General features: G+C 71.6%; 107 protein-coding genes, 1 tRNA gene, 3 pseudogenes and 1 riboswitch (1 of these 112 only partly in view). Of the genes and pseudogenes, 63 read left to right on the plus strand and 48 right to left on the minus strand.

Annotated elements, in window-relative coordinates; translation table 11 throughout:
* Window positions 1-268: 268 nt before the first annotated feature.
* Together JL475_RS15580 and JL475_RS41475 are read left to right on the plus strand one after the other, a co-directional pair.
* Window positions 269-1,729 (plus strand): class I SAM-dependent DNA methyltransferase, encoded by a 1,461-nt coding sequence (locus JL475_RS15580; protein ID WP_202278308.1) that lies wholly within the window; start codon window positions 269-271, stop codon window positions 1,727-1,729.
* Window positions 1,726-2,682, plus strand: a complete 957-nt coding sequence (locus JL475_RS41475) for a BsuBI/PstI family type II restriction endonuclease (protein WP_202278309.1) — start codon at window positions 1,726-1,728, stop codon at window positions 2,680-2,682. The genes JL475_RS15580 and JL475_RS41475 overlap by 4 nt, the downstream gene beginning before the upstream one ends.
* Before the next feature lie 324 nt (window positions 2,683-3,006).
* Here the strand turns inward: JL475_RS41475 and JL475_RS41480 are convergent, their stop codons facing one another.
* The 4 genes from JL475_RS41480 to JL475_RS15600 all read right to left on the minus strand — a co-directional run bounded on the left by JL475_RS41480 (window position 3,007) and on the right by JL475_RS15600 (window position 4,607).
* On the minus strand, window positions 3,007-3,384 hold the full coding sequence (locus tag JL475_RS41480) for a hypothetical protein (RefSeq protein WP_307825061.1): 378 nt from the start codon (window positions 3,382-3,384) through the stop codon (window positions 3,007-3,009).
* Window positions 3,381-3,623: a hypothetical protein gene (locus tag JL475_RS15590; RefSeq protein WP_237407233.1), complete on the minus strand. Its 243-nt coding sequence runs from the start codon at window positions 3,621-3,623 to the stop codon at window positions 3,381-3,383. Before JL475_RS15590 ends, JL475_RS41480 begins: the two co-directional genes overlap by 4 nt.
* Window positions 3,624-3,721: 98 nt before the next feature.
* Window positions 3,722-4,153 carry an ATP-binding protein gene (locus tag JL475_RS15595; protein ID WP_202278311.1) on the minus strand — a complete coding sequence of 144 codons (432 nt, stop codon included), beginning with the start codon at window positions 4,151-4,153 and terminating at the stop codon, window positions 3,722-3,724.
* 46 nt (window positions 4,154-4,199) lie between these two features.
* Entirely contained in the window at window positions 4,200-4,607 is a 408-nt protein-coding gene (locus JL475_RS15600) for an NUDIX hydrolase (protein WP_202278414.1), read from the minus strand.
* A gap of 107 nt (window positions 4,608-4,714) precedes the next feature.
* Between JL475_RS15600 and JL475_RS15605 the strand changes: the two genes are divergently transcribed.
* The 12 genes from JL475_RS15605 to JL475_RS15660 all read left to right on the plus strand — a co-directional run bounded on the left by JL475_RS15605 (window position 4,715) and on the right by JL475_RS15660 (window position 12,646).
* Entirely contained in the window at window positions 4,715-5,500 is a 786-nt protein-coding gene (locus JL475_RS15605) for a GntR family transcriptional regulator (protein WP_202278312.1), read from the plus strand.
* A gap of 158 nt (window positions 5,501-5,658) precedes the next feature.
* Window positions 5,659-6,015, plus strand: coding sequence for a hypothetical protein (locus JL475_RS15610; RefSeq protein ID WP_202278313.1), 357 nt, complete (start codon window positions 5,659-5,661; stop codon window positions 6,013-6,015).
* Window positions 6,015-7,391 (plus strand): FtsK/SpoIIIE domain-containing protein, encoded by a 1,377-nt coding sequence (locus tag JL475_RS15615; protein ID WP_202278314.1) that lies wholly within the window; start codon window positions 6,015-6,017, stop codon window positions 7,389-7,391. Before JL475_RS15610 ends, JL475_RS15615 begins: the two co-directional genes overlap by 1 nt.
* An 88-nt stretch (window positions 7,392-7,479) precedes the next feature.
* Window positions 7,480-8,160, plus strand: a complete 681-nt coding sequence (locus JL475_RS15620) for a DUF2637 domain-containing protein (protein WP_202278315.1) — start codon at window positions 7,480-7,482, stop codon at window positions 8,158-8,160.
* Window positions 8,161-8,176: 16 nt separating this feature from the next.
* Window positions 8,177-8,359 (plus strand): hypothetical protein, encoded by a 183-nt coding sequence (locus JL475_RS15625; protein ID WP_202278316.1) that lies wholly within the window; start codon window positions 8,177-8,179, stop codon window positions 8,357-8,359.
* Between the two features lie 2 nt (window positions 8,360-8,361).
* Window positions 8,362-8,553, plus strand: coding sequence for a mobile element transfer protein (locus JL475_RS15630; RefSeq protein WP_202278317.1), 192 nt, complete (start codon window positions 8,362-8,364; stop codon window positions 8,551-8,553).
* A gap of 15 nt (window positions 8,554-8,568) precedes the next feature.
* On the plus strand, window positions 8,569-8,763 hold the full coding sequence (locus JL475_RS15635) for a hypothetical protein (protein WP_129826648.1): 195 nt from the start codon (window positions 8,569-8,571) through the stop codon (window positions 8,761-8,763).
* Window positions 8,764-8,788: 25 nt separating this feature from the next.
* Window positions 8,789-9,034, plus strand: coding sequence for a hypothetical protein (locus tag JL475_RS15640; protein ID WP_053914013.1), 246 nt, complete (start codon window positions 8,789-8,791; stop codon window positions 9,032-9,034).
* Between the two features lie 153 nt (window positions 9,035-9,187).
* Window positions 9,188-10,483, plus strand: coding sequence for a replication initiator (locus JL475_RS15645; RefSeq protein WP_202278318.1), 1,296 nt, complete (start codon window positions 9,188-9,190; stop codon window positions 10,481-10,483).
* Window positions 10,476-10,715 (plus strand): AlpA family transcriptional regulator, encoded by a 240-nt coding sequence (locus tag JL475_RS15650; RefSeq protein WP_202278319.1) that lies wholly within the window; start codon window positions 10,476-10,478, stop codon window positions 10,713-10,715. Before JL475_RS15645 ends, JL475_RS15650 begins: the two co-directional genes overlap by 8 nt.
* Window positions 10,715-11,941 (plus strand): site-specific integrase, encoded by a 1,227-nt coding sequence (locus JL475_RS15655; protein WP_202278320.1) that lies wholly within the window; start codon window positions 10,715-10,717, stop codon window positions 11,939-11,941. The genes JL475_RS15650 and JL475_RS15655 overlap by 1 nt, the downstream gene beginning before the upstream one ends.
* 537 nt (window positions 11,942-12,478) lie before the next feature.
* Complete coding sequence (locus JL475_RS15660; protein WP_202278321.1) at window positions 12,479-12,646, plus strand: hypothetical protein; 168 nt, start codon at window positions 12,479-12,481, stop codon at window positions 12,644-12,646.
* Window positions 12,647-12,732: 86 nt separating this feature from the next.
* Here the strand turns inward: JL475_RS15660 and JL475_RS15665 are convergent, their stop codons facing one another.
* Entirely contained in the window at window positions 12,733-13,494 is a 762-nt protein-coding gene (locus JL475_RS15665; protein WP_202278322.1) for a phosphoglyceromutase, read from the minus strand.
* A 151-nt stretch (window positions 13,495-13,645) separates the two neighbouring features.
* Here JL475_RS15665 and JL475_RS15670 point away from each other — a divergent pair, with 151 nt between their 5' ends.
* Window positions 13,646-14,926 (plus strand): MFS transporter, encoded by a 1,281-nt coding sequence (locus JL475_RS15670; RefSeq protein ID WP_307825062.1) that lies wholly within the window; start codon window positions 13,646-13,648, stop codon window positions 14,924-14,926.
* Window positions 14,927-14,958: 32 nt separating this feature from the next.
* Here the strand turns inward: JL475_RS15670 and JL475_RS15675 are convergent, their stop codons facing one another.
* The 3 genes from JL475_RS15675 to phoU form a co-directional block, all read right to left on the minus strand.
* Window positions 14,959-15,210, minus strand: a complete 252-nt coding sequence (locus JL475_RS15675) for an SCO4226 family nickel-binding protein (RefSeq protein ID WP_202278323.1) — start codon at window positions 15,208-15,210, stop codon at window positions 14,959-14,961.
* 131 nt (window positions 15,211-15,341) lie between these two features.
* Window positions 15,342-15,503: a hypothetical protein gene (locus JL475_RS15680; RefSeq protein ID WP_202278324.1), complete on the minus strand. Its 162-nt coding sequence runs from the start codon at window positions 15,501-15,503 to the stop codon at window positions 15,342-15,344.
* Window positions 15,504-15,629: 126 nt separating this feature from the next.
* Window positions 15,630-16,331, minus strand: coding sequence for a phosphate signaling complex protein PhoU (phoU, locus tag JL475_RS15685; protein WP_202278325.1), 702 nt, complete (start codon window positions 16,329-16,331; stop codon window positions 15,630-15,632).
* A 274-nt stretch (window positions 16,332-16,605) separates the two neighbouring features.
* Here phoU and JL475_RS15690 point away from each other — a divergent pair, with 274 nt between their 5' ends.
* Both JL475_RS15690 and JL475_RS15695 read left to right on the plus strand, forming a co-directional pair.
* Window positions 16,606-17,997: a cell wall metabolism sensor histidine kinase WalK gene (locus JL475_RS15690; protein WP_202278326.1), complete on the plus strand. Its 1,392-nt coding sequence runs from the start codon at window positions 16,606-16,608 to the stop codon at window positions 17,995-17,997.
* Window positions 17,994-18,674 (plus strand): response regulator transcription factor, encoded by a 681-nt coding sequence (locus JL475_RS15695; RefSeq protein WP_030403545.1) that lies wholly within the window; start codon window positions 17,994-17,996, stop codon window positions 18,672-18,674. Before JL475_RS15690 ends, JL475_RS15695 begins: the two co-directional genes overlap by 4 nt.
* 91 nt (window positions 18,675-18,765) lie before the next feature.
* On the opposite strand, the gene JL475_RS15700 is transcribed toward JL475_RS15695, so the two are convergent.
* Window positions 18,766-19,446, minus strand: a complete 681-nt coding sequence (locus JL475_RS15700; RefSeq protein WP_202278327.1) for a copper chaperone PCu(A)C — start codon at window positions 19,444-19,446, stop codon at window positions 18,766-18,768.
* A 756-nt stretch (window positions 19,447-20,202) separates the two neighbouring features.
* On the opposite strand from JL475_RS15700, the gene JL475_RS15705 reads away from it, so the two are divergent.
* The 6 genes from JL475_RS15705 (at window position 20,203) to JL475_RS15730 (ending at window position 26,965) form a co-directional block, all read left to right on the plus strand.
* Window positions 20,203-20,685, plus strand: coding sequence for a CarD family transcriptional regulator (locus JL475_RS15705; RefSeq protein WP_042168913.1), 483 nt, complete (start codon window positions 20,203-20,205; stop codon window positions 20,683-20,685).
* A 446-nt stretch (window positions 20,686-21,131) separates the two neighbouring features.
* Complete coding sequence (ispD, locus tag JL475_RS15710) at window positions 21,132-21,908, plus strand: 2-C-methyl-D-erythritol 4-phosphate cytidylyltransferase (protein ID WP_202278328.1); 777 nt, start codon at window positions 21,132-21,134, stop codon at window positions 21,906-21,908.
* Window positions 21,898-22,443, plus strand: coding sequence for a 2-C-methyl-D-erythritol 2,4-cyclodiphosphate synthase (gene ispF / locus JL475_RS15715; protein ID WP_237407237.1), 546 nt, complete (start codon window positions 21,898-21,900; stop codon window positions 22,441-22,443). Before ispD ends, ispF begins: the two co-directional genes overlap by 11 nt.
* A gap of 92 nt (window positions 22,444-22,535) precedes the next feature.
* Window positions 22,536-23,942 (plus strand): cysteine--tRNA ligase, encoded by a 1,407-nt coding sequence (gene cysS / locus JL475_RS15720; RefSeq protein WP_202278329.1) that lies wholly within the window; start codon window positions 22,536-22,538, stop codon window positions 23,940-23,942.
* A 184-nt stretch (window positions 23,943-24,126) separates the two neighbouring features.
* A complete protein-coding gene (gene rlmB, locus JL475_RS15725; RefSeq protein ID WP_202278330.1) occupies window positions 24,127-25,068 on the plus strand; it encodes a 23S rRNA (guanosine(2251)-2'-O)-methyltransferase RlmB in 942 nt (313 codons plus the stop codon).
* Between the two features lie 118 nt (window positions 25,069-25,186).
* Window positions 25,187-26,965, plus strand: coding sequence for a DoxX family membrane protein (locus tag JL475_RS15730; RefSeq protein ID WP_202278331.1), 1,779 nt, complete (start codon window positions 25,187-25,189; stop codon window positions 26,963-26,965).
* A 91-nt stretch (window positions 26,966-27,056) separates the two neighbouring features.
* Here JL475_RS15730 and JL475_RS15735 read toward each other — a convergent pair whose 3' ends face one another.
* The 4 genes from JL475_RS15735 to JL475_RS15750 all read right to left on the minus strand — a co-directional run bounded on the left by JL475_RS15735 (window position 27,057) and on the right by JL475_RS15750 (window position 30,890).
* Window positions 27,057-27,788 (minus strand): nucleotidyltransferase family protein, encoded by a 732-nt coding sequence (locus tag JL475_RS15735; protein ID WP_202278332.1) that lies wholly within the window; start codon window positions 27,786-27,788, stop codon window positions 27,057-27,059.
* Between the two features lie 98 nt (window positions 27,789-27,886).
* Entirely contained in the window at window positions 27,887-28,342 is a 456-nt protein-coding gene (locus JL475_RS15740) for a hypothetical protein (RefSeq protein WP_202278333.1), read from the minus strand.
* 235 nt (window positions 28,343-28,577) lie between these two features.
* Window positions 28,578-29,666 (minus strand): ABC transporter ATP-binding protein, encoded by a 1,089-nt coding sequence (locus JL475_RS15745; RefSeq protein WP_109379281.1) that lies wholly within the window; start codon window positions 29,664-29,666, stop codon window positions 28,578-28,580.
* Between the two features lie 198 nt (window positions 29,667-29,864).
* Window positions 29,865-30,890: a YafY family protein gene (locus JL475_RS15750; RefSeq protein ID WP_202278334.1), complete on the minus strand. Its 1,026-nt coding sequence runs from the start codon at window positions 30,888-30,890 to the stop codon at window positions 29,865-29,867.
* A gap of 124 nt (window positions 30,891-31,014) precedes the next feature.
* On the opposite strand from JL475_RS15750, the gene JL475_RS15755 reads away from it, so the two are divergent.
* The 5 genes and pseudogenes from JL475_RS15755 to JL475_RS41485 form a co-directional block, all read left to right on the plus strand.
* The gene (locus tag JL475_RS15755; RefSeq protein WP_202278335.1) at window positions 31,015-31,425 is read left to right on the plus strand and encodes a DUF3224 domain-containing protein; all 411 of its coding nucleotides are present in this window, start codon (window positions 31,015-31,017) and stop codon (window positions 31,423-31,425) included.
* A 93-nt stretch (window positions 31,426-31,518) separates the two neighbouring features.
* Window positions 31,519-31,592 (plus strand) — tRNA-Thr (locus tag JL475_RS15760).
* Window positions 31,593-32,032: 440 nt separating this feature from the next.
* Window positions 32,033-32,524: a DUF2975 domain-containing protein gene (locus JL475_RS15765; protein ID WP_202278336.1), complete on the plus strand. Its 492-nt coding sequence runs from the start codon at window positions 32,033-32,035 to the stop codon at window positions 32,522-32,524.
* Window positions 32,524-32,745 (plus strand): helix-turn-helix transcriptional regulator, encoded by a 222-nt coding sequence (locus JL475_RS15770; RefSeq protein ID WP_133024831.1) that lies wholly within the window; start codon window positions 32,524-32,526, stop codon window positions 32,743-32,745. The genes JL475_RS15765 and JL475_RS15770 overlap by 1 nt, the downstream gene beginning before the upstream one ends.
* A gap of 111 nt (window positions 32,746-32,856) precedes the next feature.
* Window positions 32,857-32,946 (plus strand): annotated as a pseudogene (locus JL475_RS41485) (transposase family protein); the annotation flags it as partial.
* A 25-nt stretch (window positions 32,947-32,971) separates the two neighbouring features.
* Here the strand turns inward: JL475_RS41485 and JL475_RS15780 are convergent.
* Together JL475_RS15780 and JL475_RS15785 are read right to left on the minus strand one after the other, a co-directional pair.
* Window positions 32,972-33,154: a hypothetical protein gene (locus tag JL475_RS15780; RefSeq protein ID WP_237407241.1), complete on the minus strand. Its 183-nt coding sequence runs from the start codon at window positions 33,152-33,154 to the stop codon at window positions 32,972-32,974.
* Between the two features lie 223 nt (window positions 33,155-33,377).
* Complete coding sequence (locus JL475_RS15785; protein ID WP_307825063.1) at window positions 33,378-34,565, minus strand: FUSC family protein; 1,188 nt, start codon at window positions 34,563-34,565, stop codon at window positions 33,378-33,380.
* A gap of 176 nt (window positions 34,566-34,741) precedes the next feature.
* Between JL475_RS15785 and JL475_RS15790 the strand changes: the two genes are divergently transcribed.
* The 4 genes from JL475_RS15790 (at window position 34,742) to JL475_RS15805 (ending at window position 39,521) form a co-directional block, all read left to right on the plus strand.
* Window positions 34,742-35,578 (plus strand): SMP-30/gluconolactonase/LRE family protein, encoded by an 837-nt coding sequence (locus JL475_RS15790; RefSeq protein WP_307825064.1) that lies wholly within the window; start codon window positions 34,742-34,744, stop codon window positions 35,576-35,578.
* Complete coding sequence (locus JL475_RS15795) at window positions 35,575-37,047, plus strand: glucose-6-phosphate dehydrogenase (protein ID WP_202278338.1); 1,473 nt, start codon at window positions 35,575-35,577, stop codon at window positions 37,045-37,047. Before JL475_RS15790 ends, JL475_RS15795 begins: the two co-directional genes overlap by 4 nt.
* The gene (locus JL475_RS15800; RefSeq protein ID WP_237407243.1) at window positions 37,044-38,537 is read left to right on the plus strand and encodes a sugar porter family MFS transporter; all 1,494 of its coding nucleotides are present in this window, start codon (window positions 37,044-37,046) and stop codon (window positions 38,535-38,537) included. Before JL475_RS15795 ends, JL475_RS15800 begins: the two co-directional genes overlap by 4 nt.
* 246 nt (window positions 38,538-38,783) lie before the next feature.
* The gene (locus tag JL475_RS15805) at window positions 38,784-39,521 is read left to right on the plus strand and encodes a DUF4328 domain-containing protein (RefSeq protein WP_202278339.1); all 738 of its coding nucleotides are present in this window, start codon (window positions 38,784-38,786) and stop codon (window positions 39,519-39,521) included.
* Between the two features lie 227 nt (window positions 39,522-39,748).
* Here JL475_RS15805 and JL475_RS15810 read toward each other — a convergent pair whose 3' ends face one another.
* From JL475_RS15810 to JL475_RS15820, 3 genes are read right to left on the minus strand one after another with little or no spacing between them, the layout of a single operon-like run.
* Window positions 39,749-40,747: an aminoglycoside phosphotransferase family protein gene (locus JL475_RS15810; RefSeq protein WP_202278340.1), complete on the minus strand. Its 999-nt coding sequence runs from the start codon at window positions 40,745-40,747 to the stop codon at window positions 39,749-39,751.
* Between the two features lie 22 nt (window positions 40,748-40,769).
* Window positions 40,770-41,744: a zinc-binding dehydrogenase gene (locus tag JL475_RS15815; protein WP_202278341.1), complete on the minus strand. Its 975-nt coding sequence runs from the start codon at window positions 41,742-41,744 to the stop codon at window positions 40,770-40,772.
* Window positions 41,745-41,795: 51 nt separating this feature from the next.
* Entirely contained in the window at window positions 41,796-42,974 is a 1,179-nt protein-coding gene (locus JL475_RS15820; protein WP_202278342.1) for an NAD(P)-binding protein, read from the minus strand.
* Between the two features lie 159 nt (window positions 42,975-43,133).
* On the opposite strand from JL475_RS15820, the gene JL475_RS15825 reads away from it, so the two are divergent.
* Window positions 43,134-43,811: a pentapeptide repeat-containing protein gene (locus tag JL475_RS15825; RefSeq protein ID WP_202278343.1), complete on the plus strand. Its 678-nt coding sequence runs from the start codon at window positions 43,134-43,136 to the stop codon at window positions 43,809-43,811.
* Between the two features lie 33 nt (window positions 43,812-43,844).
* On the opposite strand, the gene JL475_RS15830 is transcribed toward JL475_RS15825, so the two are convergent.
* Entirely contained in the window at window positions 43,845-44,345 is a 501-nt protein-coding gene (locus JL475_RS15830; RefSeq protein ID WP_202278417.1) for a hypothetical protein, read from the minus strand.
* Between the two features lie 183 nt (window positions 44,346-44,528).
* A complete protein-coding gene (locus tag JL475_RS15835; RefSeq protein WP_109379289.1) occupies window positions 44,529-45,104 on the minus strand; it encodes a TerD family protein in 576 nt (191 codons plus the stop codon).
* Window positions 45,105-45,293: 189 nt separating this feature from the next.
* Here JL475_RS15835 and arfB point away from each other — a divergent pair, with 189 nt between their 5' ends.
* The gene (gene arfB / locus JL475_RS15840) at window positions 45,294-45,731 is read left to right on the plus strand and encodes an alternative ribosome rescue aminoacyl-tRNA hydrolase ArfB (protein WP_202278344.1); all 438 of its coding nucleotides are present in this window, start codon (window positions 45,294-45,296) and stop codon (window positions 45,729-45,731) included.
* 22 nt (window positions 45,732-45,753) lie between these two features.
* On the opposite strand, the gene JL475_RS15845 is transcribed toward arfB, so the two are convergent.
* Complete coding sequence (locus tag JL475_RS15845; RefSeq protein WP_237407277.1) at window positions 45,754-46,245, minus strand: flavin reductase family protein; 492 nt, start codon at window positions 46,243-46,245, stop codon at window positions 45,754-45,756.
* Window positions 46,246-46,697: 452 nt separating this feature from the next.
* Here JL475_RS15845 and cdgB point away from each other — a divergent pair, with 452 nt between their 5' ends.
* Together cdgB and JL475_RS15855 are read left to right on the plus strand one after the other, a co-directional pair.
* Complete coding sequence (gene cdgB / locus JL475_RS15850; RefSeq protein WP_202278346.1) at window positions 46,698-48,407, plus strand: diguanylate cyclase CdgB; 1,710 nt, start codon at window positions 46,698-46,700, stop codon at window positions 48,405-48,407.
* A gap of 117 nt (window positions 48,408-48,524) precedes the next feature.
* A complete protein-coding gene (locus JL475_RS15855) occupies window positions 48,525-49,466 on the plus strand; it encodes a carbohydrate-binding protein (protein WP_202278347.1) in 942 nt (313 codons plus the stop codon).
* Window positions 49,467-49,516: 50 nt separating this feature from the next.
* Here JL475_RS15855 and JL475_RS15860 read toward each other — a convergent pair whose 3' ends face one another.
* The 3 genes from JL475_RS15860 to JL475_RS15870 form a co-directional block, all read right to left on the minus strand.
* Window positions 49,517-50,446: a 1-phosphofructokinase family hexose kinase gene (locus tag JL475_RS15860; RefSeq protein ID WP_202278348.1), complete on the minus strand. Its 930-nt coding sequence runs from the start codon at window positions 50,444-50,446 to the stop codon at window positions 49,517-49,519.
* A gap of 160 nt (window positions 50,447-50,606) precedes the next feature.
* Entirely contained in the window at window positions 50,607-51,779 is a 1,173-nt protein-coding gene (gene nagA, locus JL475_RS15865; RefSeq protein WP_202278349.1) for an N-acetylglucosamine-6-phosphate deacetylase, read from the minus strand.
* Window positions 51,779-52,762: an ROK family protein gene (locus JL475_RS15870; protein WP_202278350.1), complete on the minus strand. Its 984-nt coding sequence runs from the start codon at window positions 52,760-52,762 to the stop codon at window positions 51,779-51,781. The genes nagA and JL475_RS15870 overlap by 1 nt, the downstream gene beginning before the upstream one ends.
* Before the next feature lie 131 nt (window positions 52,763-52,893).
* Here JL475_RS15870 and JL475_RS15875 point away from each other — a divergent pair, with 131 nt between their 5' ends.
* The gene (locus JL475_RS15875; protein ID WP_202278418.1) at window positions 52,894-54,162 is read left to right on the plus strand and encodes an extracellular solute-binding protein; all 1,269 of its coding nucleotides are present in this window, start codon (window positions 52,894-52,896) and stop codon (window positions 54,160-54,162) included.
* A gap of 61 nt (window positions 54,163-54,223) precedes the next feature.
* Window positions 54,224-54,457, plus strand: coding sequence for a DUF3263 domain-containing protein (locus JL475_RS15880; protein WP_202278351.1), 234 nt, complete (start codon window positions 54,224-54,226; stop codon window positions 54,455-54,457).
* Window positions 54,458-54,651: 194 nt separating this feature from the next.
* Here JL475_RS15880 and otsB read toward each other — a convergent pair whose 3' ends face one another.
* The 3 genes from otsB to JL475_RS15895 all read right to left on the minus strand — a co-directional run bounded on the left by otsB (window position 54,652) and on the right by JL475_RS15895 (window position 58,299).
* Window positions 54,652-55,572 carry a trehalose-phosphatase gene (gene otsB / locus JL475_RS15885; protein ID WP_202278352.1) on the minus strand — a complete coding sequence of 307 codons (921 nt, stop codon included), beginning with the start codon at window positions 55,570-55,572 and terminating at the stop codon, window positions 54,652-54,654.
* 83 nt (window positions 55,573-55,655) lie between these two features.
* Window positions 55,656-57,062: a trehalose-6-phosphate synthase gene (locus JL475_RS15890; RefSeq protein WP_202278353.1), complete on the minus strand. Its 1,407-nt coding sequence runs from the start codon at window positions 57,060-57,062 to the stop codon at window positions 55,656-55,658.
* A gap of 262 nt (window positions 57,063-57,324) precedes the next feature.
* Window positions 57,325-58,299, minus strand: coding sequence for a glucosyl-3-phosphoglycerate synthase (locus JL475_RS15895; RefSeq protein ID WP_202278419.1), 975 nt, complete (start codon window positions 58,297-58,299; stop codon window positions 57,325-57,327).
* A 199-nt stretch (window positions 58,300-58,498) separates the two neighbouring features.
* Window positions 58,499-58,693, plus strand: a riboswitch (SAM riboswitch).
* 18 nt (window positions 58,694-58,711) lie between these two features.
* Between JL475_RS15895 and thrC the strand changes: the two genes are divergently transcribed.
* From thrC to JL475_RS40000, 5 genes and pseudogenes are all read left to right on the plus strand, one after another.
* Window positions 58,712-60,028 carry a threonine synthase gene (gene thrC / locus JL475_RS15900; protein ID WP_202278354.1) on the plus strand — a complete coding sequence of 439 codons (1,317 nt, stop codon included), beginning with the start codon at window positions 58,712-58,714 and terminating at the stop codon, window positions 60,026-60,028.
* Between the two features lie 176 nt (window positions 60,029-60,204).
* Window positions 60,205-60,480, plus strand: coding sequence for a ubiquitin-like small modifier protein 1 (locus JL475_RS15905; RefSeq protein WP_202278355.1), 276 nt, complete (start codon window positions 60,205-60,207; stop codon window positions 60,478-60,480).
* Between the two features lie 430 nt (window positions 60,481-60,910).
* Entirely contained in the window at window positions 60,911-61,114 is a 204-nt protein-coding gene (locus tag JL475_RS15910; RefSeq protein WP_004929928.1) for a cold-shock protein, read from the plus strand.
* A gap of 395 nt (window positions 61,115-61,509) precedes the next feature.
* The gene (groL, locus tag JL475_RS15915) at window positions 61,510-63,132 is read left to right on the plus strand and encodes a chaperonin GroEL (protein ID WP_202278356.1); all 1,623 of its coding nucleotides are present in this window, start codon (window positions 61,510-61,512) and stop codon (window positions 63,130-63,132) included.
* A gap of 134 nt (window positions 63,133-63,266) precedes the next feature.
* Window positions 63,267-63,374 (plus strand): annotated as a pseudogene (locus JL475_RS40000) (NADH:flavin oxidoreductase/NADH oxidase); the annotation flags it as partial.
* 43 nt (window positions 63,375-63,417) lie between these two features.
* Here the strand turns inward: JL475_RS40000 and JL475_RS15920 are convergent.
* Window positions 63,418-64,656, minus strand: coding sequence for an RNA-guided endonuclease TnpB family protein (locus tag JL475_RS15920; protein WP_202278357.1), 1,239 nt, complete (start codon window positions 64,654-64,656; stop codon window positions 63,418-63,420).
* 226 nt (window positions 64,657-64,882) lie between these two features.
* Between JL475_RS15920 and JL475_RS40005 the strand changes: the two are divergent.
* Window positions 64,883-64,996 (plus strand): annotated as a pseudogene (locus JL475_RS40005) (12-oxophytodienoate reductase); the annotation flags it as partial.
* A gap of 53 nt (window positions 64,997-65,049) precedes the next feature.
* On the opposite strand, the gene JL475_RS15925 reads toward JL475_RS40005, so the two are convergent.
* The 3 genes from JL475_RS15925 to JL475_RS15935 all read right to left on the minus strand — a co-directional run bounded on the left by JL475_RS15925 (window position 65,050) and on the right by JL475_RS15935 (window position 67,641).
* Entirely contained in the window at window positions 65,050-65,619 is a 570-nt protein-coding gene (locus JL475_RS15925; protein WP_202278358.1) for a hypothetical protein, read from the minus strand.
* Between the two features lie 43 nt (window positions 65,620-65,662).
* On the minus strand, window positions 65,663-66,604 hold the full coding sequence (gene murQ, locus JL475_RS15930) for an N-acetylmuramic acid 6-phosphate etherase (RefSeq protein ID WP_202278359.1): 942 nt from the start codon (window positions 66,602-66,604) through the stop codon (window positions 65,663-65,665).
* A gap of 128 nt (window positions 66,605-66,732) precedes the next feature.
* Complete coding sequence (locus JL475_RS15935) at window positions 66,733-67,641, minus strand: MurR/RpiR family transcriptional regulator (RefSeq protein WP_202278360.1); 909 nt, start codon at window positions 67,639-67,641, stop codon at window positions 66,733-66,735.
* A 55-nt stretch (window positions 67,642-67,696) separates the two neighbouring features.
* Here JL475_RS15935 and JL475_RS15940 point away from each other — a divergent pair, with 55 nt between their 5' ends.
* Window positions 67,697-68,110 (plus strand): hypothetical protein, encoded by a 414-nt coding sequence (locus JL475_RS15940; protein WP_202278361.1) that lies wholly within the window; start codon window positions 67,697-67,699, stop codon window positions 68,108-68,110.
* Window positions 68,107-68,400: a DUF4031 domain-containing protein gene (locus JL475_RS15945; protein ID WP_202278362.1), complete on the plus strand. Its 294-nt coding sequence runs from the start codon at window positions 68,107-68,109 to the stop codon at window positions 68,398-68,400. Before JL475_RS15940 ends, JL475_RS15945 begins: the two co-directional genes overlap by 4 nt.
* Here JL475_RS15945 and JL475_RS15950 read toward each other — a convergent pair.
* Both JL475_RS15950 and JL475_RS15955 read right to left on the minus strand, forming a co-directional pair.
* Entirely contained in the window at window positions 68,382-69,437 is a 1,056-nt protein-coding gene (locus JL475_RS15950; RefSeq protein WP_202278420.1) for a GNAT family N-acetyltransferase, read from the minus strand. The two genes, JL475_RS15945 and JL475_RS15950, sit on opposite strands and share 19 nt — an antisense overlap.
* A 34-nt stretch (window positions 69,438-69,471) precedes the next feature.
* Window positions 69,472-70,134, minus strand: a complete 663-nt coding sequence (locus JL475_RS15955; RefSeq protein WP_202278363.1) for a hypothetical protein — start codon at window positions 70,132-70,134, stop codon at window positions 69,472-69,474.
* A gap of 244 nt (window positions 70,135-70,378) precedes the next feature.
* On the opposite strand from JL475_RS15955, the gene JL475_RS15960 reads away from it, so the two are divergent.
* The 3 genes from JL475_RS15960 to JL475_RS15970 all read left to right on the plus strand — a co-directional run bounded on the left by JL475_RS15960 (window position 70,379) and on the right by JL475_RS15970 (window position 74,826).
* A complete protein-coding gene (locus JL475_RS15960) occupies window positions 70,379-70,489 on the plus strand; it encodes a class III lanthipeptide (RefSeq protein WP_202278364.1) in 111 nt (36 codons plus the stop codon).
* Between the two features lie 108 nt (window positions 70,490-70,597).
* Window positions 70,598-73,282, plus strand: coding sequence for a class III lanthionine synthetase LanKC (gene lanKC, locus JL475_RS15965; RefSeq protein ID WP_202278365.1), 2,685 nt, complete (start codon window positions 70,598-70,600; stop codon window positions 73,280-73,282).
* Entirely contained in the window at window positions 73,279-74,826 is a 1,548-nt protein-coding gene (locus JL475_RS15970) for an ABC transporter ATP-binding protein (RefSeq protein WP_202278366.1), read from the plus strand. The genes lanKC and JL475_RS15970 overlap by 4 nt, the downstream gene beginning before the upstream one ends.
* Here JL475_RS15970 and JL475_RS15975 read toward each other — a convergent pair.
* The 3 genes from JL475_RS15975 to JL475_RS15985 all read right to left on the minus strand — a co-directional run bounded on the left by JL475_RS15975 (window position 74,819) and on the right by JL475_RS15985 (window position 79,748).
* Complete coding sequence (locus tag JL475_RS15975; protein ID WP_202278367.1) at window positions 74,819-77,740, minus strand: LuxR family transcriptional regulator; 2,922 nt, start codon at window positions 77,738-77,740, stop codon at window positions 74,819-74,821. The two genes, JL475_RS15970 and JL475_RS15975, sit on opposite strands and share 8 nt — an antisense overlap.
* Window positions 77,741-77,958: 218 nt before the next feature.
* Complete coding sequence (locus JL475_RS15980; RefSeq protein WP_237407289.1) at window positions 77,959-78,624, minus strand: response regulator transcription factor; 666 nt, start codon at window positions 78,622-78,624, stop codon at window positions 77,959-77,961.
* A complete protein-coding gene (locus JL475_RS15985; RefSeq protein ID WP_202278369.1) occupies window positions 78,621-79,748 on the minus strand; it encodes a sensor histidine kinase in 1,128 nt (375 codons plus the stop codon). Before JL475_RS15985 ends, JL475_RS15980 begins: the two co-directional genes overlap by 4 nt.
* A 432-nt stretch (window positions 79,749-80,180) precedes the next feature.
* On the opposite strand from JL475_RS15985, the gene JL475_RS15990 reads away from it, so the two are divergent.
* The 4 genes from JL475_RS15990 (at window position 80,181) to JL475_RS16005 (ending at window position 83,681) form a co-directional block, all read left to right on the plus strand.
* On the plus strand, window positions 80,181-81,071 hold the full coding sequence (locus tag JL475_RS15990; protein WP_202278370.1) for an alpha/beta fold hydrolase: 891 nt from the start codon (window positions 80,181-80,183) through the stop codon (window positions 81,069-81,071).
* Between the two features lie 63 nt (window positions 81,072-81,134).
* On the plus strand, window positions 81,135-81,815 hold the full coding sequence (locus tag JL475_RS15995; protein WP_202278371.1) for a maleylpyruvate isomerase family mycothiol-dependent enzyme: 681 nt from the start codon (window positions 81,135-81,137) through the stop codon (window positions 81,813-81,815).
* 276 nt (window positions 81,816-82,091) lie between these two features.
* Window positions 82,092-82,850 carry an Abi family protein gene (locus tag JL475_RS16000; RefSeq protein WP_202278372.1) on the plus strand — a complete coding sequence of 253 codons (759 nt, stop codon included), beginning with the start codon at window positions 82,092-82,094 and terminating at the stop codon, window positions 82,848-82,850.
* Between the two features lie 132 nt (window positions 82,851-82,982).
* Complete coding sequence (locus JL475_RS16005; protein ID WP_202278373.1) at window positions 82,983-83,681, plus strand: copper homeostasis protein CutC; 699 nt, start codon at window positions 82,983-82,985, stop codon at window positions 83,679-83,681.
* 24 nt (window positions 83,682-83,705) lie between these two features.
* Here JL475_RS16005 and JL475_RS16010 read toward each other — a convergent pair whose 3' ends face one another.
* Entirely contained in the window at window positions 83,706-85,724 is a 2,019-nt protein-coding gene (locus JL475_RS16010; protein WP_237407296.1) for an ATP-binding domain-containing protein, read from the minus strand.
* Window positions 85,725-86,151: 427 nt separating this feature from the next.
* On the opposite strand from JL475_RS16010, the gene JL475_RS16015 reads away from it, so the two are divergent.
* Complete coding sequence (locus JL475_RS16015) at window positions 86,152-86,358, plus strand: hypothetical protein (RefSeq protein WP_202278374.1); 207 nt, start codon at window positions 86,152-86,154, stop codon at window positions 86,356-86,358.
* Here JL475_RS16015 and JL475_RS16020 read toward each other — a convergent pair whose 3' ends face one another.
* From JL475_RS16020 to JL475_RS16035, 4 genes are all read right to left on the minus strand, one after another.
* On the minus strand, window positions 86,359-88,110 hold the full coding sequence (locus JL475_RS16020) for an alpha/beta hydrolase (protein WP_202278375.1): 1,752 nt from the start codon (window positions 88,108-88,110) through the stop codon (window positions 86,359-86,361).
* Window positions 88,111-88,284: 174 nt separating this feature from the next.
* Window positions 88,285-89,928 (minus strand): DNA repair helicase XPB, encoded by a 1,644-nt coding sequence (locus JL475_RS16025; RefSeq protein WP_202278376.1) that lies wholly within the window; start codon window positions 89,926-89,928, stop codon window positions 88,285-88,287.
* Window positions 89,929-90,098: 170 nt separating this feature from the next.
* Complete coding sequence (locus JL475_RS16030) at window positions 90,099-90,473, minus strand: iron chaperone (RefSeq protein WP_202278377.1); 375 nt, start codon at window positions 90,471-90,473, stop codon at window positions 90,099-90,101.
* Between the two features lie 32 nt (window positions 90,474-90,505).
* Window positions 90,506-93,079 carry a helicase C-terminal domain-containing protein gene (locus JL475_RS16035; protein WP_202278378.1) on the minus strand — a complete coding sequence of 858 codons (2,574 nt, stop codon included), beginning with the start codon at window positions 93,077-93,079 and terminating at the stop codon, window positions 90,506-90,508.
* A 119-nt stretch (window positions 93,080-93,198) separates the two neighbouring features.
* Between JL475_RS16035 and JL475_RS16040 the strand changes: the two genes are divergently transcribed.
* The 5 genes from JL475_RS16040 to JL475_RS16060 all read left to right on the plus strand — a co-directional run bounded on the left by JL475_RS16040 (window position 93,199) and on the right by JL475_RS16060 (window position 97,202).
* Window positions 93,199-94,260, plus strand: coding sequence for a hypothetical protein (locus tag JL475_RS16040; RefSeq protein WP_202278379.1), 1,062 nt, complete (start codon window positions 93,199-93,201; stop codon window positions 94,258-94,260).
* Window positions 94,261-94,340: 80 nt separating this feature from the next.
* Complete coding sequence (locus JL475_RS40010; RefSeq protein WP_237407254.1) at window positions 94,341-94,481, plus strand: hypothetical protein; 141 nt, start codon at window positions 94,341-94,343, stop codon at window positions 94,479-94,481.
* Window positions 94,482-94,754: 273 nt separating this feature from the next.
* A complete protein-coding gene (locus JL475_RS16050; protein ID WP_202278380.1) occupies window positions 94,755-95,627 on the plus strand; it encodes a hypothetical protein in 873 nt (290 codons plus the stop codon).
* A gap of 53 nt (window positions 95,628-95,680) precedes the next feature.
* Window positions 95,681-96,256, plus strand: coding sequence for a hypothetical protein (locus tag JL475_RS16055; RefSeq protein ID WP_202278381.1), 576 nt, complete (start codon window positions 95,681-95,683; stop codon window positions 96,254-96,256).
* A 313-nt stretch (window positions 96,257-96,569) separates the two neighbouring features.
* A complete protein-coding gene (locus tag JL475_RS16060; RefSeq protein WP_202278382.1) occupies window positions 96,570-97,202 on the plus strand; it encodes an HAD family hydrolase in 633 nt (210 codons plus the stop codon).
* 136 nt (window positions 97,203-97,338) lie between these two features.
* On the opposite strand, the gene JL475_RS16065 is transcribed toward JL475_RS16060, so the two are convergent.
* Complete coding sequence (locus tag JL475_RS16065) at window positions 97,339-97,587, minus strand: hypothetical protein (RefSeq protein ID WP_202278383.1); 249 nt, start codon at window positions 97,585-97,587, stop codon at window positions 97,339-97,341.
* Window positions 97,588-97,750: 163 nt separating this feature from the next.
* On the opposite strand from JL475_RS16065, the gene JL475_RS41205 reads away from it, so the two are divergent.
* Window positions 97,751-98,134 carry a cold-shock protein gene (locus tag JL475_RS41205; protein ID WP_202278384.1) on the plus strand — a complete coding sequence of 128 codons (384 nt, stop codon included), beginning with the start codon at window positions 97,751-97,753 and terminating at the stop codon, window positions 98,132-98,134.
* Window positions 98,135-98,163: 29 nt separating this feature from the next.
* On the opposite strand, the gene JL475_RS16075 is transcribed toward JL475_RS41205, so the two are convergent.
* The 4 genes from JL475_RS16075 to JL475_RS16090 all read right to left on the minus strand — a co-directional run bounded on the left by JL475_RS16075 (window position 98,164) and on the right by JL475_RS16090 (window position 101,766).
* Complete coding sequence (locus JL475_RS16075; RefSeq protein ID WP_202278385.1) at window positions 98,164-99,015, minus strand: 1,4-dihydroxy-6-naphthoate synthase; 852 nt, start codon at window positions 99,013-99,015, stop codon at window positions 98,164-98,166.
* Entirely contained in the window at window positions 99,005-99,700 is a 696-nt protein-coding gene (locus JL475_RS16080) for a futalosine hydrolase (protein ID WP_307825065.1), read from the minus strand. The genes JL475_RS16075 and JL475_RS16080 overlap by 11 nt, the downstream gene beginning before the upstream one ends.
* A gap of 62 nt (window positions 99,701-99,762) precedes the next feature.
* Window positions 99,763-100,263, minus strand: coding sequence for a DUF2771 domain-containing protein (locus JL475_RS16085; RefSeq protein WP_237407255.1), 501 nt, complete (start codon window positions 100,261-100,263; stop codon window positions 99,763-99,765).
* 63 nt (window positions 100,264-100,326) lie between these two features.
* The gene (locus JL475_RS16090; RefSeq protein WP_202278387.1) at window positions 100,327-101,766 is read right to left on the minus strand and encodes an MFS transporter; all 1,440 of its coding nucleotides are present in this window, start codon (window positions 101,764-101,766) and stop codon (window positions 100,327-100,329) included.
* Window positions 101,767-102,083: 317 nt separating this feature from the next.
* Here JL475_RS16090 and JL475_RS16095 point away from each other — a divergent pair, with 317 nt between their 5' ends.
* Both JL475_RS16095 and JL475_RS16100 read left to right on the plus strand, forming a co-directional pair.
* The gene (locus tag JL475_RS16095; RefSeq protein WP_202278388.1) at window positions 102,084-103,010 is read left to right on the plus strand and encodes a DUF3027 domain-containing protein; all 927 of its coding nucleotides are present in this window, start codon (window positions 102,084-102,086) and stop codon (window positions 103,008-103,010) included.
* Between the two features lie 257 nt (window positions 103,011-103,267).
* Window positions 103,268-106,438 (plus strand): sacsin N-terminal ATP-binding-like domain-containing protein, encoded by a 3,171-nt coding sequence (locus JL475_RS16100; protein ID WP_202278389.1) that lies wholly within the window; start codon window positions 103,268-103,270, stop codon window positions 106,436-106,438.
* Between the two features lie 62 nt (window positions 106,439-106,500).
* Here JL475_RS16100 and nhaA read toward each other — a convergent pair whose 3' ends face one another.
* Window positions 106,501-108,390, minus strand: a complete 1,890-nt coding sequence (gene nhaA, locus JL475_RS16105; protein WP_202278390.1) for a Na+/H+ antiporter NhaA — start codon at window positions 108,388-108,390, stop codon at window positions 106,501-106,503.
* Between the two features lie 327 nt (window positions 108,391-108,717).
* On the opposite strand from nhaA, the gene JL475_RS16110 reads away from it, so the two are divergent.
* Window positions 108,718-109,479, plus strand: a complete 762-nt coding sequence (locus JL475_RS16110) for a calcium-binding protein (RefSeq protein ID WP_202278391.1) — start codon at window positions 108,718-108,720, stop codon at window positions 109,477-109,479.
* A 148-nt stretch (window positions 109,480-109,627) separates the two neighbouring features.
* Here the strand turns inward: JL475_RS16110 and JL475_RS16115 are convergent, their stop codons facing one another.
* On the minus strand, window positions 109,628-111,666 hold the 3' portion of the coding sequence (locus JL475_RS16115; protein WP_202278392.1) for a cation-translocating P-type ATPase. Its footprint extends 379 nt past the window's final position; 2,039 of the gene's 2,418 nt are visible here — the last part of the coding sequence; its start codon lies off the right edge, out of view — the gene reads right to left on this strand; its stop codon occupies window positions 109,628-109,630.

Raw genomic sequence — 111,666 nt, forward strand, 5'->3', positions numbered from 1 at the left:
ACACAAATGACGAGGACAAGACTAGATCGTTCTAGAAATCGTGTGCCCACACTTTCGCTACCCGCCCACAGGCCGTATCGCGCTGACCTGCGACAACGACGCCCCGGACCCATTCATGTGCCCATCAACTGATGAACTCGGGTTTCCGGGACGCCCTGGGCTCTCTCGCCCTTCAGCACCTGCCTCCCGACGTTGCCGCGGGGTGGCGAACTTAGTATGTATCTCCACCAACGGCCTCATGGGGGTGCCCCGTGAGAGGATCGCGGACGTGAAACTGATCGAGAACACCGAGGCACGACGGGTGGAGGCGCTCAGTGTCCTTGCCCCTCAGACGCAGGCCGCCCTGGGGCAGTTCTTTACCCCTGCACCAGCCGCCGACCTGATCGCCTCGATGCCTCGCCTAGACGCGCTGAGCAACACCGTGCGCGTCTTGGACCCCGGCGCCGGGGTCGGCTCGCTTACCGCCGCACTGGTGAGCCGACTGCACGACGAGCGCCCTGACCTGGACGTTCACGTGGTTGCTGTGGAGAAGGACCCGCAGGTCATGCCCTACCTGCGGACCACGCTTGAGGAATGCAGGACAACCTACGGCACCACGTTCGACCTCGTGCAGGGCGACTACCTCACCGACGACGACGCACTCATCGACGGGCCGTTCGACCTTGTCGTCGCCAACCCACCCTACGGAAAGCTCGCCGCAGGCAGCCTGCACCGTACGCGCATTGCCCACCTCCTGGTCGATACCAGCAACATCTACACGGCCTTCTGGGCCAGGGCCACAGCCGCCCTCGCCCCCGGCGGCCAGATCTCGATCATCGTGCCCCGCTCCTGGGCCAACGGCACCTACCATCGCGCCTTCCGCCAGTGGATGCTCGACCGCACCAGCCTCGACCTCCTACACGTCTTCGAGAGCCGCAACACAGTCTTCGCTGACACCGGCGTCCTCCAGGAAAACGTCATCGTGACTGGCACGCGGGGCGACCAGCAGCCAGAGGTCGTCCTGTCGGCGTCGATCGCGCACGACGACGTCCCGCTGCGCCGTACCATCCCGTTCGGCGCCGTGGTCCTGCCCGGGGACCGCGAGCGGTTCGTCCGCTTCGACGACTCCGCTGTCGTGCCGCCGGCCGTCTCATTCACCCTGGCCGACCTAGGCCTGGGCGTCAGCACGGGCAAGGTGGTCGACTTCCGCAACCGCGAACACCTGACCGACGACCTCAGCGCCGAAGATGTCGTCCCGATGATCTACCAGGCCAACGTGCGCGGCGGAGAGATCGAGTGGCCGCAGCGCCCCGCGAAGAAGCCGCAAGGCTTCTTCCCCAGCACCGAGGCCGCCCGCAGGCTGCTCCTGCCCGAAGGGCACTACGTCGTCATCAAGCGCTTCTCCGCCAAGGAGGAGAAGCGGCGTGTGGTCGCGGGCGTCTGGAAGCACGACGGCCCGGTTGCCCTGGACAATAAGACCAACTACCTGCATGAGAAGAAGGGGCCTATCGACCCTCAGCTCGCGCACGGGCTGATGCTCTGGCTGAACTCCTCGACGCTCGACGCGATCTTCCGCACCTTCTCCGGGCACACCCAGGTCAACGCCGGGGACGTCAAGACGCTCCCCTTCCCCTCTCGTGACGACTTGGTGCGCTTGGCGCAGAACGCGCCGGAATGGCTCCCGGAACAGGCGAAGCTCGACGCCCTCGTAGCTGACATGTTCCCCGCTGTCGTAGGCTCAGCGGAGTGATCAGCACATTACGAGCATCCGTCGACAACGCCAGCGCCCTCCTGCAAGCCTTCGGCTTCGACAAGGTCCGCTGCAATAACAGGTCCGCCCTGACGGCCCTCGTGCTGCTGGGCCTGGAGCCCGGCGAGCCGTGGGGCACGGCGACCAACCCGCGTCTCGGCGTCACGGAAATCATGGGCGTCATTGCGGAGAAATGGGGTAAAGAGTATGCCCCGAACTCGCGCGAGACCTTCCGCAAGCAGACGCTCCACCAGTTCGTCGACGCGGGGTTCGCTGAGCACAACTCCGATGCTCCCGAAGGGCGCGCGGTCAACTCCTCCAAGAACAATTACCGGATCGCTCCGGCTGCTCTGTCCATAGTGCGTCTCTTCGGCACCCGGGGGTTCCAAGACGCCCTCGACACCTGGGTAGCCGAGGCTCCCACCCAGCAGGCCGCTTACAAGGCAACCCGCGAGATGCAGATGCTGCCGGTCACGCTTCCTGACGGTTCTCTGTTCCGCCTCTCTCCCGGGGGCCAGAATCCCCTGATTCGGGACATGGTCGAGGAGTTTTGCCCTCGCTTCGCCCCCGGCGGACAAGTGCTCTACCTGGGAGACGCCAAGGATCACCGCTACGACATCCGCCAAGACGACGTCTTCGCACGTCTCGGGTTGGCCTTCGACGAGCACGGCAAGAACCCGGACCTCGTGGTCTACGACGAGCAGCGCGGTTGGCTTTTCCTGATGGAAGCCGTCACTTCTCACGGACCGATCGACTTCGGACGGCGTGAGCACCTGAAGAACCTTTTCGCGACGGACAAGGCAGGGCTGGTGTTCGTGAACTGCTTCCCGGACCGTGCCACGATGCGTAAGTGGCTGGCCGACCTTGCATGGGAGACCGAAGCCTGGGTGGCTGACGCGCCCGACCACCTGATCCACCTGAACGGCTCACGGTTCCTCGGCCCCTATGAGTGACCCTTTTCAGCTCGCGCTCTGCCTGGGTCGACGGCGGACGGGATGGGAGCTCCCCCCCCCGCACGCCCCTTATGGGTCCGCAGTCGGCGACGGCGCCCCCTCCATCCCGGTGCCGGCCGGATCCCCCGCCGGAGGCATCGTTCTGGCCTTGACCGGCCCGTGTGCGGTACTCGACATCATGGGATTCGGCTCACCCGCCTACGCGCGGCACGGGCGCCGGCCGGGCTGGAGCGGGGCGGAGACAGGAGCGCAGGCCCGGCCGGGGACCGGGCCGCGCGCGGTGAGCGGAGCGAGCCGCCTTGAACCCGTAAAGAAAGTTGTAACTCAGTCTGTGGTGTGGGGCTTGAAGCGGTGTACACAGGCTGGGAGTTCAGTGTTCTGCCGGTGTGCGAGGGGCAGGAAGAGGACTGGCCGGATGGTCCATGTGATGCGGACGTCCGCGTGCGTGATGGTCACCGTGCACGGCTCGGAGCGCAGGAGAGCCCTTCGGGTCTGGGCGCGCTCTTCGTGCAGCCATGCCCAGGCTTCGTCCGACGCGTCGGAGTCGAGTGCTGGTGAGATGGTGCGGAGGGCAATGGCAACCCATCGGTCTGCCTGGGGTGCTGAGTACGCGTCGAACGATGCCAGGAGTGCCGGCTGTTCTGTGGTGCTGACGTCCTCGGTCCAGCATTCGCACCAGTAGCCGCGGGTGGGCCCGTTCACGAGGTCGCTCCCGTCGGATGGACCACGAGGACGTAGCGGGTGTTCTCGTCGTACAGGGTGAGTTGGTAGCCCGTGCCTTCGGTCATGTAGGTGAGGGCTCGTTCGTGTTCTGTCTCGTCCGTCAACCAGTGCAGGCCGGGCTGTGCGTACGCGGCGTCGAGCTGGTCAGTGATGTGACGCGTGCGCTTGCGTAACCAGCGCAGAGCCAAGCGCGGGCTCGTGGTGTCGTGTGACCCCATGGGGACGGAACGGACCTCGTTCAAGGGGTAGGCGGCGGCCCGACACCGGTAGGGAAGCGGTCGCTTGCTTGCGTTCAGCGCTTCAGGGGGAGCGGACGTCAGCACGGGTGTCCTCCTGCCGGGCCGGCCTCGGTGAAGAGTTCCGCGGTGACCGTGTGGCCGCCGTAGCTGTCGTGGATGACGACCCGGTGAGCGATCGAGCTGACCATGCCCAGGCCCCGGCCATGCTCGGCCTGGTCGTCCTGGTGCTCGGCCTTCGGGGCCGTGCTGGTTCCTCCCTCGTCCGTGACGGACAGGGCGACCACCTGCGGGGAGACGGCGAGGGCCAGATGGAAGCTGCCGGATGCCTGGCCGCTGGCCGTGTGGAGGATCGCGTTCGCGCTCAGCTCGCTGACGATCAGCTCGGCGTCCTCCGCGAACGGCGAGCCACGCAGGATGTCGCGGGTCCACCGGCGGGCCCTGCTGACCTCTTCCGGAAATCCTGGGCAAGACAGTCCCCAGACCCGGGCCCTACTCGTATACTCGTGCATACAAGTTCCTTCGCGCTGGTAGGCCGCCATGTGTAGCGGGTTCGGGCTAGACGAGTTTCACGCCGTCGTGGGCGCGGATGGCCGGCGGGGTCGCCGCGTCGAGTGCGTCCAGGACGCGGATTGCGTACGCCTCGTCGGTGAGTTCGATGACTTCTTCGCGGGTGGCCCAGCGCAGTGCGCGGGTCTCGTCCCCGGTGGTGGGTGTGCCGTCGGCCGCCTGGCAGCGGAAGACGAGGGAGACGATCAGGCCCGTCATGTTCTTGTAGACGCCGGTCAAGGTTGCGGGAAGCGCGATCTTGATGCCGGTTTCTTCGAGAACTTCGCGCTGGAGGGCTTCGGGGATGGTTTCCTCGCGTTCGAGGACTCCGCCCGGGGGTTCCCAGTGGCCGTTGTCGCGGCGCTTGATCAGGAGGGCCCGGCCTTGATCATCGACGATGACCCCGGCGACGCTCACGGAGTGCGGGCGTTCTGTGCTCACGTTCCTCGGCCCTCTCGGCTGACTAGGCTCTCCACCGTAGCAACAACACTCGCCCACTCGTCTAGATACCTAAAGGAGTACGCGTGACGTCTCTACCGAGCATTCTCGGCGGCCTCGACCCGACCAGTGATCGTGCGGTCTTCCGCCAGATCGCCGACCAGCTGCGCGAGGCCATCGACCGTGGGCGATTCAAGGAGGGCGAGAAGCTGCCCTCCGAGGCGGAACTGGTCGAGCACTACGGGGTTTCCCGGATGACGGTCCGGAACTCCTTCTCGATCCTCCAGGGTGAGGGCCTGGTACACGCCGAGCACGGCAAGGGCGTCTTCGTCCGGCCCCGGCCTCCGGTGCGTCGCCTCGCCTCCGACCGGTTCGCCCGGCGCCACCGCGAACAGGGGAAGTCCGCGTTCATCGTGGAGGCCGACGCCGCCGGCAGTCACCCGCAGGTCGACAGCCTGGAGGTGAAGGAGGAGAAGGCCGGTCAGGGCATCTCCGCCCGGCTCGGTTCCGTGCGGCGCGTGCTCGCCCGGCGGCGCCGGTATCTGCTCGACGGTCGGCCGGTCGAGTTCGCCACCTCGTACCTTCCGCTCGACATCGCCCGCGGTACGCAGATCGCCGAACCCAACCCGGGCCCCGGCGGCATCTACGCCCGTCTCGAGGAACTGGGCCACCAGCTCGACCACTTCGAGGAGGAGATTCGGGCCCGGATGCCCTCGCCGTCCGAGGTGAAGACGCTGCAACTGGCCTCCGGTGTGCCGGTGATCCACCTGATCCGTACCGCCTTCGATACCGCAGGACGGGCCGTGGAGGTCTGTGACACGGTCATGGCGGCGGACGCGTACGTCCTCTCCTACCAGCTCCCGGCGACCTGATCGGCGGTGCGCGAGGCCACTTCTTCGGACTCGTACACCTCGACAGGCATACTCGTCTAGACGAGTGGGCAAGCTGTGTGGCAGGGTGGTCCCCGTTCCCGGCGTCGTCGGGTTCGAAGGCTGCATCTTGTCTAGACGAGTAGATGGGGAAAGAAACCTTGCGCACCATCCGTGTGGAGACCTCGGCCGCGACGATTCTGCTGACCGAGGCGCCCGAGCCCAAGGTCCGCGACCGGCAGACGGGCGAGATCGCGAAGGACGCCGTTAGCGGTGAGGCCCTGATGACGCTCGGCGTCGTGTACATCGAGGAGGGGGAGTCGTCCCTGATCAAGGTGACAGTGCCGGAGAGCGGTGTGTCGGAAGGGCTCGCCCTCGGCGCCCCGGTCTCCCTGCCGGGCCTGATCGCTCGGCCGTGGGAGAGCGTGTTCAACGGCCAGCAGCGGCACGGCATCGCCTTCCGGGCCGCCGCCGTCACTCCGGCCGCCTTCCCGGCCGCCGTGGGGGCCACGGCCTGATGACCGACCTGGCAACGCTTCTGGAGGTGGGTGGTCCCGTCGCCGCACTCGGCGGTGGGGCCGCCTACGCCCGGGCACGACACCCTGGCGTCTACTGGTCCGCGGTCGGCATACCGGTGTCCACGGTCCGGCTGCTCAGCTCCTACGGCTCCGTCATGGAGGCGTGCGGGTTGACCGTGGCCCCTTCCCGGCTGCGGGTCCTGGCGGTCAAGGCCACCACCCGCCGTGAGGTCCGGCCCGTACCGCCGCGCCGGGGGATCATCCGGCCGACCACGACGGGGCTGCGGGTTCGTCTGCGGCTCGCCCCGGGGCAGGAACCCGCCGACGTGGCAGCCTCCGCCGAACGGCTGCGGCACGCCTGGGGCGTCCATGCCGTCTACGTGACCACGGTCAAGCCGGGCGTGGTCGACCTGCGGCTCGTCGGCTTCGACGTGCTGAGGCGGGTGCGTATGCCGCGCAAGCTCCGCTCGGACCTGCTTCGAGTGCCGGTCGCGCTGCGGGAGGACGCCACTCCGTTCATACGCGACTACCGCACCGTGCCGCACCAACTCACCCTCGGCGCCACGCTGTCCGGCAAATCCATGTACCTGCGTCACCTCGTCGCCGGACTCGCCCGCCAACCCGTCGCCCTCGTCGGCATCGACTGCAAGCGGGGCGTGGAACTGGCGCCCTTCGCTCCGCGCCTGTCGGCGCTCGCCACCGACCCGGAGCAGGCCGCCGAGCTGCTGCCCGTGCTCATCAAGGAGATGGAGGACCGATACGACCTGATCAAGTCCCGGCAGGGCATCGCGCCGAGCACGCCGGACGAGGAGATCACCTCCGACATCTGGGGTCTGCCCGAGCACGAACGCCCGGTGCCCGTCGTGCTGTTCGTCGACGAGGTAGCCGAACTTTTCCTCGTCGCCACGAAGAAGGACGAGGAACGCCGGGACGAGATGGTCACCCAGCTCATCCGGCTCGCCCAGCTCGGCCGGGCCGCCGGCATCTACCTGGAGGTCTGCGGGCAGCGCTTCGGCGCCGAGTTGGGCAAGGGTGCGACCATGCTGCGGGCCCAGTTGACCGGCCGCGTCTGCCACCGCGTCAACGACGAAGCCTCCGCCAAGATGGCACTCGGCGACATCGCCCCCGAGGCGGTCTCCGCCGCTTGCGCCATTGCCCCCGAACGGCCCGGCCTCGCCGTGGCCGGTGACACCTCCGGCGGCTGGTCCCGCATCCGCACGCCGTACCTCTCCCTCGGCGACGCCGCCGAGACCTGCCGCGAGTCGGCCCACCTGGTCCCCGATCTGCCCGCGCTCAAGTCCTTCCGCCCCGACGTGCCCGTACGGCCCGTCGAGACACCGAACCCGGTCGTGCGGCCCCGACCGGTGACCGACTGAGCCGCTGCCCTACTTCTCCACGGTCGGCGTGACCGCCTCATGCCATGTCCCTACCCCTCCCATGCCCGAACCCGGAAGGAGCCGCAGCATGCGCGCCCACCTGGCCCGTGTCGACGCGGTGCTCGTCCAAGCGGTCATCGCTGCCGCGCTGTCCTTCGCCCACCTGCACGACGTCGCCTTGGCGGCCGGACAGGACGGGTGGAAGGCGTGGGCCTATCCCGTCTCGGTCGACCTGCTGCTCGTCGCAGCCTGGCGCCGACTGCGGTCCGGTGACGCGAAAGCGGCCGGGTGGTGCTGGTTCGTGATCGCACTCGCCGCGTCCCTGGGCGCGAACGTCGCCACCGCCGGACTGCTCGACTTGGACGACGTGCCGGCCTGGCTCCGCATCCTCGTCGCGGGCTGGCCCGCGGTCGCCTTCCTCGGCGGAACTCTCCTCGCCCACTCGTCGCCGCCCTCGAACGACGAGACCGACGAAACCGAGGACCAGCGCGAGGAGGGGCGCGAGGAGATCCAAGACCAGAAGCCCGAGGAGATCGAGGACCAGGAGGACGCGCCCGATCCCGTACCGGAGCTTCCGGCGCTACCCACTGCCGAGCCGACGCCCGCTCGGCCTGCCGTCCCCGTACCGGCCGCCCTGGTCGAGCACGCCCGCAAAGTCGCCGCCGAGCACCACGCCCGCACCGGAACAGCCATCGACACCCCGACCCTGCGCGCCCGCCTCGGCGTCCCGCCACCCATGGCCGACGCCATCGCCGCCCAACTCACCTGACCAACAAAGGGGAACCATGCATCTCTGCTTCAACACGGCCGCCGACTACCTCGAAGCGGCCCGCGAGATGGCCGTAAGCGGCCGGTCGGCGCTCGCTCGACTCCTCGCCGAAGAAGCCGCCGACCGCACATCGGACCCCGCCGAAGCCGCCCGGATCCTGCGCGAATTCCCTGGCCCCAGCGAGCGACAGGAGGACTGACCATGCCCGCACCGAAGCGCTTCCGCTCCGTCACCCGCATCGGCCCCGTCCAGGTCGGCACGGCCTACGACGGTCGCGGCCGGGAGAAGCACACCGCCGCCTGCACGGCCCCGCGCTGCGGCTTCTCCGCCGACTACGACAGCCGCGCCGCCGCCGAACTGGCCGCCCGTACCCATTGCTGCCCCGTCCGCTGAAAGGACCCGCACACCGTGACTGTCAGTCTGCCGCTCGTCGTCCTCCTCGGCTTCTTCGCCTGGGGAGCGGTCAAGTTCCTCGGCGTCCGCACGTGGATCGTCGTCCTGATTGCCCTCTTCGGCTTCTGGCTCTCGGACACCTTCGTGGCCCCGGCCATCGAGTCCGGCACGCGCTCCGGCGTGGACATCGTCAACGGCTCACATGACTAGACGAGTAGGTAAGGAGAGCTTCGCCGTGTTCCTGCCCAAGTACCCCGACAGCCCGACGCCGCCACCCGCGCACACCCACACCGTGGCCGACCAGGTGCCCGCGCGGCGGCCAGCCCCTCAGATCTCCGTCAGCACCGGAGCGGTCGCGGCCGTCCTCGTCGGCGGCGTCGTGCTGACCGCGCTCCTGGCCGCCGTCGCCGTCACGGCCGTCTCCGTGGCCGTCGCCGCCGTGGTCCTGCGCTCGCTGCTCCGCGACCAGCACCGCCGCTGACACACCAGACCCCCGGGGCGGCCTCGATACCGCCAAGCATCCGCCGCCCCGGGGGCCGTCTCCCTCCAGCCGAACCAGAAGGAGAAAGCCATCATCACCCGCGCCACTCCGCCCCCGCTTCACGAACTCGGCGAACTGGCCGCCCTCGGCACCATGCCCGCACTCCTGCGCCAACTCTCCGGCCTCGGCGGCTGCACGCACCCGATCCGCCTCGACGGCCACCGCACCGAGTACGACCTCAACACCCGCACCGGCGAGATCGGCAACGTCCTCCACCACCTCGACTCCTCCAGCCTCCCGGCCGGTCACCTCCTGGTCCGCTGCAACAACCGCCGCACGACCCGCTGCGCGGCCTGCGCCGAGGTGTACCGCCGCGACACCTTCCACCTGATCACCTCCGGACTGCGTGGCGGCAAGGGCGTCCCCGAACGCGTCGCCGCCCACCCGCGCGTCTTCGCCACCTTCACCGCCCCGGGCTTCGGCCCGGTCCACAACCGCCCCACCGGCCCGGCCGGCTCGGTCCGCCGCTGCCGCTGCGGCGCGCTCCACGACCAGGACGACCCCGCCCTCGGCACCCCGCTCGACCCGGACACCTACGACTACGAAGCGGCCGTGCTCTGGAACGCGCACGCCGGTCCGCTGTGGCGGCGCTTCTCGATCTACCTGCGCCGGGAGGTCGCCAAGCGCGCCGGCCTCACCCAGCGGGCCTTCCGCGAGTACGCCCGGGTGTCCTTCGCCAAGGTCGCCGAGTACCAGAAGCGCGGGGCCGTCCACTTCCACGCCGTCATCCGCATCGACGGCCCCGAGGGCGGCGACACCCCGCCTCCCGCCTGGGCCACCGCCGAGCTGCTGACCGACGCCATCCGGGCCGCCGCTGCCGCCGCACGTGTGGACGGCCCGGTCATCGACGGCCGCACTCATGCCTTTACCTTCGGCCGTCAGCTCGACGTCCGCACCATCCGCTCGGCCGACTTCGACGGCGGCCAGGAGCTGACCGAACGGGCCGTCGCCGCCTACATCGCCAAGTACGCCACCAAGGGCGCCGAGACCGCCACGGGAGCCCTGGACCGGCCGCTGAAGTTCCTCGCCGAACTCGCCCAGCTCGACATCAGCGACCACGCCCGCCGGCTCATCCGCACCGCCTGGGCCCTCGGCGCCCGCAAGGACCTCGAACACCTCCGCCTGCGGGCCTGGGCCCACATGCTCGGTTTCCGCGGCCACTTCTCCACCAAGTCCCGCCGCTACTCCACCACCCTCGGTGCCCTCCGCGACGCCCGCGCCGACTGGCGCCGCGCACAAGCCCTGGCAGCGACCGAGACCGGCCTGGACACGACCCTCGTCCTCGCGCACTGGGTCTACGCCGGGACCGGCCTCACTGACGCCGAAGCCTGGCTCGCCGAAACCCTCGAACCCGCCCCCGGAGCAGAAGGAGAACCCACCCATGGGTAGCCGACGCCTCGCTGTCGCGGAAGCGGCCTCCGAGTCGCGTGGTCTGCCGTCGCGGTACCTGACTCCTGACGACCTCGTGGCGATGTTCGACCTGCCCAGCGTCGAGACGGTCTACCAGTGGCGCCGCAAGCGCACTGGTCCCCGTGGCTTCCGGGTCGGCCGGCACCTGCGCTACGACCCTGCGGACGTCCAAGCCTGGGTCGAGTCCCTGCGGGAAGGGGCTGCCGCCTGATGGCCGGGCATATCCAAGACCGCTGGTACAGAACCGAGACCGGACCGGACGGGAAGGCGCGCAAGGTCAAGACCGAGCGCTACGGGTCCGGTCAGCGCTACCGCGCTCGCTACGTCGGCCCGGACGGCACAGAGAAGTCCAAGAGCTTCCCCGACCGTCAGAAGCGGCTCGCTGATCAGTGGCTGGCACACATCGAGGCGGACATGGCGCGCGGGCAGTACATCGACCCGCGTGCCGCCCGGATCACCTTTCAGCAGTACGCCGAACGTTGGGTCGCCACGCAGGGCGCCGACCCGAACACCCAAGCCTCGATGGAGTCGCAACTACGGCTGCACGCCTTCCCCTACCTCGGCTCGCGTCCGCTCGGCTCCTTCCAGCCGGCGCACATTCGCGACTGGGTACGGCAGTTGCAGGAGAACGGCGTCCGTGGGTCGTACGCCCGGACGATCTACTCCAACGTGCGCGCGACGCTCAGCGCGGCAGTGGATGACGGTCACCTTCCCCGCAACCCGTGTGCCGCCCGGTCCGTCCGGCCGCCGACCGTCGACAGCAAGCGCGTCGTGCCCTGGACGCCCGAGCGGGTCTTCGCCGTCCGGGCCGCCATGCCCGAGCGCTACCAAGCCATGGTCGACCTGGGCGGCGGCTGCGGGCTCCGCCAGGGCGAGATCCTGGGCGTGGCCGTCGACGCCATCGACTTCGAGTCGGACACGCTCCACGTGGTCCAGCAACTGAAGCTGAGCCGCAGCAAGGCCGTGTTCGCGCCTCCGAAGGGCGGCAAGCTGCGGGACGTGCCGCTTCCCGGCCCGGTCGCCGACGCGCTCCGGGAGCACATGAAGCGGTTCCCGCCGGTCGAGATCACTTTGCCGTGGAAGGTAGCCGACGGTCCTCCGGTGACCAAGCGGTTGATCTTCACCGGGCCGCGCGGTGGGCACGTCTGGCGTACGTCGCTCAATGAGGAGGCGTGGAAGCGGGCGCTCGCGAGCGCCGGGGTGATCCCCGAGCGGAAGCCGGGCGAGTCGTACACCGAGTCCCGCGAGAACGGCATGCACGCCCTGAGACACTTCTACGCCTCGGTGCTCCTGGACGCCGGGGAGAACATCAAGGCCCTCGCCGAGTACCTCGGCCACTCGGACCCCGGCCTGACCCTGCGCGTGTACGCGCACCTCATGCCGTCCAGCCAGGAGCGCACGCGCAGGGCTGTCGCTGCTGTCTTCGGCGATGTGTGAGCCAATTTTCAGTCACTTCGCAGCATGATTCGTGACAGCAGATTTGTTTGAAGCAGATTCTCGTTACGTGATTCGTGTTACGGATTTGGTTTCAGGGGTCCAAATCGCACATCATGTTTCCGTGTAGAAGATTACGTCCTTCGAATCTCGTTTCACGTTTGGCGATCCTGAATCTTATCCACACGAGATTTCGTGGCAAAGTTCTGCGCCGCATCGCTGTCGGCATCCTTGCTCCCGAGCACGGCAGCAAGCTCACTGCCAGGGCGTCAAGGCCTAGCGCGGCTGCGGGGGCACTTGAAGACGGAGCCTGCGTGAGCACTCGCGGGTATCAGGGCCGGGTCAACACCCGATGCTCCTCGCTGGTTAATAGGGTAGATATAGGGCCTGGGCTGATGCGCTTTGTCGACCGCCAGATGGGGTGTATGTTCTTCCTACCCAAATAGTGGAGAGGCCGCCAGTCCAGGGGCGGCCTCTCCTTTCCATGGGATCGACTATTACCTAGGAATGGAACAGCGCATGACCCACACGGAGAAGGCTATGATGTCACGCCGAGGCCTCCGCATCGACCTCACCCTCCACCCCCTGCCGTTCCCGCTCATCGGTCTCGGTGGTGCGTGGCTGAGCGTCCGGGCCGGCACAGACGTGGCCGTCGCCACCCTGGTGGCGCTCCTCGTCTCGGTTCGCATGAGGATCAGCCGCATCTAAGCGCCACGGCCCAGAGACGGCCCAAGCACAACAACAAGCCCCCTACTCGCGGAGAACCCGCAGGTAGGGGGCTTGTTCGTGCGGGCTTACTTCTTCTTGCCCTGGTTCTTGACCGCCTCGATGGCCGCGGCTGCCGCGTCCGGGTCGAGGTAGGTGCCGCCCGGGGTGACCGGCTTGAAGTCGGCGTCGAGTTCGTAGGAGAGGGGGATGCCCGTCGGGATGTTCAGGCCCGCGATGTCGGCGTCGGAGATGCCGTCGAGGTGCTTGACCAGGGCGCGCAGGCTGTTGCCGTGGGCGGCGACCAGGACCGTGCGGCCGGCCAGGAGGTCGGGGACGATCGAGTCGAACCAGTACGGCAGCATCCGGACGACGACGTCCTTCAGGCACTCCGTGCGCGGGCGCAGCTCCGGCGGGAGGGTCGCGTAGCGCGGGTCGTCGAACTGGGAGTACTCGGCGTCGGTGTCCAGCGGGGGCGGCGGGGTGTCGTAGGAGCGGCGCCACAGCATGAACTGCTCCTCGCCGAACTCCGCGAGAGTCTGCGCCTTGTCCTTGCCCTGGAGGGCGCCGTAATGGCGCTCGTTCAGGCGCCAGCTGCGGCTGACCGGGATCCAGAGGCGGTCGGCGGACTCCAGCGCCAGCTGCGCGGTGCGGATGGCGCGCTTCTGGAGGGACGTGTGGACCACGTCGGGCAGCAGGCCGGCGTCCTTGAGCAGCTCACCGCCGCGCGTCGCCTCCTTCTCGCCCTTCGGAGTGAGGTTGACGTCCACCCAGCCGGTGAACAGGTTCTTCGCGTTCCACTCGCTCTCGCCGTGGCGGAGGAGGATCAGCTTGTACGGTGCGTCGGCCATGGGTCCGAGCGTAATCGAAGCCGCGAGCGGGCCGTGCCCCCCGCTCGCCGGGCGGACGGTCGGCGGGAGCCGTTAATCGAGTGGTGGACTCCTCCGGTTCCTCTGTAAGGTGTGCTCGCCGTTTCAGGTGCTTACATCGGGGGGTTGCGTGGTGTCCGTCGTCCGTGTCCGGCGTGCGGTGCGGGAGACCGTGTCCGGGTTGCCCCCGGCGTTCTGGTGGCTGTGGACGAGCACCCTCGTCAACCGGCTCGGTGCCTTCGTCGCCACCTTCATGGCGCTCTACCTCACCCTCGACCGCGGCTACTCCGCCACCTACGCCGGTCTCGTCGCCGCCGTGCACGGACTCGGCGGGGTGATCTCCTCGCTGGGCGCCGGGGTGATGACCGACCGGATCGGCCGGCGGCCCACGCTGCTCATCGCGCAGGCCTCCACCGCCGTGTTCGTGGCGGCCCTCGGTTTCGTGCGCGACCCCGTCTCCATCGCCGCCGTCGCCTTCCTCGTCGGCATGGCCAGCAACGCGTCCCGGCCCGCCGTCCAGGCGATGATGGCCGACATCGTCCGGCCCGAGGACCGTATCCGCGCCTTCTCCCTCAACTACTGGGCCATCAACCTCGGCTTCGCCGTCTCCGCCACGGCCGCCGGGTTCATCGCCGAGTACAGCTACCTCGCCGGGTTCCTCGTCGAGGCCGCGATGACCATGGTGTGCGCCGTCGTCGTCTTCGTGAAGCTCCCCGAGTCGAAGCCCGTGCGGAGTGCCGAGGAGGCGCGGGAGGACTCCGTGGGGCTGGGGACCGTCCTGCGGGACGGGCGGTTCATGGGGGTCGTCGGGCTGTCCTTCCTCGTCGCGCTGATCTTCATGCAGGGGTCCGTCGGACTGCCCGTGGCAATGGGCGCGGCCGGGTTCACCCCGGCCGACTACGGCCTGGCCATCGCGGTCAACGGTGTGCTGATCGTCGCGCTGCAGATTCCGGTGACCCGGTTCATCGAACACCGGGACCCCGGACGGCTGCTGGTGATCTCCTCGCTCCTCGCCGGGTACGGCTTCGGCCTCACCGCCTTCGCCGGGTCGGTCGGCGTCTTCGCCCTCACCGTCTGCGTGTGGACGCTCGCCGAGATCGTCAACGCGCCCACCCAGACCGGGCTGGTCGTCCAGCTGTCGCCGGCCCACGGACGCGGGCGCTACCAGGGCATGTACACGATGTCCTGGGCCGTCGCCGCGCTCGTCGCCCCGCTGATGTCGGGGTTCGTCATCGACCGGTTCGGGGCGCGGTGGCTGTGGGGCCTGTGTGCCGTCATCGGCACCGTGGCCGGACTCGGGTACGGGCTGCTGATGCGCCGCCTGCCGGCCGAGGAGAACGCGACCGGCGCGGGGAAGGCCGGTGGGGGCGAGGCCGGTGGGGTTCAGCAGGCGCCGGAGGTCAGTGCTCCCTGAGGGGCGCCGCCTCCGGCGGGGGTCAGGACCGCCTACTGCACCGACAGCGGCACCGCGTGGATCTCGTCGGCCTTGTGGCCGGTGCGTTCGTGGACGCGTTGCACCGCTTCGGCGGAGGGCGCCTCCGAGAGGCAGTAGATCGTGCCGGACTCCGGGTCCGCCCAGGCCTGCCGGAAGTAGACGCTCTCTTCCTCCTGTATCGCGAGGTCGGCCTCATGCGCCTGCCGCAGCTGGTCCGCCGTGATGCCCTGCATGCCGTGGTGGATGTCCATGAACTGGGTCATGGCCTCGCACCTCCTTCCCACTCCGGGCCTACGTACCGACTCGGGGCGTACGTACTTCCATGCTGCGCCCGCACCGGCCGCCCGGCATGCCGAAGGCCCCGGCGGTCGCCGGGGCCTTCGAACGGTCGTGCTCAGCACTGGCAGGGGCTGCCCGACTGGCAGCCGCAGCCGCAGCCGGAGCCGCAGCCGCACGCGGCGACCAGGGGCAGGCTCCTGATCTCGGCGGGCTGCTCCGTCTCCCGCTCCTGCGTGGGATCGGGCGTCGTGCCGGGGGAGCTGGGGGAATCGGCCATGGGTCCCTCCTAGAGACTGGCGCCGTACCTGTGCCCATTGGATGCCCGTTCCGACGGGCGCATCAACGGCGCATTGGGGCTCATGCGCGCCCTCGGCCGATTCCCGCGCCCCCCGACGTCGTCCGGTCAGGCCTCCTGCGCCCCCGGCACCGGCTGGATGTCGGGCTGGATGTCCGGCTGGATCTCGTCCGCGTGCTCGCCCGTGACCAGGTAGACCACCCGCTTGGCGACCGAGACCGCGTGGTCGGCGTAGCGCTCGTAGTAGCGGCCCAGCAGCGTCACGTCGACAGCCGTCTCGATGCCGTGCTTCCAACGGTCGTCCATCAGGTGCTGGAAGAGGGTGCGGTGCAGCAGGTCCATCTCGTCGTCGTCCTGCTCCAGCTGGAGCGCCAGGTCGACGTCCTTGGTGATGATCACCTCGGCCGCCTTGGCCATCAGGCGCTGGGCCAGCTGGCCCATCTCCAGGATGGTCGCGTGCAGGTCCTGCGGAACCGCACGCTCCGGGAAGCGCAGCCGGGCCAGCTTCGCCACGTGCTGCGCCAGGTCACCGGACCGCTCCAGATCGGCCGACATGCGCAGCGAGGTCACGACGATCCGCAGATCGGTCGCCACCGGCTGCTGGCGCGCCAGCAGGGCTATGGCAAGGGCCTCCAGGTCGTGCTGGAGTTCGTCGACCTTCTGGTCGCCCTCGATCACGTGCTCGGCGAGCTTCAGGTCGTTGTCGAGGATGGCTGTGGTGGCGCGCCCGATCGCCGACCCGACCAGTCGGGCCATCTCCACCAGACTGTCGCCGATCGAATCCAGTTCCTCGTGGTACGCGTCCCGCATCAGAGTTCCTCTCGTGCGTCTACTCGGGGCTTCGGGACGGGAGCCGGGCTCCCGCCGGGTTCCGGGGCGGGCGCTCCGCCACGCAGTCGACGGCGCGAACCCCGCGCGACCGACGGTGCGAAACCCCACGCTCCCACCTTCCGATCCTTACGCGTCCGGTGCCGCCACCCCAAATGAACCATCCCTGGCTCCAAGGTGAACTCTGAGCGACGAGTGTTCGAGTTTGCCCTCTCGTGGCTGTGGCCACTGGTCGGCGCATGCCTAACCTGGACACATGGACGTGAACGCGGCGGTCGCCGCAGCGGCGGCGATCGCCGGATTGCTCACCGGCGCCATCGCCGTGCTGGCGTTCCGCTTCAGCGAGCGCGAACAACGGCGCCCCACGCGTTCCTCGCTGCACACGGACCCGGTGCTTCCGCCGGGCGTGGACACCGTGCTGTCCGTACTGCGCTCCTCCGCCGTCGTCCTGGACGAGGCGGACGGCGTGGTCAAGGCCAGCTCCGCCGCGTACGCCCTCGGGCTGGTCCGCGGCGGCAAGCTCGCCGTGGAACCCATGCTGCAGATGGCCCGCGACACCCGGCGGGACGGCGAGATACGGCAGGTCGAACTGGATCTGCCCCGCCGCGGCACCGGGCGCGGCGAGGCCCTCGCCGTCTCCGCGCGGGTGGCGCCCCTCGGCTCCCGGCTCGTCCTGCTGCTCGTGGAGGACCTCACCGAGGCCCGCCGCATCGAGGCGGTGCGGCGCGACTTCGTCGCCAACGTCAGCCATGAGCTCAAGACCCCCGTCGGCGCGCTCTCCCTGCTCTCCGAAGCCGTCATGGACGCCTCCGACGACCCCGAGGCCGTGGAGCGCTTCGCCGGCCGGATGCAGGGCGAGGCCACCCGTCTCACCAACCTGGTGCAGGAGCTCATCGACCTCTCCCGCGTCCAGAACGACGACCCGCTCGAGGACGCCGAACCCGTCCCCGTGTACGAACTGGTCGCCGAGGCCGTCGACCGCTGCCGCCACGCGGCGGGCACCAAGCAGATCACCATGGCCTCGAACGTGTGGGGGCCCGGCGGGCCCGAAGGAACCGAGGGACCCGAAAGGCTCGAAGGGCCCGATCAGGAGGGCGGTGGGCACCTGCCGAGCGCCGCCGACCTGCGCGTGTGGGGCAACCGCGGCCAGCTCGCCGCCGCCCTCGGCAACCTCGTCGAGAACGCCGTCAACTACTCACCCGCCCGCACCCGCGTCGGCATCGCGGCCCGCAGGGTCGCCCAGCACGGCGGGGACCTGATCGAGATCGCCGTGACCGACCAGGGCATAGGAATCTCCGACAAGGAGAAGGAGCGCGTCTTCGAGCGCTTCTACCGCGTCGACCCGGCCCGCTCCCGCGCCACGGGCGGTACGGGTCTGGGCCTCGCGATCGTCAAGCACGTGGCCGCCTCGCACGGCGGGGAGGTCACGGTGTGGAGCGCCGAAGGCCAGGGCTCCACGTTCACCCTGCGGCTCCCCGAGGCCGCCGCGGCCCCCACCCGCGGCGACGGCCCCGGCGGCCCCCCGTCGTCCCACCGGGACGAACCCGAAGGCCTCGAGGGCGAGGCCGGAGGGTCCACCCCCTCATCCCCCCACGCTTCCGATTCATCCGCGTACGAAACGCTTCCCTCCCCGGAGGTCCTTCCGTGACCCGAGTGCTCGTCGTCGAGGACGAGGAGTCCTTCTCCGACGCCCTGTCGTACATGCTCCGCAAGGAGGGCTTCGAGGTCGCCGTCGCGGCCACGGGGCCCGACGGCCTCGACGAGTTCGAGCGCAACGGCGCCGACCTCGTCCTCCTCGACCTGATGCTGCCCGGCCTGCCGGGCACCGAGGTGTGCCGCCAGTTGCGCGGCCGTTCCAACGTCCCCGTCATCATGGTGACCGCCAAGGACAGCGAGATCGACAAGGTGGTCGGCCTGGAGATAGGCGCCGACGACTACGTCACCAAGCCGTTCTCCTCGCGCGAACTGGTCGCCCGTATCCGCGCCGTGCTGCGCCGCAGGGGCGAGCCCGAGGAGGTCGCCCCCGCCGCCCTGGAGGCCGGCCCGGTCCGCATGGACGTCGACCGGCACGTGGTCACCGTGGGCGGGACCAAGGTCGACCTGCCGCTCAAGGAGTTCGACCTGCTGGAGATGCTGCTGCGCAACGCCGGGCGCGTGCTGACCCGGATGCAGCTCATCGACCGGGTCTGGGGCGCCGACTACGTGGGCGACACCAAGACCCTCGACGTCCACGTCAAGCGGCTGCGCGCCAAGATCGAGCCGGACCCGGGCGCGCCGCGCTACCTGGTGACGGTCCGGGGGCTGGGCTACAAGTTCGAGCCCTGAGGGCCTTGGCCGGCACTCGCCGGTACGACGGTGGGCGGGATCCCTGCGCAGGGGTCCCGCCCACCGTCGTGTGCGGCTGTGCCGCCGGTGCTCAGTCGCCGGCCGACTGGCTGGCCGAGGCCGCGTCGGACGGGGTGCCCGCCGACTCCGAGGCCTCGGAGCCCTCGGTCGCGGAGTCGCTCGGTGTGCCCGAGGCGTCGTCGGCGGGCGCGTCGGACGCTTCCGCCGACGGCTCCGCCGGGGCGCCGGGCGCGGCCGGGATCTCGCTCGGGCCCCACTCGCTGAAGAAGCTCTCGGCCGGGTGGACGAACGCGCGCAGGCTCACGTCACCGGTCTTGCTGAAGGTGAACGTGACCGGCTGCGCGTTGCCGTCCTGGACGGCCTCACGGCTGCTGGGCAGGACGGCGGAGGCGTTGCCCGGGCCGCCGATGATGAGCGAGCCGCCGGCCGGGACGGTCAGGCTGCCGCCCTTGGCGGGGGTGAGCTCGACGGTCTTGCCGGTGCCGGGGAGGGTGATCGACTCCAGCGTCTGGTCGGTGCGGCCCTCGTTGAACAGGGTCGCGGCGACGACGGCCGGGCCCGTGGACTCGCGGTCCGGCTGGGTGACGACGATGGCGTTCTGGACCTTGATGTCGCCCACGGTCGTCGCGGCGTTGTCCGGCTGGATCTGCAGGGACTGGGCGTTGTTGCCAGATGTGCACGCGGAGAGCGAGGCGACTGAGAACGCGATGGCGGCGGCGGCGATGGCGCCGCGTCGAAGGCTGCTGCTCACGGCGGCGGCAACTCCTTGACTCGAGCGAGCGGCGGCGACCGGGTCGGCCGCCTTTAAGTGTCTGTCAGCGGCCTCAGGCTATCGAGCCGCTCCCGCGAGCCCGCACCCGACCCTCCCTGCGGGGACCGCCGTTCCCCCGGAAGGTGCGCGCGGACCGCGGCCGTCACTCGATCACCAGCCGTTCCCGCAGGTGCCGGCGGGGTCGTGATAGGGCCCGGAGGAGGGCCCCTGCCGACGATGCGGCAGACGACGCCGTGGATGACTCGAGTAAGTGACTCGTCGGTTACTTCGGTCACGCACTCCTCCGACAATCGCATAAGTGCGGCCGGGATCACCCCTCGGCGCCTTCTCGGAGTAGCGCATATTTCGTGAAGGAATGCGGCGGCGGACCGGGAAATGCCGAAGCGGTCCGGAAATTGATCACCGGCCGCTCGTCCCGGAGGGCGTGTGATCAATTCCGGATTCGGCCGGAACCCTGTCGCGCACACCGAACGGAGTAGCGGAACTCGAGCGCTTGCGGGTGTACATATGGGGACGTTTCGCCACCTGCCGAGGCCTCCGGATGCGTGTAACGTACGCGTTTCGCTCACCCTGAAGGGCCCCTCCGACCTGCGAATACGTGCTTCCGCTCAGTGGTCGCAGCACGTTCCTGATGCTGTTGTCAAGCCCCGAGAATGGCCCTGACCTGCGAAAACGTCATTCGGAACACGCCGTATCCGTGTTACCCTGGATAGCCACGGAAGGGGTACCTGTCACATGACGTTCAAGGTTGGCGACACCGTGGTCTATCCCCATCACGGGGCCGCGCTGATCGAGGCTATCGAAACTCGCCAGATCAAAGGCGTGGACAAGACCTACTTGGTGCTGAAGGTCGCCCAGGGTGACCTGACGGTGCGTGTGCCAGCGGACAATGCGGAGTTCGTCGGCGTACGTGATGTGGTCGGTCAGGACGGGTTGGACCGGGTCTTCGAGGTGCTGCGCGCACCGTACGCCGAGGAGCCCACGAACTGGTCCCGTCGTTACAAGGCAAACCTGGAGAAGCTCGCCTCGGGCGATGTCATCAAGGTCGCGGAAGTCGTGCGTGACCTGTGGCGTCGCGAGCGTGAGCGCGGCCTCTCCGCCGGTGAGAAGCGCATGCTCGCCAAGGCACGCCAGATTCTGGTCAGCGAGCTCGCCCTCGCGGAGAAGACCAACGAGGACAAGGCCGAGGCTCTCCTCGACGAGGTTCTCGCCTCGTAAGGCGAGACGGACGAAGCAGGCGGAGCTTCACGTCGCCAGTACGTACATCGAAGTGCGTCGAACTGCCGCGGTGCCCGATGACGGATGTGATGTCGCCGGGCGCTGCGGCATGTCCGTACCCGGGCAGCGTCCGTACCCCGTAGCCGGTCCGTACGCCGCACCCCTGCGCCGTACACGCCCGCTCCGTACACCCCGCACAACCCTGCGCCGCACCCCGCAGCGCTTCCCGGCACGTGCGCCGCGCCGGGAAAGTGTCACCACGCGTGTCCCCGCCCCTGGCGTGCGGGTCCGGGCGGCCGGCCCGACCAGAGTCACGGAAGGGGCTGGTCAAGGCGGTACGCCCGGCACTCCCCCCACTCCGGGAGCAGGGGCTACGCCCAGGCCATACCCACCCAGGCCCTGTCGTCAAACTCCCCGGGCCGAGCACACCAACCTGACAGGAACCGATGTCTGACGATCCGATCCTTCCGCCGACGCCGAGCCCCGCGTCCGACCGTACGACCGCCCGCACGGCGGCCGTGATCCCGGCCGCCGGCCGGGGCGTGCGCCTCGGGCCGGGAGCCCCCAAGGCACTCCGCGCGCTGGGCGGCACGCCCATGCTCATCCACGCGATCCGCGCGATGGCCGCCTCCCGCGCCGTCTCCCTGGTCGTCGTCGTGGCCCCGCCCGAGGGCGCTGCGGAGGTCAGGTCGCTGCTCGACGCGTACGCGCTGCCCGACCGCACCGACTTCGTCGTCGTCCCCGGCGGGGAGACCCGCCAGGAGTCGGTGAAGCTCGGCCTCGACGCCCTGCCGCCCGGCTTCGACATCGTCCTGGTGCACGACGCGGCCCGCCCGCTCGTCCCCGTGGACACCGTGGACGCCGTGGTCGCGGCCGTCCGCGAGGGCGCCCCCGCCGTGGTCCCGGCGCTGCCGCTCGCCGACACCGTCAAACAGGTCGAACCGGCCGCCGTCCCCGGCGAGCCGGAGCCCGTGGTCGCCACTCCCGACCGGTCCCTGCTGCGCGCCGTGCAGACCCCGCAGGGCTTCGACCGGGCCACCCTGGTGCACGCGCACGAGACGGTGACCGACGACGTCACCGACGACGCGAGCATGGTCGAGCAGCTCGGCCGGACCGTCGTCACCGTCCCCGGCCACGAGGAGGCCTTCAAGGTCACCCGCCCCCTGGACCTCGTCCTCGCGGAGGCGGTCCTGGCCCGCAGGAGGCTCAACGATGGCTTCTGAGCCGGACTCCGAGTCGGTCTTCGCATCGGCTTCCGGGCCGCCCCCCGAGCCCCTGCCGGTGCTCCCGCGGGTCGGCATCGGCACCGACATCCACGCCTTCGAGGACGGCCGGGAGCTGTGGTGCGCCGGCCTCAAGTGGGAGGGCCAGGGCCCCGGACTCGCCGGGCACTCCGACGCCGACGTCGTGGCGCACGCCGCCTGCAACGCCCTGTTCTCCGCCGCCGGCCTCGGTGACCTGGGGCAGCACTTCGGCACCGGGCGGCCCGAGTGGTCCGGTGCCTCCGGTGTGACCCTGCTGACCGAGGCCGCGCGGATCGTACGGGCGGCCGGCTTCCGGATCGGCAACGTCGCGGTGCAGGTCGTGGGGGACCGGCCCAAGATCGGCAAGCGCCGGGACGAGGCCCAGAAGATCCTCACCGAGGCCGCCGGCGCCCCGGTGTCGGTCTCCGGCGCCACCACCGACGGACTCGGGTTCCCCGGCCGAGGCGAAGGACTGATGGCCGTGGCCACCGCCCTCGTCGTCCACACCGGCTGACGACCCACACCGGCCGACGACCCGGGCCGGGAAGACGACACGGGCCGGTAAAGGGGCGCGAGGCACCGCTCCGGGCCGACTACCCTGGAGGGGTGACTATTCGCCTGTACGACACCAGCGCCCGGCAGATCCGTGACTTCACCCCGCTCCAGCCGGGTTGCGTCTCGATCTACCTGTGCGGTGCCACCGTGCAGGCGGCACCGCACATCGGGCACATCCGCTCGGGGCTGAACTTCGACATCATGCGCCGCTGGTTCGAGTACCGCGGCCTGAAGGTGACGTTCATCCGCAACGTCACGGACATCGACGACAAGATCATCGCGAAGTCCGCGGAGCAGAACCGCCCCTGGTGGTCCATCGGCTACGAGAACGAGCGCGCCTTCACCGACGGCTACCAGATCCTCGGCTGCCTCCCCCCGACCTACGAGCCGCGCGCCACCGGCCACATCACCGAGATGGTCGAGATGATGCGCGGCCTCATCGAGCGCGGCCACGCCTACGAGGCCGACGGCAACGTCTACTTCGCCGTCACCTCGTTCCCCGGGTACCTGGAACTGTCCAACCAGGAGCTCGACAACCTGCTCCAGCCGTCCGGCGAGGGCGAGACCGGCAAGCGCGACCCGCGCGACTTCGCCATGTGGAAGGCGGCCAAGCCCGGCGAGCCGAGCTGGGAGACGCCGTGGGGCCGCGGGCGACCCGGCTGGCACCTGGAGTGCTCGGCGATGGCCCACAAGTACCTCGGCGCCGCCTTCGACATCCACGGCGGCGGCCTCGACCTGATCTTCCCGCACCACGAGAACGAGATCGCCCAGGCCAAGGCCTACGGCGACGAGTTCGCCCGGTACTGGGTGCACAACGCCTGGGTCACCATGAGCGGCGAGAAGATGTCGAAGTCGCTCGGCAACAGCGTCCTGGTCTCCGAGATGGTCAAGCGCTGGCGGCCCATCGTGCTCCGCTACTACCTCGGCACCCCGCACTACCGCTCGATGATCGAGTACAGCGAGGAGGCCCTGCGTGAGGCCGAGTCCGCGTTCGCGCGGATCGAGGGCTTCATCCAGCGGGTGGGCGAGCTGACCGGCACGCCCGGCGCCGTCGAGCCGGCCGCCGAGGTGCCGCCCGCCTTCGCCGAGGCCATGGACGACGACCTCGGCGTACCGCAGGCCCTGGCCGTGGTGCACACCACCGTCCGGCAGGGCAACAGCGCGCTGGCCGCCGACGACAAGGAAGCGGCCGTCGCCCGCCTCGCCGAGGTGCGCGCCATGCTCGCGGTCCTCGGCCTGGACCCCCTCGACGCGCACTGGGCCGGCGACGGTGACCGCGGCGAGGAGCTGAACGGCGTCGTCGACACCCTCGTCCGCATGGTCCTCGACCAGCGCGAGGCCGCCCGCGCCCGCAAGGACTGGTCCACCGCGGACGCCATCCGGGACCAGCTCGGCCGGTCCGGGCTGGTCATCGAGGACAGCCCGCAGGGACCGCGCTGGAGCCTCGGCCCGCGCTGAGGCAGGCGGGGGAGCCGCCCGGAACCCCCTGGTTCTCCGGGTTCCCCAAGATCGGGTTGTGCTGTCCGGGCCTCCGGGCGGCACACTTCACAGACGAACACACGCACGCGTGGGTACCTGCGGACGGACGTACACGAGCCCGTACGCAGGCACGCACGGACGACTTCACGGAGACGGGTACATCATGGCCGCGAACAACCGCCGCATGTCCGGCAAGAAGGGCGCGCAGGTCGGCAGCGGCGGCCAGCGGCGCCGGGGCCTGGAGGGCAAGGGCCCCACGCCCCCCGCCGAGATGCGCAAGGGGCACGCCAAGCAGCGCGCCGCCCAGGCGAAGGCACGCCGCGCCGCCGGACGCGCCCCGCAGCGGCGCGGCGGCGGCCGCTCGACCTCCGAACTCGTCGTCGGACGCAACCCGGTCGTCGAGGCGCTGCGCGAGGGCGTGCCCGCCTCCACGCTGTACGTCCAGCAGTTCATCGACAACGACGAGCGGGTGCGCGAGGCGCTCCAGCTCGCGGCGGAGCGCGGCGGGATCAACCTCATGGAGGCCCCCCGCCCCGAACTCGACCGGATGACCAACGGGCTGAACCACCAGGGTCTGGTCCTCCAGGTCCCGCCGTACGAGTACGCGCACCCGGAGGACCTCGTCGCGGGCGCCCACGACGAGGGCCAGGACCCGCTGATCGTCGCCCTCGACGGAGTCACCGACCCGCGCAACCTCGGCGCCGTCGTCCGCTCCGTCTCCGCCTTCGGCGGCCACGGCGTCGTCGTCCCCGAGCGGCGGGCCGCCGGGATGACCGCCGGCGCCTGGAAGACGTCCGCCGGTACGGCCGCCCGTACGCCCGTCGCCCGCGCCACCAACCTGACGCGCGCCCTGGAGGCGTACAAGAAGGCGGGGATCACGGTCGTCGGGCTGGCCGCCGACGGGGAGTCCGAGATCGGCGAACTGGACGCGCTGGCGGGTCCGGTCGTGATCGTCGTCGGCAGCGAGGGCAAGGGACTGTCCCGACTGGTCGGCGAGACCTGCGACTTCCGGGTGCGGATCCCGATGCCGGGCGGTGCCGAATCGCTCAACGCCGGTGTGGCGGCGGGAGTCGTGCTGTACGAGGCGGCACGCCGCCGCGCCTGAACGGGCGTTCGACGCCATCACCCACATGGGGTGTTCCGGGTGGTCCGGACGAGCTTGACGGGGTCCGGACACATCCGGCGCGTCAAGGCAGTGTCCTATGACCACGTCACTCGGTTAGATGAGTGTGGACACCAGAACACCCCGCACACCCACGGGGGACCGCTCGTCGGGACTCGACGACGCTCCCGCGCTGAGCATGGTGAAGGTGCCGAGCGATCCGGCGCAGATCATCGTCAATCGCGCCAGCTTCCGCGTGCAGTTGGGCGCCTCGACGCGACGCGCCCGATCCCCGCGGATCGCACGGCACTTCAGCGTCGCCCAGGGCGCGCCCCGCATCCCCGTCGTCACCACCATGGGTGCCCCGGGCGGGGTCGCGCCCCGGCGACGTCCCGTCGTCTGGAGCGGTCGCTCCGCCCCCGACGACACCGGCGCGCACCGGCTTCTCCAGGCCGTGCGCCACGAAGGCGTCCGGCACGCCGACGAGCCGCTCACCGACGCCGGAGCGACCCGGGTCGTCCCCCGCGTCGGAGAGGGTTACGGCTACGCCGACGACCCGGCCGACACCCAGCCCATCGAAGTGCCCGTCATCGGCACCCAGCGCACCCACGGCGACGCACCGCCCCTGCTGCCCCCCATGCGCCCCGTCGGCAGCGTCTACGACGAACCGGCCTACGGCGGCTACGGGGACTACGGCTACGACGAGCACGGCTACGACGAGCACGGCTACGACGAGCACGGCTACGGCGACCGGCCCGATGCCGACCAGCCCTACGACGAACAGGGCCGCGGCACCGGCGGGTTCGAGGGCACCGGTGGCCACCGGGCCGCCGACCGGAAGTCCGGCGGCCGCCGGGCCAGACGCCAAGGCGACGACCCGGCCCGGCACGCCTACTATCCCGGCCGCCGGATGAACCTCGGCGTCGTCCTGCTCCCGCTGCGCGTCTTCCTCGGCTTCATCTCCGTCTACGCCGGCATGGGCAAACTCTGCGACCCCGTCTACTTCGACGGCGGCGAACGCGGCTCCATGGTGACGTGGCTGAACACCCTGCACCCCTGGGAAGTCGCCCGGCCGCTCCAGCAGTTCGCCCTCGAGCACCCCGTCGGCGCCGGACTCGTCATCGCCTTCCTCCAGGTCGTCGTCGGCGTCCTCACCGTCCTCGGCTGCTGGCAGCGCGTCGCCGCCGTCGTCGGCGCCGTGCTCTCCGCCGCACTGCTGGTCACCGTCAGCTGGAAGAGCGCCCCCGCCTACGACGCGCCCGACATCATCTACCTCGCGGCCTGGTCCCCGCTGGTCATCGCCGGCGCCCCCGTCTACTCCGTCGACGGCCGCCTCGCCGCCCGCGCCTGGCGCCGTCTCGGCCCCCGGTCCGACCTGTGGGACCTGCGCCGCTACGTACTGCGCCGCGGCACCCTGATCACCGCCGTCGTCTGCGGGCTCACCCTGCTCGTCGGCTCGCTGCTCGGCGGTGCCGTGCGCGACTCCGACCGCGTGGTCGTCCCCGGGCCCGGCGAGGCCCCGCGCAACGAACTGCCCGGCTCCCCGCTCCCGAAGAAGCCCGACAAGAGCAGGCAGGGGGCCCCGTCCGCCTCCACCTCGCCCAGCCAGAGCGCCTCCTCCGGAACGACCGGCCCGTCCGCCGGCACCACCAGCCCCGGCGCGACCCGGGACACCGGCGGCGCAGTCACCGGCGCGCCCAGCCAGACCCAGGGCACCACCGGTGAGGCCCCGCCCCAGCAGTCCTCCCCGGTCGACCAGGCCCCGAGCACCAGCTCGGGCCCCACCTCCGGCGGCACCACCACGGGCGGCGGCGACGGCGGTGTCCCGAGCGACGGCGGCGGGGACGAGGCCCCGTCCCCCGAGGAGCCAGGCCGGCTCGTGGGCGGCCTCCTGGGGTAGCCCGTCCGCGCACCGACGACGACGGGGTCCCGCACGGTGACGTGCGGGACCCCGTCGTCGTGTCCGGGTGCGGTCGTGTCGAGGTGGCGGGTCAGCGGCTCTGGGAGGCCAGTTCCTTCGCCGCCTCGGTCAGGTCCTTCGCGGTGTCGATCGCCCGCCAGTAGGAGCCCTGGGGGATGGGGAACCCGGCCAGCCGGCGCTCACGGGCCAGCCGCGGGAACGTCGTACGCTCGTGGTCGCCACGCTCCGGCAGCAGGTCGGCGAACCCGGGGGAGAAGACGTACACACCCGCGTTGATCTCGACCGTCGACGGCGGGGCCTCGATGAAGTCGGTGATGTGGCCGAACCCGTCGGTCTGCACGGCACCCCACGGAAGGCGCGGGCGGGCCAGGGCGAGGGTGGCGACGGCGTCCCGCTCGGTGTGGAAGTCGGCCATGTCGCGCAGCGAGAAACGGGTCCAGATGTCGCCGTTCGTGGCGTACCAGGGCCGGTCCGGGTGCGGGAGGCGGGCGGCGGCGTACTTCAGACCGCCGCCGCGGCCGAGCGGCTCCGTCTCGACGACGGTGGTGACGGAGAGGGGCAGGTCGGCGCTCTCCAGCCACTTCTGCAGCACCTCGGCGAGATGGCCGCAGGAGACCACCACGTCCGTGACGCCCTCCTCGGCGAGCCAGGAGAGCTGATGGCCGATGATCGGCGTCCCCGTACCGGGAATCTCGACCATCGGCTTGGGCCGGTCGTCGGTGTACGGACGAAGCCGGGAACCCTGGCCGCCGGCCAGGACGACGGCTTGCACGGGCCGCGAGGCGGCGCTCGGATCGGTCATGAGCGCACTGTACGTGGCAGCCGAGGGACCGGACGGGCCGGGCGGGCCCGGCGGCGGACCCGCCTGCGGGGCCCGTGGTGCCGGGCCCTGGGACGGACTCAGCCGTGGGCGGTGAGCACCCCCGACGCGAAGGAGGTGTCGCAGACCGGACGGGCGAAGGACTGGGCCTTGGTGGGGCCGTACATCCGGACCGCCGCCTTGCCCAGCGCACGTGCGATCGACGTGCAGTGCCGCGCCAGCGACGGGCGGTCGTTCACCGCCTGCTGGAGGTGGGTGAGGGCGACGCCCGGGTTCTCCCTCTGCAACTCGACCAGGAGCGTGTCCCGCAGCGCCTCGTGCGGGGCACGCGCGGCGGCACGCGAGGACGCGCCGGACACGGCCGTGTCGGCGGCGGCGAGCACCGGGCTCGAAGGGCTCCCGGACCAGTTGACCCGGGCGACCGCGAGGGTCCCGGAGAACACCAGGACGACGGGCAGGACGAAGGCGAGGGTGCGGCCGACCCGGCGGGCAGGGCCCCGGCCGCTTCGCGTCTGAGGCGTAGTGGAATGCTTCACGCGTGTGAGGGTAGCGTCCAGTGATGGCATGGAGACATTCAGTCACTGGTTCGGGTGACATGAGTGGGACGTTTCCTGGGTAGCGCGTTGACGCACGCTGCTCGAAACGCGTCGAATGTCCGGGTGTTCGTCGACAGCGCGATCGCACTGAAGAGGGCCCCGCAGCGGTCTGAGGGGCCCTCTTCATCAAGTCGGGTGAATCACCCGGGGTGGTGCGACGGTTCGGTCACGGCTCTCAGTCGGACAGGCGCGCGCCGGACGACGTCGAGAACACGTGGGTCTCACCGGACTGCGGCACGACGTGCAGCGTGCTGCCCTTCTCCGGCACGTTGCGGCCGCCGACGCGGACGACGAGGTCCTTGGCCTCGCCGCCGACCTGGGCGGTGCCGTACACGTACGCGTCGGAGCCCAGCTCCTCGACCACGTTGACGGTGACGGCGAGACCCTGGTCGGACTCGGCACCGGCCACGTCGAAGTGCTCGGGGCGGACGCCGACGGTGACGGTCTTGTCGGTGGCGGCGGCCAGCGCGTCGCGGTCCACGGGGACCACCGAGTTGCCGAACTTCACACCGCCGTCCGTGATGGGCACCTCGACGAGGTTCATCGCGGGGGAGCCGATGAAGCCGGCCACGAAGAGGTTGGCGGGCTTGTCGTACATGGTGCGCGGGGTGTCGACCTGCTGGAGCAGACCGTCCTTGAGGACCGCCACCCGGTCGCCCATGGTGAGGGCCTCGACCTGGTCGTGGGTCACGTACACCGTGGTGATGCCGAGGCGGCGCTGCAGGCTCGCGATCTGCGTACGGGTGGAGACACGGAGCTTGGCGTCCAGGTTGGACAGCGGCTCGTCCATGAGGAACACCTGAGGCTCACGCACGATGGCGCGGCCCATGGCGACACGCTGACGCTGACCACCGGAGAGCGCCTTCGGCTTGCGGTCCAGGTACTCCGTCAGGTCGAGGATCTTCGCGGCCTCCTCGACCTTCTGCCGGATCTCCGCCTTGTTGACGCCGGCGATCTTGAGCGCGAAGCCCATGTTGTCGGCGACCGTCATGTGCGGGTACAGGGCGTAGTTCTGGAACACCATGGCGATGTCCCGGTCCTTCGGCGGCAGGTGCGTGACGTCGCGCTCACCGATGCGGATCGCGCCGGCGTTCACGTCCTCGAGCCCGGCGAGCATGCGGAGCGAGGTGGACTTGCCACAGCCGGACGGGCCGACGAGTACGAGGAACTCCCCGTCCTCGATGTCGATCTCGAGCGCGTCCACGGCGGGCTTGGTCGAACCGGGGTAGATCCGGGTCGCCTTGTCGAACGTGACAGTGGCCATGGTGAATGGGCCCCCTTCTACCGGCAGGAACGTGCCGGACGATCCGAGTAGGAAGGCGGTGCCACGACGGGATGTTCCGTTGTGGTTCCGAGTGGTGCAGTCCACGGAAGCGAACTGGCACAGGACGGTACCGGCGTTCACCTGATCTGTCAGCACCCGAAGCCTCGTAAACTTCGCGGAAACTTCCGCCGGCCGGTGTCACCGCTCGGCCGCGTAACGTTCGGCGAGGACCGCCACGGCCCCCGCGACCGCCTGCCGCAGCCCCGGCGGACCGAGCACCTCCGCCTCGGTGCCGAGCCGGAGCAGATCGCCGACGGCGACCGCCTCCGACTCGACGGACAGCTCCACCTCGACCCATCCCGTGCCGTCCGGCGGCCCCGCGTCCCGCAGCGCCCGTGCGCCCGCCGCCCCGAACTGCATCGGCAACAGCTTCTGCCCGCGGGGCGAGAGCCGAAGCCGCGCGGTGCCCTGCCGCAGCGCCCCCTCCAGCCGCCGGGAGGACTCCGCCCAGTACGCGGTGAGAGCGAACCCGGCGGGACGGGTGAACACCTCGCCCGTCTCCTCCACCGCCTGGAAACGCGACACCCGGTAGGTGCGCACGAAGTTCTCGGGGTTCTCAGAATTCCCGGAGTTCTCGGCGTTCTCGGCGTTCTCGGACAGTGCCACGAGGTACCAGATGCCGCCCTTCAACACGAGCCCCAAGGGGCGGACCTCCCGGTGCACCTCGCCCCGCCAGCGCCGGTAACGGGTGCTCAGCACCCGCTGCTCCCACACTGCCCCGGCGATCCGTTCCAGGTGCGGCACCGGGTCCGCGTCGCGGAACCAGGCGGGGGCGTCCAGGTGGAACCGCTCACGCACCCGCCGCGCCTGATCCGCGAGTTCGCCCGGCAGAGCGGCCTCCACCTTCAGCTGGGCACTCGCCAGCACGGCGCCCAGACCGAGGTCCCCGGCCGGTCCCGGCAGCCCGGCCAGGAACAGCGAACCGGCCTCCGCGTCCGTCAGCCCGGTCAGCCGGGTGCGGTATCCCTCCATCAGGCGGTAGCCGCCCTCCGGCCCGCGTTCGCCCCGGACCGGCACCCCGGACGCGCCGAGCGCCTCGATGTCCCGGTACACGGTGCGCACCGACACCTCCAGCTCCGCCGCGAGTTCGGGGGCGGTCATCAGACCGCGGTTCTGCAGCAGCAGGAGCAGGGAGAGAAGCCGGTCGGCACGCACGGGAGGCATTCTCCCGCGCCTCGGCCGTACCTGACAGGAGATGTCAGGTACGGCTCCCAGGATGGTCGTGCCGGGCCGCCGCGGGACGGTCCTGGCCGGCGGCACGACCGAACACGACAGAAGGAGCACCTCCATGCCCACCACCCGGACCACCGGCCACTTCACCTTCGCCGACTGGAAGGAGACCCCCGTGGGCCCGGAGGACACCCACCCCCGGCTCGCGCACGCCACCGTCACCAACGCCTTCACGGGTGGCATCGAGGCCGAGTCCACGACCTGCGACTACTCCGTCTCCTACCTGACCGGCACGACCGGCTCCTTCGCGGGAATGGAACTCCTCCGCGGCCGCGTCGACGGGCGCGAGGGCACCTTCGTCGTCGAGGAGCGCGGGCGCTTCGACCCCGACGGGACCGTCCGCTGCTCCTTCGAGGTCGTCGAGGGCTCGGGCACCGGCGAACTGGCCGGGCTGCGCGGCACCGGCGAGTTCACCCACCGGCACGGGGAGACGAAGGTGCCGTACACCTTCGCGTACGGCCTGGAGTGAGCGGGCCGGGCCCGCCGCCCCCAAGTGCGTGGCTCGGTGAAAGCCGCTCTGTGTACAGTGGACCCGCCCTCGCGCGTTCCGCGCGTGTGCGGCGCCTCCTTAGCTCAGATGGCCAGAGCAACGCACTTGTAATGCGTAGGTCGTCGGTTCGAATCCGACAGGGGGCTCTGGAAAAGGCCAGGTCACATAGCCCGTGACCTGGCCTTTTGTGGTGCTCGGGGTATGACGCGTCACGAGGATGCTCCCGGACGGGCGCATCGTTGATGTTTCGGGCCATGACCGGGGCGTCTTCGCGGCCTGAAGCCCGAATGCGCCTGCCCGTCTTCGAAGCGTTCCAGGGCTGCAGCCGGACCCGCTCCCTCACGGCCCTCCTGGCGTCGGTCAACCCGCCGCCCAGGACTTCGGCGTGGTCGTATGGCGTCCGGTTCGTGGCTGAGCGAGGTCGACTTCGGCAAGATCGAAAATCTTCGCATCGCGCCATGCCGCGGGAGGGGGCGGCGGCGTCCCGCCATGGTGCGAAACCGTCCCCCGCTCTCCGTCCCCCAGACCTTGCTTCATCTATCGAAATTCGATAGTTTTCCATCGTAATTCGATGGAAGGTTGGGTCATGGGAAAGCTGACCGTGCGTGCGCTGCGCGCCGTGCTCGGGGTGGTGCTCGCCGGCACCGTGTTCGTGCAGGCAGGGATGGTGTGGACATTGGTCAGCGGGAGCGACCCGGAGGACGGGTCGCTCCCGCTGACCGCGCTGCGCGTGATCACGATCCTGGGCATGATGTCGGTCCAGGTCGCCCTGGTCTGCGTATGGCGGCTGGTGACGATGGTGCGACGCGGAACCGTGTTCTCCCACGCCGCCTTCCGGTACGTGGACGGCGTGATCGGCGCGATCGTGGCGGCCGCCCTCGTGTGGTTCGCGGTCACGGTCATCAATGCGCCGGGCCAGCGGGACGACCCGGGCGTCACCGTCATCATGGGCGGGGTCGGCGTGGCCGTCCTGGGGGTCGCGCTCATCGTGCTCGTGCTGCGGATGCTGCTCGCCCAGGCCGTCGCGCGCGACGGCGAAGCGGCGCAGATGCAGGCCGAGTTGGACGAGGTGATCTGATGCCGATCGCCGTCGACATCGACGTGATGCTGGCCCGGCGGAAGATGTCCGTGGGCGAGCTCGCGGACCGTGTAGGGATCACGCCCGCCAACCTGGCGGTACTCAAGAACGGTCGCGCCAAGGCGGTGCGCTTCGCGACGCTCGCCGCGCTCTGCGAGGTGCTCGAGTGCCAGCCGGGCGATCTGCTGCGCTGGGAGGCCGAGGACACCGCGGGCGAATGAACCGTGCCTGCCGACGCATCATCGCCGATCCCGCCTGTCCTTGACCAACTCCGCGAGCATCCCGGGGCCGTACCCGGGGACATCCCGGGCCTGCTGGAGTGGCTGGCCGAGGTGCCCGACCCTCGCGATCCGCGCGGCGCACGGCACGCGCTGGTCTTCGTGCTCGCGCTGACCGCGTGCGCGGTTCTGGCCGGAGCGGCCTCCCCGCCGGCGGTGGGTGAGTGGATCACAGAAGACCCGCCTCGAAGGCGTCGTCGGCGAGCATCGCCCAGGCCAGGAAGAACATGGGGTACTTCGCCACCACCTCGGCCGACGGCAGGGAGTCCTCGGCGAGCAGGCGGTACGCCTCCTCGTTCTCCGGCAGATGCGTCGGACCCGGGCCGTCCAGCCGGTTCTTGTCCGTGGTCACGACGTCAGTCGGTTTTTTGTGGTGAGCCGTCCCTTCGGGGCCGTGCGGTGAAGATGCGGGCGGTCGGGGCGCGGGCGATCATCGGAGTGGTGGTGGTCCCGCGCCTCTGCCGGCCGTCCCGTGCCGCCTGCGGGCGCCCCTCTGGCTGGCCACGATCCCGGACGGAGTTGCCATGCCCAGGAACAGTGGGGCACAGCCTGCCCGCACGGCCCGACGACCGCCCTCACGACCGCCCTTTCGAGGTCCCGCTTCGGGAGGACGACCGGCGGGCCCCGCCCCAGAGCCGTCTCGACCGGCCGACGAGCCGGCCGGCCCAGCGGTGCAGTCGGCCGGGTGGCATCTCGGCGGGGGGCACGCGCCGGTCCAGCGCGCCCGTGCGGATCGCCTCGAGCGCGTCGGCGAGGTCGACTCCCGCGAACGTGATGACGTCGGTCGCGACCGTGCGGAGGCTGTAGGCCAGGAAGGCGAGGTCCGCGTCGGCGGGCCCGGCCGCCTCCACGGTGATCCGCGTCGCGAGTTCCAGCGAGCGGTCCGCCGCGCGCTGGCGTGTGTCACGGTCGTCGAGCCCGTCGGCCAGCGAGGCGATGACGGCCGTCAGGTCGCGCACCGGCTCCTGAATCCGGCCACGGGTGTCGGAGTCGGCCGACGCGACGAGACGCGCGAGCATGAGGCAGCCGGCACCCAGCAGGTCGAGGTGCTCCGCGTTCTCTTTCTCGCGCACGACGACTTTCGCCCGCCAGGTCAGCACACGACGCGTGACACGCGTGTTGGTCCGCCCGACCCGGCGCAGCTCCAGCAGGTGGTCCAGCACCTCGCGGAGTTCCCCGACCGCCCGTCGGGCGAGCCTGTCGTCGTCCTGGTCGATGGCGTCGGCCAGGGTGGTCAGGCCGTCGGCGATCGCGTTGAGCGCGGCTGTCTCGGCGCGACGCAGCAGCGCCAGGGGCTCGGCAGGGAAGAGGAGCTGAGAGAACACGAGAGCGATGCCCGCGCCGGTCAGCGCGTCCACCAGGCGCTGGACACCGTTCGCCTGGTCGCCCAGCGCCACCACCAGGATGGAGCTCACCGCGGCCTGGACGACGACGACCTGTGCGCTCCGCAGGGCACGGGCGGTCGCGAGCGAGACGAAGACGGCGAGCGCCATCGTGCCCGGACCCTCTCCCAGGACGGCGAGCACGAGTTGGCCGACCAGCAGACCGAGGAGCACACCCTGGAGGAGCCGGATCGCGTGCAGGCCGCGTTCGCCGAGGTTCGCGGTCAGCGCGACCATCGCCGTGATGGGCGCGAAGTACGGGGCGGGGTGGTCGAACACGTAGCGGGCCACCAGCCACGCCGCCGTGGCGCTGGCGGTGGCCTGAAGGATCAGCCACACGTCCAGGGCGACCCGGCGGCCGCCGACCGAGAGCCTCGACACCGCCCGACGTGCCGGCGCGCGCGTTCCGCGGGCTGTTCTGCGGGACCGCGGCGCGCTCACCCGGCTCATCATGCCAGCCGGCCACCCCGCCCGCCGGGCGCCGACCGCCCCCGGCGAGCCACACCTGTGTCTGTGCCCGCGCCGGAAGGGAGGTGGCGACGGTGAAGGTGGAGCAGGTGACCGAATCGATCGCGTACCACGGTGAGGGACCGGTCTGGTCCGAGGCGTGGGGCGGCCTCCGGTGGCTGGACATGCTGGCGGGGGACGTGCTGTCGCTCGCCGCGGACGGGACCGTGACGCGGCGGCACATCGACACCGTGGTGGCCGCGGTCCGACCCAGACGACGAGGGGGCGCCGTCATGGGCGTCACCCGTGGGTTCGCCCTCGAGGACACGGACGGAAAGGTGACCCTCTTGGATTCCCTGTGGAGCGATGAGCGTGTCCGCATGAACGAGGGCGGGTGCGATCCCGACGGGCGGTTCTACTGCGGCTCGATGGCCTACGACGATCGGCCGGGAGCCGGTTCGCTGCACCGCCTGGATCCGGACGGCTCGACGACGACCGTCCTCGACGGCGTGACGATCTCCAACGGGCTGGAGTGGAGCCCCGACGGCGAGCGCGCCTACTACGCCGACACCGCGACGGACCGCGTCGACGTCTTCGACTACGACCGTGAGCGCGGGCTGAGCGGACGGCGCCCGTTCGCCGCCGCACCGGGCAGTCCGGGCGGCAGCCCGGACGGACTGACGGTCGACGCGGAGGGCGGCGTGTGGGTCGCCCTGTACGGCGGCGGCTCGGTGCGCCGGTACGCGCCGGACGGCACCCTCGACGAGGTCGTGACGCTCCCGGTCACCAAGGTCACGGCGTGCACCTTCGGGGGGCCGGAACTCGACCGGCTGTTCATCACGACCTCCCGCGAGCACCTCGAACCCGGCGCCGAGCCGGAGGCGGGCGCGTTGTTCGCCTGCACGCCCGGTGTCCGGGGTGTGCCCGTCCGGGAGTACACCGGATGAGCGGCGCCGACGCCCCCGCGGGCGGCTCGAAGAGTGAGCGGGCCGGGCAGGCCGGGAAGCAGACCGGGCCCGAGGCCACGTCCGAGGCCGGGTCCGGGCAGACGCAGACCCTGCTCATCCTCGGCGCACGCGGCGACCTGACGGCAAGGCTGCTCCTTCCGGGACTGGGCGGCCTGGTCGCCTCGTCCTCGCTGACCGACCTCTCCCTCGTCGGCAGCGACCGGGGCGAGCAGGGCGACGACGCGTGGCAGGCGGTCGTCGCGCAGGCGTTCGCGGCCGGTGAGGCGAGCGGGCCGGCCGTCGACACCGTCGTCCGCAACGCGCGCTATGTGGCCGCGGACGCCACCGACGAGGGCGACCTGCGCCGCCTGCTGGAGTGCCGCCGTGGGCGCCTCACGCTGTACTTCGCGCTGCCGGCGGCCGTGACGGTCGAGGCCTGCCGGGCGCTGGCCCGGATCGGCGTGCCGGACGGTACGCGCCTGGTGCTGGAGAAGCCCTTCGGCACCGACGCGGCCAGCGCGACCGCGCTGAACGAACTGCTGCACGGCTTCGTGCCGGAGGACCACGTGCACCGCGTCGACCACTTCCTCGGCATGTCGACGGTGCTCAACATCCTCGGCGTCCGGTTCGCCAACCGGGTGATCGAACCGCTGCTCTCCGCGGAGCACGTAGAGGCGGTCGACATCGTGTTCGACGAGACGCTCGGCCTCGAGGGCCGGGCCGGCTTCTACGACGTGACGGGCGCCCTGCGCGACATGATCCAGAGCCATCTGCTCCAGGTGCTGGCGATCGCGGCGATGCCGCCTCCGAGCACGCTGGAACAGCTCGAGGTGCGGGACTCCAAGGCACACATCCTCCGGGCGACCCGGGTCTGGGACGACCGTCCCGAGCGGTTCAGCCGCCGCGCCCGCTACACGGCCGGCACGATCGACGGCCGTTCACTCCCGTCGTACGTCGACGAGGAGGGCATCGACCCCGCCCGGGGGACGGAGACCCTGGCCGAGGTGGTGTTCGCCGTCGACACCTGGCGGTGGGCCGGTGTGCCGTTCCGCGTCCGCTCGGGCAAGGCGATCGGCTCACCCCGGCAGGAGGTCACGTTCTGGTTCAAGGCCCCCCAGCACGTCCCGGACGGACTCGTCGGCGAGGCCCGCGCCAACAGGCTGCACATCGGCCTCGGCCCGCGCCGCCTCCAGATGGACATCAACATCAACGGGCCGGGCGACCCGTCCACCATCTCCCCGGTCACGCTCGACACGCGTTTCGGGCCCGGCGAGCTGTTCGAGTACGGCGAGGTGCTGCGGGGCGTCCTGGAGGACGAGAAGCCCCTGTCGGTGCGCGACGACATGTCGGTCGAGTCGTGGCGCATCGTCCAGCCGGTGCTGGACGCGTGGCGCGACGGCCGGGTCCCGCTCGAGGAGTACCCGGCGGGGAGCGCCGGTCCGGCGACATGGGAGGACAGGACGCCATGAGCGAAGCGCTGAACACGCGCCCCGGAGAGGAGAGCCACTTCGTCCACCTCACCCCGCAGGGGGTGCACAGCGTCCGCCGCTGGGCGATGTCCATCACCCTCGGCAGCTTCCTGTTCGGCTTCGACACCGGGATCATCTCGGGCGCGCTGCTGTTCATCCGGGAGGACTTCGGTCTCAACTCCTTCGAGCAGAGCTCGGTGGTGAGCGTCCTGCTGCTCGGCGCGGTCGTCGGCGCGCTGACCAGCGGGAGGATCGCGGACCGCTACAGACGGCGTCCGCTCCTCGCCGGCCTCGGTGTCCTGTTCTTCCTCGGGATCGTCGCCGCCGCCCTCGCAGGCGGCTACGGGGTGCTGATGCTCGGCCGCGTCATCATGGGCCTCGCCGTCGGCGGTGTGTCGGCCACGGTGCCGACCTACCTCGGTGAGATGGCACCGGCTCAGGTCCGGGGCCGCGTGCTCAGCCTCAACCAGCTGCTCATCAGCACCGGTCTGCTCGCCTCCTACCTCGTCAACTGGGCCTTCTCCGGGTCCGAGAACTGGCGCGGGATGTTCTGGGTCGGTGGCGTCCCGTCCGCGCTCCTCGTCCTGGGGTGCCTGTGGCTGCCCGAATCCCCGGTGTGGTCGCTCGCCCACGGCAGGACGGACCAAGCGCGAAGGACGCTCGACAAGGTCACCGAACCGGGCGGTACGGACCTGGTCGTCTCCCGTTTCGGCCGCACCGACCGGGAGGGCGAGCAGCGCCGGAAGGAGCCCGGAAGCGACTCCGGGAAGCTGAGGGCGCTGTTGGCCCCGGCGGTCCGCCCCGCGCTCCTGGTCGGCGTGATCCTCGCCGCCCTGCAGCAGTTCTCCGGGATCAACACGATCCTCTACTACGCGCCGACGATCATGGGAAAGGCTGGTCTGTCCGCCTCGAACGCGATCTTCTACTCGGTCTTCATCGGCGTCATCAACGTCGCCGTCACCGTGGTCTCGCTCAACCTCGTCGACCGGCTCGGCCGCCGTCCCCTGCTGCTCTTCTCCCTGGCGGCGATGGCGGTCTCCATCGCGCTGCTGGGTGTGGCGTTCGCCGTGGGTCTGCCGCCGGTGCTCATGCTCGTCTTCATGCTGCTGTACATCGTGGGGTTCGGGGTCGGCCTGGGCCCGGTCTTCTGGGTGCTGCTCGGCGAACTCTTCCCCCCGGCCCAGCGCGCCGAGGGATCCAGCGCCGGTGCGACCGTGAACTGGTTCTCCAACTTCGTGGTGAGCCTGCTGTTCCTCCCCCTGATCTCGGCCATCGGGGAAGGGCCCACCTTCTGGATCTTCGCCGCGATCTGCGTCCTCGGTGTGGGGTTCGTCGCCCGGTTCGTCCCCCGAGACGCGCAGCCGTCACGCCGACGAGGTGGGTGCGGACCTGCACCGGCGGTGGCACGTGCGGGCGGCGTGAACGAACGCCGGGGCCGGGCTGTGCGCTTGAGGCTCTGCCGTTACGCAGGGCGCCCCCGCTCTGCGTGAGCTGACCGGTCTCGTCGTGATGGTGGTGGGCCGGCGCGGGGGCGATCGACAGGGCGGCGGCACGCCCTGAGCGGGTCGACCGAAGTCACGTGCTGATTCCCGGGGCTGCCGAGGGGCCGACGGGCCGGGGCGGCTGGGCCGAGGGCTCGTGAACTGCTTGGACGGTGGCGGACAGCCTGACATATCGTCCTGTCCGGCCCGCCGGTCGGCGGGCGTTTCGCTGCCCATGGGGGGGCCTGCTCAGCCATGTCCGACACTTCGCAGAACACATTCGGTCCGCCTCCGGCGGTCACCGGACACCTTCCGCCGTACGTCGCGCCGTTCCGATCGCCGAGGGGTCTCGCGACGGCGCTCACCGCACTCTTCAGCCTCACTGTCGGGGTGGACCTGCTCGCCGCTGCCTTCGACGCCAATGTGTGGCGGCTGATGGACGAGATGCTGGGCGGCGGGTCCGTCGAGGACGCCGACCTGACGCGGGCCGACGCCCTCCAGGCGGTGGCGGGCGTGCTGCAAGTGGCGGTTCTGGTGGCGACGTCCGTGGTCTTCGTCATCTGGTTCTACCGGGTGCGCAGGAACGCCGACTTCTTCGCGCTCGACTCCTGCGAGATGAAGAGCGGCTGGGCCATCGGCGCCTGGTTCGTACCGATCGCCAACCTGTGGCTGCCGCGCAAGGTCGCGGGCGAGGTGTGGGACGCCAGCACCGACTGGGACTCCGAGGCGCGCCGCCCGTCCCCCACCCTGATGAACGTCTGGTGGGCGCTGTTCGTGGCGACATGGTTGGTCGGCCGGGTCGCGACTTCGGCCTATGAGGACGCCGCCGGCGTGGAGGAGATGAAGCGGGCCGCGGGAATGATGATGCTCTCCGACACCCTCGACGCGGTGGCAGCTCTCTTCGCGCTCCTTTTCGTACGGAAGCTGACCCGCATGCAGCTCGACAAGGCGACCGCGCGCCAGGAGCAGATCCTGCCGCAGCCCCAACCGTAGTTCTGACGGGTCGGGCGAGGTCAGATGCCCGCGCTCTGGGCCACCAAGGCACCGACCTGAATGAGAGCACGAGGATCAGCACCGCACTTTCTCCAGGCCGCCGCAGACGGCGAGGAACCCGACGCCCCCGAGAGCGACGTTCACCGCGGTGCGGGGGACAGCCGGTTTCGCGACGACGGCGGGCGGTGTCGCAGTGGGCCGGCGGACCTCCACGATCCGCAACATGGTCACCCCGTCGCGCAGCCGCTTCGCCCGCTCGACGATCCCGGTGTCGGTGTCGGTGTCGGCGTAGTGGATGCGCACCGTGAGGGACGATGGCGCAGGCGGTGGGCGATCTCGAGTTCGTGGGGGGCCGGAGAGCGGCCGTCCTCGATGTGCCACAGGCAGTTCTGGAGCAGGCGGGCGTAGGTCCAGGCGCGGGCCCGGTCGCGGTCCAGGCCGAGGACGTCGGTCATCGCGTCGAAGCGCCAGGCGGTGTCGGCGGTGTCGGCAGGGTTGTCGGGGTTGTCGGGGTTGTCGGCGTCGAAGCGGTTGGCCAGGGCGGGCCAGAGGTCGAAGCCGGGGTCGCCCGCCAGGGGCTTGGGATCGATGGCGAGCCAGGGGGCGCGGTCGGCGGCCAGGACGTTGCCGTAGTGCAGGTCCCAGTGCAGGAGGCGGTCGCCCGGTTCGTCCGCCACCTCCCGCAGGGCCGCGGCGCAGTCGGCGACGGTGCGGCGGACGGCCGGGTCCGGGATACGGTCCAGGGCTCCGGGTGTCCGTTCCAGCAGGGCGTGCGCGATGTCGCCGAGGCGGCGCAGGCCCGCCGGGGCGGGGGTGCCGGTGAGGTGCGCCAGGAGGCGGGCGACGACCAGGACGGCCTCGCGGACGTCGGGCAGGCGGGCCAGTGTCCGGGCGGGGTCGAGGCGTTCCAGGAGCATGGTGCCGGTGGACGTGTCGTGGTCCAGCAGGCGGACCGCTCCGTCGCCGTTCCAGGTGCGCAGGGCGACGGGTTCGCCTTCGGTCTCCTCGTCCAGGATCTGGAGCTTCAGCACGGCCGGTGTGCCGTCCGCACGGTCGACGGGGAGGACCAGGGCGCTCACGCCGTGCATCGGCGCGCCGGTGACCCGCAGGTCCCAGTGTTCCAGGAAGGCGGCGGCCAGCCCGGGCAGCCCGGAGACGAAGGCGCGGCCCGCCTCGCCGTTGAACTTCTCCTGTGCCGCCGCGAGTTCCTCGGGTACGTGGATCACGGTGGGCACGATAGTGCGGCGCTCACGGTTCCAGGACGACTTTCCCGGTCGTGCCCCGGCTCTCCAGGGCGCGGTGGGCGGTGGCGGCCTCGGCGAGGGGGAAGCGGTGGACGGCGGGGGTGAGCCGGCCTTCGGCGGCTTCGGTGAGGGCGCGCAGTTCGAGGGTGCGTACGGGGTCGGCGCCGCCGGCCCTGCGCATCATCTCGGGGCCGAGGACGTTGAGGGAGACGCCGTCGACGAGGTAGGGGTCGGTGCTGTCGAGGCCCTGGGCGGACCAGCCGAAGACGACGTGGCGGCCGCCGGGGGCGAGCAGGGCGACCGCCGCGCGGGCGGTGTCGCCGCCGACGCCGTCGTAGACGAGGGTGATTCTGCCCTGGTGGGCGGAGAGCCGCTCGGGCCAGGCCGGGTCGGTGTAGTCGAGGGCGAGGTCGGCGCCGTTCGCGGCCACGCGGGCGGTCTTGCCGGGGCCGCCGGCGAGGCCGATGACGGTGGCGCCGGCGTTCTTGGCGTACTGGACGAGGAGGGTGCCGATGCCGCCGGCCGCGGCGGGGACGAGGACCACGTCGCCGGGTCCGGGCTCGGCGAACTGCACGATGCCCATGACCGTGCGGCCGGTCCCGATCATGGCGACGGCCTGGGCGAAGTCGAGGCGCTCGGGGATCTCGTGGAGGCGGTCGGCGTCGGTGACGGCGAGTTCCGCGTAGCCTCCGGGGGCGAAGCCGAGGTGGGCGACGACGCGCTTGCCGAGCCAGTCGGCCGGCGTGCCGTCGCCCAGGGCGTCGACCACTCCGGCGACTTCGCGGCCGGGGACGGTGGGCAGGGTCGTCGGGGCGGGCGCGGGCCCCTGGTAACCCTGCCGCAGCGCGGTGTCCAGGAGGTGGACTCCGGCGGCCCGGACGGCGACACGGACCTGGCCGGGCCCGGGTCGCGGGTCCTCGACCTGCTCGTGGACGAGGTTCTCGGCCGGGCCGAAGGCGTACAGGCGGACGGCGTGCATGAGGCTCCCAGGGGTGCGATGCGGCTTCGACAGCGCCCCCACTGTTCAACCTCAAGCTCGCTTGAGGTCAAGCTCGTGGCGGCCCGGGTCCAGGTCCAGGTCCAGGGCCAGGGAGACGGCTGCGAGGGCACTGGTGAAGGAGACCTCGGAGAGCACACCGGGGGCGGCGACCTGGTCGCCGGCGAGGTAGACGCCGTCGCCGCGGTCGACGGCGGGCCGGTCGCGCCAACTGGTACCCGGCAGGTCGACGGCGCCGGTGCGTCCGGCCGCGACCGCCTCCCGCCGCCAGGTGACGCGCTCCCGCCAGCCGTCGAAGGCGAGGTCCAGGAGTTCTTCGGCGCGGGCGGTCCCGTCGGACTTGGACTCGTGCGGGGCGATGGGGATCTGGCCCTGGATGAGCTGTTCGCCGGCGGGGGCGAGGCCGGGGTCCTGGGCGGTGAACCGTTCCAGCCAGCCGGTCGCGTCCAGGTCGGACACGACGAACGCGTCGCCGCGCCGGGTGCGCAGGGCGAGGTCGATGAGGACGGTGCGGCCGCTCGGCCAGGTCAGGGTGGGGTCGCCGAGGAGCCGGCGGGCGGCGTCCAGGGAGGTGGCGACGACGACCGGGGTGTCGGTGGGGAGGGTGTCGACGCGGGACAGGGTCTCCACGCGGACGCCCAGGTTCCAGGCGCGGGCGGCCATCCGGTCGACGAGGCTGCCCCAGCCGCCGCGCGGGTAGTGGGCCTCCGGGGGCAGTGCGGTGGCGCGGCGCAGGCGTTCCTGTACGTAGGCGGCGGACAGCGAGCCGGGGTCGTGGTGGAAGAGGGCGACGGCACAGTAGTGGGCGGCGGCCCGTGCGCCCTCCTCGCCCGCGATGCCGGTCGCCCAGGTGTGGAAGTCGGTGTCGACGGGCGCGTGGGCGTGGCTGCGGCGCAGCAGCTTCAGCATGGCGAGGGGCGGGGTGCGGCGCAGTGCGCCCCGGTGGCGGAGGCGGAAGCGGGTGGCCTCCAGGGGCGGGAGGGGAGCGAGGGGGCCGATGAGGCCGCGTTGCCGGAGCCAGGACCAGTGCGGGCCGCCGCTGTAGAGGGCGTGGGGTCCTTCGTTGGTCCGGTAGGGGCCCTCGGCGGTGCGGGCCCGGCCGCCGAGGGTGTGGTGGGCCTCGTGGAGGGTGACTTCGGCGCCGGCCTCGGCGGCGGTGATGGCCGCGGTCAGTCCGGCGAAGCCGCCGCCGATGACGGTGATGCGGTGCATGGCTGGGGTCTCCCTTGGTCGGGGTCGCGCCTGCTGGATCGGGGAATCGGGGTGGATCAGGTGGTTCGCGGCTACGACGGCCCAGGGCCCCGGGATGTGACATGTGCGGGGTTCTCGCAGGTCAGGGTGGGTGTCAGTGGTGGGGTGCAGGATGGGCGCATGGCGAGGAGAGCGATGGGTGGTGCGGGGGTGAAGGGCGCGCGGCGGCCGGAGCTGCGGCTGCCGGTGCTGGAGAGGTACGAGGGGGGTGGGCTGGAGCCGGACGGGGACTACGACGGGCTGGAGTTCCGGGAGGTGGACCTCTCGGGGGAGGACGGCGCGGGGGCGCGGTTCATGGACTGCGCGGTGGCGGGGTGCGCGCTGGACGAGACCCGGCTGTCCCGGGCCAGGGTGCTGGACTCCGTCCTCGCCGAGGTGCGGGGTGTGGGCACGGACCTCGCCGGGGCGACCCTGCGCGACGTCGAGTTGACGGACGCGCGTCTCGGGGGGACACAGCTGCACGGGGCGGGGCTGGAGCGGGTCCTGGTCCGGGGCGGGAAGATCGACTTCCTGAATCTGCGGTCCGCGAGGCTCAGGGACGTCGTCTTCGAGGGCTGTGTCCTGGTCGAGCCGGACTTCGGCGGGGCGAGGCTGGAGCGGGTGGAGTTCGTGGACTGCGCGCTGAAGGGCGCGGATCTCAGCGGGGCCACCCTGACGGACGTCGATCTGCGCGGTGCCGCTTCGCTGGAGATCGCCCGGGGTGTGGACAGGCTGGCGGGGGCGGTGATCAGTACGGGGCAGTTGCTGGATCTGGCGCCGGTGCTGGCGGGGGAGCTGGGGATCCGGGTGGAGGGCTGAGCCGGCAGGGAAGGGCCGGAGGGGCGCGGTGGGTCACTCCAGGCGGGGATAGCGGGCCTGGAGGGTCCAGACGGCCGGGTTCTCGTCGAGGTCCTCGTGCAGGTCGGTCAGGTCGGCGAGCAGGTCGTGCAGGAAGTCGCGGGCCTCGCGGCGGAGTTCGGTGTGGGAGAACGTCAGGGGCGGTTCCGACGCCGGCAGCCACTCGGCCTCGATGTCCACCCATCCGAAGCGGCGCTCGAAGAGCAGCCGGTCGGTGGATTCGGTGAAGTCCAGCTCCGCCCACTGGGGGCGGGAGGCCCGGGAGCCCGCCGGATCCTGGTCGATCCGTTCCACGATGTCGCACAGCGCCCAAGCGAAGTCGAGCACCGGCACCCATCCCCAGGCTGTGGACAGTTCCCGGTCCGCCTCGGTGTCGGCGAGGTAGACGTCGCCGCAGAAGAGGTCGTGGCGCAGGGCGTGGACGTCCGCGCGGCGGTAGTCGGTCTGCGGGGGGTCGGGGAAGCGGTTGGAGAGGGCGTAGCCGATGTCGAGCACGGAGATGATGGTGTCACGACGGACGCGGTGCCCCACCCGACGGTCCCCGGGTGGGGGCGGCCCATGGGCCGGAGCCCTCGCTCAGGACGTGCCGGAGCCCCCGGCCGGCGTGCTTCGCGATGCGTGGTGCGGTGCGCGAAGTGCCGGGCGGCCGGGGGCTCCGAGGGGGCTGCGGGGCGTCCGTCAGACGTTCACACCGAAGTCCTGGGCGATGCCCGTCAGACCCGACGCGTAGCCCTGGCCGACGGCGCGGAACTTCCACTCGGCGCCGTTGCGGTACAGCTCGCCGAAGACCATGGCGGTCTCGGTGGCCGCGTCCTCCGACAGGTCGTAGCGGGCGATCTCGGTGCCGCCGGCCTGGTTGACGATGCGGATGTAGGCGTTGCGCACCTGTCCGAAGTTCTGCGAGCGGTTCTCGGCGTCGTAGATCGAGACCGGGAAGACGATCTTGTCGATGTCGGCCGGCAGGGCGGCGAGGTTGACGTTGATGGCCTCGTCGTCGCCGGCGCCCTCACCGGTGCGGTTGTCGCCGGTGTGGACGATGGTGTTGTCCGGGGTCTGCTTGTTGTTGAAGAAGACGAAGTGACTGTCGGAGTAGACCTTGCCCTGCGGGTTGACCGCGATCGCGGAGGCGTCGAGGTCGAAGTCCGTGCCGGTGGTGGTGCGGACGTCCCAGCCGAGGCCCACGGTGACGGCGGACAGGCCCGGAGCCTCCTTGGTGAGCGAGACGTTGCCACCCTTGGACAGGCTTACAGCCATTGTTGGGAGTCCCTTCCCTCGTGTACGTACGGCTACGAAGCTACAGCTACCCCCTTGAACACGAGAGGGGGACGCGAGGTTCCAGGTCGCTTTACTTTCTTTACCGAGATGACCGGGGCGGCCGGGGTGACCGGGATGACCAGGGTGACCGGGATAACCGGGTGACGTGGACCGGTCAGAGGCGGGAACATGTACGGCATGTCCGGTCCCTATGTCATCCGTGGCTCCGTCTCCCTGCCCGAGACCGAGCTGATGTGGCGTTTCTCCAGGTCCTCGGGGCCGGGCGGGCAGCATGTGAACACCAGTGACTCGCAGGTGGAGCTCCGCTTCGACCTCGCCGCCACCGACGCGCTGCCCGAGGTGTGGAAGCAGCGGGCGCTGGAGCGGCTGGCGGGGCGGCTGTCCGGTGGCGTCGTCACCGTCCGGGCCTCCGAGCACCGCTCCCAGTGGCGCAACCGGGAGGCCGCCGCCGTACGCCTTGCCGCGCTCCTCGCCGAGGCCACCGCGCCCCCGCCCAGGCCCCGCAAACCGACCCGCGTCCCGCGCGGCATCAACGAACGCCGGCTGCGGGAGAAGAAGCAGCGCTCGGAGACGAAACGGGGGCGCTCCGCGCGGGACTGGGGCTGACCGGGCCGGCGGCCGGCGGCGTTCAGGCCAGGTGGCGGTAGCGGCCTCGGAAGTAGGTCAGGGGGCCGCCGTCCGCGCTGGGCAGGTTCGCCGCGAGGACGCGGCCGATCACCAGGGTATGGTCGCCGGCCGGCACCCGCTGCTCGGTGCGGCACTCCAGGGTCGCGAGGGCGCCGCCCACCAACGGGGCCCCGCTGTGCTCGCCCCGTATGTACGGGATGTCGGCGAAGAGGAGGCGGTCGCTGATCCGGCCCTTCATCGCGAAGCGGCCCGCGATGTGCCGCTGGCCCTCGGACAGCACGGAGACCGACCACAGCGGCTGCTCGTCGAGCAGGTCGTCCATGCGGGAGCCCTCGCGCAGGCTGACCAGCACCAGGGGCGGGTCCAGGGACACCGACAGGAACGCCGTCGCCGTCATGCCCACGTCCTCGCCGGCCGGTGCCCGCGGATCGTCCGGGTCCAGCGGCGGCTCCTGCGCGGTCACCAGGACCACGCCGGCGGCCAGACGGGACATGGCGGCACGGAACTCGTCGTTGCTCACCCCCTCAGCATGCAGGGCGGCGGACGGAGCGGCGGGTGCGGGCAGGGGTGAGGGGGGTACGGAAGTGTTCGGCACACCGGAAACGCTAATCTCCGCTCCATACGCACCGCATCGGACCCCGGCCCGAGCAGGGACCTAGGACCAGCGGCGGAGCGGAGTGCGGGTCACACGCGGAGCGAGTCGGGGAAACCCTGTGAAAAGGGTGCGGAATTCGCGCTCGGCGCCTTCGGTGAATTCGTGGGGAAATCCCGGAAAGGCCTCCCAATTGTTCACGTTTGGTTGTGACTTGAGTCACAAGGGGAGATAATTGTTGACCCTGTGTACCGAGTGGGCAGCGCGCTGTGATTCAGTGGCGGGGATACTGCCAGGACGATACGTCGATGAGATCGCTTGATCCGCCGCGAGGTCCCGGGGGGAGGGTGAGCATGGAGACCGATTCTGAGCCCTACGTCCGTCTTGCCTCCCTGCGGCAACTGCACCAGGCCATGGCCGCCATGAACTCGGCCCGCAGTCTGGCCGACACCCTGCAGACCGTCGCCGACGGCGTCGTCGACGCCCTCGGGTACGAACTGGCCTGCGTCAACCTCGTGCGCCCCGACGGCGACCTGGTCGTGGCCGCCTTCTCGGGCAACGCCGCCGCCGAGGCCCTCATCACCGGCCGGGTCGGCTCACGCGAGTCCTGGGAGCGCCGCCTCTCCATGGGCGAGTCCTGGGGCGACCTGATCTTCATACCGCACACCGAGGGCTGGGTCCTCGACGACGACGACGTCCCGCAGTGGTACACCGACGGCCCCGCTCCCCGCTTCGAGGACGAGTGGCACCCCTCCGACCGGCTCTTCGCCCCGATGTACGCGCCCGGCCCGCAGGGCGGCGGGGCCTGCGGCGAGCTGATCGGCGTGCTCTCCGTGGACCGCCCGCGCAACGGCCGGCTGCCCGGCGCCTGGGGTCGCGAAGCGCTCCAGATGTACGCCTTCCAGGCCGCCATCGCGATCAGCAACGCCCGGCTGCGCTCCAACATGCAGCGCGCCCTGGTCCGCCTGGAGCGCGATCAGCAGGCCCTGCGCGCCAGTGAGGAAAGCTTCCGGCAGGCCTTCGAGTACGCCCCCTCCGGCATGGCCGTCGCGGAGCTGGGCGGCGACCAGCACGGCCGCATCCTGCGCACCAACGACGCGCTGTGCCGGCTGCTCGGCCGCCCCGCCTCCGCGATGCGCCGCTACTCCTTCTCCGACCTCGTGCACCCCGAGGACATAGGCACGCTGCTGCGGACCTCCGCCGAGGGCGGCCGCGCCGAACTGCGGCTGGCCCGCCGGGACGGCACCTACCTCTGGGTGTCCCTGCGCAACTCCGTCGTCGCCGACGCCGCCGACGGGCCGCGCTTCCTGCTCACCCACGTCGAGGACATCGAGGAGCGCAAGCGCCGCGAGCTGCACCTCGCCCACCGCGCCTCCCACGACTCCCTCACCGGTCTGCCGAACTCCGCCGAGCTGCGTGCCCGGCTCTCCGCCCGCCTGTGCCGGCAGCGCCCGCAGGGCGCACTGCCCGCCGCCGTCGCCGACTCCCTGGCGGCTTTCGAGTCCTTCGATTCCTTCGAGCCCTTCGACTCCCAGGACGCCGCCCACGGTCCGCCCGCCTTCGACCGGGGCCACGACTTCGACTTCCCGCCCGAGGCCGGGACGTTCGAGGGCTACGACCACCATGTGCACGCCGTCGCCCCCGACGAGGACCGCGACGACGGCACCAAGGGCCTCGCCGTGCTCTTCTGCGACCTCGACGGTTTCAAGTCGATCAACGACCGGTTCGGGCACAACGCGGGTGACGCGGTCCTCATCGAGGTCGCCCGCCGGCTCAGCGACGGTGTCCGGGACGGCGACACCGTCGCCCGGCTCGGCGGCGACGAGTTCGTGATCCTCGCCAACGGGCTCGGCCGGGCCGACGCCCAGGACCTCGCCGTACGGCTGCGCAACGAGATCATCCAGCCCATCCGGGCCGAGGGGCGGGCCGTGCGGGTGGGCGCCAGTTTCGGCATCGGATGGGCACACTGCGGCATGACCGCGGACGAAGTGTTGAAATCCGCTGACGAGCGGATGTACGTCGAGAAACGATCTCGTCCCAAACAGCACCGGCGCGCGGGGTGAACCGCAGCTCAGTGAGTTGATGCGGCCGGAGTCACCCGTTCGGGTCATCGGGTGGGGGTAGGCTCGCCTTTCTCACCACCAGTACCGCAACCGATCCGCAGCTAGGAGCACCAAGGGATGACGCCCGGCAGCAACGGCGCGAGCACGCCCGAGGACGACGACCCGTTCGGCTACCTCTACGCCGACGGGCAGGCCAACGGAGCCCAGCCGCCGTCCGGGGGCTACGGCTACCCGAACTCGGTCAACCGGGTGCGGCCGGTCGGAACCCGCCAGTACGGCCAGCAGGCCCCCGCTCCGCAGGCACCGCCGCAGCAGGGCACCTACGGCCAGCCGGCCGCCCACTACGCCGCCCCGGAGACGCTGCCGGGCGGCGCCACCACGACCCCGTCGCACCAGCCCTCGCACGGCGGTGGCGGACGGGGCCGCGGCCCGAACACCAAGGGCCTGCTCATCGGCGCCGTCGCGGTGGTCGCCGCGGTGGTCGTCGGCATCAGCGTGGCCATGCTCAGTGGCGACGGCGAGGACGACAAGAGCGGCAACCAGGCGGACGCGTCCCCGACCCAGTCCCAGGAAAGCTCCGAGCCGAGCCCGTCGGCGAGCAGCGGGGACGAGGAGGAGGAAGCGGCCGAACTGCCGACCATCGACGCGAAGGCGCTCCGCCTGGGCGGCAACGCGGCCCTGGCCTCGGACGTCGAGGGCGCGCAGTCCGACGGCGGCATCTATGTGACTAACCTCAACCAGCCAGGTTCCACCGTCACTTGGACGGTCGACGGCATCCCGAAGGACGGCGCCTACACCGTCTTCGTCCGCTACAGCACCACCGACGAGCCCCAGTCGATGACGCTCACCGTCAACGGCAAGGAGTTCGGCAACAAGCTGAACATGGACAACTTCGCCCATGCCAAGGACGGCGACTTCTCCAAGGGCTGGACCAAGACCTTCGCCTGGCCCACCCTCAACAAGGGCACCAACACGATCTCGGTCTCCTGCAACGACGGCGACAAGTGCAACGTCCTGCTGGACCAGCTGTGGCTGAAGGAGGGCCAGGTCAAGAAGTAGGGCGGGATCCCCTCCGACGGGCGGTCCAAAGGACGCCGGGAGGTCGGTTCCTAGGCCGCGTCGGCTTCGCCCGTGACGGTTATGCGGTGCAGCAGGTCCTCGTAGGCCCCCCGGTCGAACTCGCCCGCAGCCGGCGCCAGTACCGTCGCCGCCGACAACGCGACCGCTCGGGCGAGGCGGTCCGGCCAGGGGAGGCCGGTGACCAGGCCCGAGAGCAGGCCCGCGACGGCCGAGTCGCCGGCGCCGGTCGGGTTGCCGTGCAGGGCGGTCGGTGGGGCCGCGCGCCAGTGGCCCTCCGGGGTCACCGAGAGCAGCCCCTGCGGGCCGAGGGAGGCGACCACCGCGCCGGCGCCGCGGCGGCGGGCGTCCCGGGTGGCGCGCGACGGCTCGTGGGAGCCGGTGAGTTCGGCCAGTTCGTCGGCGTTGGGCTTGAGGATGTCGGGGCGGCCCGCGACCCCGCGGCGCAGGGCCGCGCCACTGGTGTCGAGGAGGACGGGGACTCCGGCGGCGCGGGCGGTGCGGGCCAGCCCGGCGTAGGCGCCGACCGGGACGCCCGGGGGCAGGCTGCCGCACAGGGCCACCGCCGAGACACCGGCCAGCAGGTCCTCGTAGACCTCCTGGAAGGCGTTCCACTCGGCGGCGGAGACGGTGTGGCCGGGCTCGTTGAGCTGGGTGGTGGCGCCGGAGCGTCCGTCCACCACGGCGACGGTCCGCCGGGTCGTGCCGGAGACCGGGACCAGCGCGTCCACCAGGCCCGGTACGGGGGTGAGCCGGTCCCGCAGGAGCCGTCCGGTGAGGCCGCCCGCGAAGCCGGTGACCGTCACCTCGTGGCCGAGGGCGGCGAGCACCCGGGCCACGTTGACGCCTTTGCCGCCGGGGCGTTCGATCACCTCGGTGACCCGGTGGGAGGCGTGCGGGCGCAGGGCCGGTACGCGGTAGGTGATGTCGAGAGCGGTGTTCAGCGTGACCGTGAGGATCACCGGGCCGACCTCCCCCTTGGCTACGGCTGGCGTTCGCCGTCTGCAGTGTGTCGTCTGCTGTGCGTTCCGGGTTCCGAAACTCCGGGGTCCTGATCATGCCAAACAGACGGCGGTCGGCCCACCCCCGAGACCGTCCGCCGGTTCCCGACCGGCGGACGGATCAGCCCAGTCGGGGATCGACCACCCACTCGCCCCGGCGCATCACGCCCTTGAGGGTGAACTCCGCGTCGAGGACCACCAGGTCGGCGTCCTTGCCGGGTTCCAGGGAGCCGATCCTGTCGTCCATGCCCAGCAGCCGGGCCGGGTTGGCGGACAGGGCGGCGACCGCGTGCTCGACGGGCAGCCCGTCGACGGTCACCGCACGCTTCAGCGCACGGTCCAGGGTGAGCGTCGAGCCCGCGATGGTGCCGCCCTCCACCAGACGGGCCACGCCGTCCTCGACGTCCACCTCCAGCGGGCCGAGCATGTAGCGGCCGTCGCCGAAACCGGCCGCGTCCATCGCGTCCGTGATGAACGCCACCCGCTCGGGGCCCGCGTGACGGAACGCCAGCCGGAGGGCGGCCGGGTGCAGATGCGTACCGTCGTTGATCAGCTCGACCGTGACCCGCTCGTCCTCCAGGAGGGCGGTGACCGGGCCGGGGGCGCGGTGGCCGAGCGCCGGCATCGCGTTGAACAGGTGGGTGGCGACCGTGGCGCCCGCGTCGACGGCCGCCACGGTCTGCTCGTACGTCGCGTCGGTGTGGCCGACGGCCGCGATCACGCCGTGCTCGGCCAGCAGGCGTACGGAGTCGAGGCCGCCGGGCAGCTCGGTGGCGAGGGTGACCATCTTCGCGTGGCCGTGCGCCGCGTCGAGCAGCTTGCGGACCTCCGCCGGGTCGGGGTCGCGCAGCAGTTCCTCGGAGTGCGCGCCCTTGCGGCACGGTGAGATGAACGGCCCCTCGAAGTGGATGCCGGCGATGTCGCCCTGCTCGGCCAGTTCCGCCAGCAGGCCCGCGCGCCGGGCGAGGAAGTCCAGGTCGCCGGTGACGGTCGAGGCGACCAGGGTGGTGGTGCCGTGCAGGCGGTGGGTGTGGATGCCCTCGAGGACGTCGTCGACCGTTCCGGAGGTGAAGGACGCGCCGCCGCCGCCGTGGTTGTGGAGGTCGACGAAGCCGGGGACCAGCCAGTGACCGGTCAGGTCGAGCGTTTCGGTGACGCTTTCAGGAGTGCCGGAGGAGGCGTTCGCGGGGGCCGTGGCGACGATGCGCGTGCCGTCGACGATCACGCGGCCGTCGTCCACGGTCCCGGTGGGCAGTACCACCCGGGCACCGGTGAGAACCTTCGTGGGGGCCATCAGGCGGTTACCTCCGAGGAGTCGTCCGAGGGGGCGGTGGTGGCGGTGACAGTGGTGGTGGCGGTGGTCTCGAGGAGGTCCCAGGCGAGGAGTCCCGCGCCCAGACACCCGGCGGTGTCCCCGAGGGCGGCCGGGACCAGGGACGGCAGCTTCTGGAAGGTGACCCGCCGCCGGATCGCCTCCCGCAGCGGCGCGAACAAGGTTTCTCCCGCCTCGGCCAGCCCGCCACCGATGATCAGGGTGCGCGGGTCCAGCAGGGTGAGCGCGGTGACCAGCCCGTCGGCGAGGGCGTCGACGGCCTCCTGCCAGACCTCCCGGGCCCGTGCGTCGCCGGACTCCACGGCCTTGGCGCAGTCGGCCGCGTCCGCGCCCGGGTCGCCGCAGGCCGCCGCCCAGGCTTCGCTGACCGCCGCCGCGGACGCGAACCGCTCCAGGCAGCCGCGCTGACCGCACGGGCAGGGGGCGCCCCCGGGCCGTACGACGATGTGGCCGATCTCTCCGGCGAAGCCGTGCGCTCCCGCCTCCACCCGGCCGTCGATGCCGATGGCACCCGCGATGCCGGTGCCCAGCGGGACGAACAGGAATCGGTCGGCGCCCCGGCCCGCCCCGACGCGGCCCTCGGCGAGCCCGCCGGTGCGGACGTCGTGGCCGAGGGCGACGGGGAGGCCGCCGAGCCGCTGGGCGAGCAGCGCGCGCAGCGGGACGTCGCGCCAGCCGAGGTTGGCGGAGTAGACGGCGACGCCCTCCGTCTCGTCGACGATGCCGGGAACGGCGAGGCCGGCGGCGGAGGCGGGCTCGCCGTAGCGCTCGACGCCATGGGCGCGGAGTTCGGCGGCGAAGCCGAGGATGCCGGCGACGACCGCGTCCGGGCCGCGGTCCCGGCCGGTGGCGCGGCGGGCCCGGTGCAGCAGCTCGCCGCCCGCTCCGACCAGGGCGGCCTTCATCCCGGTGCCGCCCACATCGAGGGCGATGACGTGTTTCACGTGGAACAGTGTGGCCCCGGGGCCCACAAGAGGTCTAGTCCACTTACGTGGTGTAGACCTTATTCCGACTATCGGACTACCGGAAAACTTTCGAACGGATGGCGCGGAGCGCCGGGTTGGGGAAAGAAGCAGTGCAGCGGCGGGGCTTGGCAAGGACGATCGCGGCGGTGTCCGCACTGGGACTGACGGGAGTCCTCAGCGGATGCGGTGTCGGCGAAGGCTCCTCCGACGTGACGCTGAAACTGGTCGCCGCCGACTACGGCACCGGCGAGGCCGACAGCTCCGAGAAGTACTGGGCCGCCCTGACGGAGCAGTACGAGACCGAGCACCCGGGCGTGAGGATCGACGTCAGCGTCCACTCCTGGAACGATGTCGACCGAGAGGTCAAGAAGATGGTCGACGCGGGCAACCCGCCGGACATGGCCCAGATCGGCGCCTACGCCGACTACGCCGCCCAGGGCCTGCTCCATAAGGCCGACGACGTGCTCTCCATCCCCGTCCAGGCCGACTTCGTCTCGCAGTTGGCCAACGCGGGCCAGGTCAACGGCGTGCAGTACGGCATGCCGTTCGCCTCCTCCACGCGCGTGCTGTTCTACAACAAGACCCTGTTCGAGGAGGCCGGCCTCACCCCGCCGAAGACCTGGGACGACCTCGCGGCGAACGCCGAGGCGCTCAAGGCGGAGGGCGTGAAGTACCCCTACGCGCTGCCCCTCGGCCCGGAGGAGGCACAGGCCGAGACCATGCAGTGGCTGCTCAGCGGCAACGGCGGCTACGTCGACTCCCTGGGCTCCTACACCTTCGACTCCGCGGAGAACACCGCGACCGTCGCCTGGCTGAAGGACGAGCTGGTCGGCAAGGGCCTGACCGGCCCGGTGGCACCCGGAAAGCTCGACCGCGCCGAAGCGTTCGCCGCCTTCGCCGACGGCGACGTCGGCATGCTGAACGGCCACCCCTCGCTGATCGAGATGGCCGAGAAGAAGGGCGTGGAGTTCGGCACCGTTCCGACGCCGGGGATCGACGGCGAGAGCCGGGCCACGCTCGGGGTCGCCGACTGGATGACGGCCTTCAACAAGAACGGCCACGGCGACGAGATCGGCGAGTTCCTCGACTTCGTCTACAGCGAGGAGAACGTGCTCGACTTCTCCCGCGACTACAGCCTGCTGCCGGTCACCAGCTCCGCGTCCCGGGCGATGGAGGGATCCGAGCGGGACAAGGACCTCGAGCCCTTCCTCGACGAGCTGGCCACCTCGGAGCTCTACCCGGTCGGCAACACCTCCTGGGCCGCGGTCAACGCGGCCATCAAGGAGCAGATCGGCAAGGCGGTCGCCCCGGGCGGCAGCCCCAAGGGCGTGCTGGGCGGCCTCCAGGCGACCGCGACGCGCGCGGAGAGCTCGCGCTAGGGCTCTCCCCCGCAGCCCTTGGCGGTGACCGGATGTCAGCGGCAGGAGCTACCGTCGGGGCATGGATGAGGAACGGCTGGCCCGGCGCGAGCAGGACATCATCGCGCTGGAGCGCCGCGGCTTCCTCGGCCCCGGCGTGAAGGAACGGGCGATACGCGAGGAGCTGGGCCTGGCCCCGGTGCGCTACTACCAGCTCCTCAACGCCCTGCTCGACGACCCCCGCGCCCTGGCCCACGACCCGGTCACGGTGAACCGGCTCAGACGCGTCCGCGAGTCCCGCCGCGCGGAACGCTGAACGCGGCCGACCGGGACGCCGGAGCCGCGCCCGGCGGACGGGCCGGGGACACCGGAGCGGCACCGGGAAGCGGAGCCGCGCCCGCCCGGCGGGCCGGGGTGCCGGGAGCCGCACTCGGACGAGCCCGGGGCCAAGACGCCGGACCCGCGCCCAGGGCCGGACGCCGGGGGACACGCCCGTGGGGACAGGCCGGGTCAGGCGGGCCGCAGGGACGACGCCAGTGCCCGGAGCAGGCGTACGACTCCGGCGGGGCCGTCGACCACCACGTCCGCGCGTTCCCTCAGCTCCGGGACCTCGTCGCTGCCGCTGCACACCAGCAGGCCGGGGACGCCGTCGGAGCGGAGCTCCTCGACTGCGGCGTACGCGGGAAGGTCACCCAGGTCGTCCCCCGCGTAGAGGACGCATCCGGCGCCGATCTCGCGGGCGTGCTCCAGCAGGGCCACGCCCTTGTCCATCCCCGGCGGACGCAGCTCCAGGACCATGCGGCCGGGCTCCACGACCAGGCCGTGCCGGGCCGCCAGATCGGTCAGCGGCCCGCGCAGCGCCTCGAACGCGGCCCGGGGGTCGGCGGCCCTGCGGGTGTGGACGGCCACCGCGCGGCCCTTCTCCTCGATCCGGACGCCCTCGTCGGCACCGACCCGGTCGAGCAGCCCCGGCAGTTCCGCGCGGACACCGGCGACACCGGGGTGCGGGGCGGGCGCGGTGATGTCACCGGTGGCGGCGTCCCAGCGTTCGGCACCGTAGTGGCCGAGGACGACGAGGTGGTCCAGACCGGGGGCGCCCGCGAAGCCGCCGTTGCGCACCGCGACCTCGGGAGGCCGACCCGTGATCACCGCCACGGAGGCCACCTCCGGAGCGAGCGCGGTGAGCGCCGGCACCGCCTCCGGGTGGGCGCGGGCCTGCTCCGGGTCGGGCACGATCGGTGAGAGCGTGCCGTCGAAGTCGAGACCGATCAACGCCTTCCCCGGCCGCGCGAGCAAAGCGTCGAGCCCCTCCCGCCCGGCCCGCGTGACGGGCGTCGGCAGGGGCTCCGCGACGTTCGGGCCGGCGGTGTTCGAGTGCGTGGCATTCGGGTGCGTGGCATTCGGGTCCGTGGAATCCGTATGGCTGCCCATACCGCCAACCTATCCACGTCCACCCCGCCGCACGCCACCCCGACCGGCCGTACGGGGCCGGTTCCCTCCGGGGCCCGCCCGGCCTACGACTCCTCGCGGAGGGCGTTCAGCTGGTCCAGGAACCACTGTCCCGGCGGCAGCGCGGTCGCCGCCGCGGTCAGGCGCTTGGCGCCTTCGGTCCGTTCCGCCGGGCCCATCGTGAGGGCCTCGTGCAGGGCGCGCGCCGTGTCGACCACGTCGTACGGGTTGACGGTGATCGCGTCCTCGCCCAGCTCCTCGTGCGCGCCCGCCTCCCGGGACAGCACCAGCGCGCAGCCCCCCTCGGCGAGGATCGGGATCTCCTTGGCGACCAGGTTCATACCGTCCCGGATGGGGTTGACCAGCGCCACGTCGGCCAGCCGGTACGCGGCCAGCGAGCGCGCGAAGTCGTCCCTGACGTGCAGCACGACCGGACGCCAGCCGGGTGTCCCGTACCGCTCGTTGATCTCCTCGGCGACCCGCCGCACCTCGGCGGTGTAGTCGCGGTACACGGCGAGGTCCTGCCGGGACGGGTAGGCGAAGGCGAGGTGCACCACCCGTTCGCGCCACTCGGGGTGGTCCTCGAGGAGCTGCCGGTACGCCAGCAGACCGCGCACGATGTTCTTCGACAGCTCGGTCCGGTCGACCCGGACGACCGTCCGCCGCGCGGTGCCGTCGGGAGCCGTGCCGATCTCCTCGCGCAGCACGCCGAGCCGCTCCTCGACGTCCGCCTCCCGCGCGCGCCCGCGCAGGAAGTCCGCGTCGGCACCCAGCCCGTGCACACCGATCCGGGTGTCGCCGAGCCCGCCCGCGAACCGCTCGCAGCACGCGGTGAACGCGTCCGCCCAGCGGTGGGTGAGGAAGCCGAGCCGGTCCGCGCCCAGCATCCCGCGCAGCACCTGCCCGGCGATGTCGTCGGGCAGCATCCCGAAGTACTCCGGCGGCGCCCACGGCGTGTGCGAGAAGTGGCCGATGTGCAGGTCGGGGCGGAGCTCCCGGAGCAGCCCCGGGACGAGCGTCAGGTGGTAGTCCTGCACCACCACCGCGGCCCCCCGCGCCGCCTCCTCGGCCAGCGCCTCGGCGAAGGCCCGGTTGTAGGCCTCGTAGGAGGCCCACTGCCGCCGGAACTCCGCGTCGAAGACGGGCTCCACCGGCGTCTGGTACAGCATGTGGTGCACGAACCACAGCACCGAGTTGGCGATGCCGTTGTACGCGTCGGCGTGCACGTCCGCCGGGATGTCCAGCATCCGCACGCCGTCCTCGCCGACCCCGCGCCGCACGGCCTCACGGTCGCCGTCGGACAGAGCCGAGCACACCCACAGCGACCCCGCGTCCGGCCCGATCGCCGACAGCCCGGACACCAGCCCGCCGCCACCGCGACTGGCCCGCAGCGAACCGTCCTCCTCCACCGTGTACGAAACGGGGCCGCGATTCGACGCGACCAGCACCCGAGCACCCTGCATGGAAGCCATACGCCTCACTCGATCTCCTCGCCCATGCTATTTTTCCCTTTGTCCCATAAGGGATCGGTTCGGGCTGGACCGCAATCCTTGGATTGGAAGCCCCTTCCTTCGGGCAGGGAGCGGAGTCACACGCCTCAACCTAGCCCGTCGCTGATGCGCTCAAACGCACGATGCGACGGTATGAGAGGCGCCCTGGCGTCACGGGCCCCATGCGGCGTGGCGCACACGTTGACGCCGCGTGGCGGAAGTTCTTGCCACGCGGCGAGCGCGCTCAGGCCACCCGGCGGGACCGGTACTCGGCCATCTCCGTCATCGGGGGGCGTTCCTCGGTGTCCACCGAGTGGGTGCGGGGCTCGAAGGTGGCGCCGTTGCGTTCGAACTGGGTGAGCGCGGGGCGGATCAGGTGGCCGCGGGCCAGGCGGAGCTGGGCGGTGCGGTAGATTGCGGCGGCCATGCGGCCGAGGGCCTGGCCGTCCTGGTGGCGGTGCTTGCGGACGCCGACGTCGACCTGGGCGAGGGCGTCCAGCCCCACCAGGTGCAGGGCGTCGACCAGCATGCCCAGCTCCACGCCGTAGCCGACGGGGAAGGGCAGCCGTTCCAGGAGCGAGCGCCGGGCCGCGTACTCGCCGCCGAGCGGCTGGACGAAGCCGGCCAGCTGCGGCCAGTGCATGTTGAGCAGCGGGCGAGCCATCAGCTCCGTGACCCTGCCGCCCTGACCGGCCGTGGCGGCGGTGCCGGCCGTGCCCCCGCCGGACACCGTGAAGGGACGGTCGTACATCGCCTTCACCAGGTGGACGTCCGGATCGGTGAGCAGTGGGCCGACGATGCCGGAGACGAAGTCGGCGGAGAACTCCCGGAGGTCCGCGTCGACGAAGCAGACGATGTCCCCCCGGGTGACGAGCAGGGAGCGCCACAGCACCTCGCCCTTGCCGGGCACGGCGGGGAGGCGGGGCAGGATCGTGTCCCGGTGCACCACCGTCGCGCCCGCCGCCGCGGCCACCTCGGACGTGCGGTCGGACGAGCCGGAGTCCACGACCACGATCTCGTCGACCAGCGGGGCCCGGAGCATCAGCTCGTGCCGGACGACCCCGACGATCTCACCGACCGTCGCCTCCTCGTTGAGCGCGGGCAGCACCACGCTCACCGTCCGGCCCGTGGCGCGCTTCGCGGCCAGGACGCGGTGCAGCGGGCGGTCGGCCACGGACCAGGAGCGGTCGGCCAGCCAGCGCTCGACTTCTTCCAGCACGGTCTGCGGCTCCTCACCTCTGTGATCCATACACCTGACACCTGTTGATCCATCTCGCGGTTCGGACGCGCACTCTTTGTCGTCCTGGCCGTCGGTTACAGTCTTGAACAACGCGGACGCCCCTTGCACACCGGGGGTCACGACCCCCCTCGCGTCCGCGGCGCGCGAGCGCACAACCGCATGACACACAACCGAATACAGCTCATCCAGAGGGGCAGAGGGATACGGCCCGATGAAGCCCCGGCAACCCTCCAGCCGGTTCTCGTGGATCACCGTCGATCGACGATCGCAGCGGAACACCGAACGCTGATCGCTGATCGTCCACGCGAGGCTCCCGGCTAGGGAAGGTGCCAAGTCCGTCTCACGACGAAACACGTCGTGAGGAAGATGAGGAGAAAGGGCCTCGCCTCACATGGCTGTGCAGACCGTCGCAAGCACCACCGGATCCACCGCTGAATCCGTCAACGGATCAGCCGCGCCCTCCGTCGATCTCGGCCCCGCCGCCGCGCTGTCCTGCCGCGAATGCGGCCACCGCGTCCCCCTCGGACCCGTCTTCGCGTGCGAGGAGTGTTTCGGTCCGCTGGAGATCGCCTACGACTTCTCGGGCTACGACACCGAGGAACTCCGCCGGCGCATCGAGGCGGGCCCCGCGAACATCTGGCGCTACGCGCCCCTGCTGCCCGTCCCCGCCGACGTGGCGACCAAGCCGAACATCAACCCCGGCTGGACCCAGCTCGTCCAGGCCGACAACCTCGCCCGCGAACTCGGCGTCACCGGCGGCCTGTACGTCAAGGACGACTCCGGCAACCCGACCCACTCCTTCAAGGACCGGGTCGTCGCCCAGGCCCTGGAGGCCGCCCGCGCCTTCGGCTTCACCACCCTGTCCTGCTCCTCCACGGGCAACCTCGCCGGTGCCGTCGGCGCCGCCGCCGCCCGCGCCGGCCTGCGCTCCTGCGTGTTCATCCCGCACGACCTGGAGCAGGGCAAGGTCGTCATGGCCGCCGTCTACGGCGGTGAACTCGTCGGCATCGAGGGCAACTACGACGACGTGAACCGCTTCTGCTCCGAGCTGATCGGCGACCCGGCCGGCGAGGGCTGGGGCTTCGTCAACGTCAACCTGCGGCCGTACTACGCCGAGGGCTCCAAGACCCTCGCGTACGAGATCTGCGAGCAGCTCGGCTGGCGGCTGCCCGACCAGCTCGTCGTTCCCATAGCCTCCGGCTCGCAGCTCACGAAGATCGACAAGGGGCTGCAGGAACTGATCCGGCTCGGCCTCGTCGAGGACAAGCCGTACAAGATCTTCGGCGCGCAGGCCGAGGGCTGCTCGCCGGTGTCGACCGCGTACAAGGCGGGCCACGACGTCGTCCGGCCGCAGAAGCCGAAGACCATCGCCAAGTCGCTCGCCATCGGCAACCCGGCCGACGGCCCGTACGTCCTGGACATCGCGCGCCGCACCGGCGGCGCGGTGGAGGACGTGACGGACGAGCAGGTCGTGGAGGCCATCCGGCTGCTCGCCCGGACCGAGGGCATCTTCGCCGAGACCGCGGGCGGTGTGACCGTCGGCGTCACGAAGAAGCTGATCGAGAACGGCCTCCTGGACCCGTCCCTGACCACCGTCGTCCTCAACACCGGCGACGGCCTCAAGACCCTGGACGCGGTGGCCGACACCGGCCTGACCGCCACCATCCGCCCCAACCTCGAGTCGTTCCGAGAGGCCGGCCTCGCCTGACCTCCTCCTCGCCGGTCCCGAGGAGGCCGGCGGTCGCCCGCCGGGCATCGTGCCTCACGGCCGACCGCCCCCGGGACGCACCTGAGCCGAGGTCCCGCACCGGCTCCACAGGCCGACACCGCCGACCCGGCGGCCGACACGCAGAGTATTCCCATCGTCACTGGAGGTCGAGTCGCATGAGCGTGACCGTTCGCATCCCCACCATCCTGCGCACCTACACCGGCGGCAAGGCCGAGGTGGACGCCGAGGGGGCGACCCTCGGCGACGTCATCGCCGACCTGGAGAAGAACCACACCGGGATCTCCGCCCGGGTCCTGGACGACCAGGGCAAGCTGCGCCGTTTCGTCAACGTCTACGTCAACGACGACGACGTCCGTTTCGAGCAGGGTCTGGAGACGGTGACCCCGGACGGTGCCGGTGTGTCGATCATCCCGGCCGTCGCCGGCGGTTGATCATTACCCTCGGTAATTGATGTGACCGGGTGTTCATCGTGTTGCCCCCTCCGCGAGAGAAGCGGAGGGGGCAATTCCATGGGGTTGAGCGCGATAGGGTTGGGGAACGCGGTCCCGACTCCCCGTTCTGGAACCGTCAATTCCTGCCGCACACCCGACTGGATACAGCCAAAGTCTGGGCCACTTCTGCGGCATTTGCGGGCTTTGCCCGGCCTGACTTGCCCTGAAATCAGGTGAATTCCCGTCACATTCCGGACTGGTGCCGTCCAGATTTCTCGTCCGATTGACCTGTTGCAGAGGGCAGTTGGACGGATACATTCGGCCGCGGTCGACGCGTTCCGGCGCACGCCCCCGATCGTCGGGGGGTGAGGTCTGACCCGGATCCGCGAAGTGTGGATCTGTGCAAGGGCCAGTAATAGGGGAGTTAGGCATGGCTCAGGGCACCGTCAAGTGGTTCAACGCGGAGAAGGGGTACGGCTTCATCGCGGTCGACGGTGGTGCGGATGTTTTCGTCCACTACAGCGCGATCCAGATGGACGGCTACCGCACCCTCGAAGAAGGCCAGCGGGTCGAGTTCGAGATCTCGCAGGGCCAGAAGGGCCCGCAGGCCGACATGGTTCGTCTCAGCGCCTGAACGCGCTACCCACCGCAAGAATTTCCTGCTGGCGAAGGGTCCGCACCCCCGGGGTGCGGACCCTTCGCCGTGCCGGGGACCGGGTGGTGGCCGGCGCCCGGGGGTGTTCGCGCGCGGCTGACTCCCCGGGGCGATCCCCCGGAGGCGCTTGCGCCCGCCCGTCACCCGACCACCACCCCTCATCGGTCCCGCTTCGCGGGAGCGCCTTGCACTCGAGTGGGTCGAGTGCTAATCATTGGCGTTAGCACTCTGAAGGTGAGAGTGACAACGTAAGGACCGGGTCGGTGAGGCCCGCAGGCCGGTGGGGCAAGGAACCACCGGTTCTGTGAGCCGTCCGTCGCGGGCGCGGGCGCGGTCCGAAGTAATCACCCCCAGTCCTGGAGGGACCACTTCACATGGCCAAGATCATCGCGTTCGACGAGGAGGCGCGGCGCGGCCTCGAGCGCGGCATGAACCAGCTCGCGGACGCCGTCAAGGTGACGCTCGGCCCCAAGGGCCGCAACGTCGTCCTCGAGAAGAAGTGGGGCGCCCCCACGATCACCAACGATGGTGTGTCCATCGCCAAGGAGATCGAGCTCGAGGACCCGTACGAGAAGATCGGCGCCGAGCTGGTCAAGGAAGTCGCCAAGAAGACGGACGACGTCGCCGGTGACGGTACGACCACCGCGACCGTCCTCGCCCAGGCCCTGGTCAAGGAGGGCCTGCGCAACGTAGCCGCCGGCGCCAACCCGATGGCCCTCAAGCGCGGTATCGAGAAGGCCGTCGAGGCCGTCTCCGGTGCCCTGCTGGAGCAGGCGAAGGACGTCGAGACCAAGGAGCAGATCGCCTCCACGGCCTCCATCTCCGCCGCCGACACCCAGATCGGCGAGCTCATCGCCGAGGCCATGGACAAGGTCGGCAAGGAAGGCGTCATCACCGTCGAGGAGTCCCAGACCTTCGGTCTGGAGCTGGAGCTCACCGAGGGTATGCGCTTCGACAAGGGCTACATCTCGGCGTACTTCGCCACCGACATGGAGCGTATGGAGGCGTCGCTCGACGACCCGTACATCCTGATCGCCAACTCCAAGATCGGCAACGTCAAGGACCTGCTGCCGCTCCTGGAGAAGGTCATGCAGTCGGGCAAGCCGCTGCTGATCATCGCCGAGGACGTCGAGGGCGAGGCCCTGTCGACCCTGGTGGTCAACAAGATCCGCGGCACCTTCAAGTCCGTCGCCGTCAAGGCCCCGGGCTTCGGCGACCGCCGCAAGGCGATGCTGAACGACATCGCCATCCTCACGGGCGGCGAGGTCATCTCCGAAGAGGTCGGCCTCAAGCTGGAGAACACCGGCCTCGAGCTGCTCGGCAAGGCCCGCAAGGTCGTCATCACCAAGGACGAGACCACCATCGTCGACGGTGCCGGCTCCTCGGAGCAGGTCCAGGGCCGCGTCAACCAGATCCGCGCCGAGATCGAGAACAGCGACTCGGACTACGACCGCGAGAAGCTGCAGGAGCGCCTGGCGAAGCTCGCCGGCGGTGTCGCGGTCATCAAGGCCGGTGCCGCCACCGAGGTCGAGCTCAAGGAGCGCAAGCACCGCATCGAGGACGCCGTTCGCAACGCGAAGGCGGCCGTCGAGGAGGGCATCGTCGCCGGTGGTGGCGTGGCCCTGCTCCAGGCCTCCCAGGTGTTCGAGAAGCTGGAGCTCGAGGGTGACGAGGCGACCGGCGCCAACGCCGTGAAGCTCGCGCTCGAGGCCCCGCTGAAGCAGATCGCCGTCAACGCCGGCCTCGAGGGCGGCGTCGTGGTGGAGAAGGTGCGCAACCTGACCCCGGGTCACGGCCTGAACGCCGCGACCGGCGACTACGTCGACCTGGTCAAGGAAGGCATCATCGACCCGGCCAAGGTGACGCGCTCCGCGCTGCAGAACGCCGCGTCGATCGCCGCGCTGTTCCTCACCACCGAGGCCGTCATCGCCGACAAGCCGGAGAAGGCCGCCGCGGCCGCTCCGGGCGGCATGCCGGGCGGTGACATGGACTTCTGAGCCTGACTCACCTCAGGTTCGGACCCGGTCCGTCAGTGCCGAGGGCGGCACTCCCTGTTTCCGACAGGGGGTGCCGCCCTCGGGCGTTTCCGGGTTTCCGGGTTTCCGCGTTTCTGCGGTTTCATGAGTGGGGCTCGCCCGGGTTCCCGGTCCTCTTCCGGTACTCCCAGTGGAAGCAGGACGCCTACGACTCCCGTCTCGCCGAGACCCCCGAGGAACTGGAGGCGATCCTCGCCCCGCTCGTGGCGGCCGGAGTTCGAGGGCTCGGACGTCAACTGCCCGTCGCTAAAGCGACGGGCTTGCACAACGGGCATCACTGGCTGTGATGCTGCGTTTGCGTCCAGCCCCGTCCCGCTGGCGCGGGAGCGAGGCGGGGGCCGTTGACGGGGCCCCGCGTCGCCACAACTCCCACGCCCGGGCGCGGATGTTGCGGGAGCTGTTCCGGTCCGCGTGATCAACGAATCCGCAGGACCGGCAGGCGAACCGGGCCTGTGAGACCCGGTTCGCCTGGTCGAGGTGCCCGCACTCGGCACAGGTGCGGGAGGTGTACGCCGGATCGACGTGCACCACCGGTACCCCCGCCCGGCGGGCCTTGTACGCGATGAACGTCCCCAGCTGGGCGAAGGCCCAGCTGGAGTGGGTGGCCCGTTGGGGCCTGCGAAGCCGTACCCGTCCGCGGATGCCCGTCAGGTCCTCCAGGGCGATCCCGCGGCCGGTGCGTTCTGCCTCGGCCACCACACGTTTCGCGATCTTGTGGTTGATGTCCTTCGCCCGCCGGGCCTCCTTGCCGCGGCGCCTCTTCAGCCGGCGCCGGGCGGACGGGGTGTTCTTCTGCTGCAGTTTGGTGCGCAGCTCGCGTTCCCGGGTGCGGATGCGGTTGAGTTCCCGGCCGGCCATGATCTCGCCGTCCGAGGTGGTGGCGATGTTGACGATGCCCAGGTCGATGCCGAGGAAGTCCACCGGCTCCGTGTTCAGCGGCGCCTCGGGCACCTCGCAGGTGGCGTTCAAAAACCACATACCGTCCCGCACCAGCAGGTCGGACTCGCCCCTGCGGTAGAGGGCGAGGGTGGCCAGCTGCTCCGGTGAGGCGGTGAACGCCACGTCCTTCACCCGCCCGGAAGTCGTCCAGATCGACACTCTGCGCCGGTCGGTCTGCCAGGACAGCATCCGGTCGTCGTAGGGCTGGGCACCCGTCGGCCGGAAAGCGATCGGCTTCTGCGTGGCCCGCCGGTAGCGTGGCGAGCCCGGTCGGCCCAGATTTCCGGCTTTCAGGTTCGCCCGCAGCGTCGCGTACGCGTCGCAGGTCTTCTTGATCACGTGCTGGGCGGCCTGGGCACCCAGGTTCCACCGGGCCTTGATCTGGTGGTAGGTGTGCTGGCGCAGCGCGAAGTTGTTCTGCACATCCTTCTCGAAGGCGACCTCGCTGACCCAGGTGGCGGCCTCGTTGCAGGCCCGCAGGGTCGCCTCCAGTGCCGCCGCCTGCACGGGCGTCGGCAGCAGCCTGACCTGCACCACCAGCTTCACGATCACCGATCGTAGACACCCGCACGATGCCGCACCACGCGTTCCCCACCGGCCACCCCATCGGGTGAAATCCGGCATGACCGGGGCCGCCTCACCGCGCCCGTGGGCGGGACCCGGCCGCTCCACGGCCGGATGGACACAGCGATACCGCGGCGCTGCACGCCGCGATCCACGAGGATGCGATTCCTCCCGGGGCTGAAGCCCCGGGGTTCCTCGCAAGCACAAGCTGAATCTGACTGGCTGGACGAAGAAGCTGACCGGCAGGCCCGCCGTCACGGTCGGTGCCGAACCGGGTAGCCTCGACAACCTGCTCGACCGGCTGGAGCGCGACGAGTTCGAGCCGTACGACGCGGCGTCGCTGCGGACACTGAGCTGAGCTGTGGGCCCCGGCGGCTACGGGCCGCCCAACGGCTCGATGTCGGCCCGGACCGGCACCCCCCACACGCGCAGCACCTCGTAGTCGGTGAACTCGTGCACCACCCGGTACGCCATGGCGGGCCGGGGCCCGCGCCGCTGTGCCGCGACGTACAGCTCGGCCTCGCGCCGGTCCCGGCGCGGGGTGCCGCACAGCTGCCACGCCTGACCGTTCCACAGCTCCGGCAGCCAGCGTTGCTGCGGCCGGGGGCGGTCGCCGTGCATCCCGTACCGGGACGGGACGGGCTCGGTGGGCGGCTGGTGGGGTGCCGGCCCGTTGAACTCGGCGCGGCGGGCGGTGCGGCGCCGGGTCTCGCACAGCAGGCACAGGTCGGGGGCGCTCTCGTCGACCGGACCGGTCGGGTGCTCGGGGCAGCGGGTGCTGGGCGCGGCCGTCTCGACGCTCTCCTCCAGCCGGTCCAGCGCGCGCTTCAGGTCGGCCCGCACCTCGTGCAGCCTGGCGTCCGGCGTGTCGGCGGTCAGCGCCTCGCCGTGCTCGCCGAGGACGCGCAGGGCGCGGCCCAGGGCGGTGAGCTGCGCGTGGTTCATGTGCTTCGTCTCCGTGTGGGGGGTGGGGCCAGTATCCCAGCCGTCACGGCCGGCCGGCCGCAGCCGCCAGCGCCACGCGCAGGTGGCCGCCCGCCTCGGTCAGCAGGCGGGTGGCCGTCGGGCCGTCCACGTCGGCGAGCAGGACCAGGATGGCGTGCTTGACCTCGCCGTCCGTGGCGGCCAGGGCGCGCTCGATGTCGGCGTCCGCCGCGCCGGTCGCGAGGGCGACGATACGGCGGGAGCGGGCGCGCAGCTTCTCGTTGGAGGCGCGGACGTCGACCATCAGGTTCCCGTACGTCTTGCCCAGCCTGATCATCGTGATCGTCGAGATCATGTTCAGGACGAGTTTCTGGGCGGTGCCGGCCTTGAGGCGGGTGGAGCCGGTGAGGAGTTCCGGGCCGACGACCACCTCGACGCCGTGCTCGGCCGCCGCGGCGAGCGGGCTGCCCGGGTTGCAGGCGAGACCCACGGTCAGCGCGCCCCGCTCGCGGGCGTGGGTGACGGCGCCGACGGCGTACGGGGTGCGCCCGGAGGCGGAGACGCCGACCACCGAGTCGTCGGGGGTCAGCCCCAGCGCGGCCAGGTCGGACGCGGCCAGCTCCGCCGAGTCCTCTGCGCCCTCGACCGAGGTCACCATGGCGCCGGGGCCGCCCGCGATCAGGCCGACGACCCTGGCGGGGTCGGTGTTGAAGGTCGGCGGGCACTCGGAGGCGTCCAGGATGCCCAGCCGGCCGGCGGTGCCCGCGCCCGCGTAGACCAGCCGGCCGCCCCGGGCCATCCGGTCGGCGACGGCGTCGATCGCGGCGGCGATCCGCGGAAGCTGCTCGGCCACGGCACCGGCCACGGTGGCGTCCTCGCCGTTCATCAACCGGGCGATGTCGAGGGTGGGCAGCCGGTCGACGTCCGCCAGCTCCGGACGGAACGCCTCGGTGGTCAGGGTCTCCAACTCGGCGCGGAGGCCGCGGGGTTCGGACGTGTGGGTCATGGAACGGTTCTCTCCGGTGGTCTGTGTCCGGTGATCTGTGTGCGGCGTCTGTGTCCGGTGTCTCCGGCCGGTGCCGGAACCGTGGTGGGCGTGCTCGGCCCCGCTGCGTCCCCCCGAGCCCTGGTCCGCTACCGCGGGCCGCTCCGGTGGCGGTGGGCCAGGGCCTCGTACGAAGCGGACAGGGCCGGGGCCGCCGACTCGTAGGTGCGCTGGGCGATGCCGACGAACAGGCAGTCCACCACCAGGAGTTGACTGGTCCGGGACGACATCGCGGCCGGGCGCAGCTCGCTCTCGCGGGCCGTGGACGTGGTCAGTACGTGGTCGGCGTACTGGGTGACGGGGCCGTTCGGGCGGCCGGTCACCGCGATCGTCGTCGCCCCGCGCTCGAAGGCCACCCGCAGCGGTTCGATGACGTCCCCCGTCGACCCGGAGTGCGTGATGGCGACGGCGACGTCACCGGCGCGCAGCTGCACCGCGTTGGTGACGGCGAGGTGCGGGTCGCTGGGGGCGTGGGCTATCAGACCTATGCGCAGCAGCTTCTGGGTGAGGTCCTGGGCGACCAGGCCGGAGGCGCCGATGCCGTACACGTCCGTCCGGCGGGCGCCGGCCAGCGCCGCGACGGCCGCGCCGAGCTGGACGGTGTCCAGTCCGGCCGCGGTGTCGGCGAGGGTCTGCTGCTCGTCGTAGGCGAGCTTGGCGACGACGTCGGCGATGGGGTCGTCCACCGCGATGTCGGTCGTGATGGAGGGCGCGCGGCCGGACTGCTGCTGGGCGGCGAGCCCGGCGAGGGCGAGCCGCAGGTCGCGGTAGCCGGGGTAGCCGAGCAGGCGGGCGGTGCGGACGACGGTGGCCTCGCTGGTGCCGGTGAGCTCGGCGAGACCGGTGACCGTGAGGGCCGCGCAGCCGGCCGGGTCGCCCGCGACGGCCTCGGCGACCCGTTGCATGGAACGGGTCATCGAGGGAGCCAGCGTGCGCACCTTGGCCGCGAGGGCGGCGGGGGCGGGCGGAGCGAAAATTTCCTTCACGTCCTGGGTCACCCTTGAAAGATATTTTCGTTTCGGTGGTGCGGTCAAGGGTGCGCACAATGGGGGCATGGCCCCCCATGACGATCCCGGCGATCCCGACGACACCTCCGTCGGCCCTGTCAGCCCCCTGGAGCAGGCGTTGCACGCGGCCCGCGCGCTGGTGCTCGCGGACCTGGCCGCGCGCGAGGTCGCCGAGGCGGACGTCGTCTCGCTCGTCGAGGAGTCCGTCGCGCACCGCCGCTGGTGGGTCGAGCAGTGGCCGGAGGGCGCCAGGTTCGTCGCCGGTCTGATCGCCCAGGACGTGCAGGACGCCCTGCTGGAGCGGTACGGCCGCTGGCCGCTGTGCCCGGTGTGCGGCTCCGGCGACCCGCACGCGCTGGAGGTGGAGCCGGAACTCGGCCCCGATCCGCACTGGGTGTGCCACCTGGCGGGCGTGAAGGTCGCGGCGGTCGGCTCGCTGGGCGGGGCGGCCTCGACGTGACCCTGTACATCGACCCGCCCACCTGGCCGGGGCACGGCCGACTCTGGTCCCACCTGGTCAGCGACGTCTCCTACGAGGAACTGCACGCCTTCGCCGCCGCCCTCGGAGTCCCCCGCCGCGCCTTCGAACGCGACCACTACGACATCCCCGAGCACCGCTACCCGGACGTCGTGCTCGCCGGGGCGTTGGAGGTCAGCAGCCGCGAGGTGGTGCGGCTGCTGTACGGGGCGGGGCTGCGGGTGCGCAAGAGCACGGTGCGCGACGGCGTGGTTCAGCGGCGGAGTTCGTAGACGTACTCGCCCGCGTTCCCACCCGTGTTCTCGGCGACCCGGGTGAATCCGGCGCGGGTGACGACCTTCTGCGAGGGCACGTTGGCGCGGTCGACGACGGCGGTGACGGTCCGCACGCCGTCCTGCGCGAGCGCCCACGCCGACAGCGCGCACAGTGCCTCGGTGGCGTAGCCGTGACCGCGGGCGCCCTCGACGAGGTCGTAGCCGATCTCCACGCGGCCGTCCCCGTCCGGAGCACGGTGGAAGCCCATCGCGCCCACCGCGAGGTCGTCCGCCCGCCGCACCAGCACGTACATGGTCCACTCCGGGTGGAACACGCCTTCCTCGTACTGCTTGACCATCAATCCGGCCCCCACCCGGGTGCCGTCGGCGGGAGCGGAACCGACCCACCGGTAGCCGCCGTCGCCGCCCGTACTCAGGTCGGCGACGGTCGCGGGCGTGACGCCCTCCAGGTCGAGCCGCTCGCTGCGGAGCACCGGATTGTTGCTCCAGCGCCACTGACCGACGGGCTCGCGCCCCGGCAGGCCGCCGCGGCCGGTCGCCCACAGCAGGGTCTGCCAGGGGGTGGGGCCCGGCTGGACGTGCGGGAAGATCCGGGTGAGGACGAACGAGGCGAGCCCGGCGGGCGGTTCGTGCCGTATGTCCAGGCCCTCGGTGATGTCGTGGGTGTGCAGCAGCACCTCGGCCACGCCCATCGCGGCGAAGCCCTCGCGGTTCGCGTGCCGGAAGGGGTACGGGTGGAAGGCGTGGACCGCGCGTGGGGTGGTGCGGATCGCGGCGGCGAGCAGGGCGCCGGTCGTCCCGATCACGGTCAGGAGACCGGCGTTGTCGGTGCCGTCGTCCGGAGTGATCTCGAAGGGCACGTACGCGCCCTGCGCGCGGCCGGCCAACTGGCCCGCGTACGCGATGAGGTCGGAGGCGATGTGCACCGCCGTCGCACGGCAGTCCCACTCCAGCCGCCCGGCCCGTACCCCCTCCCACTCCCGCTCCTGGACCGCTCCCAGCGCCGCCACGCAGTCCGCGACGGCTTCCTCCACCTGTTCCGCTCCCGAGGCACGCATGCGGGGCAGGCTATGAGGGCGGCGGCGCCGGGGTCGACAGCATTTCCAGCTCGCCGCCGAGGTTGTACCGGGCGGTGGCCTCCCAGTGCTCCTGCCCGTGAGGGGTGCGGAACAGGCGAGGAAGGGCGAGGAGTTGGCGCAGTACGGCGGCCCGGCCCTCGCGGAAGGCGTCGCCCGGAACGAAGTGGTACTCCGCGCGGACGGCGGCGGTGTAGACGGCGTACGCCGACGGGGGCGAGGCGAGGATCGCCAGGTCGGCGTCGCACAGCACCTGACCGTCCCTGTCGTCCTCGGCCGGGTCGTGCGTGACGGTGAGCCGCACCAGCCGCGCCACCTCGGCGACCTTCGCCTCCGGAACCCCGGCTTCGGCCAGCGCCCGCTCGGCGAGCCGCGCGGACCGCTCCTCGTTCTCGGAGCGGTCGGGCAGGTACACGGCGTCGTGGAACCAGGCCGCGAGCCGCACGACGTCCGGGTCGTCCGCGTACGCCTCCAGCTCGTCGACGTGATCGAGCACGGAGGTGAGGTGGGCGAGCGTGTGGTAGTGCCGCTGCGGCTCCTGCCAGCGGGCGATCAGGTTCTCGGCATACGGCACAGGGTCGGGCCCGCCCCCGGAACCCCGGGCCCCCTCCAGAGCACGCACGAAACGGTCACGCAGGACGTCGGTGTCGGCCATACCGTCCATTCTTCCTCCCGCAGTGCCCGGCTCCGTGCCTCCGGGACCTCCTCACCCGCGAGAGCCGACTTCGTGCCGTCCGCGCGGTGCACCCGTTTTCTGGGGGAGGCGGGCGGGAAATATGGGGGCCGATCTCGCATGTGCGTTCAGGCCGGGCGGCGTTGACTGCGGGCGTGCCGATCGACCGGTACCTGCCCCAGATCCGCCGGCGCGTTCCAGCGCCAGACCACGAGGAGATGAATCCATGGCCGTTCTCAAGCTCCAGGCCCTGCAGCCGACCGCGGCGACCCACGGCGCCGCCATCGTCAGCCTGACGAGCAGCAGCAGCACCTGCTGCAGCACCCAGCCGAACTGATCCGACGGCGATCCGTGCGGGGACGCCGCGTCCCCGCACGGATCGCCGCTTTGTCCAGCTGTCACCAGCCGCTGCCGGCGGCGGCTCCCGGACGAACAAGAGGCTGACATGCGCAACGAACGATGGGTCAACCGATTCCTCTTCGCCTGGAACGACACGTTGTTCTTCGACCCGCTCGACGTCCATTACGAGCCGAAGGCGGACCACTTCCTCGCGGCCCTCGACGAGCGGGTGCGGGCGAGGTTCGTCCGCAGTGGCATCTGGTGGAGCCATCGGCACAACCCGGCCCTGCCGGCGCAGGGCTGGAAGATCCACGTGTCGGCGAGCCCGCGCACCGTGCGCGAGGTCGCCGCCGCGGTGATCGAGTACCTGACCACGCGGGGGATCGACTTCAAGATCGCCCTCGATCTCGATGTCTTCGAGATGCTCAACTCGAAGGGCATGTCCCGCGGCAGCGGCGGCAAGTTCATCACCGTCTACCCGGGAGACGTCGCCGAGTTCAGGTCGTGCCTGGCCGATCTGGCCCGCGTCCTGGAGGGCGTCGAAGGCGCCTACGTGCTGTCGGATCTGCGGTACCGGGACAGCAAGGCGCTCTACTTCCGGTACGGCCAGTTCCTCGACACCCACACCCTGGACGTCCTCGGCCGGCGGGTGCCGCACATCATCGGGCCGGACGGTCCGGTCCCCGACGAGCGGAGCATCGGGTACGCCCAGCCGGGCTGGGAGCCCTGGCCGTTCACCGACTGGAGTCCCGCCACCGACGAGGGGGAGGAGAGCGACCTGCTGGGGGGCCGCTTCCGGGTGACCGAGGCGATCCAGTTCTCCAACAGCGGTGGGGTGTACAAGGCCGAGGACACGGCGAACGGCAACCGGCCGGTGGTGCTCAAGGAGGCCCGCCCCCACACCAACGTCAACCCTCGCCGGGGCTACGACGCCGTGGACGTCCTGGCCCGGGAGTGGACGTTCCTCAACCGGCTGGCCGACGTCGGCTCGTACCCGGTTCCGATCACCACGTTCTCCCACTGGGAGCACCACTTCATCGCCGAGGAGTTCGTCGACGGCTCCGACATCCGCTCGGTGCTGCTGGAGCACAACCCGCTCGCGCGGCCGGGGGCCGGTGTCGAACAGTCGCGGGAGTTCCTGAGGATCTTCCTCACCGTCTTCCGCGGACTGGCGCGTGCGATCCGGGCCGCCCACGAACGCAACGTGATCCTCGGGGACTTCACCGCCGCGAACCTGCTCGTCGACCCCGAAACCTACGAGGTGACCATCGTCGACCTGGAGGCGTGCCGGCTGATCGTGGCCGAGGACCGGGAGGGGGCTCTGGAGAAGCCGGTCGAACTGTACACACCGGGGTTCAGCCTCTCCCGGAGCCGCTTCGAGGTGTCCGGACCGGAAGGCGACCTGTTCGGTCTGGCGACCACCATGGCGTACTTCATCTTCCCGATCGCGGCGATGTCGTACCTGCGCGACGACGTCATCGACCTGTACCGGATCTTCGCCGACGACCTGGGCTGGCCGGAGCGGATCCACCAGGTGATCACCGATCTGGCCCGGGCGCGGATCACCCTCACCGACGTGATCGAGATCCTGGAGCACGAGGCGGACCTGCTCGACCGGGTCGAGACGGTACCCGTGCGGCCCGTCGCCGAGGAGCGTCTCGGGCTGGCGGAGGCGGAGGCCGGGGTGGCCGCGTTCGTCGAAGCGGTCGTGGACCCCGACCGGGCGACGCTCTTCCCCGTGGACCCGTTCGCACACGTCACCAACCCGCTGAGCCTCGGCTCCGGGGCCAGTGGCGTGCTCTGGGCGCTGTACGCCTCCGGCGTCCCGGTCCGGCCCGAGTGGCGTGACTGGCTGAGCGACGAACTGGCGGCCATCGAACCGGCGGAGTACCCGGACGGTCTCATGAGCGGTCTGGCGGGCATCGCCTGGGCGGCCGACTCGCTCGGGCTCCGGCAGCAGGCCAGGGAGTTGCTGGCCCAGGCCAACCGGCGTGCGCCCGAGAGCGGCGACTACACCTTCTACTACGGCCTCGCCGGCCTGGGGATGACGAACCTGCGCTTCTTCCTCCGCGACCGGCACCAGGACGATCTCGCCGCCGCCCGGAGGTGCGCACGCGCGCTGTGCGACTCCGCGCAGGGCGACGGCCGGCACGCCTACTGGCTGAACGACTACGCGGCCAAGGGCCCGTTGACGGGACTGGGATTCGGCCAGGCGGGGGTCGCGATGTTCCTGCTGCGGATGCACCAGATCACGGGCGAGGACCGCCTGCTGCGGCTCGGGCGGCGGGCTCTGGCCTGGGAAATGGCCCATGCCAAGCCCCTGGGCGAGGACGGCCTGGTCATGTTCGAGCACGACGGGACCATGGAGCCGTACGTCGAGGTGGGGTCCGCGGGCGTGGCGCAGGTGCTGCTGCGCTACGGCGAGCTGGACGCCGCACGGAACGTCCTGCGCGCGCTGGACGTGCGGCACTCGGTGCTGCCGGGGTACGGCTTCGGCATGAGCGGCATCGCCGACGCGCTTCTGGACGCGGCCGAGATCACCGGCGACCGTTCGTACCGGGACACCGCGCTGCGCCAACTCGACTTCGTCCGGAAGGTGTTCCTGTTCGAGCCGGCTGAGCGCTTCGGGGTGCCCCGCCGTGGCGGGGTGGTGCCGCTGGGCGTCCCCGGAGAGGGACTGCTGCGCTGCGCGTGCGACTACCTGACCGGCTCGGCGGGCGTGCTGCGGGTGCTCCACCGGGTGAACAACGGCGGCACGGCGGACTTCCTGCTGGACGAGGTGACGCGGTGAGGCAGCTGTGGCACACGCTGCGGGGGCACCGGGGCCGGTTCGTCACGATCACCGTGGCCGAGACGACCACGGGCGGACTCGAGGCCCTGCTGCACCCGCTTCTGCTGAAGGCCCTGTTCGACCAGGCGATCCTGGCCGCGGACTTCCGCAGGTTCCTCCTCCTCGGCACCTTCTACCTCGTGCTCGGTCTGGCGCTCAACATCGCGGGCTACTGGATCTCCTGGTGGCGCAAGCGGTTCGAGAACTCGGTGAGACTGCGGCTGGAGATGGAGCTGCTGGACCGCACCCTCGGCCTGGACGGCCGAAAGGTGTCGGGGGCGGACAACGCCTCCTACGTCAGCCGGATCCACCAGGACGTCCACGAGGGCGTCCTGCCGGCCGTCGACGTCGCGATCCGCATCGCCAAGCAGGCCGTGGCGTCGGTCGTCTTCCTCTGCGTGCTGCTGTACCTGTCCTGGCAGGCCAGCCTCATCCTGCTGGTCATCGTGCCGCCGCTGGTGCTCGTGAGCAACCGGCTGGCCAAGCGGATCGAGGACAACACCGAACCCGAACGCGAGGCGGAGGCACGGTACATCAACCGGCTGACCCGTACTCTCGAGTCCTTCCACGCCCTCCGGGGTCTGCCCTCGCTGCTGCCCGGGACCCGCGCGGCCAACCGGGAGGCGCTGCGCGGGTTCCTCGGCATCACCTTCGTCAACTACCGGCTGTCGCTGAAACAGAGGACACTCAGCGACCTGGTCATGAACCTCTCGGACACCGCTTCGATGATCATCGGAGCCTGGTTCGTCTTCGCCGGGAGAATGACGTTCGGCAGCTTCCTCGCGTTCGTGAACTCGTTGTGGCGGGCCGTCACCGGGATCTTCGACCTCATCAACATGATTCCGCAGGTCCGCCGGAGCACCGCCGTCCTCAGACGTATCGAGGCCCTGCGCGCCTCCCGGGAGGCGCCGTACCACGAAGCGGGGTCCCTGGTGCTGGTCAGCGGAGCCCGGGTCAGGTACGGCGACGGCGCCGACGTCCCGATCGCCGACTTCGAGCTGCGAGCCGGCGAGCACGTACTGCTCCGCGGCCCGAACGGCTGCGGCAAGACCACGCTCCTGCACATCGTCTCCAAGACGCTCGCTCCCGACGCCGGCACGGTCACCCTCCCGTCCCGGGTGGCGAGCCTGACGGCTCCGGTGAACCTGCCCCCGCTGCCGGTGTGCGACCTGGTCTCCGACGAGCGGCTGCGCACGTCGATGGGTCTGGACGAGCTGGCCGACCAGCTGCCCTCCGGGCTGTCGTCCGGTCAACGGCAGCGGGTCGGCGTCGCCGCACTCCTGTGCGAGGACGCCGACGTGTACCTCGCCGACGAGCCGTTCGCGAACCTCGACGGGGCCGGCCGGGACATGGTGCTCCGGATGCTGCGGGAGCGCACCGAGGGGCGTGCGCTCCTCGTCGTGCACCACGGGGACGACGATCTCGACAGCCGCTTCGACCGGGTGGTGACCCTGGCGGGGGAACACCGCGCTCTCCTGAGCGAGTTCCCCGCGCGCCCTACATGACCAGGTCGCGGGAGGCGGAGGCGAAGGCCGACCGGTTGGGGTGGCCGGTCTTCTGGAGCAGGCTCGCCACGTGCTTCTCGACGGTTCGCGGCGAGATGTGCAGCCGGCCGGCGATGTCCTTGTTGCCGATCCGTTCGGCGAGCAGCCGGGCCACCTCGAACTCGCGGACGGTGATGCCGCACCGGCGCAGATCCGGCGGCACCTGCTCGGTCCCCGTGCGCCGCTGCCGGACCGACGCGCCCATCCCGCGGAGCAGGGCCCGGCAGGCGAGGACGACCGCCCGCAGGCCGGCACCGTGGAAGTACTCCTCCGCCTCGCGTAACCAGTCGACGGGCGAGCCCCAGCCGTCCTCGTACGCCGACCGCGCCACCAGGCGCACACAGAGGTGGCGCGCCACGGGGTAGATCGAGCCCGCCTCCAGCGCCGCGCTCGCCGCGGCCGCGGCCTCGCCGGACCGGCCCTCGCGTCCCAGCAGCACAGCGTGCGCCAGGCCGGCGAACTGGCGGTCCCAACGGGTACCGCGGGTGCCGGCCTCCGCGAGGACGGCGTCGTGCCGTCGGCCCGTGCGCCCGGCCAGCACACCCGACAGCAGGACGATGCCGTGCAGGCCGAACTCGGCGGTCGCCGGGTCCTCGGCGTCGTGTGCCGGCGCCTGCGCCAACTCCTGTTCGGCAGCATCGTGCCGCTCCTCCAGCAGCGAACAGAACGCCCGCGCCAGCCCGTACGACATCGATCGCACGCCCGGAGCGGCGTCGACGAGCGGTGCCAGTCGCTCCAGCGCGTCCTGCATCTCGGCGCGCCGGCCCTGGTGTGCGTACAGGACCGCCTCGGCCAGCAGCAGCATGGGCAGGGTCCGGCCCAGTCCCGACCGTGTCGCGTCGGCCAGCCCCTCGCGTATCCGGTCACCGGCTTCCTCGAACCGGCAGCGCCGGACCATGTCCAGCGCGAGCACGGAGCCGGTCTCGTGCGCCAGCGGCAGTGCGCCCATCCGCAGGGCCTCCTGCCGGGCCGTTTCGACGCGGCCCGGCAGGCCGCCGCGCCGCGCCGCGACCCTGGACAGGTACGTTTCCGCCGATACCCGGAGTACGGGGAGCCGCCGCGCGTGGGCGATCGCGCAGACCCGCGTGAAGTGCGTCACCGCGGTCCGCTCGTCCCGTTGCCAGGCCAGTTGCCCGAGCACCAGCAAGGCCTTGCAGAGCACCGTGGGCAGGCCGGCGCGCCGGGCCGCGTCCGCCGCGCGCCGGGCCGACTCGGCGGCGGTGCGCAGCCGGTCGGGCGCCGACCCGCTCAGCTCGACGTGCGCGGCGGCGACATCCACGAGGGCGGCGTGCGCGTCGGCCGGGCGGGGACCGAGCAGCCAGCGGGCGAGGTCGAGGTGCCGCCGAGCTTCCGCGGGCCGGCCCCTCAGGACGGCGATCTCGGCGAGGCGCGCGTGGAGCCCGGCGCGGCGCGGCGCGGGCAGGTCGTGGGCGCCGCACAGTGCTTCCAGGCCGGCGGTCAGCGTGGGCACCCGGTCGAACCGGGCCGAGCAGACGACCGCGTCCAGCAGTTGTTCCAGCACCATGGCGTGCGGCTCCGGGGCGGTCCCGGGATCGACGAGCAGGTGCGCCCGGATCAGCAACTCCACCGCCCGTTCCACCGCTCCGTCGCCCATCGCCCGCTGTGCGGCCTCGCAGTACAGGGCAATGGCCTCCCCGGTGTCGCCGGCGTGCCCGTGCAGCTCGGCCGCTTGTACGCACCACACTCCGGGCAGCCCCGGGTACAGCTCGGCCAGCGCGCGCGCCGCCCGCCCCGCGTACGTGGCACGCTCACCCGGGCCGAGGCCGTCCAGCAGAGCCTGTGCCGCCAACGGGTACCGGAAGGTGTACCACTGGGCGCGCGGTCTGTCCGGCACGACCAGGTGGGAAGCGACCGCGGCGCGCAGGATCGCGGACGCCTCACTGGGGTCGCAGCCGATCGCGTGCTGCAGCACCGGCGGTGGGAAACGCTGCCCGAACAGCGCCGCCATGCTGAGGAATCCCACTCCGCGAGGGCCGAGCCTCCCGGCTCTGCGTCTGACGCTGTCCGCGACGGTGGAGGGGACGGATGGCGTCCGGTTGTCGTCGAGAGCCTGGCCGGTGAGGCTGTGGACGAGCTCCTGGACCACGAACGGGATCCCGGCGCTGCTGGTCGCCAGCCTGTCGACGAACTCGCGGCTGACGCCGGCCGGGGTTGTGCCCAGCTCGGTCGCGACGAGGAGGCGCACATCGGCGCGGTCGAGGGGACGCAGGGTGAGCAGAGCCGCGGCTCCGCGCTGACGCGCCCGCGCGGCCAGCTCCGCCGCCGCGCAGGGTTCGCGCCCGACGGTGAGCAGGAGCGCCGTCGGCTGTTGTCCGATGTTGTCCAGCAGGTACTCGACGATCGCCAGCGTCCCGGCGTCCGCATCGTGCAGGTCGTCGAGGACCAGCAGGCAGCCCCGCTGCCGCCCGACGACGGCGAGCAGGCGCAGCACCGCCTCGGCGATCACGAGGTACGACGCGCTGCCGGCCCCGGTGTCCCTGGTGCCGGCCAGCAGAGGGGCCAGGACCGGCCCGTAGCGGCCCAGCTCGTCAAGGTCCGGCAGCAGACCGGCGCGGGCCAGCGAGAGCAGCGCTTCGGCCAGCGGCCGGTAAGGAACGACGGGGCCCACGGTGCCGGCCCGGCCCTGCGCCGTGGCCATGCCCGCCACTGCGGCCACGGCGGTCGCCTCGGCGGCGAACCGGGTCCTGCCGACGCCGGGCTCGCCGGTGACGAACACCGTCCCGCCGCGCCCTGACCGGGCGGCAGCCAGCAAGGTCACGACCTCCTCCGTCTCGGCCTCCCGTCCGATCAGTCTCCCGCGCCTCGTGCGATGGCCGTCGAGGTCCGCGGCGGTGCGGTCGTGCGACTCTGTCATCTGCCTCTCCTCGTGCGCGGGAAGGGAAGGGTCGGCTTGCCCGGGTGGGTGAGAGCTCTGTCGGTGGAACGTTTCGTCCGCCGATGCCGGCCATGAGCCGGACACTCGCACCCTTGGTGTCGTCGTCCCCGGCGGGGCTGCTGCGACGTCGGGGACGACGATACGAAGGGTGCGACCGCTCCCTGTAGCCGTCTGTTTGGGGGGCTTGCGCCGGGTTGTCAGACCCCGTCGAGGCTGTCCTCGTGCACCCGGCGGGCCAGGTCGAGCTTCGTGTACGTGGGGCGCCCCGCCTGCTGGTACTTGGCTTTGACCCGGTCCAGGTAGTCCTTGGCCGTGTGGACCGTGATGCCTGCGCGCCGGGCTGCGGACTTGAGAGTCATCCCCGACGCGTAGTCGAGCAGGATCTGCCGCTCCCGCGGCGAGAGCCGGGGCCGGTCGGGACCGTCGTCGTGGGCACAGGCGAAGGCGAGTTCCGTGGAATGGGCGTTGTGGCCCGCCGCGACGTCCTTGACGGCGGCGACGAGCGTCGGCAGGTCGTTGTCCTTGGTCAGATAGCCGTCGGCACCGGCCCGGATCGACTCGATGATCCGGGAGCGGTCCGGGACGGTGCTGATCACCAGGACACGGCTTCCGGTGCGCAGCAGTCGTCGGATGTTGTCGGCGGGGGCGGAGCCGTCCCGCAGCATCAGGTCGAGGAGGACGACGTCGGGCGGGGTGTACCCCGACTCGGCCGGAGCCGGCGGGTGTTCCGTGCCGGGCGCGCCGATGAGCGCCCCCACGGTGGCCTCCGTCGCCACCAACCGCAGCTCCGGCACCCCTCCCAGCCAGGCCCGCATGCCGTCGAGGAGCATCCGGTCGTCGTCGACCACCGCGACCGTGATCATCCCGGCCACCGCATCTCCACCCGTACCCCCTCACCGGGGGCGGTGTCCACGGTGGCCCGGCCGCCCACCTCCGCCATCCGACCGAGCACCGAACCACGCAGGCCGAGACCGGGCACGTATCGCTCGGGGTCGAATCCGGACCCCCGGTCGACCACCGTGACGACGGCCCCCTCACGCCCCTCGGCAGCCCGGGTCGCGGTGAGGTACGCGTGTCCGGTGCCCGCGTGCCGCAGCACGTTGTTGAGAGCCTCGGTCACGGCGTCGGCGAACGCGGCGGCGACCTCGGGGGGCACCTCCGGCAGGTCGTGGTACTGCGCGGTGACCCGCAGTTGGAGCCGCTCCACGGAGCCGACCGCCTCCTCCAGGGCGGCCCCGATCTCCCGGTGGCCGTCCTGGTCGGCGGTCTGTTGGACCAGTCGGCGCAGATACGCGGCTTCACGGGCGCAACGCTCCCTCACTTCCGGGGTGTTGGCGTCTATCGCGCCGGTCGCGAGGGTGGTCAGCGTGGCGAGGACCGTGTCGTGCAGGGCCCGGTGGTGCTCCAACCGCTCGGCGTAGCGCGCCTTGTGTGCCTCGGCCGCCAGCGCACGGGCGTTGGCGTCGTCGAGGAAGCGTCCCTGACGGCGCAGGTACCACCAGAAGACCCAGGCCATCACGGCCGACGACAGCAGTGAGTTGACGTGGCCGCCGAGGATCGCGCGGCTGGCGCCCACCAGCTGGTAGCCGATGAGGTGGGTCACCACGAGGAGGGCGAGCGCGGTGAGCACGTGGCTCCGTTCGAGGGCGATGGCGGCGGTGGCGCTCGCCGATCCGCCGAGCAGCATCGCCCACCCGAGCGAGGCGGGCTCTCGCACACCGCCCCATGCGCAGAGGGCCAACGGCAGAAGGCAGCCGGTGACGAGGACGTCCGCCCAGACGTGCCGTCGGTCGAACCAGCCGTGCCGCAGGGCCGTGGAGTAACCCAGCACACTCAGCCCCAGAGCCGCGAGGAGACCCGCGTAGTGAAGGGAAAGGATCCGATGGCCCTGGGCGACCGCGAGAACGCCGACCGTGAGATGGCTCGCCCGGTAGAGGAGCGTGGCCAGGATCATGAAGGCCCGGGCACGCTGGAGACCCGACCCCACCCCTGTCGTCCCCCACACTGCCCGCAAACGCCGTATCGGTAAGAACCCCACCGACATGACCATGCTTCTCCCTGTTTGTGGCACGGCGTCCCGGAGCTCGCCCCGTGCGAAACGACGGTCGAGGACATCACTGCCCGCAATCTTCACCGGTGCCACACATTTTGCCCGGGCGGGTGCGTGCCGTACGCCCCTGTCGCCGGGGCCCCGGCCGCATGGTCCGCGTTCATGGCTCATGTACGCCGCGCGCACTGACCGAAAAGCGCCGTAAAAATGGCGTGGCGTCGGCTTGGACCGCTTCCGTCGGCCTTGGCAGCATCGGCGGCAGCAAACAAAACACGGTGCATATCGCCGCACCAGGTCCTGGGGCCGCTCCTTCGGGGGCGGCCCGAGTGCTTCCCGGAAAAGACCGCCGGTGCCGCGAGAAAGCAGAAAGTGAGCAACCAGGTGCAACCGACGTTCGTACTGGTCCACGGAGCCTTCGCGAACTCCTTCTCCTTCGCGCCGCTCCAGGCCGAACTCGGCCTGCTCGGGCACCGTTCGGTCGCCGTCGACCTGCCCGGCCACGGCTTCGCGGCGACCTACACCCGCGCCTACCAGGCGCCGCAGGATCCCGAAGGGCTCGCCGCCGCGCCCGGTGCGATCAAGGGCGTCACGCTCGCCGACAACGCCGCGCACCTGATCGGGGTCCTGGAGCGGGCCAAGCGGAACGGCCCGGTGATCCTCGTCGCCCACAGCCGCGGCGGCGTCACGGCCACGGCCGCGGCCAACGCGCGGCCCGACCTGATCGACCGCATCGTCTACGTCGCGGCCTGGTGCCCGGTCGCGCTCGACGTCGGCGACTACTACGCCGAGCCGGAGATGGCCACGGTCGACGCCGCCTCCCTGGGGCTGGCGATGGCCGGGAACCCCGCCGAACTCGGTCTGCTCCGCGTCAACTTCCGCACCGCGGACCCGGCCGCCCTCGCGGCGCTCAAGGCGGCCTTCCTCGCCGACGGCACCGACGAGGAGTTCCTGACCTTCCTGAACACCTTCCAGCCCGACGAGAACCTGGACGTCGGCACCTCCGCCGACCGGGCGCAGGCGGCGACCTGGGGGCGCGTCCCGAAGACCTTCGTCCGCCTGGCCGACGACGCGAGCATGCCGCTCGCCCTGCAGGACCGGCTGATCCGCGAGGGCGACGAGCTGACGCCGGACAACCCGTACGACGTCCGCACGCTCGCGGGCAGCCACCTGAAGTGGCTGGTCGATCCGGCGCCGGCGGCCCGGACCCTGGGCGAACTCGCCACGCTCCCAGCCCCGGCCCCGGCCCCGTCCACGGAGTGACTCCCGCGCCCACCCCGCAACGATTCCCCTCCTGGGGGCGGAGCCGCCACTAGCGTGGGTGGCATGACGACTCCTGCGGATGTGCAGAACGTACGAGACCCGGAGCTGCCCGGGCGGCTGCTGACCGTCGAGCGGGACGAGCTGATCCCGTTGCTGCGGGGGAGGGCCGACGCGGACTTCGCATCGCCGGTGGTGGCGTGTCCGGGGTGGACGGTGCGGGATGTGCTGGCGCACTGCTCGGCCGCGCTGACGCGGGTGGTGGAGCGCCGGTTCGAGGAGGGGGTGTTCTCGCCCGCGTCCAACGACCGGGACATCGCCGAGCGGGCCGGGTGGAGCAACCGGCGCGTCGTGGACGAGCTGGAGCGCGGGATGAGCGAGGCCGGGCCGATGATCGCGAAGGCGGACGGGGCGCTGGACGTCCTCGCGCTGGGCGAGTGGGTGCACGCGGGGGACGTGCGTGAGGCGTTCGGGGAACCCGGCGCGTACGCGGGTGCGGGGCTGCCGTCCGCGCTCTCCCTCCTGGCCTACGTGACCGGTCGCAAGGAGCACCTTCCGCTGCACGCCGACCTCGACGACGTGGACGAGCCCCTGCGGCTGGGCGACACCTCGGGCCGACGGCCCCCCGCGCGGTACATCGGGGACGGGCCGACGCTGGTGCGGCTGTACGCGGGGCGGCCGGTGGACGGGGTCTCGTACGAGCTGGCCGGGGCGGCGGCCGCGGAGCTGAACATCTTCGGGGAGTGAGGAGTCGACCCGGATGAGGCTGTCCCGGGCGCGGCCCCGGCAGGAGGCCACCTCGGTGCGAGTCCTGTGACGCGAGCGCCGTCACCGTGGCGGCTGTCCTCCGACGGTCACTGAAACGGGCGGTGTCGCATCACCGCGGTTGACGTTCGAGGGGCATGAAGGGCAAAGCAGAGGGCCTTCACCGGCTGGTGAAGGCCCTCAAAAGTCTGACCCCGGTCGCTTGGCGCAAGCCAGAGGCTGAACCGGGGAATCTGACGGCCATGATACATCAGGGAGGTGCAGATACAACCGACGGCAGCGCAGCTGACACTGCTGGAACCGCTGATCTCCCGGCCTCGTCTGGCGCCCTATCTGGCGGCCGCGGGCACGCCGGCGGCGGCGATGGAGCTGTACCTGTGGAACGTGCGCCTCTCGGCGGCCTTCGCCGAGGTGATCGCTCTCGCTGAGATCATCCTGCGGAACGCCATGGCGGAGCAGCTCGCCGCCACGTACGGAGCCACCTGGTACGCACGCGCCGAGCTGTTCGATGACCGCACCATCAGCGGCTTCCGCACCACATGGCGCAACATCACCATGCCTACTGACCCGGCGACCGGGAAAACGACGCAGAAAACCCTGAGTGCCGTTCCAGCAGGGAAGCTCGTGGCCGAGTCCACCTTCGGCTGCTGGGTCAACCTGCTCGACAAGGGGGGCACCCGCGGCGACGGCCCGTACAAGAAGAACGTCGACTACGACTCCACTCTGTGGCGCAAGGCTCTCCACAACGCATTCCCGAACAGCGGAGGCAAACGGAGCACCGTGCTCACTACCGCCAGCCACGTCCGCTCACTGCGCAATCGCGTCGCACATCACGAGCCACTGTTCGACGGGGTTCCCCTGCCCGGTCAGACAGACCGCCGGGGCCGGGCCCGTCGGCTCACCCTCGCCGACGCGCATGCCGAGGTCCTGCACCTGGTCGAGTACATCGACAAGGACGTCGCCACCTGGCTGGGGCAGAACAGTCGGGTACCGGAGTTGCTGAGCACTCGGCCATGACTTTCTCCAGTTCGCCGGATGAGGTACCGCCGTGCGAATCGGGCTCGGGGCGCGGATCTTCGGGTGGCGGGCGTAGGGTGGATTGGACTAGACCTCTAGTCGCCGCCGAACGATGCCGAGGAATGGGGTCCCATGAGCAAGCGTGCAGTCCTGGAGGTGATCGCCCTCGACGTCGAGGACGCCGTCGCCGCGCAGGCCGGGGGCGCGGACCGGCTCGAGCTGGTCACCGACATGGCCGCCGACGGGCTCACCCCGTCCGCCCGCACCGTCGCCGCCGTGCGCGCGGCCGTCGACATCCCGCCGCGGGTGATGCTGCGGCTGGCGGACGGGTTCGCCGCGGGTGACCTCGGCCGGCTGGTGGACACGGCGCGGGAGATGCGGGACGCGGGGGCCGAGGAGTTCGTCCTCGGGTTCCTGGACGCGGACGGCGGTGTGGATCTGGGCGCGGTGGAGCGGGTCGTCGGCGCGCTGGACGGCTGCCGCTGGACCTTCCACCGCGCCATCGACCGCGCCGCCGACCGCGACGCCCTGCGCAAGCAACTCGACGGGCTGCCGGGCCTCGACGCCTACCTCACGGCCGGCGCGCCCGGCGGGGTGGCCGACGGGCTGCCGACGCTGCTCGCCGAGGCCCGGCGAGGGGGGCAGGGCGAACCCGGGTACGAGCAGCAGCTGCTCGTGGGCGGCGGGCTGCGGCTGGAGCAGGTGCCCACGCTGCTCGGCGCCGGGCTCCGTGCCTTTCACATCGGCGGCGCGGCCCGGCCGGACGGGTGGAACGGGCCCGTCTCGGCGGAGGCCGTGACCGAGTGGCGCCGGGTGGTGGACGGGGGCTGACGCCGGCCCCCGGCCCGGCCCGGCTCAGTCCAGCAACTGCTCCGGCAGCGGGGCCGCGTGGGTCACGATCAGGCCTGAGACCGCTCGGGTCAGGGCCACGTACAGGCGGCGCAGACCGGTGCGTTCGTCGGGCTCGGCGTCGACGACTGCGCGGGGCTCGTCCAGGACCACGTAGTCGTACTCCAGGCCCTTCGCCAGGGACGCCGGGACCAGGGTGAGCCGGGTGTCGTGCGTCGTCTCCTCGCCGGGTGCGACGTGTCCGAGGCCCGCCGCGGTGAGCTCCCGGGCCAGTTCCGGGACGCGGGCGTCCGCGGCGATCAGACCGACCGAGCCCTCGTGACCCAGCAACTCCCGGCAGGCCGACACCACTTCGCCGCTGCCGGTGATCGGACGGACCTCGAAGAAGCCCGGGTTGTCGCGGATCGACGCCACCGGCGTCAGCCCCGGCGCGATGTGCGGGAGCAGCCGGGAGGCGTACGCGATCACGTCTGTCGGAACGCGGAAACCCGCGGTCAGCTCCTCGACCACCACGTCCCGCTTGCCCAGGTGGGCCAGTGCCTCCTGCCAACTCCGGGTCGCCCACGGCGTGGTGCCCTGCGCCAGGTCGCCGAGGACGGTCGCCGAGCCGGTGGTGCAGCGGCGGCCCACCGCCCGGTACTGCATGGGGGAGAGGTCCTGCGCCTCGTCGAGCACCACGTGCCCGAGGGAGGGGGTGCGCCGGATCAGGTCGGTGGCCTCGTCGATCAGGACCGCGTCGGCCGCCGACCACTTCGCGGACCGCACCGACCGCGCCGGCCTCGTCCACAGGATCGCCTTCTGCTCGTCCTCGTCCAGCAGTCCGGCCGCGTGCTCGGCCAGGAAGTCAGGGTCCGCCAGCAGGCGCAGGACGAGTTTCACCGGGTCGACGGCCGGCCAGACCGTCTTCACCGCCGCCTTCACCGCGCTGTTGCGGGCCACCGTGTCCTGCACCCTGTCGTCCGGCGCCTCCCCGGCGCGCTCCATCCGCACCAGCACGGCGTGCGCGACGCGCTGCGGGAGGGCCTCGCGGGCGGCGCCGTAGCGGATGTCGCGGTCGAGCAACTGGCGGACGATCTCTTCCAGTTCGTACGCCGGTACCCGCCAGCGGCGTGAGCCGCGCACGACGACGACCGGTTCGGTGGGCATCGTCACGTGCGCGTAGAGGGCCCGGCGCAGGACCTCGGCCATCCTGGCGTCGCCCTTGACGAGCGCGGTCCGCGCGTCGTCCGTCCCGCGCACCTCGACGTGGGCCACCAGGTCGTCCACCGTCGCCTGCCCGACCGCCAGTTCGCCCAGCGCGGGCAGCACCTGCTCGATGTAGTGCAGGAAGGACCGGTTCGGCCCGACGACCAGCGTGCCCGTGCGGGCCAGCCGCTCGCGGTGGGCGTACAGGAGGTACGCCACCCGGTGCAGGCCGACGGCGGTCTTCCCGGTGCCGGGGCCGCCCTGCACGCAGACGCTGCCCGACAGGCCGGACCGTACGATCTCGTCCTGCTCGGGCTGGATGGTGGCGACGATGTCCCGCATCGGGCCGACGCGCGGCCGTTCGATCTCCCGTTGGAGCAGCTTGCTGGTGACGGCGGCCTCGGTCGGGTCGGACAGGTGCTCGTCCTCGTACGCCGTGAGGTCGCCGCCGGTGTAGCCGAAACGGCGGCGCAGCGCGATGTCCATCGGGTCCTTCTTGGACGCCCGGTAGAACGGCTGGGAGACCGGCGCCCGCCAGTCGATCACCATCGGATCGCCGTCGGCGTCGTGCACATGGCGGCGCCCGACGTAGAAGACCTCGCCCTCGGCCCCTTCCGCCCCTTCTGCGCCCGGGGCGTGCAGGTAGTCGAGCCGGCCGAAGAACAGCGGGGTGTCGCTGAGGTCGGCCAGTGCCTTGACGCGCTCCGCCATCTGGCGTTCCAGGATCTGCGCGTTGACCCAGTTCGCGGTGACGTCGCTCAGGTCGAGGGCCTCGACGTCCGCGCGCATGGCCCGCAGGGCGGTACGGGACGCGGCGAGGTGGGCGCGCTCGCGGTCCAGCGGGCCGCCGCCGGTGAGCGCGGGCGCGGGCGTGGGGGTGAGCGCGGGCGTGGGGGTGGGGGCGGGTTCGGGGACGTGCGCGGGCACGGGGCTGCCTCCGGCTGGTGCTGACGGTGATGCCGCGTGAGCACGGCATGGCTGACCGGCCGGTTTCCGTCCGGGCGGTGGCGCTCCGGCGAGGGAGGCGGGAAGATCCCCGAACAACGCTGACAATGCGAACAACGCAGCCGGGGCGAGCGGGAGATTCTAGTCGGCCGCCGGTACCGGGGGCGAACGGTTTCCCTCCCGGCCGTACCCCTCGGGGGTTCTCGGGGTTCTGGGTCCTTCTCGCAGGGGAGACCGGCCGCCTCAGGGGGGACCGGGCGGGACCCGAAGCTGGGCCCAAGGACTGATGCCCCGAACGGGTGATCCGGCGCACTCTGGACACATGAGCGCAGCGACCTTCATCCCAGGCAACCGGGCCGGCGGCCAGGGCCCTCCGCGCCGCGGTGCCACCGCCACCGGCTCCGTCCACCACTCCCCGCACCGTGTCGGCAACGCCCTGCGCGCCGTCAGGATCTTCGCCGAGGCCTTCTTCTCGGTCACCGTCCTCGGCGAGTACAACGAGGAGGCGGGCGTCCGCCGCCGCCGCTGATCACGCGCGCGGCGGAAGCAGGCCCTCGACGACCTCCAGGGGCCAGGCGCCGTACGGCGCCGGCAGTGGCCTGTCCGGGGTCGTGGCCCGCGGCAGGCCTCCGGCAGGCGTCCCGGCCTGCGCCCGCATCGGTTCCGACGCCGACGGCGCCCCGGCCGGCGGGGCGAACGGCGGGAGGTCCTGCGTGCACCGCGCGCCCTTCGGCGGCAGCGCGCCGGTGAGGAAGTACCGCACCACGTGCCGTCCCACGCACGCACTCGGGTTGTCCAGCGCGGTGTGCCCGTACCCGTCCAGGGTCAGCAGGCGCGCGTCGCCCAGTTCCTCGACCATGTGCTGGGCCGCCCGGTACGGGGTGGAGGGGTCGTGGGTCGTGTTCACCACCAGCACCGGGTGGGCGGTCGCCCGGTCCCACGGGCCGGTGTACGGGTCGGCCGCCCGGGCCGGCCACGTGGCGCACGGCTCGTTGGCCCACACCCACCAGTGGGCCAACTCCCCGGCCTCCGCCACCGCCCGCCGCTCCAGCTCGGGGTAGCGCAGCGGTGACCGCGGGTTGGGGCTCTCCGCGCACATCACCGCGAGCGGCTGCTCGAAGCCCGGGTAGTGCGCCGGTCCGCCCGTCGGAACGCCCGGTGCCAGGAGGGGCCGGCCGGACCACAGCGACTCCAGCAGGTCCGCGACACCGGTCCAACCGGGGTGCACGGTGTAGAGCCCGCCGCGCACCTCGCTCACGGCCCTCGCGTACGTCCAGTCACCGGCCGGCCGTTCGGCGAGGCGCCGCATCAGGGTGTCGTACTTGTCGCGGGTGGCCGCCGGGGTGCCCGCCGAGAAGACGCAGCCGGTCACGGGTGCGCGCCCGCAGTGGTCGAGGAACTGTGCCAGCGTGTCGGCCGAACCGAGGTGGGAGCCGAGCCGCAGGAACGTGTTCACCTCTTCGGACTCACCCGCCGCGTGCCCCTTGCCCGGCGTGCCGCCCTCGCCGAGCCAGGCGAGCGGGTCCACGTTCCCGTCCAGGACGAGCCGCCCGGCCCGCTCGGGGAACAGGTTCGCGTAGGTCGCGCCGAGCAGCGTGCCGTACGAGACGCCCCAGTACCGCAGCTGCTCCTCGCCCACCGCGGCGCGCAGCAGGTCCAGATCGCGGGCGGTGTCGGCGGTCGAGACATGGCGCAGCAGGTGCGGATCGCGCTGCTCGCACCGTTTCGCGAGGTCGGCGTACGCGGCGGCGAACGCCTGCTGCTCGCGCTCGCCCACCGGGAACGGCGGGAGCTTCGTCTGCCAGGCGGCGGCCTCCTCGGCGGTGTCGAAGCAGCGTACGGCCGTGCTCTCGCCGACGCCGCGCGGGTCCCAGCTGACGATGTCGTAGCGGTCCCGCAGTTCGGCCGGGAACCTGTCGTACAGCCGCGGCAGTCCCACGGTGCCGGGACTGCCCGGGCCGCCGGGGTTGAAGAACAGCGTGCCGACCCGCTTCTCCGGCGCGGCGGCGCGGTGCCTGATCACCGCCAGCTCGATGGTGCGGTCCTTGGGGCGGGTGTGGTCCAGGGGCACGTTCGCCGTCGCGCACTCGAACCCGGTCTGCGCGACGTCCGGGCAGTCCTGCCACCGCAGCACCACCCCGCCGTCGCCGCCGCCGTCGCCACCGCCCGGTCCGCCCGCGGACGCCGGGCCGACCGCCCCGAGCAGCAGTATCAGCGCCCCGGCCGCCGCGCCGGCGGTTCGGGTGAGGGGTATCCGTGTGGCGGTGGCGGTCCATGGCATGGGCAGGCCCTTCCCTCGCGGCGACCGGGAGTCGGGCCCGCAGCGGCGGGCCCGCTGTCATACCATCGGCGGTCCGCCGGCCGGGCAACCGACACGCGTCCGTTCGGGTGCTGAAGCGAGTGACCCGCCCCGTCCGTCCGAGCGACCGTGCTCCTGGACGCCTCGAAGGCGCGCTCAGCTCTCCGCGAGGAGTTCGTCCGCGTCGACGATGCGGTAGGCGTAGCCCTGTTCCGCCAGGAAGCGCTGGCGGTGGGCCGCGAAGTCCTGGTCGATGGTGTCGCGGGCGACCACGGAGTAGAAGTGGGCCTGGTGGCCGTCCGCCTTGGGCCGCAGGACCCGGCCCAGCCGCTGGGCCTCCTCCTGCCGGGACCCGAAGGTGCCCGACACCTGGACGGCGACCGTGGCCTCCGGCAGGTCGACCGAGAAGTTCGCGACCTTGGACACGACCAGCACGCCGATCTCGCCCTGCCGGAACGCCTCGAACAGCTTCTCCCGCTGCGCGTTCGACGTCTCGCCCTTGATCACGGGGGCGTTCAGGTGTTCGCCCAGCTCGTCCAGCTGGTCGATGTACTGCCCGATGACGAGGATCTGCTGCCCCGCGAACCGGCGCACGATCGCCTCCGTCACCTTCCGCTTGGTGGCGGTCGTCGCGCAGAAGCGGTACTTCTCCTCGGTCTCCGCCGTCGCGTACGCGATCCGTTCGGAGTCGGTGAGGTTGACCCGGACCTCCACGCAGTCGGCGGGTGCGATGTAGCCCTGCGCCTCGATCTCCTTCCACGGCGCGTCGAACCGCTTCGGGCCGATCAGCGAGAACACGTCCGACTCGCGGCCGTCCTCACGCACCAGGGTCGCCGTCAGGCCGAGCCGCCGCCGGGCCTGGAGATCGGCGGTGAACTTGAAGACGGGGGCGGGCAGCAGGTGCACCTCGTCGTAGAGGATCAGGCCCCAGTCCCGGGAGTCGAAGAGTTCCAGGTGGGGGTAGACGCCCTTCCGGCGGGTCGTCAGCACCTGGTAGGTGGCGATGGTGACGGGACGGATCTCCTTCCTCGTCCCGCTGTACTCGCCGATCTCGTCCTCGGTCAGCGAGGTCCGCTTCACCAGCTCGTGCTTCCACTGCCGGGCCGAGACAGTGTTGGTGACCAGGATCAGCGTGGTCGACTTCGCCTGCGCCATCGAACCGGCGCCGACCAGCGTCTTGCCCGCGCCGCAGGGGAGGACGACCACACCGGAGCCGCCGTGCCAGAAGTTCTCCACGGCCTGCTTCTGGTACGGCCGTAGCGCCCACCCGTCCTCGACCAGCTCGATGGGGTGCGCCTCGCCGTCCACGTACCCGGCGAGGTCCTCGGCGGGCCAGCCCAGCTTCAGCAGCGTCTGCTTGATCTGCCCGCGCTCCGAGGGGTGCACGACGACGGTGTCCGGGTCGATGCGGGCGCCGACCAGCGGGGCGATCCGCTTGGAGCGCAGCACCTCCTCCAGTACGGGCCGGTCGGTGCTGGTGAGGACGAGACCGTGCGCCGGGTGCTTGAGCAGGCTGAGCCGGCCGTAGCGGTCCATCGTCTCGGCGACGTCGACGAGCAGCGCGTGCGGCACCGGGTAGCGGCTGTACTGCACCAGCGCGTCCACCACCTGCTCGGCGTCATGGCCGGCGGCCCGGGCGTTCCACAGGCCGAGCGGGGTCACCCGGTAGGTGTGGATGTGTTCCGGGGCCCGCTCCAGTTCGGCGAAGGGCGCGATGGCGCGACGGCAGTCGTCCGCCTGCTCGTGGTCGACTTCCAGGAGAAGCGTCTTGTCGGACTGGACGATGAGCGGACCATTCACGCGCGGCTGCCTTTCTGCGACGGGCTCGGCACGGGCGTTGCACGGCACTGCACGGGCACAGCTCGGCCAAACGTCCAGTTTGCCTGATCGCCCGCCCTCCGGGCCCCGGAGTGACGCCCGCCACTTCGGGCCCGGAGAGCGGGACCCCGTCAGCAGATCGCCGGTGTTCGTCAGCAGACCGGGCCCGGCTCGGCCGCTGTGGCCCGGAGCAGGTCGCGCACCAGGTCGAAGTCGATGGTCGCCGGATCCTCCGGCTTGCGGAACCGCAGACAGCCCTTGCCCATGTCCTGCCCGGCCAGCCGGTTCTCGAAGGCCGCACGGACGTCGCCACGCAGGAGGTAGAAGGACAGGTACTGCTTCTGGGAGGCGAAGGCGATCTCGGCCGTGCCGTCCCGTTCGTAGGCGGGCATGCCGTACGCCATCACCTCGGTGAAGCCCGTGAGCTCCGCCCTGCACAACCGCCGCAGTTCGGCCAGCGCGGCCCTGCGTGGCTCCGGGACCTCCGCGAGGTAGCTTTCGACGTCCTGCACCGTGCTCCGCACCATGGGTGGAGCCTACGCCGCGCCGCGGAGCGGGCTCAGCTTTCGTCGTCCGCCGGTTCCGCCAGTTCCGCGACGCCCGTGATCCGGTGCAGCGGATAGGTGCGGACCTCGTCGGCGGTGTGGTCGTACGCCGTGACGAAGCCGCCCTCGACACGGACCGGGGCGATGACGCGCTGGCTGGCCGCGCCCTCGGCGTTGACGTAGCCGATCCACAACGCCTCGCCGGTGAGGACGGCGGCCTGCAGGGTGGCGAGGGTCTCGGCGGACCCGGTGCGCGGCAGCGCGCCGCCCCCGTTCCCGGCCGCTTCCCCGTCCCCGTCCCGGGGCTTGCGCGGCGCGGTGGCGGCGAGGTCACCCGCCCGTACGGCCCGGATCGCCGCCGTGAGCAGGGTGTCGTCGGGCACCGGCGGCCCCTCCGGAACCGGCTCGGGCGGCGTGCGCGGCGGGGTGCGGCGGGCATGGGCGCGGGTGATCAGCACATCGCCCTCGGCGGACTCGGCGGCCGGCGCGAACCCCATCTGACGCAGCCCCTCCAGCAGGCCGGCCGGATCGGCCCGCGCGGCCAGTACGGTCGGCGCGAGACGGCGCAGCCCCAGCCCCGCGGCCCGCTTGTCGGCGAGGATCTCGTTCAGTACCGCCTCGTCGTCGCAGCGCACGTACGCGGAGGCCGCGCCCACCCGCAGATGCCCGTGCCTGCGGGCCACGTCGTCGATCAGATACGTCAGCGGCTGCGGAACCGGTGTGCGGGAGTGCGCCGCGAGGAAGGCGTGCAGGTCCGCGGCGGTCTGTCCGGCGTCCAGGGCACGGCGTACCGAGCCCGGCGTGAACCGGTAGACGGTCGCCCCGCCCTTCGACTCCACGTCCGCGAGTATGTCCAGCATGTCCGCGAGCGGCCGTTGCAGCGGGCCCGGCGCGACGGCCGTCAGGTCGGCCTGGAGCAGGACGTGGTCCAGCGGTTCGGGCAGCAGCGGTGCCAGCAGCCGGGCGGCGGCGATGTTCCTCGGCTCGGCGGGGGAGAGGGGAGCCGGCGGCGGGGTCGGCCGGTGGTGTACCGGCAACCGGTCGCCCGGCCCCCGGGGCTCCGGTTCGGCCGGGTGGGCCGGACGGGCCGGTTTCGGCGCGGGCAGGCCGAGCAGCGCCCGCCCGTGGGCCGACAGCGCGCCCCGGCCGGTGATCCCCAGCATCTCCGCCTCGGTGAGCGTCCACCGGGCGAGCCGGGAGCGCAGGTCCTCGCCGTCGTCCCCGCCGGTGCGCGGCGGGCGTTCCCACCGCAGCCGCGCCCACACCGAATCGGCCACCGGAGCCGCTCCCTCCGGCAGCCCCGCCAGCAGCGCCAGCACCCGGTGCCGCACCTCGGGCGCCGCCGACCGGTCGAGCCCCGGACCGAGCGCCGCCACCGTGTGGTCCTTCGCGTCCCGCCCGCCGACCAGACCCGGGGTCCGGGTCGCCGCCAGCCACGCCGTGGCCAGCACCGTCCAGCGCTCGGCGGCGGGCCGCTCCAGCCAGGTGTCGTACGCCGGGGTCGCCGCGTACCGCTCGTCCTCCTCCCCGTCGGAGGCCAACAACCCCGCTGCGTAAGCCAGTTCGACCCAGAACGCGGCGGTCGGCTCGGGCACGTCCAGGGCGACGGCGGTCCGCTTCAGGTCCCGCACACTCAGCCCGCCGGACCGCAGCACCGCCGGACCGCCCTCGTCCCAGTCCTTCAGCAGTTCCTCGACGGCCGCCAGCGCCGTGTACGCCTGTCCGGCCGCCGCCGCGTCCACAACCTGTGGACGGTGCGCGGTCGCGGGTTCGACAGGCGGCGGCACCGGCTCGGTCACCCGGTGCGCCCGCCCGCCCCGCAGATGCAGCGCCACCTCACGCGGCAGGACGACCGTCCCGGGCGCCGTCGGAAGCAGCAGCCCCCGGTCCAGCAGCAGGCGCAGCCGGGGCGCCGGATCGGCGGTGACCTGACCGTAGGGCGGTCCCCACACCAGCCGCTCCAGCACCTCCGTCGACTCGGACGGAACCTCGGCGAGCAACGCCGACATCCGCGCCCGGTCCGTGAACAGCCCGGTCAGGGCGGTCACCGCGGAGACCGAGTCATGGGTGGACGGCAGCCCGGCCGCCGTGACGATCTCCTGGATCCGCCCCGGGGACATCCCGGCCGTCGCCTCCCGCACGGTCGGGCCGAGACCGGTCGGCGAGGGGTGCTGCGCGGAGGGGGAGAGCAGCTCACGGGCCGTACGGACCAGCCGCATCCGGTCGTCGCCGCCCCACACCAGCGCCTGTTCGCGCAGTGTCCGCACGGCGTGCGGCAGCGCGGCGGACACCGCGGGGTCGCCCTGGTCGCCCGCCAGCAGCCCGAGCAGTTCGTCGTACGGCGTCGGATCGGCCGCCACGGCCAGCGCCTGGGCGGTCTGCAGCGCGAACCGGTCCAGCCGCTCCAGGGCCCGCACGACCGAGGCCCGGGTCCCGGCCCGGGTGGCGAGCTGGGTGAGGTCGGAGGGCACGGGCGTGACGAGGTCCGGCCTGCTGCGCAGGAGCGCGGCAAGTCCGACGTCGTCCCGTCCCCGGAGATCCTCCGCGAGGGATCGGGGGGCCGCCGCGGGCTTCTCCTCGGTGCTCATCCGCATCACGGTAGCGGGTGGGTACGCCGGTGGGGTGCGCGGAGTTGGGTCGGCCGACCGGACTCGCGGTACCGTCGTCCGACGTCGTGTACCAACGCATCCGCCCCGGAGGGCACTTCGTGGGTATCGAGAGTGACCAGGTCGTCTACGAGTACCTGAGCCGCGTCGGTGACGTGGCGCAGCAGCGGCAACTGCCGTCGGCGACCCGGATGGGTCTGGTCGCCCGGCTGCGTGACGAGATCGACCGGCGCCGGGCGAGGTCCGCGGTCGACTCCCCGGCCGCCGTGCGCCGCATCATCTCCCGCATGGGCACCCCGGACGAGGTCGTGGCGGCGGCCGCGGACCCCTCCGGGACGGCCGGGGCGGCAGGGGATGCCGGGGCCGACGGCGCGGATCCTCGGCCAAAGGAGCCCACCGCGAACAGACCCGCACCGCCGCCCGCCGCGGTCCCCGCCCAGCGGAGCGGGGACCGCGGCGGGCGCGCGAGGGACGTCCTGCGCCGCGCCGTCCCCCGCCCCCGCCCGGCCGGGAACCCGCACTCCGCGCCCGCCCCCGGCGTACCGTCCCCGCCGCACCAGGCCGGTACGGACGAACTCGGGGACAGCGCCGACCAGCCCGATTGGTGGCGGGTGGACGACAGCCCCTTCGGCGTCGGCGACGAGGTCACCGGTTTCGTCGGCGGCGTGGAGATCCCCGAACTGCTCAAACCCCCGCCGTCGAAGGAATCGGGCGGGGCGACGGGCCCGGACGGGAAGGCGCCCGCGGCGGCCGTCGTCGAAGCCGGGCCCGGAACCGAGACCGGCACCGGGTCCGTCAGGCGCCGGTTCCCGCGCCTCCCGTCCGGCCGCTGGAGCAACCCCCTGCTGCTGGTCGCCGCGGGCCTGCTGGTCGTGGGCGCCGTCCTGGGCAACTGGTTCGCCCTGCTCCTCGGCTGGGTCATCGCCTACGCCTCCCGCCGCCTCACCCAGGCCGAGATCAAGTGGGCGGTCGTCGTCCTGCCGGGCCTCGCGATCGCGGGCGGAATCGTCTGGCTCTGGGGCCGGACCGAGGAACGCTGGGGCACCCCCATCGCCGACGGCACCATGAACGACGCCGTCTCCGAAACCTGGCCCTGGGTGGTCCGGGCCGCGGCGGTGGCCTCGGCCCTGTTCCTCACCTGGCGCTCCCAGCGCCGGCACTAGATCATCGATTCCAAGGGATCGGCCGCGTGTACAAGGAGAGGGAGTCCAACGTCAGTGCGTGAAAAAAGAGTTGGACTCCCTTGCCACTGCACGTGAAGACCGACGACCCGCTGAACGACTCACCGCATCTCGCTCCGTGGCGGCCACGTGTGGGGATCATCGATCTGGGCTCGCAGTGGGGCCGGAACGAGTGCGTCACCAAGGTCGGAATCGCCGAATGAACGTGCGTGCGGCCGCTACATCCGGTCGGGCGGTCGCACGAAAGGGTGAAGTGGTCGGCACCACGTGCCGTGCCGTCAGACAAAGCTGCGCACCATGTGCAGATCGAGGAGCCGAAACGGACTCGATTCCCAACGGTCCTTACATAGTCGTCACAGGTTGTTCTCTCACTTTGATCTTTCAACTTGGCTCTCTCATACACCCGCTCACGCGTCCATTCAACGAGCCGATGAATCAGTTGAGTTGAGAGGAGTGGGACGTCTAACTTCAGCAGCATGAAGACGATATCGCCCACTGAGCGGGACATGCAGGCGGTCAAGGCGACCGGCCGCGACACTCGGGCCGAGATCCTCAGGCGCTCGATCCGCCACAACGTGCCCTTGCGTAAGACGTTCGTACAGGCACCGAGAGGCTCCACGAGTCGACACGGACCGCTCCGCAACTTCGTGACCGGTCGCGATCTGCGGGGACTCAAGGCCTACCTGTTGATTGTGGCTGCGTGCAGCAACGGAACGGACGGCTGGTGCACCAAGCACGACAGCGCCGTGTGGGCGCGAATGATGGACATCGACCGGACCGCTACTGAACAGGCTGCCCGGACGGGGGCCTGGCGCACTCTGTGCCGACTGCAGGAGCGCAATCTCATCACGTGCACCCGCACCGGGACAATGATCGCCGTGACGCTGCTGCGCGAGGACGGAAGCGGCGCCCCTTACGACCGGCCGGTGGGACAGACGGAGCAGGACCTGTACCTGCAGATCCCCTCCTCGTTCTGGACCAAGGGCTACGACGAGAAGATCGACCTGCCCGCCCTGGCCCTGCTGCTGGTGGTCCTGCGGGAGAAGAACTGGTCGAAGTTTCCCGCGGAGAAGGCGCCGGACTGGTACGGCTGGTCGGCGGACACTCACGAACGAGGTCTGAAGAAACTGCTCGACCTGGGACTGGTCGAGCGCCGTGAGCAGTACACCAAGGCCCCTCTGGCACCCAGCGGCGTCGCCATGGCCTACCAGTACCAGCGCACCGCCGCCATGCGGCCCCGCAAGGCCAGAGGGCAGGCCACCACCAAGGCCGGCGGCAACGGCAGCAAGACGGGTGGCACCAACGAGACGAAGAAGTCCGCGGCTCCTGCAGCCCGGCGAGGGAGGTGACGTCATAGGCCAGTCCTGGGGGGGAACGTACGCGTACCCAAAACGATCATGAGGTGAGAACTGCCTGGCTGGACGAGTCCTTCCGCGAGCACGAGACCGCCGGCTTCTACATCATCGCGGCCACGATCCTCGAACCCTCGACAGCTGATGCCACCCGCGAGACCATGCGCCGCTTGAAGGGACCACGGAACACCGCGAAGTTGCACTGGAACGAGATGGACCGCACCGAGCGCAAGGATGCCGCACGGCTCGTTGCCCAGCAGGACGGACTTCACGTCGTCTCCGTCGGTTCACCCGTGCCCAGGCGTAAACAGGAGCGAGCCCGCAGCAAGTGCCTGCTCACGCTGATCTTTGAACTCCATGGCTTCGGGGTCGGCCGTCTCTGCCTGGAAGCCCGGGAGGCGGAACTGAACGCCCGGGACATCCGCACCATCGCCACGGCCCGGCAGACTGTTCTGCCCAAGGGCATCCAGATGCGTGCACATCACATCCCCGGCGCCGCAGAGCCGCTTCTGTGGGTCTCGGACATCGTGGCCGGGGCAGTCCGTGCTCAGCGACAGGGCGACAGCCGATACACAGACTTGCTGGGACAGACACTGATCGATTTTGACGTCGACACCGACTGCTGAAGGAAGTAGCGCCGAACAGACGCCGAGCCAGGCTCCTGGTCTGCCCCAGGTCACCTGGCTCCACTTCCAGCCGCCCGCGGCAGCTGACTTGTGCCCACGGTACCGCTCTTTGCATTGCAATGCCATGCGCAGAGCGGTACGCCGTACAGTCACCGTGTGGGTCCGGGCGGTCCGGTTCGACTGATGTCAGCGAGCAGGTAGGACATCGTGCCGTCCTCGCCGCTGCTGTCGGCACGGCGAAGGAAGGGCTGCCGTAGGTGGCGCGCAAGGGGCGGGCGGCTGTTAATTGCGTGGGCTGGGCACAATGGATCGTATGGTGTCCACAATTCCGCTCCCGCTCACCGTCGGCTTCGACCTCGACATGACGCTCATCGACTCCCGGCCGGGTATCCGCGCCTGCTACCTGGCGCTGGCCGAGCGGACCGGCACCCCCATAGACGCCGATCTCGTCGTCACCCGGCTGGGGCCGCCCCTGGAGGACGAACTGGTCAACTGGTTCCCGGCCGAGCGGGTCGAGGAGGCGGCGGACCTGTACCGGGCGATGTACCCGACGTACGCCATAGCCCCCACACCGGCGCTGCCCGGCGCCCGCGACGCCATGGCGGCCGTGCGGGAGGCGGGCGGACGCGCGATCGTCGTCACCGCGAAGCACGAGCCCAACGCCAAGCTGCACCTCGCCCACCTCGGCATCGAACCGGACGCGGTGATCGGCGATCTGTGGGCCGAGCAGAAGGCGCTGGCGCTGCGCGAGTACGACGCGGGTGTGTACGTCGGCGACCATGTGGGTGATGTGCGCGGCGCGCGGACCGCCGGAGCGCTGGCGGTCGCGGTCGCCACCGGCCCGTGCGACCCGGCGGAACTGCGCGCGGCGGGCGCGGACGTCGTCCTCGCCGACCTGACCGAGTTCCCCGGCTGGCTCTCGGACCACCGCTCGGCACGCCCCTGACGGCTCACCGCCCGGGACGCGCCTGACGGGGGCATTGCCCGGCGCGCGCCCTGACGGGGTGCTGCCCGGCGAGGGCCTGATGGCTCAGCGCGCGGCGCGCCCGCGACGGCTGACCGCGCGGCACGCCCCTGACGGCTCACCGCCCGGCGCGTGCCTGACGGCGGCCCGCTGCGGCCGAGCGGAGTACTCCCGCGCCGGCCATCAGGAATCCGACCCCCATGAGCATGCTCAGTACGAACATGTACGTCGGAAAGGGCTCCGTGCCGAGAAACAACGGGGCCACCGTGACCAGAGTGGCCACGGCACCGATGATGAAGACGACGCCGCCGGCCCGGACCAGGCCGTCGCCCGGCGCCGCGGAATTCGCTTGGGTTTTGTCAGCCACCGCACCAGGGTAGTTCCTGGCCGGAGGGAACTACCGGGCGACGTCTTGTCACCTGCCCGAAGACCATTAGCCTTGGTTGCGGCGGGTCACCAGGACCCGCCCGAGCGTTATCAAGAGCCGTTTCAGAAGCGGTTTCCCGACGAGTACGAGGACGAGGACGGACGTGCCCACCGGCAAAGTCAAGTGGTTCAACAGTGAGAAGGGCTTCGGCTTCCTCTCCCGCGACGACGGCGGTGACGTCTTCGTCCATTCCTCGGTCCTCCCCGCCGGAGTCGAGACCCTGAAGCCGGGTCAGCGGGTGGAGTTCGGTGTGGTCGCCGGGCAGCGAGGTGACCAGGCCCTCTCCCTGACCGTCATCGACCCGACCCCGTCGGTCGCGGCGGCCCAGCGCAAGAAGCCCGACGAGCTGGCCTCCATCGTCCAGGACCTGACGACCCTGCTGGAGAACCTCACGCCGAACCTGGAGAAGGGCCGCTACCCGGACCGCACCTCCGGGAAGCAGATCGCGGGGCTCCTGCGCGCCGTCGCCGACCAGCTGGACGTCTGATCCGGCCGGACGTCCGGCACCGGCACGGGTCAGGGGAACCGCAGTGCGTCCGGGCCGAGGGGCGGTACCAGTCCCTCGGCCGCCGCACGCGTCAGCAGGCCCCGTACGGCCGCGTAGCCGTCCTCGCCGAGGTCGGCGGTGAACTCGTTGACGTACAGCCCGATGTGCTGGTCGGCGACGGCCGGGTCCATCTCCTGGGCGTGCGCCATGACGTACGGCCGCGCCGTTTCGGGGTCGTCCCAGGCGGCCCGTACGGAGCTGCGGATCGAGTCGGCGAGCAGGGTCAGCGTCCGCGCTCCGAGGGACCGCCTGGCGATGATCGCGCCCAGCGGGATCGGCAGCCCGGTGGTCCGCTCCCAGTGCTCGCCCATGTCCGCGAGCCGGTGCAGCCCGTAGTCCTGGTACGTGAAGCGCGCCTCGTGGATGACGAGTCCGGCGTCCACCTTCCCGTCCCGCACGGCGGGCATGATCTCGTGGAACGGCATCACCACGATCTTCCCGACCCCACCGGGCACCACGTCCGCCGCCCACAGCCGGAACAGCAGGTACGCCGTCGACCGCTCGCTGGGCACGGCGACCGTGCGCCCGGTGAGTTCCCCGGGCTCCCTGGTCAGCACCAGCGGTCCGCAGCCCCGGCCCAGCGCGCCCCCGCAGGGCAGCAGCGCGTACTCGTCGAGGACGTAGGGGAGGGCCGCGTACGACACCTTCAGCACGTCCGACTCGCCGCGCTCGGCCATGCCGTTGGTGACGTCGATGTCGGCGAAGGTGACGTCGAGGGCGGGCGCGCCGGGGACGCGGCCGTGCGCGAGGGCGTCGAAGACGAAGGTGTCGTTCGGGCAGGGGGAGTACACGATCCCCAGCCGCTGCTGCTCAACTGTCATACCGGTTCCAACTCTCCAGGACGGGCGCGATCTTCCCGAAGCCCTCGGTGAGGGCGTTCAGGGCATCACCGACGCGCCAGGCGGCGCGGTCGCGCGGGCCGACGGGATTCGACACCGCCCGTATCTCCAGCACGGGTACGCCGTGCGCGGCGGCGGCCTCGGCGACGCCGAAGCCCTCCATGGCCTCGGCGAGCGCGCCGGGGTGGCGGTCGCGGAGCCGGGCGGCGCGGGCCGCGGTGCCGGTCACCGTCGACACGGTGAGCACGGCACCGGTGAGCGCGCCGGACGCGGCGGCCACCTCCCGGACCAGGGCGGCGGGGGGACGGTGGGTGACGGTGCCGAAGCCGAGGTCGGTCACCGGCAGGAAGCCGTCGGCCGTCTCGGCGCCCAGGTCGGCGGCGGTGATCTCGTCGGCGACGACGAGCGAGGCGAGGGGCGCGTGCGGCGGGAAACCGCCCGCGATGCCGGCCGAGACGACCAGGCCGTAGGGGCGGCCGTCCAGAGCGGCGGCGGTGAGCGCGGTGGCCGTGGAGGCGGCGGCCAGGGCCGGGCCGACACCGGCGGCGATCAGATCGGGGCCGTCGGCGATCTCGACGACACTCGCCCCGGGCAGGGCCCTCTCGTGCGCGGCACCCGGGAAGGCCCGGGCCACCGCGTCCCGTTCGGCGGGGACGGCGGTGGCCACGAGGACGCCTCCCCGCGCTCCCGGTCTCGTGGGAGTGGGGTGCGCCCCGGCGGACGACGTGATCAGGCGTCCTTCTTCAGCCGGAAGGACCACAGGCCCGTGGCCTCGTTCTCGCCCTCCTTGATCGACACCAGGGTCGAGTTGCCCTGGGCGCCGTACTGGGCGTTGAAGAACACGCTGCCGGGGATGGTGCGGTAGGTCTTGGTGCTGGAGTCGGTCAGCGGCTGGCCGTTCATCAGGATCGTCCAGCCCTGGTCGGCGAGGTCCGGGTCGACACCGAAGCGCACGGTCTCGTCCGGGTCGACCGAGATCTCCTTGATGTCCTTGTCCTTCAGGCACGACGTCAGGTCGGAGGCCTTCAGGGGCGTGCCCTCACCGCCGCAGGTGGCCTCGGAGGACACCGAGTCACCGCCCACGGTGATCGTGGAGATCGCCGTCGGCTTCTCACCACAGGCGGACAGGAGGAGCAGTCCGGCGGATACGGTACCGGCGACGACGACGGCACGGCGCCGTCGCACAGCGCGGTCACTTCGAGCGGCTGTGCCGCGGGGCAACGTGGTCATGGGCGAAGGTTATCGGGCACGTCCGGTCCGCCTCCCACGTGGGGGTACGGCGTGGCCGGAGCGTTACGCCACTCGCGCGCGCCCGTGGCCCCCGTGCCGGGCGGAGCCGATCAGCGCGCGGACGGTGGTCAGCCAGCCCGCGGCGACGATCGCGGAGCCCACCGCGAGGCCCAGCGACCCGATCAACGGCATCGCGATACCGATCGCCCCGCCCAGCACCCACGACATCTGCAGCAGCGTCTCGGAGCGTGCGAACGCCGACGTGCGGACCGTCTCGGGCACGTCCCGCTGGATCAGCGCGTCCAGGGACAGCTTGGCCAGCGCCTGCGCGAAGCCGGCGACCCCGGCGAGGCAGGCCACCACGACCGCGCCGAACAGCGCCGCCGCCGTGATCGCCGTGGCCACCACACAGGCCACCACCGTCACGATGATGACCTCCGGCGCGCGGGACCTGAGCGACGCGCCGACGGCCGTACCGAGCGCGTTGCCCGCGCCCGCCGCCACCCCCACGATGGCCAGGGACACGGCGGCGCTCTGGCCGGTCATCGGATGCTCGCGCAGCAGGAACGCCAGGAAGAAGATCAGGAAGCCGGTCAGGCAGCGGATGGAGGCGTTGGCGGCCAGCGCGTGGGTGACGGCCGGGCCGACCGTGCGCAGACCGGGCCGCTTGACGGGCCTGCGGTGCGGGCCGTGCAGGTGGGTCTCGTCCGCCGCGAGCAGCGCCGTGTCCTCGCCCTTGGCGGAGTCCACCTTCGACGGCAGCCGGAAGGACAGGAACATGCCCGTGACGAAGAGTACGAACGCGCCGTACAGCGGCCAGCGCGGTCCGATCTGGTGCAGCCCCGCGCCGATCGGTGCCGCGATGCCGGTGGCCAGCAGCCCGCCGAGGGTGACCCGCGAGTTGGCTTTCACCAGGGAGAACGCGGGCGGCAGCAGCCGGGGCACGACGGCGCTTCTGACCACCCCGTACGCCTTCGAGGAGACCAGTACGCCGAGCGCGGCCGGATACAGCTCGAGGCCGCCGGTGACCACCGCGCCGGACAGCACCAGGGCGAGCAGCGCGCGGGCGAGCATGGCGCCCGCCATCGCGGCCCGGCGGCCGTGCGGGAGGCGGTCCAGGAGCGGGCCGATCACCGGGGCCAGGAGGGTGAACGGCGCCATCGTGATGGCGAGGTAGAGCGCGACCCGGCCGCGGGCCTCGTCCGTCGGCACGGAGAAGAAGACGGTGGACGCGAGCGCGATGGTGATCATGACGTCGCCGGCGCCGTTCACGCCGTGCAGCTCGATCAGTTTGCCGAGCCCGGACTCCCCGGCGCCGTGCGCGTGGGTGGCCCGGCGGATTCCGCGTGCGGTTCCGGTCACCGGGAAGCGCAGGACGCGGCCGACCGCGCGCAGACGGCCGCCCGACCCGCCCACTGTGACGCGTCGGCCCTTTCCTTTGACTCTGGCCCCGTTCGGCCCACCGGTCCCGGTGGCGCCCTGGGGTGTCCTCGCGGTAGCCACGACGTTCATAGTGCCCCGATACGGCGGTCCGTAGTGCCCCGACCGCCTCGACGGCCCCACGGTGTGCGGCTTCCGGCGGAACGCGGCAACCGGCGCGCGGCGCCCGAGAGCGAGTGAGAACACTCGAGAACAACCGTCGGTGTAGGCCCAGCGCACGCGAGCAGGTAGCGTGCGTATCTCAGCCATCCCGCAGAATGGATGGAGGCGCGCCCGAGCACGATCAGGCGTGGACGTCGACGCGGTCCTCCGGTCCGCTCCGTCCGCCCTCGCGCCGGGGTGGCGCACTCGTGAGACGGCGTAGGAGAGAAGCGATACCTGTGAAGGCAGCGACAACGCGAAGCCGCACCCCCGACCGGCTGTGCGCCGAGGCCGTCGACCTCGCCCGCGCAGCAGCCGAGGAGGCCGCCGCGCCCGGGGTCGTCGGCGAACACGAAGGAATGCTCTCCGAGGGCGACCGGGTCGTCACCCACTACTTCGCGTGCGGGGAGCTCGGCTACCGCGGCTGGCGCTGGGCCGTCACCGTCGCCCGCGCCTCCCGCGCCAAGATCGTCACGGTGGACGAGGCGGTCCTGCTGCCCGGCCCCGACGCGATCCTCGCGCCGGAGTGGGTGCCGTGGAGCGAGCGGCTGCGTCCCGGCGACATGGGCCCCGGCGATCTGCTGCCCACCGACGCCGAGGACCTGCGGCTGGAGCCCGGCTTCTCCGGTGAGGACGCGCCGCCGCCGAACTCGCCGGTCTTCGGCGAGTTCGCCGAACTGGCGGAGGCCGAGGACGCGGACGTCACCGAGGGCACCCCGGCGCACCAGGTGACCGCCCCGGCCCGCGGCTCGATCGCGGCGGTCGCCGAGGAACTCGGCATGCGGCGCGCCCGCGTCCTGTCCCGCTACGGCCTGCACACCGCCGCCGACCGCTGGGAGGAGGCCTTCGGCGCCAAGACCCCGATGGCGCAGGCGGCTCCCGCGTCCTGTGTGTCCTGCGGCTTCCTCACCCCGATCGGCGGCTCGCTCGGCCAGGCCTTCGGCGTGTGCGCCAACGAGTTCTCCCCGGCCGACGGCCGTGTCGTCTCCCTGTCCTACGGCTGCGGCGGCCACTCGGAGGCCGCGGTCATGCCCAAGCCGCCCCAGCCCACCCCGCCCCGGATCGACGAGACCCGCGTCGACCCCTTCCCGCTGCGCCCGGCACCGGACTCCGGATCGGTCCCGGCGACGGAGGATTCGGCCTCGGCGGAACTGGGGCACTCGTAATGGCGCTCATCTGAGCGCTCACGTGACATATACCCGCTGACTGCTCACGCTTTTCGGCACGGCACCCGCTCCCGCCGCGGACGTCGGTGAGGAGGGCCCGGGCGGTGGCCCGGTCCCGCTCCGGCACCGTGATCCATGCCACTTCGCGCACCCGGGACCCCGCAGCGGGCCGTGTGCGGTGCCCGCTGTCCTCGTCGGGACCCCGCGGAGGGGTACCTTCGGTCTCACGCCGATCAGGGCCGATGAGGAGAGTGACCGTGAGCATGTTCGTACGGCCTGCGGACGAGGGCGCCGACCCGTTCGGGACGGCACGGCTGCGGCGTGGGGTGCTGGACGCCTGGGCCACCAGTCCCGCCCGGTTCCGTGAGGACGCCAACGCCGAGGAGGATCTCGTCCTCGGCGGGTACCGGGACCGCCTCGTCGTCGAGCTGGCGCAGAACGCCGCCGACGCCGCCGCCCGCGCGGGGGTGCCGGGGCGACTCCGGCTCACGTTGCGCGACGGGGTGCTCGTCGCCGCCAACACCGGTGCTCCCCTGGACGCGGCCGGGGTCGAGTCACTGTCCACCCTGCGGGCGTCCGCGAAGCGGGACGAGCCCGCCGGAGCCGTGGGCCGGTTCGGTGTCGGGTTCGCCGCCGTCCTCGCCGTCACCGACGAGCCCGCCCTCGTCGGGCGGCAGGGCGGGGTGCGGTGGTCGCTGGCCGAGGCCCGGGAACTCGCCGGTGCCAGCGCGGGGCACAGCGCCGGGCTCGGCGACGAGATCCGCCGCCGCGACGGACACGTGCCGCTGCTGCGCCTGCCCTTCGCCGCCGAGGGCACCGCCCCCGACCCGTACGACACCGCCGTCATCCTGCCGTTGCGCGACACGGCCGCCGCCGACCTCGCCGAGCGGCTGCTGCACGCGGTCGACGACGCCCTGCTGCTCGCCCTGCCCGGCCTGGAGGAGGTCGTCGTCGAGATCGGCGACGCCGAGCCCCGTACCGTGCGCCGGAGCGAGGAGGGCGCCCTCACCGTCGTCGCGGACTCCCGCGACGGCGCCACCCGCTGGCGCACCTCCACCGCGCACGGCCCGCTCACCCCGGACCTGCTCGCCGACCGTCCCGTCGAGGAGCGGCTGAGGCCCCACTGGTCGGTCACCTGGGCCGTCCCCGTCGACTCCGACGGCAGCCCGGTCCGGCCCCGCACCAGCCCCGTCGTGCACGCCCCCACCCCGAGCGACGAGCCGCTCGGCGTCCCCGCCCTGCTCATCGCCTCCTTCCCGCTGGACTCCACCCGCCGGCACGCCGCCCCCGGCCCGCTCACCGACTTCCTGGTGGAGCGCGCGGCCGACGCCTACGCCGGTCTCCTCGCGGAGTGGCATCCGGTGACCGCCGGGATCATCGACCTCGTGCCGGGCCCGCTCGGCAAGGGCGAACTGGACGGCGCCCTGCGGCAGGCGGTCCTCGGGCGGCTGCCCCGCACCTCCTTCCTGCCCCCCGCCGTCCCCCCGCGCGAGCAGGACGACGACTCCGCTCTGCCCGAGTCCCTGCGGCCCCGGGACGCCGAGATCGTCGAGGGGGCCGGGGCCGACACCGTGCGGGTGCTCGCCGAGGTGCTGCCCACCCTGCTGCCCGCCGGGCTCGAACGGCGGACGGAACTGCGCACCCTGGGCGTGGCCCGGGTCCCGCTGGCCGACGCGATCGACCGGCTCGCCGGTCTGGAGAAGGCGCCCGACTGGTGGCGGCGGCTGTACGAGAGCCTCGCCGGGGTCGACCCGGACCGGCTCTCCGGGCTGCCCGTGCCGCTCGCCGGGGGTACCTCCCAGGCTTTCGGCACGGGGGGACGGCGTACCACCATCGGCCCCCGGCAGGTGCTGCTGCCCGGCGCGGAGGCCGCCCGGATCGACCCCGAGGTGCTGGCCCGGCTCGGCCTCAAGGTCGCCCACCCGGACGCCGCGCACCCCCTGCTGGAGAAGCTCGGCGCCCTCCCGGCCACCCCGCGCGCGGTGCTCACCACCCCGCAGGTGCGGGCCGCCGTCGCCGCCTCCCTCGACGACGAGGGCGGCATGACCGCCATGGGCTGGGAGGAGGAGGCGCTCGACGCCGAGGAACTCGCCGACACCGTGCTCGGCCTGGTGCGCGACGCCGGTCTCGAACCCGGCGAAGAGCCCTGGCTGGGCGCCCTCGCCCTGCCCGACGAGGACGGCGAACTCTCCCCGGCCTGCGAACTGGTCTTCCCCGACGGTCCCTTCGCCCGCGTCATGCGCGAGGGTGAACTCGCCTCCGTGGATGCCGAGTTGGCGCAGAGGTGGGGCGAGGCCCCGCTGGCCGCCTGCGGTGTGCTGGTCGACTTCGCCCTCGTCCGCGCCACCGACGTCGTCCTCGACCCGGACGAACTCGAGCCGCGGGAAGGTGACTTCACAGAACCCGACGACGCGGGCCTGCTCGACGCCGTGGACGTGTGGAGCGAGGACGTCCTCGACCGCTTCCCCGACAGCCCGGTGCCGCCGGTCGCCACCGAGATCGTCGCCGTGCGCGACCTCGACCTCGTCGACGACGACCAGTGGCCCCGGGCCCTCGCCCTGATCGCGCGCCCGCCGCTGCGCGACGCGCTCACCCAGCCGGTGCGCGTCCTGCTGCCCGACGGCACCCATGAGGTCGTCCGCCCGTACACCGCCTGGTGGCTGCGCGGGCACCCGGTGCTCGGCGGCCGCCGCCCGGCCGGTCTGCGCGCCGCGGGGAGCGACCCGCTGCTGCGCGGCCTGTACGACGAGGCCGACGCCACCGGCTTCGAGGACGAGCAGGTGCTGCGGGCACTCGGCGTGCGCACCTCCGTGTCCGCGCTGCTCGACGAACCGGGCGGCGCGGCCGAACTCCTCGACCGTCTCGCCGACCCCGACCGTGCGGTCACCGCCGCCCAGCTGCACGCCCTCTACGGGGCGCTGGCCGACCTGGAGCCGGAACAGGTGACCCTGCCGGACGAGCTGCGCGCGGTGGTCGACGGCCGGGTCGAGGTGGTGGACGCCACCGACGCGGTGGTCGTCGACTCGCCCGACCTGCTGCCGTTCACCGCGGGCGTGGCCCTGCTGCCCGTCCGCCCCTCGCGGGCGGCGGAGCTGGCCGAACTGTTCCAGGTGCGGCGGCTGAGCGAGTCCGTCACCGGGGAGGTCGGCTCCCGGGGCACCGAGTACGACGTGCCGGAGTCCGTGCGGGTCCTGCTCGGGTCGCGCACCCCGGCCACGTACGTCGAGCACGAGGAACTCGTCGTGGACGGCGTGGAGATCGACTGGCGCCTGACCGGCGACGGCGTGCTGCACGCCGCCACCCTGGAGGGCGTCGCCGCCGGACTGGCCTGGGCGGCCGGTGAGTGGCCGCGCCGCTTCGAGGTCGCGGCCCTGCTGGAGGACCCGTCCAGGACGGAGGAACTGGCGCGGGACCGCTGGTTCGACTGAACGCGTGGGGGGGGTGGGCCGGGGTCGCCCCCGGCCCACCCCCCCCACGGTGGACCTCTCGCTTACTGTGTGGGCGCCTGGGCGCCGGACTCCTGTGCGTACGCCTCGAGCTCGCGGGCGAGCGTCGCCGCGTCGTACGGGCCGGTGTGCCGGCGGTTGCCGATGAAGAACGTCGGGACCCCGCGGGCGCCGCTGGCCTCGGCGCTGGCGGCGTCCGCCCGCACCCGCTCGGCCGTCTTCTCGTCGTCGAGGTCGCGGAGGAACTTCTCGACGTCGAGTCCGAGGTCGGCGGCGTAGCCGGCGCTGTCCTGGTAGTCGAGCTCGTCCTGGTGCTTGTAGAGCAGGTCGTGCATCTCCCAGAAGCGGCCCTGCAGACCGGCGGCCGTCGCCGCCCGTGCGGCGAGCTCGGCGTGCGGGTGCACGTCGGGCAGGGGCAGGTGCCGGAAGACGTAGCGGAACTGGTCACCGAAACGCTGCCGCAGTTCCTGGGTGACGCCGGTGGCGCGGGCGCAGAAGGGGCACTCGAAGTCGCCGTACTCCACCAGGGTGAGGGGCGCCTCGGGAGGCCCGAGGATGTGGTCCGTCTCCGGGTCGACCGGACGGTCCAGATAACGGGGCAGGTCCGCGTCGGTCTCCCCGCGCAGGACCGCGGCCAGATGGAACACGAGCCAGCCCGCGAGGGTGGAGAACAGGGCGGCCAGCAGGACACCGACGGTCGCCTCGGCACGGACCACCGGGTCGTCGAAGGCGAGCCCGACGATCAGCAGGGACACGGTGAAGCCGATGCCGGACAGGACACCGCCGCCCAGGACGTGGCCCTGCCCCACCCCGGTCGGGAGCTTCCCGAGGCCGGTCCGGGTGCCGAGGTAGGCGCCGCCCCAGATGCCGACCAGCTTTCCGACGACGAGACCCACGACCACGGCCCAGGTGACGGGGGAGGTCAGGGCGTTGGTCAGGACGCCGTCACGCAGGTCGACACCGGCGTTGGCCAGCGCGAACACCGGGACGATGACGTAGCTGGACCAGGGGTGGAGCACCGTCTGGAGCCGTTCGTTGACGGAGACGGCCTGCTGGAGCCCCCTGCGTGCCGTCTTGCCGACGTCCGCGAGGGGGGACTGACGGAAGGCGCGGAAGAGCCGGGCGGCCTGCTCCACTCCCTCGCGTGACGGGTTCGTGGCGGGGATCAGGAGGCCGCCGAGCATGCCGGCGATGGAGGCGTGCAGGCCCGCCTGGAGGGTGGCGAGCCACATCACGAGGACGATCAGGACGTACGGGGCCGCCTGCCAGACGCCGAAGCGGGTCAGCGCGGACAGCACCACGCCCAGGAGGAGCGCGACGATCAGCTCCGGCACACTGACACTGCCGGAGTAGACCACGCCGATCACGGTGACGGCCACGATGTCGTCGATGACGGTGATGGCCAGCAGGAAGACGCGCAGCTGTGTGACGAACCGCGGGCCCACGATGGCGAGCGCGCCCAGCATGAACGCCGTGTCGGTGCCGATGACCACGCCCCAGCCCATGGCGGCGTCGCCCCCGGGCGCGATCGCCAGGTACAGCAGGACGGGCACGAGCATGCCGCCGACCCCGGCGAGGAGCGGGATCATGAGCCGGCTGCGGCTGTTCAGCTCGCCCACGGAGACCTCGTAACGGACCTCCAGGCCGATGATGAAGAAGAACAGGGCCATCAGTCCGTCGTTGACCCAGTGCCCCAGGTCCATCGACAGCTCGGCGTTGCCGAGGGAGAAGGACAGGTCGGTGGCCCAGAGCGACGTGTACGTATCGGACCAGGGCGAGTTCGCCCAGACCAGGGCCACCGCGACGGCTATCAGCAGCAGGCCGGCGCTGCCGGCCTCGGTTTCCATGAAGGAACGCACGCGGCTGGAGAGCTGCCCGCCCAGTGAGCGCCGCTTCGCCCGGGACTGCGTGTCCGGAGTCTTCGTCGGGCTCATCACTGAATCACAGTACTCGTCCGCATGGTGGACAAGGCCTGGGAATGATGCCGACAGGGGTTGTCGCGGACGGGTGTGATCATGCGGGACCCTCCTTCGGGTTCTTCAGATGCTTCTGGCCTTTCGGGCTCTGCTTGCGGCGCGCGGCGGCCGTGACCTTGATCTTCAAGAATCGCACACAAGTTTTCGATTGCGCGTACAACCATTCGCCGGTGTGACGTATCTGATCACCTGAGTCAACAGACTCCAGGTCACTCGGGCCCCGGAAGTGACGACGAGCCGTTGGGAACGACGACCAGCGGGGCCCCTTCTCCCCATGGGGGACGCATGCGTATCCGAGCCGCCGCCGTTGCCGCAGTCTCCGGCGCCCTGGCCCTCTCTGCCCTCGCCGCCCCGGCCGCGCAGGCCGACGGCGGGTGGGGCGACACCACGATCACCAAGGTCGTCGTCGACGGAGACAACAAGGTGTCCGTGGGCACCTCCAGCCCGAAGACCATCAAGGTCAGCGTGACGGCCAAGGACAACTCGGGCATCAAGGGGGCCGAGGAGTTCATGCTGATGGGCCCTGGCTACGGGTTCGCCTCGACCAGCAAGCCCGTCTGCAAGGCCTCCAGCTCCACCACCTCCACCTGCACCGCCTCGGTGCTGGTGGACCCGAAGGTCGACTACCTCAGCAATGCCAACGCCGGTACCTGGTACGTCGAAGCGTGGATCGACGCCAACGACGACGACTACCTGTGGAAGGAGAAGGCCGGCTCCTTCAAATTCCAGCGCGCCTCCAAGCTGACCGTCAACGCCTCCCCCGAGCCGGTGAAGAAGGGCGCGACCATCACGGTCACCGGCAAGCTGACCCGCGCCAACTGGGAGACCCTCCGGTACGCCGGATACACGAACCAGTCGGTGAAGCTGCAGTTCCGCAAGAAGAACTCCAGCACCTACACCACCATCAAGACCATCAAGACCAACTCGAAGGGCGACCTGAAGACCACGGTCAAGGCCTCCGTCGACGGCTACTACCGCTACAACTTCGAGGGCACCTCGACCACCCCGGCCGTCAAGGCCGCCGGTGACTTCGTCGACGTGAAGTAAGCCCTGCCCGGGCTGGTCACGCGGTTCACCGAAACGCCCCTGCAAGGGGCGCGGGGCTGTGTCGACATGCGGCTCCGCCGCGCGGGCGCGACCAGCCCCCACCGGCCCGCAGGGAAACAAGCAACCAGCGCTCCCTGCGGGCCGAGCGCTAAGCGGAAACGCGGTCCACCCGCCTCCACAGGAACTCCAGGACGGCCGCCGCCAGCACCGCGATGCCGACCGCGATCCACGGCATCGTCATCCCCACCAGCCTCAGCGCGAAGAACTCCTGCAGCCACGGCACGACCAGCACCAGCAGGAACCCCGCGGCCATCGTCGCCACCAGCCCGATCCGCCACCAGGTGTAGGGCCGGGCGATGATCGCCAGCACCCACAGCGAGATCAGGAACAGCGTCAGCGTCGCCGCGCTCGTCTCCGCCTCCAACGCCCCCTCACCGCTGTAGTGGTGGCGGGCGAGCAGGTACGTGGCGAACGTCGCCAGCGCGGCCAGCACCCCGCCCGGGACCGCGTACCGCATGACCCGCCGTACGAAGTTCGGCCGGGCCCGCTCCTTGTTGGGGGCGAGGGCCAGGAAGAACGCCGGGACGCCGATGGTGAGCGTGGACAGCAGGGTCAGATGGCGCGGCAGGAACGGGTACTCCACCTGCCAGCACACCACCAGCACCGCCAGCAGCACCGAGTAGACGGTCTTCACCAGGAACAGCGTCGCGACCCGGGTGATGTTGCCGATCACCCGCCGCCCCTCGGCCACCACCGACGGCAGGGTGGCGAAACTGTTGTTCAGCAGCACGATCTGCGCGACCGCGCGCGTGGCCTCCGAGCCGGAGCCCATCGCCACCCCGATGTCGGCGTCCTTCAGCGCCAGCACGTCGTTCACCCCGTCGCCGGTCATGGCGACCGTGTGCCCGCGCGACTGGAGCGCGCCCACCATGTCCCGCTTCTGCTGCGGGGCGACCCGTCCGAACACCGTGCCCCGGTCCAGCGCCTCGGCCATCTCGTCCCGCTCGGCGGGCAGCCGGCGCGCGTCGACCGTCGTACCGCTCAGCCCGAGCTTGGCCGCGACCGCACCGACCGACACGGCGTTGTCGCCGGAGATGACCTTGGCGCGGACGTTCTGCTCGGAGAAGTACCGCAGGGTGTCGGCCGCGTCCGGCCGCAGCCGCTGCTCCAGCAGTACCAGCGCGGTCGGGCGGACACCCTTGGCCGCGTCAGGGTCGTCCACGTCCACGTCGCGCTCGGCGCGGGCGAGCAGCAGCACCCGCAGCCCCTGCTCGTTCAGCCGCGTGGTCCGGGCCAGGGCCGGGTCGTCGGCGTCCAGCAGCACGTCGGGCGCTCCGAGCAGCCAGGTGACGGGCGGTTGCCCGGTGCCCTCGTCGCCCTCGGCGCCCTCGGCGAAGGTGGCGCCGCTGTACTTGCGGGCCGAGGAGAACGGCAGGGTGCCGGTGCAGCGCCAGTCCCCGGCGTCCGGGTAGGCGTCGGCGACAGCTCGGAGGGACGCGTTCGGCCGCGGATCGGACGCGCCGAGGGCCCCCAGCACCTTCCGCACGTACGTCTCGTCGCCGCCGTCGAGCAGCCGCAGTCCGGTGACGTCCATGCCGCCCTCGGTGAGGGTGCCGGTCTTGTCCAGGCAGACCGTGTCGACGCGGGCCAGTCCCTCGATGGCGGGCAGTTCCTGCACCAGGCACTGCTTGCGCCCCAGCCGGATCACCCCGATGGCGAAGGCCACCGAGGTGAGCAGCACCAGCCCCTCGGGCACCATCGGCACGATCCCGCCGACCGTGCGGGCGATGGAGTTCTTCAGCTCGTTGTGCTTCACGACCAGCTGGCTGATGATCAGCCCGGTCGCGGTCGGGATCATCATCCACGTCACGTACTTGAGGATCGTGGAGATGCCCGAGCGCAGCTCGGAGTGGACCAGCGTGAACCGGGACGCCTCCTCGGCGAGCTGCGCCGCGTACGCCTCGCGTCCCACCCTGGTCGCCTGGAAGGAACCGCCGCCCGCGACCACGAAGCTTCCGGACATGAGCCGGTCCCCGGGCCGCTTGACCACGGGATCGGCCTCGCCGGTGAGCAGCGACTCGTCGATCTCCAGCGCGTCCGCCTCGGCGCACACCCCGTCGACGACGACCTTGTCGCCCGGCCCGATCTCGATCAGGTCGTCCAGCACGATCTCGGACGTGCCGATCC

This window comes from Streptomyces sp. M2CJ-2 (assembly GCF_016757295.1).
In the GTDB taxonomy this organism is placed as follows: domain Bacteria; phylum Actinomycetota; class Actinomycetes; order Streptomycetales; family Streptomycetaceae; genus Streptomyces.

What these genes read in the sequence shown, in the direction of transcription:
- JL475_RS15765 (WP_202278336.1), top strand. Translation starts at nt 32,033, where the DNA reads ATGGGAAAGCTGACCGTGCGTGCGCTGCGCGCCGTGCTCGGGGTGGTG.
- JL475_RS15880 (WP_202278351.1), top strand. Translation starts at nt 54,224, where the DNA reads ATGGATGAGGAACGGCTGGCCCGGCGCGAGCAGGACATCATCGCGCTG.
- JL475_RS15625 (WP_202278316.1), top strand. Translation starts at nt 8,177, where the DNA reads ATGCATCTCTGCTTCAACACGGCCGCCGACTACCTCGAAGCGGCCCGC.
- JL475_RS15800 (WP_237407243.1), top strand. Translation starts at nt 37,044, where the DNA reads ATGAGCGAAGCGCTGAACACGCGCCCCGGAGAGGAGAGCCACTTCGTC.
- murQ (WP_202278359.1), bottom strand. Translation starts at nt 66,604, where the DNA reads ATGACCCACACGTCCGAACCCCGCGGCCTCCGCGCCGAGTTGGAGACC.
- JL475_RS15745 (WP_109379281.1), bottom strand. Translation starts at nt 29,666, where the DNA reads ATGGCCACTGTCACGTTCGACAAGGCGACCCGGATCTACCCCGGTTCG.
- JL475_RS15755 (WP_202278335.1), top strand. Translation starts at nt 31,015, where the DNA reads ATGCCCACCACCCGGACCACCGGCCACTTCACCTTCGCCGACTGGAAG.
- nagA (WP_202278349.1), bottom strand. Translation starts at nt 51,779, where the DNA reads ATGGCCCCCACGAAGGTTCTCACCGGTGCCCGGGTGGTACTGCCCACC.
- JL475_RS16005 (WP_202278373.1), top strand. Translation starts at nt 82,983, where the DNA reads ATGAGCAAGCGTGCAGTCCTGGAGGTGATCGCCCTCGACGTCGAGGAC.
- JL475_RS15815 (WP_202278341.1), bottom strand. Translation starts at nt 41,744, where the DNA reads ATGCACGCCGTCCGCCTGTACGCCTTCGGCCCGGCCGAGAACCTCGTC.
- JL475_RS15980 (WP_237407289.1), bottom strand. Translation starts at nt 78,624, where the DNA reads ATGATCACGGTCGCGGTGGTCGACGACGACCGGATGCTCCTCGACGGC.
- phoU (WP_202278325.1), bottom strand. Translation starts at nt 16,331, where the DNA reads ATGCGGGACGCGTACCACGAGGAACTGGATTCGATCGGCGACAGTCTG.
- JL475_RS15820 (WP_202278342.1), bottom strand. Translation starts at nt 42,974, where the DNA reads ATGCACCGCATCACCGTCATCGGCGGCGGCTTCGCCGGACTGACCGCG.
- JL475_RS15795 (WP_202278338.1), top strand. Translation starts at nt 35,575, where the DNA reads ATGAGCGGCGCCGACGCCCCCGCGGGCGGCTCGAAGAGTGAGCGGGCC.
- JL475_RS15680 (WP_202278324.1), bottom strand. Translation starts at nt 15,503, where the DNA reads ATGGCCGATTCCCCCAGCTCCCCCGGCACGACGCCCGATCCCACGCAG.
- JL475_RS15615 (WP_202278314.1), top strand. Translation starts at nt 6,015, where the DNA reads ATGACCGACCTGGCAACGCTTCTGGAGGTGGGTGGTCCCGTCGCCGCA.
- JL475_RS15630 (WP_202278317.1), top strand. Translation starts at nt 8,362, where the DNA reads ATGCCCGCACCGAAGCGCTTCCGCTCCGTCACCCGCATCGGCCCCGTC.
- JL475_RS15845 (WP_237407277.1), bottom strand. Translation starts at nt 46,245, where the DNA reads ATGTCCCGTCTGGCCGCCGGCGTGGTCCTGGTGACCGCGCAGGAGCCG.
- JL475_RS16035 (WP_202278378.1), bottom strand. Translation starts at nt 93,079, where the DNA reads ATGAGCACCGAGGAGAAGCCCGCGGCGGCCCCCCGATCCCTCGCGGAG.
- JL475_RS15825 (WP_202278343.1), top strand. Translation starts at nt 43,134, where the DNA reads ATGGCGAGGAGAGCGATGGGTGGTGCGGGGGTGAAGGGCGCGCGGCGG.
- JL475_RS15590 (WP_237407233.1), bottom strand. Translation starts at nt 3,623, where the DNA reads ATGGGGTCACACGACACCACGAGCCCGCGCTTGGCTCTGCGCTGGTTA.
- JL475_RS15855 (WP_202278347.1), top strand. Translation starts at nt 48,525, where the DNA reads ATGACGCCCGGCAGCAACGGCGCGAGCACGCCCGAGGACGACGACCCG.
- cdgB (WP_202278346.1), top strand. Translation starts at nt 46,698, where the DNA reads ATGGAGACCGATTCTGAGCCCTACGTCCGTCTTGCCTCCCTGCGGCAA.
- JL475_RS15955 (WP_202278363.1), bottom strand. Translation starts at nt 70,134, where the DNA reads ATGGCCGACACCGACGTCCTGCGTGACCGTTTCGTGCGTGCTCTGGAG.
- JL475_RS16060 (WP_202278382.1), top strand. Translation starts at nt 96,570, where the DNA reads ATGGTGTCCACAATTCCGCTCCCGCTCACCGTCGGCTTCGACCTCGAC.
- JL475_RS15805 (WP_202278339.1), top strand. Translation starts at nt 38,784, where the DNA reads ATGTCCGACACTTCGCAGAACACATTCGGTCCGCCTCCGGCGGTCACC.
- arfB (WP_202278344.1), top strand. Translation starts at nt 45,294, where the DNA reads ATGTACGGCATGTCCGGTCCCTATGTCATCCGTGGCTCCGTCTCCCTG.
- JL475_RS15770 (WP_133024831.1), top strand. Translation starts at nt 32,524, where the DNA reads ATGCCGATCGCCGTCGACATCGACGTGATGCTGGCCCGGCGGAAGATG.
- thrC (WP_202278354.1), top strand. Translation starts at nt 58,712, where the DNA reads ATGGCTGTGCAGACCGTCGCAAGCACCACCGGATCCACCGCTGAATCC.
- ispF (WP_237407237.1), top strand. Translation starts at nt 21,898, where the DNA reads ATGGCTTCTGAGCCGGACTCCGAGTCGGTCTTCGCATCGGCTTCCGGG.
- JL475_RS15905 (WP_202278355.1), top strand. Translation starts at nt 60,205, where the DNA reads ATGAGCGTGACCGTTCGCATCCCCACCATCCTGCGCACCTACACCGGC.
- groL (WP_202278356.1), top strand. Translation starts at nt 61,510, where the DNA reads ATGGCCAAGATCATCGCGTTCGACGAGGAGGCGCGGCGCGGCCTCGAG.
- JL475_RS15835 (WP_109379289.1), bottom strand. Translation starts at nt 45,104, where the DNA reads ATGGCTGTAAGCCTGTCCAAGGGTGGCAACGTCTCGCTCACCAAGGAG.
- JL475_RS15890 (WP_202278353.1), bottom strand. Translation starts at nt 57,062, where the DNA reads ATGGCTTCCATGCAGGGTGCTCGGGTGCTGGTCGCGTCGAATCGCGGC.
- JL475_RS15925 (WP_202278358.1), bottom strand. Translation starts at nt 65,619, where the DNA reads ATGAACCACGCGCAGCTCACCGCCCTGGGCCGCGCCCTGCGCGTCCTC.
- JL475_RS15690 (WP_202278326.1), top strand. Translation starts at nt 16,606, where the DNA reads ATGGACGTGAACGCGGCGGTCGCCGCAGCGGCGGCGATCGCCGGATTG.
- rlmB (WP_202278330.1), top strand. Translation starts at nt 24,127, where the DNA reads ATGGCCGCGAACAACCGCCGCATGTCCGGCAAGAAGGGCGCGCAGGTC.
- JL475_RS15730 (WP_202278331.1), top strand. Translation starts at nt 25,187, where the DNA reads ATGAGTGTGGACACCAGAACACCCCGCACACCCACGGGGGACCGCTCG.
- otsB (WP_202278352.1), bottom strand. Translation starts at nt 55,572, where the DNA reads ATGGGCAGCCATACGGATTCCACGGACCCGAATGCCACGCACCCGAAT.
- ispD (WP_202278328.1), top strand. Translation starts at nt 21,132, where the DNA reads ATGTCTGACGATCCGATCCTTCCGCCGACGCCGAGCCCCGCGTCCGAC.
- JL475_RS15995 (WP_202278371.1), top strand. Translation starts at nt 81,135, where the DNA reads ATGACGACTCCTGCGGATGTGCAGAACGTACGAGACCCGGAGCTGCCC.
- JL475_RS15940 (WP_202278361.1), top strand. Translation starts at nt 67,697, where the DNA reads ATGGCCCCCCATGACGATCCCGGCGATCCCGACGACACCTCCGTCGGC.
- JL475_RS16110 (WP_202278391.1), top strand. Translation starts at nt 108,718, where the DNA reads ATGCGTATCCGAGCCGCCGCCGTTGCCGCAGTCTCCGGCGCCCTGGCC.
- JL475_RS15595 (WP_202278311.1), bottom strand. Translation starts at nt 4,153, where the DNA reads ATGCACGAGTATACGAGTAGGGCCCGGGTCTGGGGACTGTCTTGCCCA.
- JL475_RS15620 (WP_202278315.1), top strand. Translation starts at nt 7,480, where the DNA reads ATGCGCGCCCACCTGGCCCGTGTCGACGCGGTGCTCGTCCAAGCGGTC.
- JL475_RS15705 (WP_042168913.1), top strand. Translation starts at nt 20,203, where the DNA reads ATGACGTTCAAGGTTGGCGACACCGTGGTCTATCCCCATCACGGGGCC.
- JL475_RS16020 (WP_202278375.1), bottom strand. Translation starts at nt 88,110, where the DNA reads ATGCCATGGACCGCCACCGCCACACGGATACCCCTCACCCGAACCGCC.
- JL475_RS15645 (WP_202278318.1), top strand. Translation starts at nt 9,188, where the DNA reads ATGCCCGCACTCCTGCGCCAACTCTCCGGCCTCGGCGGCTGCACGCAC.
- JL475_RS15910 (WP_004929928.1), top strand. Translation starts at nt 60,911, where the DNA reads ATGGCTCAGGGCACCGTCAAGTGGTTCAACGCGGAGAAGGGGTACGGC.
- JL475_RS15960 (WP_202278364.1), top strand. Translation starts at nt 70,379, where the DNA reads ATGGCCGTTCTCAAGCTCCAGGCCCTGCAGCCGACCGCGGCGACCCAC.
- JL475_RS15975 (WP_202278367.1), bottom strand. Translation starts at nt 77,740, where the DNA reads ATGACAGAGTCGCACGACCGCACCGCCGCGGACCTCGACGGCCATCGC.
- JL475_RS15735 (WP_202278332.1), bottom strand. Translation starts at nt 27,788, where the DNA reads ATGACCGATCCGAGCGCCGCCTCGCGGCCCGTGCAAGCCGTCGTCCTG.
- nhaA (WP_202278390.1), bottom strand. Translation starts at nt 108,390, where the DNA reads ATGAGCCCGACGAAGACTCCGGACACGCAGTCCCGGGCGAAGCGGCGC.
- JL475_RS16075 (WP_202278385.1), bottom strand. Translation starts at nt 99,015, where the DNA reads ATGACAGTTGAGCAGCAGCGGCTGGGGATCGTGTACTCCCCCTGCCCG.
- JL475_RS16085 (WP_237407255.1), bottom strand. Translation starts at nt 100,263, where the DNA reads ATGACCACGTTGCCCCGCGGCACAGCCGCTCGAAGTGACCGCGCTGTG.
- JL475_RS16030 (WP_202278377.1), bottom strand. Translation starts at nt 90,473, where the DNA reads ATGGTGCGGAGCACGGTGCAGGACGTCGAAAGCTACCTCGCGGAGGTC.
- JL475_RS15660 (WP_202278321.1), top strand. Translation starts at nt 12,479, where the DNA reads ATGATGTCACGCCGAGGCCTCCGCATCGACCTCACCCTCCACCCCCTG.
- JL475_RS15650 (WP_202278319.1), top strand. Translation starts at nt 10,476, where the DNA reads ATGGGTAGCCGACGCCTCGCTGTCGCGGAAGCGGCCTCCGAGTCGCGT.
- JL475_RS16050 (WP_202278380.1), top strand. Translation starts at nt 94,755, where the DNA reads ATGAAGACGATATCGCCCACTGAGCGGGACATGCAGGCGGTCAAGGCG.
- lanKC (WP_202278365.1), top strand. Translation starts at nt 70,598, where the DNA reads ATGCGCAACGAACGATGGGTCAACCGATTCCTCTTCGCCTGGAACGAC.
- JL475_RS15655 (WP_202278320.1), top strand. Translation starts at nt 10,715, where the DNA reads ATGGCCGGGCATATCCAAGACCGCTGGTACAGAACCGAGACCGGACCG.
- JL475_RS15665 (WP_202278322.1), bottom strand. Translation starts at nt 13,494, where the DNA reads ATGGCCGACGCACCGTACAAGCTGATCCTCCTCCGCCACGGCGAGAGC.
- JL475_RS16015 (WP_202278374.1), top strand. Translation starts at nt 86,152, where the DNA reads ATGAGCGCAGCGACCTTCATCCCAGGCAACCGGGCCGGCGGCCAGGGC.
- JL475_RS15675 (WP_202278323.1), bottom strand. Translation starts at nt 15,210, where the DNA reads ATGACCCAGTTCATGGACATCCACCACGGCATGCAGGGCATCACGGCG.
- JL475_RS15750 (WP_202278334.1), bottom strand. Translation starts at nt 30,890, where the DNA reads ATGCCTCCCGTGCGTGCCGACCGGCTTCTCTCCCTGCTCCTGCTGCTG.